Below are 106,761 nucleotides of genomic sequence, written 5' to 3' on the forward strand. Positions count from 1 at the left end.
AGGACCGTTGCAGGCGATGCCTCCAGCACCCGGCCGATCGCCCGAATGCCCATGCTATTCATATACATCTCGATCGCAATGGCCTTGGTCTTCGCGCTAAACCGGGGCTGACTGTCGGTGCTATAGCGGCCGCAGGCGCGACATCGATAGCGTTGATGGCCGGCCTTGCTGCCGCGCTTGATCAGATCGACACCACCACAGCCCGGGCAATCCATCACCTGCCTCCACGCAAATCACCCCATAGCAGAATCTCAAAAGCGTTCCGTGTAAACACTCCCCCCTTGAGGGGGAGATGTCCGGCAGGACAGAGGGGGGAGCGCCACCCGCCCCCGTTGCCAATTCCCCCCTCCAATGCTACCCATATCCCCAGTTCGCAACACGTAAGAGAGGGGCTGCGCGTGAAGATCGACTTCCTGCCTAATCGCACGCATGGCCCTGGTCATGCCCTGCAGATGCGTTTGCAGGGCTGATCGGAACGAACACTTTTCCTTCTGGTCTGCCTTTCCGGCGACGCGGTTTGCCGCGTCATTTACCCTTGAGCCTTTGCGCGTGACTGACGGCTGAATGCCGCACCGCCAGAGGCCCTGAAAGACCAGAGAACTCCCATGTCGCTCATCACCATCCGTGCGCTCGGCGTGACGCTGTCCACCTCCCTCTTTGCCAACCTCACCCTCTCCGTCGCCGCCGGCGATCGTATCGGGCTCGTCGCCGCCAACGGGCGGGGCAAATCCACGCTGCTGAAATGCATCACCGGCGATGTCGAGCCGACGACGGGCGAGATTTTTCGCGCTCGCGGACTGACGCTCGGCCATATGGAGCAGAACCTGCCCGCCGGGCTCGACGGCCTCACTTTCCGCGAAGCGGTGCTTGCCGCGCTTTCGCCGGACCAGCAGGAAAGCGAAAGCTGGCGGGCCGACGTGACGCTGGAAGAGCTGGAAGTGCCGGAAGAATTGCGGGAGCGTCCGCTCGCAAAACTCAGCGGCGGCTGGCAGCGCATCGCGCTGATCGCCCGCGTGCGTGTCGGCGAGCCGGACGTGCTGCTGCTCGACGAGCCGACCAACCATCTCGACCTCACCAAGATCGCCCGTCTGGAGGCGTGGCTGGCCGCGCTGCCGCGCGACATGCCGGTCATCATTTCCAGCCACGACCGCGCCTTCCTCGACGCCGTGACGAACCGCACGCTGTTCCTGCGTCCCGAGCGCTCGCAGCTTTTTGCGCTGCCCTATTCCCGCGCCCGGGCGGCGCTGGACGAGATGGATGCGGCGGAGGAGAAGCGCTTCGAGAAGGACATGAAGGCGGCGCAGCAACTTCGCCAGCAGGCGGCGAAACTCAACAATATCGGCATCAATTCCGGCAGCGACCTGCTGGTGGTGAAGACCAAGCAGCTCAAGGAGCGGGCGGAGCGCATCGAGGATGCCGCGAAACCGGCGCATCTGGAGCGTTCGGCCGGCGCCATCCGGCTCGCCAACCGCGGCACCCATGCCAAGGTGCTGGTGACGCTGGAGGATGCCTCGGTCGAGACGCCGGACGGCATGCCGCTCTTTCGCACGGGCCAGAAATTCATCTGCCAGGGCGACCGAATCGTGCTGCTCGGCCCGAACGGCGCCGGCAAGACGCGGCTGGTGCGGCTCCTGCGCCAGGCGGTCGAGGCGGCGGGTGCCAACCACCACGGCATCAAGGCGACGCCGTCGCTGGTGCTCGGTTATGGCGACCAGGCGCTCTCCGATCTTTCGGACAGCGAGACGCCGCATGGCACGATCATCCACCGCTTCGATGTCGGCGACCAGAAGGCGCGCAGCCTGCTTGCGGGTGCCGGCCTTTCGATCGAGATGCAGGGGCGGCCGGTCGGCCTGCTTTCCGGCGGGCAGAAGGCCCGGCTCGGCATGCTGGTGCTCAGGCTCACCAACCCGAACTTCTACCTGCTCGACGAACCGACCAACCATCTCGACATCGAGGGGCAGGAAGCGCTGGAGCGGGAATTGACGGCGCGCGAGGCAAGCTGCCTGTTCGTCTCGCACGACCGCGCCTTCGTGCGCGCGGTGGCGAACCGCTTCTGGGTGATCGAGAAGCGGCGGCTGATCGAGGTGGAGGGGCCAGAGGACTTCTTCGCCGAGGCCGCCTTGTCGGCGTGAGCCGTTCGCGAGCTTCCTGCATCTCCCCTTGCCGATAGAAGGAAACCGTTGCCACATCCCCTTCTCCCCCGTGGGGAGAAGGTGGCCCGAAGGGTCGGATGAGGGGGTGATTCGGATCGAGCCTTTGCGCCTTCGGCATCCCCCTCATCCGCCTGCCGGCACCTTCTCCCCGCGAGGAGAAGGGGAGAAAGGCACCGTCCAATGCAACATGCGCGCCCCTCGCCCGGAAATCACGGCCCTCAGCTGATGCGCGGGTCGGCGCGAAAATCCTCGCGGGAAAAGCCGATGCGGCGTGGCGGGTGATCGCACAAAGCCTGCACGCCGAGCGCCGACAACCGGATGCGCCAGGTCTGGCGCTCCACCGGTTTGGGCTGGGCGAAGGCGGTGGCGGTGAGCAGCGCCATGTTGGTGCCGGCCGCGGGATCGCGCACCGAGCGGTAGAGGATGGCGACCAGGCCCGCCGCCCGCGCACCGTCGGCCAGCGCCTGGCAGGCGGCGTAGTCGGTCGGGTGCGTCCACAGCACCGCGTCGCGGTCGAGCGGCGGGGTAGTGAGGTCGATGGCGTGCTCCGTGCCGATCGCGGCGGAGAAGGCGGTGTAGTCGGCGGCGTTGGCCGGCAGCGGCGTCGCGGGCGATTCGGCGAAGAACAGCAGGCGGTAAAAGGCCATTTCGGAGAGCGCCGTCTCCACCGTCAACGCCGCATAATAGACGCCGAGCGTGCGCCCTGCCCTGCGGAAGCGCGAGCCGTGCGGATAGACCGCGCCGTAGCGGAAGGGCGTGGCGAGCAGGTAATCGAGGCCGGCGCATTCCGGCGGCAGCACCGGCTTGCTCTCCTCCAGGATGTCCTCGAGCAGCGCCTGCTCCTCCAGCGTATCGACGAGCTTCAGCGTCGAGACGCGGTGCTGCGCCTCGACGAAACGCCAGACGGTGCCGGAAAAGGGCCGCGCCTCAGACGAGAGCGCGGCGGGCGTCCAGATAGGCGAGGACATCGACAAGACCGGAAATGGAGATGATACGATCGACGGGACGGGCGCCGAGTGCGGTGTTTTCTGCCGTCATCCAGGCACGCGCAACACCCTCGTCGCCGCCGGTAATGGCATCGAGCGAACGGAACAGGCGCACGAGCAGCACGGCCAGCTCGAAGGGCTTGGTGCCCCGCTCCAGGAGCACATCCTGCCGCTTCAGCCGCGACACCGTCGCCTCCGAAACGCCGATGACCGCCGAGAGGATGCGCGCCGTCAGTCCCAGCCGGTCCGCCGCGCTGACGGCCGCCTTGGTGAGCACGGTGCCTTCTGCATTGGCCTGCGGTATGGGTTTGCGCTGCATAGAACCATCTCCTTTCATGAGAAAGAATATAGTCTCTATTTTTCTGATGACAAGGGAAAACGGCAGAAGGCCCGGAGGCTGGGGCTCCGGGCCTTCGCACAAGGTCTGTGCCTGGGACGCTTACTTGCAGACCTTGATCTTCTTGATGATGACGTTGCCGTAGTAATCGTAGGACTTCACCTTCTTGATGAAGCAATGCGGCTTGTAGCCGTAGCTGTAATAGCCCGCCTGGGACGGGGCGGCAAAGGAGATGGCGGCGACGGCTGCGATGGCGGCGGAAATGATGATCTTGCGCATGGAAGTTTCTCCTGATCTCTGAGGGATGAGCCTCTCTCATCCAGTGATCAGACTTTCCCACATCGCTCGGATGCGCGCTGTTCCGGATGGAACAAGCCTGCGGAAGGCGTCCAGCGCCCCTCGCCTTTCTTCCAAATAAAAAGCCGCCCGGATTGCTCCGGGCGGCTTTTTCAATTCTGGCTGCGGCGATCAGACCACGGTGGTCTTGACGTCGAGGTTGTTGCGGGTGGCGTTGCTGTAGGGGCAGACGACATGCGCCTTCTTGGCGAGGTCTTCGACCACGGCCTTGTCGACGCCGGGCACGGAGATTTCCAGCGAGGCTTCGAGGCCGAAGCCGCCGCCATCCTCACGCGGGCCGATGCCGACGGTGGCGGTGACCTTGGCGTCGTCCGGGATCTTTACCTTTTCCTTGCCGGCGACGAACTTCAGCGCGCCGAGGAAGCAGGCGGAATACCCGACCGCGAAGAGCTTTTCCGGGTTGGCGCCGGTGGCGCCGTCGCCGCCGAGTTCCTTCGGCACGGTCAGCGTGACGTCGACGGTGCCGTCCTCGGTTGCGCCATGGCCCGCGCGGCCGCCGGTGGAGGTTGCTTTGGTCCTGTAGAGAATGGGCATGGAATGTCTCCTTCCTGGTTTCGTTGATGATGAAAACTAGATAGCGTAAAATTAGATTGCGCGCAATATGATTTTGCACGTTGCAAATTTTTTATTTTCTGCTATTCTCCCACCATGAGCGACAAACGTGACCAAGCTGAGACGGACGGCATTCCGGCAGGCGCGCTGGCACTCGACCAGCAGCTTTGTTTTGCCGTCTATTCCGCGGCCCATGCGCTGAACCGCACCTACAAGCCGCTGCTCGACCCCTACGGCCTCACCTATCCGCAATATATAGCGCTGATGACGCTGTGGGAGGAGGACGGCCGCACGGTGAAGGCGCTCGGCGCCAAGCTGGGCCTTGATTCCGGCACGCTTTCGCCGCTGCTCAAGCGGCTGGAGGCGGCAGGCTACATCCACCGGGCGCGCGACAAAAGCGACGAACGGCAGGTGCTCATCACGCTCACCGACAAGGGCCGTGCGATGAAGAAGGACGCCGTGGCGATCCGCATGGAGATCGGCAAGGCGACCGGCTGTTCGCTTGAGGCGCTCCAGGCGCTGACCGTCGACCTGCAGGCGCTGGCCGGGCGGCTGGAGGCCGACCAGGCCCATGACGACGCCGCCTGAAAAACTCGGATTTTACCGGATGCTTTCCCTGCGGGACCTGTTCGCCATGCAACCTTCGCGCTAACGTGCGCGCGGCGGAACGGAACGCCGAAGGGGACAAGCTTGAACCTCACATGGTCCTGGCAGAAGGCGAACGTTGCGGCGAGCCTTTGGTGCATCGCCGTGGGCGTGGCGATGATGGCGCTTTGGCTGGCGGAACCCACCGGCCTGGCGGCGCGCGTCCCCTGGCTCTTCGGCATGAAGTTCAATGCGGCGCTGGCCTTCGTGGTCGTCGGCGCGGCGCTGGCGCTTTCCGCCCGCGGCGTGCGCACCCTGCCCGCGGTTCTGATGGCGCCGGTCTTCGTCTATGGCGCATTGGCGCTGTCCCAGCACCTCTTCGGCATCGATGCGGGCATCGACACGCTACTCGACACGCCCTTCGTCGATATCGGCACCAGCCTGCCGGGGCGGATCGCGCCCAATACGGCGCTGTGCTTCATGCTGGTGAGCGCGGCCTTGGCGCTGCGGGCGCTCAGGCAGAAGAACGACATCCTCCAGGTGGCGCTCGGTTTCGCCACCTTCATCACGGCGGCGGCCGCCCTCATCGGCTATGCGATCGCGCTCGATTTCGCCCATGACTGGATCCGCTTCACGCGCATGTCGTTCCAGAGTGCGAGCTGTTTCGTGGCGATCGGCATCGCGCTCATCTTCGTCGGCACGGAGGCGATCAGCTACCACCGGCTGACGCTGGCCGGCGTGCTCGGGCTCGTCACCTACCTCATCCTGCTGACGATGGCCTATTACGAGCTGTCGCGCTACGAGGCGGCCTTCGGCATCACCTTCTCCTCCACCGGCCCCGATGCGCGCTCCACGCTTTCCTCGCTGGTGCTGATCTCCGGCACGCTCTACGGCGCGCTGGTCATCCATCTCTACTTCTCCTCCCGCCGCGCGCGCGACATGGCCGCCGATCTCGCCGAAAGCCGCGGCCGGCTTGGCGCCATCATCGACAATGCGGTGGACGGCATCATCACCATCGACGACCGCGGCTTCATCCTCTCCGCCAACCCCGCCTGCACCCGCATCTTTGGCTACGCACCCGCGGAGATGGCCGGACGCAACGTGAAAATGCTCATGCCGGAGCCCTATCACAGCGCCCATGACGGCTATCTCGGCAACTACAACCGCAGCGGCGAGGCCAAGATCATCGGCATCGGGCGCGAGGTGGAGGGCCGGCGCAAGGACGGCTCCGTCTTCCCGCTCGACCTCGCCGTCGCCAAGGTGGAGCTCAACGGCGCGACGATCTACAGCGGCATCGTGCGCGACATTTCCGAGCGCAAGGCCAACGAGCGGGCGCTGATCGAGGCCAATGCGGAGCTGGAGGAATTCGCCTACCGCACCTCGCACGACTTGCGCTCGCCGATCGCCTCCTCCATGGGCCTGCTCACCATTTCGCGCGAGATGCTTTCGGAGGGCGACCTGCCCGCGCTCGGCCAGACGCTGCAGCGCATGGAAAAGAATTTCCGCCGCCTCGACCACCTGATCCAGAACATCATCACCATCACCCGCACGCGGCTGATGGAGGAGGACGACCGGCCGATCGACCTTCGCGCGCTCGTCTCCGAGGCGATCGACGCGCTGTCGCATCTCGACGATACCAAGCGCATCCGCATTGAAAATCATGTGCCTGCGGAATTGACAATCGTCAGCAAGCCGTCGAAATTCCACGTCATTGTCGGCAACATGCTGTCCAACGCGGTCAAATATCATGACCCGAAGGAGGCCGAGCCGGCGATCGACGTCCGCGCCTTCCGCTATGCCGGCAAGATGCGGCTGTCGGTGGAGGACAACGGCCTGGGCGTTCCACCCGCAAGCCGCCATTTGTTGTTCAAGATGTTCAAACGGCTGCACCCGAACCGGTCCTTCGGCAGCGGGCTCGGCCTCTACATATTGAGAAAGAGCGCGGAAGCCCTCGGCGGCGCCGCCCTTTATGAAGCAAGAGATAAGGGCAGCCGGTTCATCATCGAACTGCCCGATGGGGACCATCATGAAGATCAACTCGATCCTGGTCGTCGATGACGACGAGAACGACCAGTTCATCTGCGAATACACCATCCGCAAGTTCGACCCGTCGATCCTCATCCTGAAGGCGTTCGACGGCTCGGAAGCGCTCGACATCCTGCACCGCGAGACGCCCAACGCCATCATCCTCGACATCAACATGCCCGTGATGAACGGTTTCGAGTTCCTCGACCGCTATGCGCAGGAATTCGAGGTCCACGCCCCCGTCGTCGCCATGCTGACGAGTTCCCATCTCGGCAAAGACCGCGAGCGCGCGATGCAGTACAGCTTCGTGAAAAGCTATTTCGAAAAGCCCCTGCAGGCCGATCACCTGCGCGTCATGGCGGATCTTTTGCGGGGCTGAGGCCGGCCTTCGCGGTGTCGACCCCGTTTGCATACAATTCCGTCACCGTGTAGCGCTTTCGCCTCTCCCATTCCGCAAATCCTTCGCCATAGTGGCGCGCATGTCCACGATTCGTCCGCTGATTCCCCTTCTCATCACCGCAGGCATCCTGATCGGAGGGAACGGGCTGCAGGGCACGTTCATCGCGCTGCGCGCCTCGCAGGAGGGTTTTTCCACCTCCGTCATCGGCTTCGTCGGCGCGGGTTATTCCATCGGCTTTGCCATTGGCTGCATCTATGTGACGCGCGTGCTGCGCGCCATCGGCCATATCCGCACCTTCTCTGCCATGGCGGCGATCGCGTCGGCATCGGCGATCGCGATGGTGCTCGTCATCGATCCGATCTTCTGGTTCGCCATGCGGCTCGTCGCCGGCATCTGTTTTGCGAGCCTGTTTGCCACCGTGGAAAGCTGGCTGAACGCGTCCGTCACCAATGCCAACCGGGCGCGCACGCTGTCCGTCTATCGTCTCGTCGATCTCGGATCGGTCACGGCGGCGCAATATCTCATTCCCGGCATCGGCATCGGCGGTTTCGAGCTGTTTGCCATCGTCGCCATGGCGCTGTCGCTATCGCTCGTGCCGATCTCGCTTGCCGACCGCTCCAGCCCGACCGTGCCGGAGGCGATCCGCTTCGACGTCAAGAAGCTCTGGAACATCTCGCCGCTCGCCACCATCGGCTGCATCGTCGTCGGCCTCACCAATGCCGCCTTCCGTAACCTGGGACCGATCTACGCCCATGACATCGGGCTGTCGGTGACGGCGATTGCGAGCTTCATGAGTGCGGGCATCGTCGGCGGCGTGGTGCTGCAATATCCGCTCGGCATCTATTCCGACCGGCTCGATCGCCGCCTGATCATCCTCGTCGCGACCTTCGGCTCGGCGCTTGCCGCCCTCTACCTCGCCGTCTTCGCGGGCGGCGACGAGCTCAAGAACCTCATCGGCATCTTCGTCTTCGGCGCCTTCGCCATGCCGCTCTATTCGCTCTGCTCGGCACATGCCAACGACCATGCGGGCGAAGGCGAACATGCGCTGGTCTCCGCCGGCATGCTGTTCTTCTGGTCCTGCGGGGCGATCATCGGTCCGCTCTTCGCGTCCGTGCTGCTGCAATTCTTCGGGCCGCAGGCGCTGTTCCTCTATACCGCCGTCATCCTCGTCGCCTTCATGGTCTACACGGCCGTGCGCATCAGCGCGCGCGCCGCGGTGCCGGCCGGCGCACGGCGCAGCCGCTTCCGCAACCTGCTGCGCACTTCCTTCTTCTTCAACAAGCTGGCCGACAAGGACCGCAACGGCGAACACTGATCTGCGGCAATCTGGTCGCGATGCGCTTATTGCTGAGCGCGCGCCTCAGGTTTAGAAGCGGGTGACGCACCGGAGGGATCGCCATGCTGACACGCCGCACGCTGATGAAGGGCGCACTCGTCGCCGGCGCCTATGCCGGCGGGATCGGCCTTGCGGGGCGTTTTGGCGGATCGGCGAGCGCGCAGGCGGCGACGACGCTCATTGCCCGCCCCGGCGAGGCGATGATCACGGACAAGGGGCCGACCAAAGGCATCATGACCTATGGCGACGCCGAGGTGCCGCCGATCCTGCGCATGCGGCGCGGCGAGGCCTTTGCACTCAGGCTCGACAACAAGCTCGACGAGCCGACCACCGTGCACTGGCACGGCCTGCGCATCGACAACAGGATGGACGGCGTGCCGTTCCTGACGCAGCCCTATGTCTATGGCGGCGACGGGTTCGACTATGCCTTCACCCCGCCCGATGCCGGCACCTTCTGGTATCATCCCCATTGCAACACGCTGGAGCAGATGGGCCGCGGCCTAGCCGGCGTCATCGTCGTGGAAGATCCGACCGACCCGGTTTTCGACGCCGAGATCGTGCTCAACCTGCGCGACTGGCGGCTTGGCGGCGATGGCCAGTTCATCGCCCAGTTCAAGCCCCGCGATGCCGCCCGCGCCGGCACCTTCGGCACCGTGCGCACCGCCAACTGGCGGCAATCGCCGCAATATGACGCGCCCGCCGGCGGCCTCGTGCGGCTGCGGCTTGCCGCGACCGACGTCACCCGCATCCTGACGCTGCAGATCGAGGGCGCGGAGGCCGAGGTCATCGCGCTCGACGGCAATCCGGCGGCGACGCGCTTTGCGCTCGACCATCTGATGATCGGCCCCGGCCAGCGGCTCGATATCGCGTTGCGCATGCCCGATACGGAAGGCGCTATCGCGATGCTGAAGGACCTGCGCGGCACCAAGCCGGCCACGCTCGCCACCTTCCGCGCCGTCGGCGCCTCGCTGAAGCGCACCATCGCCGACCTGCCGGCGCTGGCGGCAAATCCCCTGCCCGAGCCGGACCTGTCGGCGGCGACCGAAATTCCGTTCATCCTCAGCGCCTCGGCGGAGGAGCGGCCGAAGGACGGCATCTGCGGTTCGCTCGGCTACAATTTCTGGGCCATCAACCGGGTGCCCTGGGCCGACGACAGCGGCGATCCGACAGCACCGCTTGCCGAGATGAAGGCGGGCAGGACCTATATCTTCAACGTCGAGAACCCGACGCCGCAGGTCCACCCCCTCCACCTGCACGGCCTCGCCTTCCGGCCGATGAATTCCAGCAAGCAGGCGATCCGCCCGCATTTTTCCGACACCTACCTCATCCTGCCCGACGAGAAGGTGCAACTGGCCCTCGTCGCCGACAATCCGGGCGACTGGGTGTTCCACTGCCACATCATCGAGCACCAGAAGACCGGCATGACGAGCTATGTGCGGGTAACGTAGGGCTTTTTCGGAGAGCGGGGTGCGGGCCCCACCCTCTGTGTCATCCTCGGGCCTGACCCGAGGATCCATCGGTCATCCGCGGCATGGATGCTCGGGTCAAGCCCGAGCATGACGGAGGAGAGGGAGTGCCGACCTCCAAGGTCAAGTTTTCGATTGTGGCAAAACCGTGGAACGTCTAAAGCTGCCCGATCAAAAATTTCAAGAAAAGCCCGCCCGAGTCCATTATGCAGATCATCGAGACCACCGCAGCCCTTCGCGACGCCTGTGAGACGCTTGCCCGTTCCGAATATCTGACGATCGACACGGAGTTCCTGCGGGAGACGACCTTCTGGCCGGAACTCTGCCTTGTGCAGCTGGCCGGGCCGGAGCTGGAGGTCATCGTCGATCCGCTCGCCAAGGGCCTCGACCTCGCGCCCTTCTTCGAGCTGATGGCGAACACCGCGGTGCTCAAGGTCTTTCACGCCGCGCGGCAGGATATCGAAATCATCTTCAACCGCGGCAATCTCATTCCGCATCCGATCTTCGACACGCAGGTCGCCGCGATGGTCTGCGGCTTCGGCGACAGCGTCTCCTACGACCAGCTCGTGCAGAAGATCAAGGGCGTGCATATCGACAAGTCCTCGCGCTTCACCGACTGGAGCCGCCGGCCGCTGACGGAAAAGCAGCTCGAATATGCGCTGGCCGACGTCACACACCTGCGCGACGTCTATCTCGCGCTGAAGGAGAAGCTGGACGAAGCCGGCCGCTCGCTGTGGCTGACCGAGGAAATGGCGGTTCTCGAATCGCGCGAGACCTATGATCTCCACCCTGACGACGCCTGGAAGCGGCTCAAGATGCGCGTCAAGAAGCCGATCGAGCTTGCCGTGTTGCAGAAGGTCGCCGCCTGGCGCGAGCGGGAAGCGCGCAATCGCAACGTGCCGCGCTCGCGCATCCTGAAGGACGACACGATCTACGAAATCGCCCAGCAGCAGCCGGCCGATGCCGAAGCGCTCGCGCGGCTGCGCACCATCCCCAAGGGTTGGGAGCGCTCGCAATCGGGTGCCGCCCTCCTCGAAGCCATCGGCGAGGCGCTAGCGATCCCGAAGACCGACCTGCCGCGCCTGCCCCGCCAGAGCCATGTGCCGGAGGGGGCTGCCGCTGCCAGCGAAATGCTGAAGGTGCTCTTGAAGATCGTCTCCGAGCGCGAAGGTGTTGCCGCGAAAATCATCGCCAATACCGACGACCTCGAAAAGATCGCCGTCGATGGCGAGGCGGCCGAAGTCGCCGCCCTCCATGGCTGGCGCCGCGACCTCTTCGGCGACACCGCCCTCAACCTCATCGGCGGCAAGGTGGCGCTGCGCTTCGTCGACAAGAAGATCGAGGCGGTGGAGCTCTAAGCTTTACGCGTGCAGTTTTGCGCCCTTGGTGATGCGGTCGACGGTTTTCTTGTCGGCGTGCAGCGCGATGCCGACGACCTTGGCATTGTCCGGGCCGAACTCTGCGAAGACGGCGCGGTTGGCGGCGTCGTGGCCGGTGGAAAACATTTCCTCGATATAGACGGAGGCCGCGACCTCCCGCTCCAGCGCGCGGGCATGGATCTTCGACAGCGTCGCGCCGTCGGTGGACAGCACGATGATCGGCTGGATGCTCAAGGCATTGTAGACATTGCCGGTGGCATCGCGGTAGGATTCGCCGATCAGCTCCGGTTTCTGGCCGATGATGCCGCTCGACAGGAACGCGGTGACATTCAGCTTCTGCCAGACCTCCAGATCCTCGCGCAGGACCACGGCGAACTTGGTATCGAACATGCAGGTATACTCCCGGGAAAAGGCTGCGGACCATTCCGCGGCCAATGCGATAGCAGGCGCGGTCGCGACACCGCTTGAACGTTCGTGCGCCGGGCAGGACCGCATCGTCGTGGCCCCGGAGCTTGCCGGCATCGAGCGCATCGAGGCGCGGTTCCGCGGCAAGGGCTTCGAGCCGCACCGGCACGATACCTATGCGCTCGGCGTCACCATGGCCGGCATCCAGACCTTCCGCTATCGCGGCGAGGCGCGCTTCAGCCCGCCGGGCAACGTCATCGTGCTGCATCCCGACGAGGTGCATGACGGCGGTGCCGCGACCGACGACGGGCTGACCTACCGCATGATGTATATTCCGCCGGAGCGCTTCCTGCCGGCGACGGCGGCGCGCGGGCGCACCCTGCCCTTCGTCGCCTCGCCGGTGGTCGACGACCCGCGGCTGGCGGGGCTGCTGCTGGAAGCCATCGGCAGCCTGGACGAGACGATCGAGCCGCTGAAATTCGACGAGCTGGTGGGAGAGATCGCCAGTGCCCTGCTCGACCATGCCGGCGCGCCGCAGGCCCGGGCGGGACGGTTGGCGCGGCCGGAAGTGCTGCGGGCTTGCGATTTCCTGCGCGAAAACCTCTGCCGGCAGGTGAGCGCGGGCGACCTCGAAGCGGTGACGGGGCTCGACCGTTTTGCGCTGGCCCGCCAGTTCCGCCAGCTTCTCGGCACCAGCCCGCACCGCTATCTCGTCATGCGCCGGCTGGAGCGGGCGAAGGGGCTGATTTCCGCCGGCGAAAGCATTGCGGAAGCGGCCTTTGCCAGCGGCTTTGCCGACCAGGCGCATCTCAACCGGCACTTCAAGAAGGCCCTCGGCATGACGCCCGGCCGCTTTGCCGCCCTTTCGGCCGCCTGAGCCGGAGCGTCACGAAAGCTACAAGCAACTGTCAAGCGACGGTCATCTCCGCCGCCTATCAACTGGCATCGTTTTGCCAATTGAGGGGCCGATTATGACCAGACACCTTTTCACCACCGCAGCGCTGGCGCTGCTGATGACGACCGGCGCGATGGCGCAGGAGAAGGAATTTCCGGCGACACTGAAGGCGCATGCGATCCTCCCGGCCAACACGATCATCGCGGCACCGGCGGATGCGGCCGACTACCTCAAGACCTCCGGCAAGTTCTCCACCGCCGACCGCAAGCGCGTCGAGGCGCTCGGCACCGTGATGGGCAAGGACGGCGTGCGCGAAACCGGCCTTGCGCTGCCCTTCGACGGCCAGCCGATGCAGGGCTTTTCGGGCATCAAGTCGATGGAGGACGGCTCGTTCTGGTCGCTCTCCGACAACGGCTTCGGCGCCAAGCTGAACTCGACCGATGCCATGCTGATGATCCACAATGTGCGCTTCGACTGGGACAAGGGCACGCTGGAGCCGGTCAAGACCGTGTTCCTCTCCGACCCGGACAAGAAGGCGCCCTTCCCCATCGTCATGGAAGGTGCCGCCACGCGCTACCTCACCGGCGGTGACTTCGACGTCGAATCCATCCAGCCGGTGGCCGATGGTTTCTGGATCGGCGAGGAATTCGGCCCCTATATCCTGAAATTCGACCTCGACGGCAAGCTGACCGACGTGATTGCGACGGAAGTCGACGGCAAGCCGGTGACCTCGCCGGACAACCCGACGCTCGCCGTCCAGGCCGATCCGTCCAAGAAGATGCCGGTCTTCAACGTCAAGCGTTCCGGCGGTTATGAGGGCCTCGCGCTGTCGAAGGACGGCACGAAGCTCTACGGCCTGCTCGAAGGCCCGCTCTGGGTGGACAACGAATCCGTCGAGCAGGCGGACGGCCGCCCGGCGCTGCGCATCATCGAGCTCGACGTCGCCTCCAAGGCATGGACCGGCCGCAGCTGGCTCTATCCGCTGGCCGAAGGCGGCGAGGCGATCGGCGACTTCAACATGCTGGACGGCACGACCGCGCTGGTGATCGAGCGCGACAATGGCGTCGGCACCGCCGACAAGGCCTGCGCCGACCCCAAGGACCCGAAGCCGGACTGCTTCGCCGTCGCTTCCAAGGTCAAGCGCATCTACAAGATCGCCATGACCGACGAGAATGTCGGCAAGGCGGTGCGCAAGATCGGCTATATCGATCTCCTGAAGATCGCCGACCCGGACAACAAGAAGCGCCAGGGTGGCGGCGAAGGCTTTTACGACATGCCGTTCGTGACGATCGAGAATGTCGACCGCGTCGACGAGACCCACATCATCGTCGGCAACGACAACAACCTCCCCTTCTCCGCCGGCCGCGCGCTGGACAAGGCCGATGACAACGAGTTCGTGCTGATCGAAGCGGGCGACCTGCTGAAAGCCGAATGATCAACTGCAAAAGGGGCGGCACAAGCCGCCCCTCCAGGCGGCCCGAATAGGTGGCCAACCTCTCCTCCGTCATGGTCGGGCCTGACCCGACCATCCATGCTCCGGGCACCCCAGTGGATCCTCGGCTCAAGGCCGAGGATGACGTCGGGGGTGGGGTGAGGTTTTTCAAAGCCAGGGGCGGCCTCGTGCCGCCCCTTTTGTTTGTCCGGCAGTTTCAGAGGATGAAATCGCCCGCCTTGAAGCTGATGCTCGCATCGACGAGGATCGAGAAATCGGCCTTGCCGTCGCCGTTCACGTCGCCGTGGATGAGCGTGTCGCCACCCTTCTTTTCGAAGCGCAGTTCGCCGACCTTGTTGTGGAAGGCGTCCGTGCCGATGAACTTGAAGGCCTGGTCCCCGCCGGCCTTCGTGCTGGCGTCGATGGCCGTGAGGTCGATCTTGTCCTTCTGCGACCGGCTGAAATCGAGGATCGTGTCGCGGCCGCTTGCCGCGACCGTCGAATCCTTGATCGACTTGAAGATGAACGTATCCGCCCCGCTTCCGCCGGTGAGCCGGTCGCCGCCCGCCCCGCCATAGAGCTTGTCGTTGCCCGCGTCGCCCTTGAGAATATCCTTTCCGCCGCCGCCGGACAGCACGTCGTTGCCCTTCCCGCCCATCAGGACATCTGCATATTTCGTGCCGGAAATCTTGTCGTTGCCGGCGAGGAAATAGGCGAGCGCACCCTTGGAATCCCCGTTGATATAAAGGTCGAAGATCTTTTCGGCCGAGAGTTTCAGCCCGCTTGCGGCGAGCAGCTTGACGCCGTTGATCGCGATGTCGATCTTCGTGACGGTGCCCGCCGTGACGTCCTGCAAGGCGCCGCCCGGCGCGTCGTATCGAATGCCGCTGCCGGAGAAGCTCGTATAGTTGCCGTCGTCATTGTAGAGCCGGACGGAGGACCTGTCGGCGCGCCAGAATGAATAGTCGCCGAGTGCGGCAATGTCGATTGCCGAGAGGTCCACGCCACCCCCGCCAACGGGTTGCGTCTTGAAAGTCGCCATGTCGAACTGTCTCCCCAATAATGCGCGGAGACACTACCTGAGATTGCGCGGCAAATACATCCCCGCAGAGGGAACGTTCAGCGTGGATCGACCAGTTGCAGGATGAGCTGGTGCACGTTGCCGCCGTCGGTGAGCTCGACCTGGTCGAAATCGCGGCTGCGGGCGCGCTGGGCGTTCGAGAGTTCGCCGAGCTTCGTCTGGAGCTGGCTGCGAATCTGCTTGCAGTTCGGGTCGTTTTCGACCGTCAGGCCGACACTCACCGTCTCGATCTGCCGCACCATTTCCTTGATGAAGTCGCCGTGCACCTTTTCATGCGCGGTGACGCCGGTGATGAAGGTGTCCCAGCGGCCTTTCAGCGGCTCGGAGAGCTTCGATTTCAGCTTGGGCAGCGTGTAGGTGATGATGAGTTTCGGCTTGTTGACGGTGATGACGCAGGCATCGCCCTGGCGCTCGTATTTGCGCGTCCAGGTGAGCTTGAAACCCGTATGAGCGATGACGCGGCCAAGCCCGAGTTTCGGCCCGCGCGCGCCGATCGACTGGTAGATTTCGAGGCCGGTCGATCCCTGCACGGTGTAGGGCTCGACGCGCTCCACCGCCTGCCAGTCCTGCGCCGCGGCATTGCCCGCAAAAAGCAGGCCGGCAAGGAGCAATGCGGCTTTCATCGCCCGCCTCACAGGAACCGGAAGGCGAGTTTTTTGCCGGTCAGGCGGGCGAGCTGCTGGAGGCGGCCGTCGAGGCGTTCGCCGGCAAGCTCGGCATAGTCCTGCGGCACGGCCAGTTCGAGGTCGGTGTCCGGCAGCGTCGACTTGCGGAAGGCGAGATGCGGCACGACGCCGGGCATGGAGGCCGAGAACGGATAGACGACGCGCAGCAGGGCGCCGACGAGTTTCGCGAGTTCCCGCAGGCGCGGGGTCGCGATGCTGGCGAGCGAGCTGCTCACCGCATCGTCGTTGAGGCCTTCGAAACGGTAGTAGTTGGTGAGCGCGATGAAGGCGCGGCCGGGATGGGTGATGCCGATGAAGGTGCCGTGGGCAATCAGGTTCAGCGCCTGGAGGCCGCGGTAATCGGGATGCGCGCGCCAGCTGATATCGGCGAGCAGGCAGGCGGCCTCGCGGTAGCGGCGCTCTTCCTCGGTCTCGGTGATGCCGAAGAGCGGCATCATACGGCCCGTCCATTCGGCAAGCTCGCGGGCGTGCTCGGGCGAGCGGGCGCGCAGGATGGCGAGTTCGCTTGCGGCCGCCAGCAGCGGGTCGCGCGCCTTTTCCCGGTCGGCCAAAAGCGAATAGAGGTAGCCTTCGCGCACGCCCTGGGCGGAGAAGAACACCCGCGACGGCTTCATAATGGCGATCGTCTCCTGCATGGCGACAGCGCCGAAGGGCAGCAGGTTGCGGCGGCCCTTGGAGATTGCGGAATAGGCCGGGTCCTTCTGGTCCTTCGCCGTGACGATGTCGGTCAGGAAATCCATCGCGTCGGTGAAGCTGAGCTCGTAGCCCTGGATCATGTGCAGCGGATAGTTCTGCATTTCCATGTGCAGGGCGCCGATGGAGCGCCAGGTGCCGCCGACGGCATAGAAGGCGCGGCCCGTGCCGTTCTTCAGGAGGTTGGCGGTGCGCAGATATTTGCGGGCGACGATACGGGCCTGGGCGGGCGAACCGCCGGAGGCTTCCGACAGGCGGATGCCGCCGAGCGGCAGCGTGATGCCCTTGCCGATCGTGCCGCCGACCACGTCGACCAGTTCCAGCGAGCCGCCGCCGAGGTCGCCGACGATGCCATCGGGATCATGGAAGCCGCTGACGATGCCGAGCGCGGAGAAATAGGCTTCCTCCTCGCCGGTCAGAACGCGGACCTTCTGGCCGAGGATCATTTCCGCCTGGTGGATGAAATCGGGGCCGTTTTCCGCCTCGCGCGCGGCAGCCGTCGCCAGCGCGAACATGGTGGAGGCGCGGGCCTGCGCGGACAGCGCCTTGAAACGGTGGAGGGCTGCGAGCGCCCGCTCGACGCTCGCCTGGTCCATGCGGCCGGTCTTGGCGAGCCCCTTGCCGAGGCCGCACATGACCTTCTCGTTGAACAGCATGGCCGGCGAACGGCTCATGCCCTCGTAGATGACGAGGCGAATCGAGTTGGAACCGATATCCACGACTGACACCGGGGCAATTCCAGGCAACCGCCCCTGCGCTTCAGATTCGACCATGTATATCCGTTTTATTTCTTCCGGCGGCCTTGCCAGCCCGCGATCGCCTTCGGTGCGGAGGACTTCAGGGCTTCACCCCGGCCGGAGAGGCTGGGATTGGTCATGAAGTAGTGCTGAGCATTGAACGGCTCGGCTCCGGGCTGCACTTCCATGCGCCGGGACGTTCCATCCGGAAGGATTTCGTAGCTCTGCTGGTTATCGATGAGATTGCCCAACATGATCTGCGAAATGACCTGCTCATGCACCGTCCGGTTGATCAGAGGCACAAGTGTCTCGACCCGCCGGTCCAGGTTTCGCGGCATCATGTCCGCGGAGCCTATATAGACCAGCGCTTTATCGGAGGGAAGCCCGTGGCCGTTGCCGAAGCAGAAGATGCGGGAGTGTTCGAGGAAGCGGCCGACGATGGATTTGACGTGGATATTGTCCGAAAGGCCCGGGACCTGCGGGCGCAGGCAGCAGATGCCGCGCACCACGAGGTCGACTTCCACGCCCGCCTGGCTCGCGCGATAGAGCGCGTCGATGATGTCGGGATCGACCAGCGAATTCATCTTCATCCAGATCGCCGCCGGCGCGCCGTTCCGGGCATGCGCGATCTCCTCCTCGATGTGGCGGATGATTCGCGGGCGCATCGTATAGGGCGAGAAGGCGAGCTTCATGCCGGCTTCCGGTTCGCCGTAGCCGGTGATGAAGTTGAAGATGTTCGCCATGTCGCTGGCGATCGTCGGGTTGCAGGTGAAGAAGGACAGGTCCGTGTAGATCTTCGCGGTGATCGGGTGGTAGTTGCCGGTGCCGAGGTGGCAATAGGTGCGAAGCCTGCCCTCCTCGCGGCGCACCACCATCGACATCTTGGCGTGGGTCTTCAATTCGATGAAGCCGAAGACGACCTGCACGCCGGCGCGCTCCAGGTCGCGCGCCCAGCGGATGTTGGCCTCTTCGTCGAAGCGGGCCTTGAGTTCCACCAGCGCCGTCACCGACTTGCCGGCCTCGGCTGCGTCGATCAGTGCGCGCACGATCGGGCTGTCGTTGGAGGTGCGGTAGAGCGTCTGCTTTATCGCCAGAACGTCAGGATCGCGCGCAGCCTGGAGAAGGAACTGGACCACCACGTCGAAGCTTTCGTAGGGGTGGTGGACGACCATGTCCTTTTCGCGGATGGCGGCGAAACAGTCTCCGGCATGCTCTCGGACGCGTTCGGGAAATCGGGCGTTATAGGGCTCGAACCTCAGGTCGTCGCGCGGCGCCTTGGCAATTTCCGACAGCGTGTTGAGGGCGAGCAGGCCCGGCAGGATGGCGACGCGGTTGTCCGGCACGCCGAGTTCGCCGACGACGAAGCGGCGCAGCGATTCCGGCATTTCCGAATCGGTCTCGATGCGGATCACCGAGCCGCGGCGGCGGCGCTTCAGCGCGGTCTCGAAGAAGCGCACGAGATCTTCGGCCTCTTCCTCCACTTCGATATCGCTGTCTCGAATGATGCGGAACGTGCCGGAGCCGCGCACGATATAACCGGGGAAGAGTTTTCCGATGAAGAGGCCGACGGCGTCTTCCAGCGTGATGTAGCGGATCGCGCCCTTGGAATCCGGCAGGCGGACGAAGCGGTCGAGCGCCACAGGCAAGCGCAAGAGCGCCGTCATCGGCTCCTTGCCCGTCGTGCTGTCGAGCTGGAGGCCGATCGAGAAGCCGAGGTTCGGGATGAACGGGAACGGATGCGCCGGGTCGATCGACAGCGGCGTCAGCACCGGGAAGATCGACTGGGTGAATTCCTGCTGCAGCCAGATCTTGTCGTCGCTGGAAAGCGCCGTCGGGCGGACGATCAGGATGTCTTCCTTGGCGAGATACTGCTGGAGCACGGCGAGCGAGGCCTGCTGCTCCATCTGGAGATTGTCGATCTCCTTCAGGATGTCGTCGAGCTGCTCGGCCGAGGTTTTTCCATCGGGGCTGCGAACGCCGACGCCCTGGCGCACCTGGCCTTCGAGGCCGGCGACGCGCACCATGAAGAATTCGTCGAGGTTGCCGGCCGAGATCGACAGGAAGCGCACGCGCTCCAAGAGCGGATGGGCGGTGTTCAGCGTTTCTTCGAGGACGCGGCGGTTGAACTGGAGCCAGGAGAATTCGCGGTTGATGAAGCGCTCGGGGCTCGCCATCAGGGCCGTGACGTCAATGGTCGCGCCTTCCGGCAGCGCCGCGTGCTCGACAGGCTTTTCCTGGGAGAGGCCCGTCTTTTCCTGGGAGAGGTCCGTGTTCGCAGTATCCATTGGAATGTCCCGCCCCCTTTGCCGTCAGACCGGCCGCATGTTCGGCGCGGTCTCGAACGGAAGAACAATTTTCACTTTAACGCGAAGCGCTTAGCGCAGTTTGACGACAGAACTGTGACAGTCAATCCTTGCCGCGAAAACTAGCCGGAAGTTTCCTCCCCGCCCACCATTTCGCCCAGAACCTCCTGCGCAAGCGCGCGCGTGATGCGGCTGCCGCGGGCGAGCGCCAGGCGATCGAGGCGTTCCACGAGCGTCTGTGCCGCCTCCAGCGAGCGCTCCATGCGCGCTACCATATAGGCCACCAGTTTCTCGTCGACGAAGAGCTGACGATCGGCGAACAGCTTAACGATGACCTGTGACAGCAGTTCGTCATCCGGCTCGCCGATCTCCACCACTGTCGCGGCCTTGAGGCGCGAGCGCAGGTCCGGCAGGTCGACCGCCCAGGACATCGGCCAGAGCCGGCTGGTGATGAGCAGCGTGTGGCCGTGCTGGCGCACATTGTTGATGATGTGGAAGAGCGTGCGCTCGTCGAAGCCGTTGCGGTCGGCATCCTCGATGAGTACGGGGCCGTGCTCAGCCGCCTCCTCGGCGCCCGTGCCGGCCTTCGCCTCGACGGCAACGGCGCCGGCCTTCTCGCGCCAGATGGCGGCAAGGTGGGATTTTCCCGAGCCGACCGGCCCGGCGATGATGACCACGGGTGCGGGCCATTGCGGCCAGGCGTCGATCATCGCGACGGCGGCGTTGACGGGCTCGGCAACCAGCAGGTCGTCGCGGCCCGTCGCGGGGTCGTGCCTGAAGGCCAGCGGCAACTGTTCGGCGGTCTTGCGCGATGTCATTGGTCTACTCGGTACTAACTCTTTGTTCTGACGCGCTTTCCGGCGGAAGGCGCGCCATCGTCCGGCATGTTCTCTTCCAGGAGAACCGGCTTGCTCGTGCCATGATAGAGGTCGCTGTCAAGGTAGCGCTCCAGGCCGAAGCGGACAAGCACGCCGACGGCGGCGGCGGCCGGCACGGCGATCATCAGCCCGACGAAGCCGAACAGCGCGCCGAAGGCGACCAGCGCGAACATCAGCCAGACCGGATGCAGGCCGACGCGCGAACCGACGAGCTTCGGCTGCAAAATATTGCCCTCGATGAACTGGCCGACGAAGAAGATGCCGGCGACGAGGATGACCATCCAGTAATCCGGCCAGAACTGCACCAGCGCCACGCCCACCGACAGGGTGAGGCCGACCAGCGAGCCCACATAGGGCACGAAGCTGATGAGGCCGGCGAAGAGGCCGATCAGCAGGCCGAAATTGAGCCCCGCAAAGGACAGGCCGATGCCGTAGAACAGGCCGAGGATGATGCAGATGGAGCCCTGACCGCGCACGAAGCCGGCGACGGAGGCGTTCATTTCCGAGGCGAGCCGGCGGACATTGGCGACATGGTCGCGCGGCACCCAGCTGTCCACCTTGGCGATCATGCGGTCCCAGTCGAGCAGCAGGTAGAAGGCGACGACCGGCGTGATAACGAAGAGCGAGGCGATGTTGACGAGCGCCATGCCCGAATTCCACACCTGCTTCATGACCGTGCCGAGCAGGCCCGCGCCTTCCGCGAGGATGGCGGAGAAATTCGCCTTGATCGTGTCCATCTGGCTGCTGATCCAGGAGGGCAGCAGGTCCGGGTTGAAGCCGGCGATCTGGGCTTGCAGGCTGGTGATGTAACCCGGCAGTTTTTCAAAGAAATCCGCGGCCTGGGTGGCGAGCAGCGGAATGATGATCATCAGCGAGAGCGCAAGCAGGATGACGAAGACGATGAGGATGACGACCGTCGCCATCATGCGGCTCAGGCCCCAGCGTTCCAGCCGGTCGGCCACCGGATCGAGGAAATAGGCGAGCGCCATGCCGGCGATGAAGGGCAGCAGGATATCGCTGAACACCATGAGGAAGAGCACGAAGAAGCCGAGCGCGATGAGCCAGAAGACCACCTGCCGCTTCAATCCCGCGCCGCTGATATGGGCTGCCATAACGCTCATTCCCTTTATTCCTTCGGTGCAGAGGAGATAGGATGCCCGTGGGAGACAGGTCAAGGCTCGGCGGCCGCAAGCGCCGGCATCACGGGTAAATCGGTGAAAAAATCCCGGTTTTCCCGGCATTGCGCTTGCACTTGCCGGCCCATCATGCCAATCGGGCGCGAACAGCGAGAAGTCGGAGACGAGAGCCATGAGCCAGTCGGAAAAGAACGGTCTGACCTACAGCGATGCAGGCGTCGACATCGACGCGGGTAACCTGATGGTGGAAAAGATCAAGCCGGCCGTGCGCTCGACGCGCCGCCCTGGTGCGGATGGCGAAATCGGCGGCTTCGGCGGCCTCTTCGACCTGAAGGCCGCAGGCTTCACCGATCCGGTGCTGGTCGCCGCGAACGACGGCGTCGGCACGAAGCTCAAGATCGCCATCGACGCCGACCGCCACGACACCGTCGGCATCGACCTTGTCGCCATGTGCGTCAACGACCTCGTGGTGCAGGGCGCCGAGCCGCTCTTCTTTCTCGACTACTTTGCCACCGGCAAGCTCGATCCAGACCAGGGTGCCGCGATCGTCGAAGGAATCGCCGAAGGCTGCCGCCAGGCCGGCTGCGCGCTGATCGGCGGCGAGACGGCCGAAATGCCCGGCATGTATTCGCATGGCGACTATGATCTCGCGGGCTTTGCCGTGGGTGCCGCCGAGCGCGGAAAACTGCTGCCGGCCGGCGACATCGCGGAAGGTGACGTCATCCTCGGCCTCGCCTCCTCCGGCGTGCATTCCAACGGCTATTCACTGGTGCGCAAGATCATCTCGCTCTCCGGCCTCGCCTGGGATGCCGAAGCGCCGTTCGACGCGTCCAGGACGCTCGGCGAAGCGCTGCTCACGCCCACCAAGATCTATGTGAAGCCGCTGTTGAAGGCGATCCGCGAGACCGGCTCGATCAAGGCGCTGGCGCATATCACCGGCGGCGGTTTTCCGGAAAACATTCCGCGCGTGCTGCCGAAACATCTCGCCGCCGAAATCGACCTCGACGCCGTCAAGGCGCCGGCCGTGTTCTCCTGGCTTGCCCGCACCGGCGGCGTGGAAGCCAGGGAAATGCTGCGCACCTTCAACTGCGGCGTCGGCATGATCGCTGTCGTGCCGGCCGACAAGGCCGACGAGGTTGCCGCCGTGCTGACCCGTGAAGGCGAGACCGCCTTCCGCCTCGGCCGCATGGTCGCCCGCGAAGAGGGCGCCGCCGGCACGATCTACAAGGGCACGCTCGCCCTATGAGCCAGACGGCACGCAAGCGCGTCGTCGCCTTCATCTCCGGCGGCGGCTCCAACATGCTGGCACTCGCGAAAGCCGCGGAAAGCCCTGATTTCCCGGCAGAGATCGTCGCGGTCTTCTCCGACAAGGCAGACGCCGGTGGGCTTGCCAAGGCCGAAGCGCTAGGCATCCCGGCCCGCGCCTTCCTGCGCAAGGATTTTTCGAGCAAGGAAGCCCACGAGGCCGCCATCCTGGAGGCGCTAGACGCGCTGTCGCCGGATCTCATCTGCCTCGCCGGCTACATGCGTCTGCTCTCCGGCACGTTCATCAACCGTTACGAAGGCCGCATCCTCAACATCCATCCCTCGCTGCTGCCGCTGTTCCCCGGCCTGCACACGCACCAGCGCGCCATCGACGCCGGCATGCGCATCGCCGGCTGCACGGTGCATTTCGTGACCGAGGGCATGGATGAGGGTCCAGTGGTGGTGCAGGCTGCCGTGCCGGTGCTGCCGGGCGATACGTCGGATGCGCTGGCCGGACGGGTGCTGAACGTCGAGCACCGCAGCTATCCGCTGGCGCTGCGGCTCGTGGCTGAGGGCAAGGTGCGCATGGAGAACGGCAAGACCGTCTCCAGCGGAGACCTGCCACAGATCGACGGCGCGCATCTGATCTCGCCGGCGGCGGTTTAACGCCCTCTTTCGGCCCAGACCTTTACCCACCCACCAACGTCATCCTCGGGTTTAACCCGAGGATCCATCCGCGCCCGGAACATGGATGGTCGGGTCAAGCCCGACCATGACGGAGGAGAGGTTGGCGGGAGACGGTGTCAGCGCTCAAATGACGAGAATCGGCGCCTTGCCCTTCACGCGGTCGTAGAGGTCCATGACATCCTGGTTGAGCATGCGCACGCAACCCGATGACACGGCTTTGCCGATCGATTTCCATTCCGGCGAGCCGTGCAGGCGGTAGAGCGTGTCCTCGCCGTTCTGGAAGATGTAGAGCGCACGCGCGCCGAGCGGATTGTTGAGGCCGCCGGGCATGCCGCCGTTGGCGCCGGAATATTTCACCAGTTCCGGCTGGCGCGCGACCATCTCGTTCGGCGGCGTCCATTTCGGCCAGGCCTGTTTCCACTGGATGACGCCGCGGCCCGACCAGGCAAAACCCTGCCGGCCGATGCCGACGCCGTAGCGCATGGCGCTGCCGTTCGACTGGATGAGATAGAGGAAGCGGTTGCCCGTATCGACGATGATCGTGCCCGGCTTTTCGGCAAACGGGCTCTCGACCTCCTGGCGGTAGAAGCGCGGGTCGATCTGCTGGTAGGGCACCGCCGGCACCTGGTAGCCACCATCCGAAACCGAAGCGTAGATCGAGGCGTAACGGGAGGATTCGGGCAGCAGGCCCGAGGGCGGCGTCTGGCCGTAAATGCTGATGGGACCCCTGCCGTCGATATATTCCGGACGGCCTTCCAGCGCGGGATTGCGGAAATAGGGCCGCGTCTCCTCGCGGAAACGATCCGTATTCATGGACGAGGTGCAGCCGGCGAGACCCGTCGCCATGGCAAGGCCGGAGAACTGCAGGAAGCGGCGGCGGGAAAGCGCGGTGTCGGTCATGGGGGGCGTCGATATCCGTTTTGCGGAAGCCGATAGTCTGTCAGGTTCACACTGAACCTGACAGACTATCGATTTCTTTGTTTTCGTTTGTCTTTCCGGGAAAACCGGATTCCACTTTTCCCTGACAAACTCTAGAATGGAGCGAGAGGCTGAATCACTAACTAACGAAATGCCAATTAGGTCCACAACCCTGCCCCAATTGTGGCAATTGCGGCTGACCTCAGGCTTACGCGCGTTGTTTTCTTGCCGACTGTGGCTTGCCGCCACTCTACCAAAGTGGCGCTTTACGCTGTATCCCCGATGGATAGGAATGCCGGGACAGGGGAGTGCGCGACGGGATGGACGCGAGCATCTTGAAGGAAGCGGGTTTTGCGCCCGTCGACGAGGCGGCCTGGCGCAAGCTTGCGGAAAAGGCGCTGAAGGGTGCCGATTTCGAGGCGACGCTGGTCTCCCGCACCGACGAGGGCCTCGAAATCCGGCCGATCCATGCCCGCCGGCAAGGCGCGCTGCCCCTCGCCCACGACCACGCCGCCACCCCGCATGCCGGCGATGCCTGGACCGTCAACCAGCGCCGCGACGATGCCGACCTGACCCGCGCCCGCGCGCAGATGGCCGACGATCTCGAAAACGGCGCGACCGGCATTTCGCTCGTCTTCGCCGGCAGCGCCGCCGCCCACGGAACGGGCATCCGCGCCGACAGCGAAACCGCCTTCCGCAAGACCGCCGCCGCGCGCGCCGCGGCACCCTTCTCGCTGCGCCTCGAAGCCGACTTTACCGACCGCGCGCTTGCCGCAACCCTCGCCCGCGCGCTCGACGAGGCGGGAGCATATGACGCGCCGGTACATTTCGGGCTCGATCCGTTCAGCTCTTCCTCACCTGAAACAGGAGATTCCGCCGCCGCTGCCAAGGCTTTGATGGAATACAGCTTTTCCGGAACAATCTTTAATGCCGATGGGCGACTAGCGCACAATGCGGGCGCCGGCGAAGCGCTGGAGCTCGCCATCGTGGCGGCAGCGCTCGCGGAGAACCTCCGCCGTCTCGACGCCGTAGGCGTGGCGCCCGAAAGTGTTTTCGCCGCGACCTCGCTGTCGCTGGCCGCAGATCAGGATCAGTTCCTCACCACCGCGAAATTCCGCGCCGCGCGGCTGATCCACGCGAAGATGCAGGCCGCCTGCGGCATCTCGGACCCAAAGCCCGCACACATCCACGCCGAGACGAGCTGGCGCATGCTGACGCGGCGCGATCCGGAGACCAACATCCTGCGCAACACCATCGCCGTCTTCGCCGCCGGCACCGCGGGTGCGGACGAGATCACCGTGCTGCCGCACACGCTGGCGCTCGGCGTGCCGGACCCTTTTGCCCGCCGCATCGCGCGCAACACGCAGGTGGTGCTGATCACCGAAAGCAACCTCGCCCATGTCGCCGACCCGGCTGCGGGTGCCGGCGGCATCGAGGCGTTGACGGAGGGGTTGGCGGAGAAGGCGTGGGAGGTTTTTGCGGATATCGAGAAGGCGGGCGGGCTTTCGGGTGCGATTGCTTCGGGGGTGGTGAAGGGGCTGGTAGAGGGGGCGCGGGATGCGCGGCGGGCGAGGGCGATTGTCGGGACGACGCTGTTTCCGGTGAACCAGGAGCGGGTGTTCACAGTGCTGGGGCTACTTTCGGAGCCAGTAATCGTCGGCGGGCTTCGCCCGGTGCTGCTGGCCGATTTGGTGGAGGAGGCGGCGTAATGTGGGTGGCTTACCCCCCTCTGCCCTGCCGGGCATCTCCCCCTCAAGGGGGGAGATTGGATGGGGCAATGTTTCGCCCATCTCTAACGTTGCAATTTGAGTGCCGTCCGTGCGTCTTGCCAATCTCCCCCCTTGAGGGGGAGATGCCCGGCAGGGCAGAGGGGGGTGAAGCCGCGATGCATGCCCTCTTGATCGCCCACCCAGAATGCCGCACCGCAGGAGCCACCGCATGAGCCGGATCCCCGATTTCTCCGCCATCGCCTGGTCGAAGCCGACCACCCCCACGGCCCCCACCGGCGAGGCCGCATGGCGCACCCCGGAGGGCATCACCGTCGCGGGCGCCTATGGCGAGGCGGACCTCGCCGGCCTTTCCTATCTCGACACCTGGCCGGGTGCGGCACCCTATCTGCGCGGCCCCTACCCCACCATGTATGTCCAGCAGCCCTGGACGATCCGGCAATATGCCGGCTTCTCCACCGCGGAAGAATCGAACGCCTTCTACCGCCGCAACCTCGCGTCCGGCCAGAAGGGCCTCTCCGTCGCCTTCGACCTCGCCACCCATCGCGGCTATGACAGCGACCATCCGCGCGTCGCCGGCGATGTCGGCATGGCGGGGGTGGCGATCGATTCCATTCTCGACATGCGCCAGCTCTTCGACGGCATTCCGCTCGATCAGATGAGCGTCTCCATGACCATGAACGGCGCGGTGCTGCCGATCATGGCGCTGTTCATCGTCGCGGCGGAGGAGCAAGGCGTTTCGGAGGACAAGCTGTCCGGGACCATCCAGAACGACATTCTGAAGGAGTTCATGGTCCGCAACACCTATATCTACCCGCCGCAGCCCTCGATGCGGATCATCTCCGACATTTTCAGCTATACCAGCCGGCGCATGCCGAAGTTCAACTCCATCTCGATTTCCGGCTACCATATGCAGGAGGCCGGTGCGACGGCGGACCTGGAGCTCGCCTATACCATCGCCGACGGCATCGAATATGCCCGCGCCGGGGTCGCCGCCGGGCTCGACATCGACATCTTCGCGCCCCGCCTCTCCTTCTTCTGGGCGATCGGCATGAATTTCTTCATGGAAGTCGCCAAGATGCGCGCGGCGCGCCTGATCTGGGCCGCGTTGATGAAGACGAATTTCGCGCCGAAGGATGCGCGGTCGCTGGCGCTGCGCACCCATTGCCAAACCTCCGGCTGGTCGCTGACCGCGCAGGACCCGATGAACAATGTCATGCGCACCATGGTGGAGGCGATGGCGGCGACGCAGGGGCATACACAATCGCTGCACACCAATTCCTTCGACGAGGCGCTCGCGCTGCCGACCGACCATTCCGCCCGCATCGCCCGCAACACGCAGATCCTGCTGCAGAAGGAAAGCGGCACGACGCGCATCATCGATCCCTGGGGCGGCTCGGCCTATGTGGAGCGGCTGACGCATGATCTTGCGGCGCGTGCGCTCTCCCATATCGAGGAGGTGGAGGCGCTCGGCGGCATGGCGAAGGCGATCGAGAAGGGCATTCCGAAATTGCGCATCGAGGAGGCCGCAGCCCGCACGCAAGCGCGCATCGACTCGGGCCAGCAGACCGTCGTCGGCGTCAATTTCTCGCGACCGGAGCGCGATATCGAGGTGGACGTGCTGAAGGTCGACAATTCCGAGGTGCGCGCCCGCCAGCTCTCCAGACTCCAGCAATTGAAGGGCACGCGCGACACGGCGGCAGCCGAAAGCGCGCTCGATGCCCTGACCGGCGTGGCGAAGAGCGGTGACGGTAACCTGCTGGAATTCGCCGTGAAGGCGGCCCGCGCCCGCGCAACGGTGGGCGAGATCGCCTTTGCGCTGGAAAAGGCCTTCGGTCGCCACGTCGCGGAGGTGCGCACGATTTCCGGCGTCTATCGCAAGGAGATGGGCGCCAACGACCGGGCCTTCAACACCGCCGTCGACAAGGTCGCGGCCTTCGAGACGCTGCGACGCGAAAAGCCATCCATCCTCGTCGCCAAGATGGGGCAGGACGGGCATGACCGCGGGCAGAAGGTCATCGCCACCGCCTTTGCCGATCTCGGCTTCAATGTCATCGTCGGCGCCATGTTCCAGACGCCGGAAGAGGTGGCGGAGCTCGCCATCCGCGAGGGCGCGCATATCGTCGGCGCCTCGTCGCTGGCCGCCGGGCACCTCACGCTGGTTCCGGAGTTGAAGGCCGCCCTCGTCAAGCGCGGCGCGCGCGACATGCTGATCGCGGTCGGCGGCGTCATCCCGCCGCAGGATTTTCCCGCACTGGAACAGGCCGGCGCCGATGCGATCTTCCCGCCCGGCACGGTGATCGCGGATGCCGCTTCGGCATTGATCGACCGGCTCCTCGCCTGACTTTGTGAACGCTGTGTCAATCGGCGGCGGAATTGCCGTTTTCGTGCGCGGGCGATAGGTCGGGTCAACTGGAACCGGAACGAGGTGACGCGATGCTGGTCAACGGCAAATGGACGGAAGACTGGCAGCCCGTGCAGGCAACGGACGCCAAGGGCGGCTTCGTGCGGCAGGTTTCGAGCTTTCGCAACTGGGTGACGCCCGACGGCAGCGCCGGGCCGACGGGCGACGGCGGTTTCGAGGCCGCAAGCGGGCGCTACCATCTCTATGTCGCGCTGATCTGCCCCTGGGCCTCGCGCACGCTGATCACCCGAAAACTGAAGAAGCTGGAAGACGTCATCTCCGTGTCAATCGTCGAGCCGGCGCTTTCCGAGCAGGGCTGGCGCTTCGGCGACTATCCCGGCGCCAACCGCGACGACCTGAACGGCGCGACCTATGTGCACGAGATCTACACCAGCGCCGACGCCACCTTCACCGGCCGCGCGACCGTGCCCGTGCTGTGGGACAAGCAGCGCAAGACCATCGTCAACAACGAATCCGCCGATATCGTGCGCATGCTGAACAGCGGTTTTGGCGCCCTGGCGGATGAAAGCGTCGATCTCTACCCGGAAGCGCTGCGCAATGAAATCGACGCGCTGAACGAGCGCATCTATCCGGCCCTCAACAACGGCGTCTACCGCGCCGGCTTCGCCACCACGCAGGTCGCCTATGAGGAAGCCTTCAACGGCGTCTTCGCCATGCTCGACGAGTTGGAAGCGCGGCTTGCCGCCGGCGGGCCGTTCCTAACCGGCACGACCTTCACCGAAGCAGATATCCGCCTCTTCGTCACCCTGATCCGCTTCGACGCTGCCTATTACGGCCTGTTCAAATGCAACCGCCAGCGCATCGCCGATTATCCGGCGCTCGCGGCCTATACGAAGCGGGTGCTGGACCTGCCGGGCGTGCGCGAGACGGTCAGCATCGACCATATCAAGAATGGCTATTATTCGATCAAGTCGCTCAACCCGAACCGCATCGTGCCGGTCGGGCCGGACCTTTCGGCGCTGGGGTTTTAACCCCGCCACGCCTTGACGACGCGGGCGGGTTACGGAATGGTCGGCGCCGATGAGAGCACGGCCATTCCCCTTGGCAAGCCTCTTGGCGGCAGTCGTCTCGGCTGTCGTTCTCGCGCTGTCCAGCATGCTCTCCGAGCGTCATTGCGCCTTCGGCTTCGGTGGTTTCCAGTGTAACGACCCTGTGGCCGGCTATGGCAGCGTCTTGTTGACGGCCACCCTTGCCTCCTTCGCCATCCTCATCGTCTCGGCGCTGATCGCGACGTGGAAACTGGTCGCCTGGTTCCGCGCGCGATAGGTCAGGCCTCCTTCGCCTCCACCATCGCCATCAGCGTTTCCAGCCGGTCCGCGTCCGCCGGCAGCTTGTCCTGCCGCAGTCGCGCGATGCGGGGGAAGCGCATGGCGACGCCGGATTTGTGGCGGGTGGAGCGGTTGATGCCCTCGAAGGCGACTTCCAACACGAAGCCGTAGGCGGGTTCTGCCCTGACGGCGCGCACCGGGCCGAAACGGTCGGTCGTGTTGTTGCGCACGAAGCGGTCGAGCACTTCGAGCTCGGCATCGGTGAAGCCGAAATAGGCTTTTCCGACGGGCACCAGCATGTCGCCCTCCGGGCCGGCGGTCCACACACCGAAGGTGAAATCGGAATAGTAGCTTGACCGTTTGCCGTGGCCGCGCTGGGCATACATCATCACCGCGTCGACATTGTAGGGGTCGCGCTTCCACTTGAACCACGGCCCCTTCATGCGGCCGGCCTGGTAGGGGCTGTCGAGGCGCTTGATCATCACGCCTTCGATGACCGGATCGGGCGGCTCGCGGCGGATGGTTTCGAGTTCCTCCCAGGATTGGAAGGGCACGAGCGGCGAGAGGTCGAAGCGGTCGTGCGGCGCCTTTTCGATGAGATGGCCGAGACGGGCGCGGCGGGCGGTGAAGGGTTCCGGGCGCACATCCGCCTCGCCGTCGAACAGCACGTCGTAGGCGCGCACGAAGGCGGGGAAGTCGTCCAGCATCTTGGTGTTGACGGTCTTGCGGTTCAGGCGCTGCTGGAGATCGGAGAAGGTGCGCGTCGGGCTGTTCATGCGCGCCGTGCCGCCGACGAGCAGCTCGCCGTCGACCACGCCCTCGAAATTGATCGCGTCCAGCACATCCGGGAAGGCGGCGGAAATGTCGTCGCCGGAGCGGGAATAGAGGCGGCGCGTCGTGCCTGCGGAGGACATCTGCACGCGAATACCGTCCCATTTCCATTCGGCGGCGAAATCGGCGGGGTCGAGATTGTCGAGATCGCCCTCGCCCACCGGATTGGCGAGCATGACGGAATGGAAGATCGCCGGCGTCGCCAGAACCGGGCGGTCGGCGCGGCCCTCCAGCCAGGCAAAAAGCGGCTCGTAGGGCGGCGAGATGCCATGCCACAGCGTCTCGATCTCGGTAATGTCCTTGCCGGAGAAATCGGCGAGCGCCTGCTTGGCGAGCCGCGCCGAGACGCCGATGCGCAGGCCGCCGGTGGCAAGCTTGAGGAAGGCGAAGCGGGCGGAGGGATCGAGTTGTTCCAGCAGATCGCGCACGGCACCGCGCACCTCGGTGCGGCCGAGCGCGTTCATGCGGGTGACGACGGCGCTCAGCCGCGGCTGTGCCTCGTCCGGCACGCGCTCCTTGCGCTCCTGGTCCCAGACGAGCGCGATGGTTTCCGCGAGATCGCCCACATAGTCGTAGGAATAGCGGAACAGCACCTCGTCCATGCGTTCGAGCACGAGTTCGCGCAACAGCGCCGGCTTGACGCTCTTCAGGTCCAGCGTGCCGGCGATTGCCGCAAGGCCGTAGCCGCGGTCGGGGTCCGGCGTGTCGCGGAAGTAGTCGGCGAGGAGTTTCAGCTTGCCGTTGCGCGAGGGGGTAAGGACCAGGCGGTCGAGGAGGGTGGCGAAGGCTCTCATGAAAGTCCTCCGCCTTGCGACGCGAACCCCAGCTTCCCACGTCTTTCGCCATGGGCAAGCTGCACAACATCATCACAACCATCCTCAGCACGATCGGTCTCGTCCTGGGCATCTGGGGTGGCTACGAACTGGCGGGCATATTGGGCGCGATCCTGTTCGCACCGGTCGGCGCGTTCGCCGGCCTCGCGGTGGGCGCGCTGCATATCCGGCTTTTGATGTTCCATTGACATCGGGGCGTGCAAATCCTCGCGCATCAATCCCCCTCATCCTCATAACCCACCAGATGCAACGGCCGCGCCGGCACGCCAGCGAGTTCGCACCAGCGGACCAGCGCCTCCTCGCGGCCGTGGGTTACCCAGACCTCGCTTGGCGCAAGTTCGCGGATCGTCTCGGTCAGTTCCGGCCAGTCGCAATGGTCGGAGATGACGAGCGGCAGTTCGACGCCACCCTGCTTGGCGCGCTGGCGCACCATCATCCAGCCGGAGGCGAAGGCGATGAGCGGTTCGTTGAAGCGGCGCGCCCAGCGGTCGGCGAAGGCGGAGGGCGGGCCGACGATGACGGCGCCGCGGAAATCGGTCGGGTCGCCCTTTTCCAGCGTGGCCGGCCGCAGGTCGCCGAGATCAATACCGCGGCTGACATAATAGTCGCAGAGCCGCGCCAGCGAGCCGTGGATGTAGATCGGCAAGTCATAGCCGCAATCGCGCAGCAGGCGGATGACACGTTGCGACTTGCCGAGCGAATAAGCGCCGACAAGGTGGCTGCGCTCGGGGAATTGTTTGAGCGAGGTCAGCAGCTTGCCCATCTCGGCCTTGGGCTCCGGGTGGTGGAAGACCGGCAGGCCGAAGGTCGCCTCGGTGATGAAGACGTCGCAGGGCACGGGCTCGTAGGCCGCGCAGGTCGGGTCGGCACCGCGCTTGTAATCGCCCGAGGCGACGATGCGCAGGCCATCCTTCTCCACCGCGATCTGGGCCGAGCCAAGCACATGGCCGGCGGGGTGGAAGGAGACGGTGACGCCGTTGAGATCGATGCGCTCGCCGAAAGCGGCGGCCTGCGAGGAGCCGCAGAAATCCTCGCCATAGCGGATTTCCATGATGTCGAGCGTCTCGCGCGTCGCCAGCACGGCGCCGTGGCCGGCGCGGGCATGGTCGGAATGGCCATGGGTGATGAGCGCCCTCGCCACGGGGCGGACGGGATCGATGTAGAAATCGCCGGCGGGGCAATAGAGGCCGGCGGGCGCCGGTTTGAGCAGTTGGTCGGGCTTCATGCCAGGGAAGATAGTGGCTTTCGCGCGCTCTGCCAGTGGGGGGAGAGGCAATGCCGCTTGGGCGTGCCGTGCCGGTGGATCCTCTGGCCGAGCCCGAGGATGACGGTGGGAGGAGAAGCCGCAGGACCATCGACCGACGCGGCATGCGACGCGGGTGCTCTTTTCCACCGACCAGTTCTTCTTCGTCATCCTCGGGCTTGACCCGAGGACACATCGCTCAGGCGAGCGCCAGCATGCCGGCGCGCAGTGCGGTCATGTCGACGGCGGAGAGTTGCTGGTCGACCTTGGCATGCGTTTCCTTCCAGGTCGGGAAGGCCTGGGTCAGCAGGCGGCGGCCTTCCACCGTCAGCCGCAGCAAGCGCCCGCGGCGGTCGCGCGGGTCGGCCTCGATCTTCACGAGGCCGCGGCGTTCGAGCGGCTTCAAGGCGGCGGTGAGCGTGGTGCGGTCCATGGCGAGCAGTGTCGCGACCGGCCCCATCGGCGGCGGCTCGGGGCGGTTTAGCGCCATCAGCAGGGAGAACTGGCCGTTGGTGAGGCCATGCGGGCGCAGCGCATCGTCGAAACGCCGCGCAAGAGCGCGCGCGGCGCGCTGCACATGCAGGCACAAGCAGTTGTCACGCACGAAAAGCGTCGTCTCGTAGGGAATCAGCACGTCATCAAGCATGATTCTTACTGTTGATATCAACGTAACAATGTCAAGACCCGATGGCCCGTACTGCGGGGAATATCAGAGATTCGGGATGCACAGAATCGCTTGAAGCGCGCGGGCATCGATGGGCCGGCTGAGGTAATAGCCCTGGATCTCGTCGCACCCGGCCTCTCGCAGAAACTCCATCTGCTCGCGGGTTTCCACGCCTTCGGCGATGACGCGCAGTTGCAGCGAATGGGCGAGCGAGATGACGGCGCGGGCGATCGCTGCATCGTCGCCATCGTCCGGCAGGTCCTGCACGAAGGAGCGGTCGATCTTCAGGCGGCCGACCGGGAAGCGCTTCAGCGAGGCGAGGCTCGAATAGCCGGTGCCGAAATCGTCGATGGCCAGCGTCACGCCGAGCTGTTCCAGCCGGTGCATGGTCTCCACCGCCTGCTGCACGTCCTCCATGATCAGGCTTTCGGTGAGTTCCAGTTCGAGATAGCACGCTTCGAGCCCGCTTTCCTCAAGGGCTGCGGCGACGCGCTCGACCCAGTCCTTCTCCTGGAACTGGCGGGCCGAGACGTTGACGCTGACGACGATGGGCGGCAGGCCGGAGACCTGCCAGGCCTTGTTCTGCCGGCAGGCGGCGCGCAGCGTCCAGTCGCCGATCGGGCCGATCAGGCCGGTTTCCTCCGCCAGCGGAATGAAGTCGCCAGGCCCGACGAGGCCGCGGTCCGGGTGCCGCCAGCGGATCAGCGCCTCGACGGCGAAGATGCGGCCGGTCGAAAGATCCATCTGCGGCTGATATTGCAGGAAGAGCTCCTGCTGGGCGAGCGCGCGGCGCAGCTCCTCCTGCCGTACCAGCTTTTCATGCGCCCGGTTGGCGAGTTCCGCGGTGAAGACCTGCATGGCATCGCGGCCGATTTCCTTGGCGCGGTACATGGCGGCGTCGGCGCGGGCGAGCAGTTCGGTGGCGTTGCGGCCATGCTCCGGATAGGCGGCGACGCCCATGCTGCAGGTGACCTGGAAGGAGCGGCCCTCGATCTCGACCGGCTCGGCAACCGCCTCGCGCACGGCGCGCAGCCGGTCTTCCACCGTCTCGCCCTTGCGCGGTGCGCCGTTGATCAGCACGACGAATTCATCACCGCCAAGGCGCACGATACTGTCGCTGGCACGCACGCAAGCCAGCATGCGCGCGGCGACGATCTTCAGCAGCGCATCGCCCGCATGGTGGCCGAGGCTGTCATTGACCAGCTTGAAATTGTCGAGGTCGAGGAAAGCGAGCGTCATGGTGCCGCCACGCTCGTCCGCCGCCTCGATGGCGGAAGCCACGCGCTCGTCGAGCATGCTGCGGTTCGGCAGGCCCGTCAGCGTATCGTGATGCGCCATGAACTGGATGCTGTCTTCGGCCTCCTTGCGCTCGATGGCGATGCCCGCAATGTGGGTCGCCATGCCGACGAGCTTCATACATTCGGCAGAAGGCTCTCCCGGCGTGCGGGAATAGAGCGCGAAGGAACCGAGCACCTTGCCCTGGTAGGAGCGGATCGGCGAGGACCAACAGGCGCGAAAGCCATAGGGCGCCACCAGCGCGCGATAATCGTCCCACAACGGGTCGGTCGCGATATCGGAGACAATGACCGGTTCGCCACGCCACATGGCGGTGCCGCAGGAGCCCATCGCCGGGCCGATCTCGGCGCCCTCGATCAGCCGGCAATAGGCGGGGTCGAGGTTTGGTGCGGCCCCGTTGACGATGTGCTTGCCATCGGGCGCCAGCATCAGGATCGAGCCGGTGACGTCGGAAACATGCGCCTCGATCAGCAGGATCAGCGAGGAAAACACCTCGACCAGCGGCGCGCCGAGCGCGATCATCTTGAGGAGATGCGCCTGGCCGACATGCAGGCTCTCGGAGCGCTTGCGCTCTGTGATGTCCCGCGCGATACCGACGATGCCGATCACCTCGCCGGCGCCGTTGCGCACCGGCAGCTTGGAGGTCAAAAGCCATTTGAGATTGCCGCGGGAATCGCGGATCAGCTCTTCCATGTCGAGCATCGGCCGGCCGGAGCGGATGATCTCCTGCTCCGTCTCGAAGAAGCCGCGGGCGACATGTTCGGGGTGGATGTCGAAATCGGACATGCCTTCCAGGCTTTCCAGCCCTTCGCGGTAATTGTCCTTGACGATCGCCCGGTTGGCGACGACGAAGCGGCAGTTGCTGTCCTTGAAATAGAGATAGTCCGGCACCTCGTCGATCATGGCCTCCAGCCAGATCGTGCGGTCGTTCTGCGCCGCGGCAAGCGGAAACAGCCGTGCTGCCTCGCTCATCAGGCGCTCGCTGGCGGACATCAATCGCGCCGTCGCGTCGGCGTCGTCGTTGCCAAGGTGGGACAGTTTCGTCGACATGAACCCCTGCAATTTTCAAACGCAAGGAAGGACACTGCCGGCCGCCGCCTCTTCCCGGTAACACCCAAAGGTACATGCCAAGTCGTTATCCAACCCTAAAGGAAACCAGCGAAATGCTGCCAATGCGGGCTTTCCGTCACATCTTTCGGCAACTTGGGCGGGCATCACCCCAATTGTTCCGTTTCGGCACAAAACCACTTGGCACGGTTCCTGCTCCTTGACCGGCAAGGAGCTATCATGGTTACCAGACGGTTATTCCTTTCAGGCCTCAGTGCGGCCGGCCTCGCCACCGCGGCGGCAGCCCAAAGCGAGCCGGTGCCGATCCTCGACGTGGACCTGCGCGGCAGCATCGATGCCTCCGCGCACGGCATCCGGCCAGGAGCAGGCGACCGCAAGAGCAAGGCCTTCGCCAAGCTCCTGAAGGAGGCGGCGGGCAAGAACATGCCGGTCTTCCTGCCGCCCGGCGACTATACGATCTCCAACGTCACCCTGCCCGACAACACGCGCATCACCGGCGTTCCGGGCGCCACCCGCATCCTCTATGGCGGCGACGGCCATCTCTTCGCCGCCGACGGGCTTTCCCGCGTCGAGCTTGCCAATCTCGTCATCGACGGGGCGAACCGCTGGCTGGACGACACGGTCGAGGGCCTCGTACACCTCAGCAACGTCGCCCAAGTGACGATCGAGAATTGCGAGATCCAGGGCTCGTCGAAGACCGCGGTGAGCCTGCAACGCTGCGGCGGGCGCATCGAGCGCAACCGGCTTTCGGGGGCCGCCGACTATGCGCTCTATGCCGTGGAGAGCCACGACCTCTCCGTCACCGGCAACCATGTCTTCGACTGCGGCAATGGCGGCATCCTGATCCACCGCTGGCAGAAGGGTCGCGACGGCACGATCGTTTCCGGCAACCGCATCGCCCGCATGGCGGCGACGCGCGGCGGCACCGGCGAATATGGCAACGGCATCAACATCTTCCGCGCCGACGACGTGATGGTGACGAACAACCACCTCTCCGGCTGCGCCTTCTCCGCCATCCGCGCCAATGCCGGCTCGAACGTGCAGATATCAGGCAATACCTGCCTCGACAGCGGCGAGACGGCGATCTACTCGGAATTCGGCTTCGAAGGCGCGATCGTCAATGGCAACCTGATCGACGGCGCCGCCAACGGCATCCTCATCGTCAATTTCAACGAGGGCGGCAGGCTCGCCACCGTCACCGGCAATGTCGTGCGCAACCTCAAGCTCGAAGGCCCCTATGTGCATGACGGCGCGGGCTTCGGCTTCGGCATCGCGGTGGAGGCCGACACGGTCGTCTCCGGCAACACGATCGAGAATGCGCCGAAATGGGGCCTGATGCTGGGCTGGGGGCCTTTCATGCGCGGCCTCGTCGTCAGCGGCAACCTGGTGCGCAAAAGCCCGGTCGGCTGCGCCGTCACGGTGGTCGAGGAGGCAGGCTCGGCGCTGATCTCCGGCAACATCTTCGAGGACACCCCGAACGGCGCGATCGCCGGCTACCGCTGGAACGAACGCACCACCGGCGACCTCGCGACGGAAGGCGCCACCTACGCGCACCTGACGATCGAACGCAACCGGACGGGCTGAGCCCGTCCCGAAACGCGTCTCTCCTTCCTGCCCGAACGGAGAGGCGCCATGGTGGATGAGGGGGCGGGCTGTCCAGGTACCGCTTCCTCATCCGCTGTTCTTGCAATGGCACGCTGCAAGCCTTACTCTAGCTAGACAGTCTAGCCAGGAGACGCCCATGGAATGGCAGTTGCAGGATGCAAAGAACCAGTTCTCCAAGGTCGTCGACAAGGCCCGCACGGAAGGCCCGCAGGTCGTGACACGGCGGGGACAGCAGACGGCGGTGGTTCTTTCGATCGAGGACTACAATGCGCTGAAGTCTGGCCGGCCGAGCTTCGTCGACGACCTTCTTGCCGGCCCCGCCTGGGATGACGCGCTTGTCGACGCCATCGAGGCCCGGCCGGAATGGCCCCGGCGCGACGTCACGCTCTGATGTACCTGCTCGATACGAACGTGCTGTCCGAGGCGCGGCGCGGAACGCCCCAGGCACTCGACTGGCTGCGCTCCGCGGACCCCGACCGGCTCTATCTGAGTGTCATCACGCTCGGCGAAATCATGCGCGGCGTCGCGCTCAAGGAACGGTCCGATCCGCAAACCGCCGCACATCTCTCCGCATGGCTCGCCCGCCTCCGGCAGGACCATGCAGCACGCATCCTGCCGGTCACCGACCGGATCGCCGTTGAATGGGGCCGCGTTTCGGCGCTGCGCCCCCGCGGCGGGGCGGACGGCTTGATTGCCGCCACCGCCCTTGTGCACGACCTGATCGTGGTCACACGCAACATCGCCGATTTTGCCGATACCGGCGCTGCCTGCCTCAACCCCTGGGAGCTTTAGCGGCCTCAGCCCCCATGGCCCTCATGGTTGCCGGATGCGGCGTCGCCCTGTTTTGCGCCGGGCTTGGCGGCTTCGATCTTGAAGTCGACGTCAATCGTGCCCGCCTTTTCGAAGGTCAGCGTCGCCTTGAAGCTTTCGCCTTCCTTGAAGGGCTGCTTGATGCTCATGAACATGACGTGCTGGGCGCCGGATTTCAGCTCGACGGTGGCGCCGGCGGGGATTTCGATGCCGTCGGGCAGCTGGCGCATCTTCATGATGTCGTTCTCGATGGCCATTTCGTGAAGCTGCACGTCGTCGGAAACCGTCGGCGCGGTGATGGAGACGAGGCGGTCGGCCTCGCTGCCCTTGTTGGTGATGGTGAGGAAGCCGCCGCCGACCGGCTGGCCGGGCAGCGTCGCCTTGGAGGCCGGATGGTGGATTTCGAGGTTGCCGAGGGTGAACTCGTGGGCGAAGACGGCCGAGGCCGAAAGCGCCAGAGCGAGAACCGTTGCAAGCATGCGTTTCATGAAAATTCCTTTCTAGAGCATTTCCAGCCGAAGCGACTTCGCTTCGGCGTCGGATAATGCGGCAAAACAAAAACCTGGAGCATGTCCGGTGAACCGGAGTTCACCGGACATGCACTGATCACGAGAAGATGCGCCGGAGCGGCGGCACGAAGCGGATGACGAGCTGGTCGAGAAGGATCATGGCGAGGATGGTGATGCCTGTCAGCGGAAAGAGCACGCCGAAGACCGCGGCGATGGCCCAGAGGCCGAGATAGATGCGCTTTTCGCGCGGGGCCGGCGGCACGCCGATGCGGCCCTTCGGCCGGCGCTTCCACCACATGACGACGGCCGACACACTCATCGCGATGACGATAAACGAGGTCGACAGCATGAGGAGCTGGTTGAACAGCCCCCATTCCTGGCCCTTGTGCACGTTGATGCTCCATTCGATCGCCTTGCCGGTCGCTGGATAATCGGCAAAGGCGGTATCGACGAGGCGCTCGCCGGAATATTGGTCGATATGGATCGTGCGCTCGTATTCCAGATCGGCCGGGTAGATCGCGGCGGTGTAGACGCCGGTTTGGCCCGAGGGCGGCGACAGCTCGTAGCCGGGCAGCATGCCGGCGGCGTTGGCGATCGTCACCGCATTGTCGAGGCCGATCGGCGGCAGGGCCTTCTGGCCGTCAACCGGAACGGTCGATTGCGGCACGGGGGCGTTTTCCATCAGCCAGGAGGCTTTCGGCAGCACGTCGGTGGTGATCAGCATGGAATGGGGCACGCGGTCCCAGAGTTCGACCGGATAGCCCATGCCGTTCGCCGTCAGCGTCGCGTTGACCTTGGCGCCCCAGAAGCCGGACCAGAGCAGACCGGAAAACGCCATGAACAGGATAAGGACGCTCGCGAAGACGCCGGTGACGGCGTGCACGTCGCGCCAGAAGACGCGCCGGGCCGGCGTGCCGCGCACGCTGACGACGCCGCCGGTGGCATTGCGCGGCCACCAGAGATAGAGGCCCGTCAGCACCAGCACGATGGCGAAACCGGCGACGACCTCGATGATGCGCTCCCAGGAGGTGCCGAAATAATCGAGGCTGTGCAGGTCCTCGACGACCTGGTTGAACTCCTGGTTCGCTGGAAGGGTATCGAGCACGGCGCCGTCGTAGGGATCGACGAAGACGAGCATTCTGCCGGCATCGCTGGCGAGCGTCACGCGGGCGGAACGGTCGGCGCCGGCCGGCGTGCGGTAGGACGCGAGCGTGCTGCCCGGCACGGCCGCGAGCGCTTTTTCGACGATTGCGGAGGGCGGCAGTTCCGCGGTGCCGACCGCGACATAGTTGCGGTAGCGGAAGAGGCTCGCGTCGATCTCGTCGTTGAAGAGATAGAGCCCGCCGGTGATGGCAAGGCTGATCATGAAGGGCACGGCTAGCAGGCCGGCGAAGAAATGCCAGCGCCAGATGGCGCGGTAGAGGCGCTGGGCGAGCGCGGAAGGTTCGGCGGCGGCAAGGGCCGGCGCATCGGAGATAACGGACATGCGAAGGGTCCTGTCAGGCTGGATTTCGGGCGCGCGGCGGCAGGCCGCGCGGATCACGGAAAATCAGGCAGACAGGAAGGGTGGTGCGCGCGGCGGGGCGCCGGGGCGGTCGCGCTTGGAATGAAGCGCCTCTTCGACGAGCGGCAGGGCGGCGACCAAACAGAAAGCCAGGTTGGCACCTGCAAGATCGGCCGGCTCCGGCATCAGCATGGCACCGCCGATGCGGCAGGCCTCGCACTTGATGGGCGTGGCGTGTCGGGTCTTGCCGTCGACGCTGCCATTGAGACAGAGGTCCGGCACCGTGCCGTCCGGCAGGGTATATTGCACGAGTTCGAGCGCCGTCGGCTCCAGAGCCGAGGCCGGCTGGTGGGCGAAACCGACGAACAGCAGGGCGACTGCGCAAAGCATGCGCAGGCAGGCAGCCCAGCTTGTCGTGCCTCGTGTCATCGGTCGTCCCTTCCGCAATCGCGCGGATATATCGGCCTTAATCCGATGGCGGCAGAACGTCAATGCGACAAAGCGGGCTCCACTGCCCGGCCATCACGACAATTCATCGATCGATCAGGCAAGCGCTCTACCGTTCCGCAAGAACGCCCCCTAATGTGCCGCCGCAATCAGGAGGATTCCATGCTTACCATCTACGGCGTCTATCGTTCCCGCGCCTCGCGCAACTATTGGCTGGCCGGCGAACTCGGCCTGCCCTTCACCTCCGTGCCGATCGTGCAGGCCTACCGGCTCGACGACGTGCAGGCGGCGGATGCGCCGATGAACACCCAGTCGCCGGAGTTTCTGGCCGTCAACCCGACCGGCCTCATCCCCTGCATCGACGACGGCGGCTTCGTGATGACGGAATCGCTGGCGATCAACCTCTACCTCGCCCGCAAGCACGGCGGCCCGCTTTCCGGCCAGACGGTGACGGAAGAGGCCGAGATGCTGCAATGGACGATGTGGGCGGCGACCGAGGTGGAGCCGCATGCGGTGAAGATCATCATGCTGCGCGATGTCCAGGCCGCAGAAAGCGAACAGGGGCGGCTGACGATCCGCGCCGCGAACAAGGCGCTGAAAAAGTGTTTCGCGCGGCTCGACCAGCACCTGGCCGCCACCGGCCATGTCGTCGGCGACCGCTTTACCGTGGCCGACCTCAACCTCGCGGAGGTGTTTCGCTACGCGATGAGCCAGACGGCGCTTTTCGACGCCGCGCCGAATGTGAAGGCCTGGCTGGAACAGTGCCAGTCGCGCGCCGCCTTCAAGGCCATGATGGAAACGCGGTCTAACGAGCCGGAATGATCGCGCCGGCAAAACCATCCTCGCCGTCTTCGGCGATGGCGTCGCGCAGCCAGCGCTTGAACAGCGAGACCTTGCGCGGCTCCGGCAGACCTGGGGCCGTCACGAAATAATAGCCCATGCCGGTATCCACCCGGATGGGGAACGGCGCCACGAGCCGCCCCTCACGCAGCGCCCAGGAGGCGAGCACCGGCCAGGCGAGCAGCACCCCCTGCCCGGCCAATGCGGCATCGAGGCAGAGCGAGGCATCGGAAAAGACGTGGCGGGCCTTCGGGGCCGGCACGCCGAAACCGGCGGCCTTCAGCCAGCGCTGCCAGGTGAAAGCATCGTTGCCATCGACCACCGCCGGCTGCGCCGACAGGTCCTGCGGCGTCCTGATGCCATCCGCCAGCGCCGGCGCGCAGACCGGGAACATCACCTGCGGCATCAGGAACTCCGCCGTCACATCCGGCCAGGCGCCGGGGCCGACGCGAATGCCGAGATCGACATCGGAGCGCGCGAGGTCGACCAGCGTTGTCGTCGCCTCGATGCGCAGGCTGATATCCGGATGGACGGCGGCGAAGCGGTCGATGCGGTGGATGAGCCAGCGCGACGCGAAGATCGGTGCCACGGAAATCGTCAGGATCGCATCGTCGCGGCGCTGCGTGGTCGCCACCGCCTCGGAAAGCTGGCGGAAGGCGGCGGAGAGGCGCGCGAGGAAGGGCGTGCTAGAGGCCGTCTCGCGCAGGCCCCGCGCGGTGCGCTCGAAGATCGCCCGGCCGAGCTGCTCCTCCGCCTTGATGACCTGCTGGCTGACGGCGCCGACCGTCACGCCGAGCTCGTCGGCCGCCGCCTGCAGCGAGCCGAGCCGGCCCACCGCTTCCAGCGCGCGAAGGCCGTTCAGATGCACGCGATTGAGGTTCTTCATATAGCTTTTCTATAGCCTCTTCCTGATCTGCTCGATTGCGCCGAGAGGGTTTTGGCGCGATTATCAGGCATCGACAATGATAACGAACCGCAAGGAGAAGGCAATGTTCAAGATTTTCTCCAGAGTGGCCGCGGCGCTGAAGGCCGAGGCGGACCCTGCGGACACGCCCGTCTGGATGCGCGATCCGCTCTCCCATCCCGATATCGAGACGATGGGTTCGCGCGCGCTCGGCGACCTGCCCTTCGGCCTGTTTCGCCCGCGGGTCTGCGTCGAGGAAAGCTGCAAACACCCGGCCTGATCCTCCCTCGAAGTCCTCCCCGCGCCGGTGTATCCTGCCCGGGGAGGATCTTGCATGCCGGATGACGAGAACGACGCGCTGCTGGCGCGGCTCCAGCGCCTCTCGCAGCACCTCCCGGGCGTCGAGACGGGCACATCCTATGGCACGCCAGCGCTGAAGGTGGCGGGAAAGCTGTTCCTGCGCATCAAGGATGCCGAGACGCTGGTGCTGATGGCGCCGCTCGACGAGAAGGAGCGCCTGATCGAGATGGCGCCCGACATCTACTACGAGACCGATCACTACCGCGGCTGGCCGGCCCTGCTCATCCGCGCGGCGGCGATCGACGACGCCGAATTGCAGCATCGGATCACCGAAGCCTGGCGCTACAAGGCGCCGGCAAAGCTGCGCAAGACGTTCGGCTGAACGCCACCCCCTCGCCCTTCCCTTTTTTCGAGACGCTTGACACCCTTCCCGCCGCAAGGTTAAACCGAATTTGTAACGTAATAACATTACCAATTCGGAGACCAAAATGCTGAGACGGATCATCGCTGTTTCGGGCGCGCTGTCGTTCGCCCTGCTTCTTCCCGCCACGGCCGGCGCGCATGGCGCCTGGGTGGCGGAGCGCTGGGGCGAACTCGGCGTCATCTATGGCCACGGCGCCGGCGACGATGCCTATGACCCGGCCCGCATCACGCAGGCGACCGCCATTGCCGAGGACGGCACGGCCGCGCCTGTCACCATCGACAAGCGCGACAAGCACGCGATCCTGAAGCCGGAGGGCGAGCCGGCCGCCATCGCGCTGACCTTCGACAACGGCTACTGGAGCGAAAAGGCGGACGGGACCTGGGTGAACGAGCCGAAGGACAAGGTGGCGGATGCCAAGGCGACCGGCCACTACATCAAGAACAGCCTCTCGCTGCTGCATGTGCATGACGCGCTGCCCGCCTTCCCGAAACAGGACCTGCAGATCGTTCCGCTCGACAATCCCATCGGCCGCAAGGCCGGCGACCCGATCCGGCTGCGCGTGCTCCACGATGGCAAGCCGCTTGCCGGCGCGGTCGTGACGCTCGACTACATCAATCAGGCCGCGCTGAAGAGCGAGCCGACGGATGCGGATGGCGAGGTCGTCGTGGCGATCCGCAACGACGGGCTGAACGTGCTTTCGGTCGACCATGGCGTGCCGCTGGAAAACGATCCGAAGGCCGATACGATCGGTTACACCGCGACGCTGAGCTTCGTCGCCGGAGCGCACAAGCACGACGATTGATGCGAAAAGGCCCGCGCCATGGGCCGCGGGCCTGACCTCGTCAGCCGATGGACTGGCCACCGGACTGATCCATAAACATGAACTCCCAGACATTGCCGTTGAGGTCCTGAAAGGAGCAGCCGTACATGGGGCCGAATTCGATGTTCGGCTGCCATTCGCGCGCACCGGCGGCGAGCGCCTTGGCCTTGATGTCGTCGATCTCCTGGCGGCTTGCGGCCGAAAGGCAGGTCAGCACCTGCGTCTGCTTTTCCGGATCCCCCACCTCGCCCTTCACGAACTGGGCGAATTTTGCTTCCGTCAGGTGCATGACGAAGATGTTTTCGTCCACCACCATGCAGGCGGCGGTGTCGTCGCTGAAGGCCTCGTTGAAGCCGTAGCCGAGCGCGCCGAAGAAGCGGCGGGTAGCCGCCAAGTCCTTGACGGGCAGGTTGACGAAGATCATGCGCATGGAAATCCTCCTTTTTGCTTGCTGTGCGGGATCCGCCACCGGCGGATCGCCCCGTCATGCCACAAGGACGTAAAGCGACGTCCGGTGCCGACAAGTCCGCGCAGATTTTTATGCCGCCGCACAGCCCGGCACGTCCTCCAGCCGGTGCCAGACCGGAATGCCGCGCTCGCGGGCGATGCGCACATCGTTGTCCGCCCCCTTGGAGGCACCGGGCAGCCGCAGCACGCCCTCGCACAGTTCGAGCAGGCGATGCGCCACGGGATAAAAGATTTCCTCGTGCAGCGCATCGCCGATCGTCTCGCCGCCCGCCGCACGCCAGACGGGCAGCGCCACCCATTCGCCGATCATCGGCACATGCCCGGCCTTGAACAGCGCATAGGACGGCGCCTCCAGCCGCTGCAAATTCTCCGCCATCTTTTGCGGATCGTCTCCTGTGCCCGAGCGATAGGGGCCGGCGATCAGGATCAGCATGATTTACTCCTTACTATCTTTCTTGCACGAAATATCCGGAATTTTCTGGATATTTCACGAATATTCGTGTAATTTCGTGCAGAGTCAAGACGGAGTGCGAAGCATGCTGACCAGCCAGCGCAAGGCCCTGATCGCCGAACGGCTGAATCGCGACGGCGAGATCGTCGCGAAGACGCTGGCGGCGGAACTGGATCTGTCGGAGGACACGATCCGACGGGATCTTAGGGAAATGGCGGCGGAGGGCCTCTTGAAACGGGTGCACGGCGGCGCGCTGCCGCTCTCCCCGCCCTTGCCGGATTTTGCCGCGCGCCAGTCGCTCGCGACGGATGAGAAGGCCGCACTCGGCGCCCGCGCAGCGTCTATGATCGCGCCGGGACAGGTGATCTTCCTCGACGGCGGCACGACCACGGCGGCGCTCGCGCGCGCGCTGCCCCGCAGCTTCCCCTTCACGGTCGTCACGCACAGCCCGACCATCGCCTGCGAACTCGAACGCCACCCGACCGCCGAGGTCGTGCTCATCGGCGGCAGGCTCTACAAACATTCGATGGTGACGATGGGCGCCATGGCGCTCGATGCGATCCGCGGCCTGAAGGCGGACATCTATTTCATGGGCGTCACCGCCGCCCACCCGACCCACGGCCTTACCACCGGCGACATGGAGGAAGCCGCCACCAAACGCACCATCACCGAAAACGCCGCCGCGACCTGGGTCCTGCTCACCCACGAAAAACTCGGCCGCGCCTCCCCCTGGAAGATCATGCCCCTCCCCACCGCCACCGGCCTCATCGCGCCGAGCGGCCTCACACGGGAGACGCTGGCGCCTTATCGGGAGGCGGGTGTCGAGATCGTCGAGGCCTGATCAGGCGGCAAACGCGTCCGTCACCCGGACATCGCCGACGTGGATGCCGTTCCAGTTGGACATGGAGCGGTTGGCCTGGGCCATCAGGGCGGCATGGAGGGCGGGTTCTTCGGTGAAGAAGCGGGCGAGCGTGGCGGCGACCATGCTTTCGGCGGCGCGGGTGGTGCCGTCCTCGCATTTCAGCGCGATGGCGATGCCCTTTTCGGGGATGGCGGCGCAGAAGACGCCTTCGGCACCGGTTTTCGCAAAGATGCGGCCGGGCGCGGTTTCCATGAGGCGGGTGCAGGCACGTTTCGTGCCGGCGACGTAGAAGGGTTCGGCCATGCAGGCCGCGATCAGCCGGCGCGAGGCCTTGGCGCGCTCGGGAGGCAGGCCCGTGCCGGTCGCCATCTTGGCGAAGCCGTGGGCGAGGTTTTTCAGCGGCACGGCGTAGGTCGGGATCGAGCAGCCGTCGGTGCCGCAATTGTCGGTGGCAAGCGCCGATCCCGTCAGGTTTTCCATGATGCCGCGGATTTCGGCCTGGACGGGGTGCTCGTAGCGCACATAGCCCTCAAGGTCCTTGCCCGTGTGGCAGGCGGCGCAGATGAAGCCGGCATGTTTGCCAGAGCAATTGTTGTGAAGGGCGGTCGGGTGGTCGAGCTGGCGGGCCTGGCCGATCAGGACGGGCTGCTCGAAGGACCAGTGGGCGCCGCATTCCAGCACGCTTTCATCGACGCCGGCGGCGGCGAGCATGGTGGCGGCTAGGCGCGCATGGGCCGGCTCGCCATTGTGCGAGGAGCAGGCGAGCGCCAGTTCGCGGTTGCCGAAGCCGTGCGCATCCGCGGCCCCGCTTTCGACGAGCGGCAGGCCCTGCATGGCCTTGCAGGCCGAGCGCGGGAAGACGACAGCGTCGATTTCGCCTTGCGAAAACACCACCTTGCCATCACCATCGACCGCCACGACCATGCCGCGATGGCGGCTTTCGACGAGATCGCCGCGCGTGACTTCGACAAGGACGGGGTTTGCCATATTCGTGCCCTCAAATTTCCGGTTTCGAATGCGGTATTATCCGAAATCCATGGATGTGGACACTCGGTTTGGAGAGACCTCGCATGAAATTCCTGAGGAACGTGTTCGTCCTCTTTCTCGTGATCTATCTCATGCCGGCGCTGGCCTCGGCGGGCTACTGGTACATCAAGGAGCGGCCGCAGAACTGGCGGGAGGCGAACTGGAAATCCGCCGGCATCCTGCCGAAAGCCGAAGACACGCCGCGGGCGACGATCCACATCTTTTCGGCCGCGACCGGCGGCCTGAAGGGCGCGGTGGCAAGCCACGCCTGGATCGTCACCAAGGAAGCCAATGCCAAAAGCTACAACCGCTATGACAAGGTCGGCTGGGGCACGCCCGTGCGCAAGAACGGCTATGCGCCGGATGCCTTCTGGTATTCCAACACGCCGCGCGTGGTGGTCAGCGTCAGCGGCGACGAGGCGGCGCGGCTGATCCCGAAGATCGAGCAGGCGATTGCCGCCTATCCTTATTCCAAGCCCGGCGGCTACCGCATCTGGCCGGGGCCGAACTCCAACACTTTCGTCGCCCATGTGCTGCGCAACGTGCCGGAACTCGGCGTCGTGCTGCCGCCGGATGCGGTGGGGCGCGATTACCTGCCGGAGGGCAAGCTCTTCGCCATCGATGCGGACGGCAAGGACGTGCATGCCACGCTCTACGGCCTGCTCGGCATCTCGGCGGGGCTGCGCTCCGGGCTCGAACTGCACATCATGGGCCTTGTCGCCGGCGTGGATTTTTATCGGCCGGCGATTAAGATCCCCGCCATCGGGCGCATCGGGGTCTAAAGATACTCCACCTCGAAGGCGGCGATGCGGGCCGGGTCGGCGATCGAGTCGATGGCGGTGATCTGGTCGCCCGCGACCTCCATGCGCACGACGATCCTGAGCTCGCCGCCGAGGATGACGGCGAGGCCGAAATGACCGTCGATGAGGGCGAGCCTTGCGGCGGTCGCCTTGCCCTTGAAGGTGGTCGCCACCGCCTGCGCGCCGTGGATTTCGGCCAGCGAGCCGAGCCGCACCGCATCTTCATCCGCATGGAAGACGACTTCCGGATCGAGCACGGCGAGCAGACCTGAGAAATCGGCATCGCGCGAGGCGGCGAGGAAGGCCGCGACGACACGCTTGCGGCGGTCGTAATCCGCAGCCGGTGTTTCCGGCAGGCCCTGCACGCGACGGCGCGCGCGGCTTGCGAGCTGCCGGGCGGCAACCGGCGTCTTGTCGACGATGCGGCCGATCTCCTCGAAGGGCACGTCGAACATGTCATGCAGGACAAAGGCGAGGCGCTCGGCGGGCGTCAGGCGCTCCAGCACGACCAGCAAGGCGAGGCCGACGGAATCGGCAAGGGCCGCCTCTTCGTCGGCCGCGGCACTCGGGTCGGCGTGCTGTATTTCGCCATCGTCACCGTCGATGGGGTCCTCGCGGCGCTTCGTGCGGGCGCGCAGCATGTCGAGGCAGATGCGGCCGACGATGGTCGTCAGCCAGCCGCCGAGATTGTCAATGCCGTCACCGCCGGCCCGCTCCAGCCGGAGCCAGGCCTCCTGCACCGCATCCTCGGCCTCGGCGCGCGAGCCCAGCATGCGGAAGGCGACGGTGCCGAGGCGCCCGCGTTCAGCCTCGAAATGTTCGGCCCAGAATTTTTTCTCGCTCATCTGTCACACTCCCTCGCTCAGCGGCGTCATGGCCATGACGAACGAAGCAGGCCCGGTGTGACAGGGTTCGCATTCGTCGAACGCGAAAACATTGCAAGGAGCGAAAAAATGCAATCCCGTATGAACAATATCGTCGCCGTTCTCCCCGAAGTCATGGGCGCATTGCAGGCGTTGCAGGGGGTCGCGCAGAAAACCGGCCTGCCGGAAAAGACCGCGAACCTCGTGCATCTGAGGGCAAGCCAGATCAACGGCTGCGGCTTCTGCGTCGACCTGCATCCGCGCATGATGAAGAAGGCCGGCGAGAGCGACCGGCGCATCTTCTCCGTCGCCGCCTGGCGCGAGGCGCCCTTCTACACCGACGCCGAACGCGCCGCGCTGGCGCTGACCGAGGCGCTGACCCGCATCGCCGACCGCGAGGAGCCGGTGCCGGACGCCGTCTGGAACGAGGCCGCCCGCCACTACGACGAAAAGACGCTGGCCGCCCTGGTCGTGGAGATCGCAGCGATCAATGTGTGGAACCGGTTTAACGTGGCGACGCGGCAGGTTGCTGGTGAATGGAACCCGTAACCTCGCCCACCCTCCGTCATCCTCGGGCTCGACCCGAGGATCCACGCGGCACCCGCGGCATGGATGGTCGGGTCAAGCCCGACCATGACGGAGGAGAGGCTGGCGCGGCTCTCTGCCCATCCGGACCCGCATTTTCAGTGAAAAGTCACGGCTTGCAGTCGGTTTGAAGCCGTGCGACGTCTGAAATCCATTCTTTTCGCATGCCAAGGCTCAATTCCATGTCCGATAGCGTCATCACCCCGAAGGAGGCCGCGCCGCGACTTTCCAGCCTGTTTTCCCGCGCCTATCTGTTCGGGACGCTAATGCTGGGCGGTGGGATCATGCTGCATGCGGTGGAGACCTATATTACTGCGACGCTGATGCCCTCGATCGTGCGCGATATCGGCGGGCTGCCGCTGTTTGCCTGGGCGACGACGATCTATGTCGCGGCCTCCGTGCTCGGCTCGACCTTCGTGGCGGTGCGGCCGAAGAGCGTGACGCTCAACCGCTGTTATGTCTTCGGCGCCGTGCTGTTCGGCGTCGGCAGCCTCGTCTGCGCCATCGCGCCGACCATGGAGACGGTGCTGGTCGGCCGGGCGATCCAGGGGCTCGGCGCCGGTTTCCTCGTGGCGCTCGGTTATGCCTTCATCCGCTTCGTCTATCCCGAACCGCTGTGGAGCACGGCCTCGACGCTCTATGCCGCCGTCTGGGGCATCGCGACCTTCCTCGGCCCGACGATCGGCGGCATCTTTGCCGCCGGCAGCGCCTGGCGCGAGGCCTTTGCGCTGCTCATCCCGCTGTCCATCTTGATGGCAGTCTCCGCGCCAAAACTGCTGCCTTCCGGCGAGGCCGAGCGGGTGACGACCAAGACGCCGTTCCTGCAGATCGTGCTGCTGGTCGCGGCCGTGGTCGTGCTGTCCTTCGCAAGTTCGGTGGATGCGCCGGCGATGCGCAGCCTCTTTGCGGCCTCAGCCGTGGTCGCGGTCATCGCCGCCATTACCATCGAGCGGCACACCGAAGCGCGGCTGCTGCCGGCCGGCACGATGCGCCTCACCTCGCCGCTTGCCCGCGTCTACCTCATCATGCTGATGCTGCTCGTCACCATCTGCTCGGATATCTACATTCCCTATTTCCTCCAGGTGCTGCACGGGGTGACGCCGCTCGTCTCCGGCTATCTCGTGGCGCTGCTGGCGCTCGGCTGGACGGCCGCGGCCTTTGCAACCGCAAACATCCGCGGGCGGCGCGCCAACCGGGTCATCGTCGGCGGCGCGCTGGTCGAGGCGGTTGCCACCGCGCTGCTCGTCGTCACGCTCGCCCGGCACAATCCGGCAGGCAGCCTGCCGCTGCTGGCGATCGCCACCATATTCATCTTCCTCATGGGTTTCGGCATCGGCCTCGGCTGGGCGCATCTCGTCACCCATGTGCTGCACCTGGCGCCGGCCGGCGAGACGGACAAGGCATCCGCGGCGATCACCACCATGCAGGCGCTCGGCGCGGCCTTCGGGGCGGCGATTGCCGGCATCATCGTCAACACGACCGGCCTCGTCGATCCCGGCGGCACGGAAGGTGCTGTGACGGCGGCGCGCTGGCTCTACCTGCTGCTCGCCATCCCGGCGGCCCTCGGCATGCTGCTTGCGACCACCCTTCCCGCGGGAAAGGCCACAAGCGCGGATTGAGGATTTGTTAACGGCATCCGGCAGTCCTCGTTGCGACACTGCCTCCTTCTGCCACAAAAGGCCCCTATCGTCCGGCGCAACGCCCTGACGATTCGGCCTTGGAAGGAAAAGCGGGTGAGACGCAGCAACGGGCACAGGGTGCCGGGCGAGAGCAGCAGGGCGCATGCCGATGCTATCCTGCCGCTTGCCGCCATCCGCGACCGGGCGACGACCGATCTCGTGCTCTCCGGGCTCGACGCCTCCGGCGTCGCCTTCGCGCTGTTTTCGCCGGACGACGAACTCTCCTATGGCTCGACGGCCTTCGCCGCCCTCTTCGACGTGCAGCCGGGCGCGCGCACCTTCGGCGACATCCTGCGCCATTGCCATGCCAATGGCGTCGGCCCGAAGATGAACGGGCCGATCGACGCCTTTCTCGCGATGGCGGCCGAAAAACGGCGCAGCAGCCCGCACCGCAGTTTCGAGATCGACATCAGCGACGACCGCTGGTTCCTGGTCAACGAGACGCTGCTGGCCGACGGCTGGCTGTGGAGCGTCTTTACCGACATCACCATGCTGAAATCGACCGAGCGCGTGTTGCAACTCGCCCGCGATGCCGCGCAGCACGCCGCCGATACGGACCCGCTCACCGGGCTTGTCAACCGCCGCGCGGCGATGGAGCGGCTGGATGCGGAAATGCGCGCGGCCTTCCGCGACTGCACGCAGCTCTCGCTGGTGCTGATCGACCTCGACCATTTCAAGACGATCAACGACCGCTACGGCCATGCCAAGGGCGACGATGTGCTTCGGCATTTCGCCGCCGCCGGCCGCCAGCAATTGCGCGGCGGCGATGTTTTCGCGCGTATCGGCGGCGAGGAATTCATGGTGCTGATGCCGGGCACCAGCATAAGGCAGGCGACGCAGGCCGTGGAGCGGCTTCGCAGCCATGTGCGCGAGGAGGAGAACCGCGCGGGGCTCTGCTGCACCTACACCATGTCCGCCGGCGTCGCGGAATATTGCGGCAATGCCGTGGAAGACCTGTTCGAGCGCGCCGACCGGGCGCTCTACAGCGCCAAGCACCTCGGCCGCGACCGCATCGAGCAGGCGCCGTAACGTCTAGGCTCAGGACCTATTAATTTGGTTTGAGCTGTGATTCACGGTTTCTGGAAGGAGACCGTGATGAGTGATTTGTTTCTGCTGAGCGAGAGCCAGATGGCTCGGATCGCACCGCATTTTCCCCTGGCTCATGGCGTTCCCCGCGTCGATGATCGTCGCGTCGTCAGTGGCATTGTCTACGTCATCAAGCATGGTCTGCAATGGAAGGACGCGCCAAAAGACTACGGGCCACACAAAACGCTCTATAACCGGTTCATCCGCTGCAGCCGCCTTGGCGTATTCGACGACATCTTCTCGGCGCTGGCCGGTGAAGGCCCAAGGCCGGAGCGTATCATGATCGACGCCACACATCTGAAAGCACACCGAACGGCGGCGAGCCTGCTCAAAAAGGGGATGTTCCCCGTCGTATCGGGCGAACCAAAGGCGGACTGAACTCCAAGCTGCACACCGTATGCGACGGCGAGGGACGCCCGATCATCATGCTGCTCAGTGAGGGCCAGATGAGCGACCATAGAGGCGCTCGTCTCATGCTGAATGCCTTGCCACCAGCCAGGACGCTGATTGCTGACCGTGGATATGACAGCAAGACCTTCCGGCAAGCCTTGGAGGCAAAGGGCATCGAACCCTGCATTCCTTCAAGCCGCAGCAGGAAGGTGCCATATTCCTATGACATGGCGCTCTACCGCAAACGCCACAAGGTCGAGAACCTCTTTGCCAAGCTCAAGGACTGGCGGCGCATCGCAACCCGATACGACCGGTGCGCGCATACTTTCTTCTCAGCCATCTGCATCGCAGCAACCGTCATCTTCTGGCTTTAATCAATGAGTCCTGAGCCTAGCTTTTACGCAATTCCGGACGCAAAACCGCTACACACTTTTGCTGGAATTGCTTTCGACGGTCAGCATGATCTTCCCGATATGATCGCCGTGTTCCATCATGCGATGGCCGGCGGCGGCATCGGCAAAGGGCAGGACGGCGTGCACCACCGGGGCGATGCGCCCCTCCTCCAACAGCGGCCAGACTTTCTGCAAGAGTTCGTCGCGGATCGCCTGCTTTTCCACCGCGGTGCGCGGGCGCATGGCGGAGCCCATCAGGTGCAGGCGCTTTTGCAGGATGGGCGCGAGGCTGACCTTTTCGGCGAAGGTGCCGCCGAGGAAGGCGATGATCGACAGGCGGCCGTCGCGGGCGAGCGACTTCAGGTTCCGCTCGAAATAGGCCGCACCGATCATGTCGAGGATGACGTCGACGCCGGCCTTGCCGGTTTCCTCCGCAATGACGGTGCAGAAATCCTCGCTGCGGTAGTTGATCGCGCGGGAGGCGCCGAGGTCGAGGCAGGCCTCGCATTTTTCCGCCGTGCCGGCCGTCGTGAAGACGCGTGAGCCGAGGGCTGCGGCAAGCTGGATGGCCGTCGTGCCGATGCCGCTCGACCCGCCGTGGATGAGCACGCTTTCGCCGGGCTTCAGGCCCGCCATCATGAAGAGGTTCGCCCAGACGGTGAAGAAGGTTTCCGGCAAGGCCGCCGCCTTCACCGCGTCGTAGCCCTTCGGGAAGGGCAGCGCCTGCGTCGCCGGCACGGCGCAGTAGCGTGCATAGCCGCCGCCATTCGCCAGCGCGCAGACCTGGTCGCCGAGTTCGTAGCCGGTCACGTCGTCGCCGATCGCCACCACTTCGCCGGCGATCTCCAGGCCGAGAATGGGGCTTGCATCGGGCGGCGGCGGATAGTCGCCCTTGCGCTGAAGCACGTCCGGCCGGTTGATGCCGGCAGCCGCGACGCGCACGAGGATTTCGCCGCTTCGAAGCTGCGGCGTGCGGCCCTCCATCACCACCAGATTGTCCGGGCCGCCATGTTCGGTGAGCCCGATATAGGACATGGATGATGGAATGGACATGGGCTTTTGCCTCCCCGGGCGCTTTGGCGACGCGCAATCTGTAACGCTGATTCTAGCCTAAAGCGCGAACCATTTGAATCGTTTCCGGCCGCGCCTGCGACATTTGCGATGGCGCGCAGACCGCCCACTTTCAGCCGCAAACCGCTGGAATTCCGGCCGTTTCGGGACGCGCAGAATTAAATCTTGTTAATTTGAAAACGGATTTTTCCGGGCCTAGCTTCTTCTCCGAAGCCGGGGAGCGCCGGCGGCTCACCCCCCTAGAGCCGCGACGCGACGTCTCCCGGACGGCTTCTCAGTGCCCCGCCCGGGGCCGCTATAGGACGACACAGATGCGTGTTCTTCTTTCCAATCTCGCCATCGTCACTGTTCTCACCACACCGGCTCTTGCCCTCGCCGCCCAGACGGCGACCGGTACGGTCAAGGATTACAACAAGGCGTCGATGTCTCTGACGCTCAGCGACGGCACCACCTACCAGCTTCCGAAGGGTTTCCACGATCCCGGGCTGAAGACTGGCGAGAAGGTGTCCGTCTCCTTCGACATGTCCGGCAAGAACCACGAAGCGAAGACCGTGAAGCTCATTCGCTGACGTGGCGGGAAGCGGGCTCCGAGGAGCCCGCTTCCAAGTTTTTTGTTTTGCCGCTTCGGCTGGAAATGCTCTAGTGCGCAGCCGAAAGCTGCGCTGCGGCGGATGTCGAGGACAGCACGAGCCCCCCGTCGCTGCCCTTGGCATCCGCCTTCAAGGCGGCGATCCGGCTGCTGATCAGCCCCGCCTCGCCGATCACCTCGCCCTCCGGCACGATGACCACGGCAGCCGAGCAGCGCATCAGCGGAAACGTCGTCTGGTTGCCGGCGCGATCATGCCCGCGGATCTGGCCGGCGAGCTGGTCTTCCGCCGCATAGAGCAGGCGCACCTCGCGGCTGAAATCGGCCAACAGACGCTCCAGAATGACCTGCACAGCCTCCACCGGACGGCCGGAAATGCCGGCGAAAAAGTCATCCCCGCCGACATGGCCGATGAAGACGTCGTCGCCGATGAATTCGCGGCGCATCAGCGAGGCGAACAGCGACAGCGCAAGGTCGCCCTTCTGGAAGCCGTAGTGATCGTTGAACGGCTTGAAATTATCGAAATCGAAGTAACACAGGCAGCGCAGCTGGTCGCCGTCGAGCGCCTTGTCCTGAAGATAGTCGCGGATCGAGCGATTGCCGGGAAGCCCGGTCAGCGGGTTCTGGTCCTCCGCCGTCTTCAGGCGCTTCTCGTTGATGATCTTGAGCAGCGAGGAGGCGGAGAGGATGCCAGCATAGCGCAGGTTCTCCGTCAGGATCACGCATTCATTGCCGCCCATGCCGGTGAAGACGTCGAGAAGCTGTTCGGCGGGCGTATCGAGATCGGCGATCGGCGCGGTGGTGACGAAATGCGACAGGCTCTTCTGGTAGAGCTTGTTCTTCAGGAGATCGCGGCCGAACGGGTGATAGCTCAGCTCCTTGACGTGATATTCATGCAGGATGCCGCGCGGCTCGTCATTGGCGTTCAGCACCGGGAAGAAGGTGCGCTTGGGGTCGCGACGGAAGAATTCAAAAACCGATTCCAGGCTCTCGTTTTCGCGCAGCACCGCGACTTGCTCGATCTCGCGGCGGATGAGGATGCTGTCCAGCGTGCGTGACGAGCGGCGCGTACCGCCGGCCCGTGTCACCTGGGCATAGACCGGGCTGAGCATGGAAAAATCGGTGACCGGGCGGGAGACAAACCAACCCTGCACGAGATCGCAACCGGCCTCGCGGGCGGCGACGAATTCCGCCTCCGTCTCCACCCCTTCGGCGATGACGCGGATGCCGAGCACGTGGGCGGCGTTGACGGTGTTGCGCACCAGATGGCGCTTGCGCGCATCGTTCTCCATGCCGGAGATGAAATGGCGGTCGATCTTGAGATAGTCGACCTGGTGGTCGCAGAGCAGCTTCAGCCCGTTATGCCCGACGCCGAAATCGTCGATGGCGAGCTTGAAGCCGGCAAGCCGGAGCTTGCGAACGAGGATGGCGAAATCCGGCAGCGTGTCGTTGTCGAAGCGCTCGGAAATCTCGAAGCAGATCGAGGAGGCCGGAATGCCGGCGCGGAAGAGATGGCCGGCCAGCCGCTCGACGAGGTCCGCCCCTTCCGCCACCAGGCGGGAATCGAGATTGATGAAGAGCGTGCGCGAGCGGAAATCCGGCAGGGCGGCGAAGGCCGCGATCGCGCGGCTGTTGGCCATGTGCTCCAGCGCCAGGAGCTGGCCCGCCTCGTGCGCGCGGTCGATCAGGTCGAGCGGCGAGTTGAAGCCGAGCCGATCGAAGCCGCGCATCAGCGATTCATAGCCGAACACCGCGCCGGTGCCGGCCTCGACGATGGGCTGGAAGGCCGTTTCGATCACCAGCTTGGCGAGGGTGACGATCTCGCCATCCCCGAAACGGCGTAGGGCGAGCAATTCGGCGGCGGACATGGGCGGCTCCGAGGCGTGAACTTATGCCACGAAGTGTTCTTCGGGATCGCTGAAGAATCCGTTTCCGTAATGTGACAGTTCGATGAAAGTTCAATGACTACAAGGAGTTGAAAAAGGAGCGACTCATATAGGCAAAGCCAGCAGCAAGGCCCCGCCGCCGATCATGACCACAGCCAGCCAATGGGCCGTCGAAAGCTGCTCGCCGAGGAACAGGACGGCGAAGACTGCGACGAGAACGACGCTCAGCTTGTCGACGGGCGCGACCTGCGCGGCCTTGCCGATCTGCAGCGCGCGAAAATAGCAGAGCCACGAGGCGCCGGTCGCTAGGCCCGAGAGAATGAGGAAGATCCAGCTTCTTGCCGGCACCGTTCCGGGCGCCTGCCAGTTGCCCATGAGCGTCAGCATGAGGGCGAGCGCCAGCAGGATGACCACGGTGCGCACGAAGGTCGCGAAGTCGGAATTGACCTCGGCAATGCCGATTTTGGCGAAGATCGCCGTCAGCGCCGCGAAGACCGCCGAGCCGAGCGCCCAGACCTGCCAGGATGTGAGAAGCGCCTTCACATTGCACCTCCTGCGAGCATATAGCGCGACAGGACAAGCCCCGCCGCCACGGCGAGCAGCGAAAAAATCACCGAGGCGCCGACATAAAGCGCGGCCAACCCCACCTCGCCGCGCTCCCAGAGCAGCGCCGCATCGAGCGAGAAGGCGGAGAAGGTGGTGAAGCCGCCGAGGATGCCGGTTGTCAGGAACAGGCGCAGCTCCTGCGGCAGGTGGCCGCGAAAGGCGAAAACGCCGGCAATCAGCCCCATCACCAGGCAGCCCAGCACATTGATGACGAGCGTGCCGGCCGGAAAGCCCGTGCCGAACAGGCGCGCCGACAGCACGTTCACCCCGTGGCGCCCGGCACCGCCGATGCCCGCGCCGAGAAAGACGATCAGATAGTTCATGTCCGTTGCCCTCATGGTTCAGCTACTCGAAAGCCGGACAACAAAAAACCGCCCACAGGCGGTCGCCAAACACGCGCCCGCCGTCGACGGCCATTGCTGGCCGGTTCTGGCAGGCGCTATCAGCCGGTAAACGGCGGTTGTCGGGGAGCACCATCCCCATCCCACGGTGAAATTTTTAGCGCGCTGGCGTGGCTGCTGTCAAACGGCGTTGATGTGGCCGGCAATGCCAAAAATTTTTATTGATTGATCACTCAATTAAAAATACGCTTGACGAAAATCAGGGGAACGACATGCCGAAGGTTGGAATGGAGCCGGTGCGCCGCAAGGCGCTGGTGGACGCGACGCTGAGGGCGGTCGGCGACCACGGCTCGCTGACCGTCACCATGTCGGAGATCGCCCGCCATGCCGGCGTGTCGGCCGCACTCGCCCATCACTATTTCGGCTCCAAGGAACAGCTCGTCATCGAGACGATCCGCAGCCTGCTGCGGCAGCTCCGCGCCGATGCCGTGGCGGCGCTGAAAGCCGCCGCGACCCCGCGCGAAAGAGTGTCGGCGGTGATCCGCGTCAATTTCCAGGCGCACCAGTTCGCACCCGAAACCGTCGCCGCCTGGCTCGCCTTCTATTCGGAGGCGCAGCGCTCGGAAGAGGTGCGCCGGCTGCTCGTCGTCTATGCGCGGCGGCTGAACTCCAACCTGCTGGCGAGCCTCAAGCAGCTCTGCCCCGCCGCGACCGCCTCCGTCATTGCCGATGGGGCGGCGGCGATGATCGACGGGCTGTACCTGCGCCAGGGGCTGAAGTCGGCGCCGGTCAGCATCGAATCGTCGATTGCGCTGACGGAGGGGTATGTGAATGCGCAGCTGGCCGCCGCCGGCGCTGTCGCAGGGTCACCCCCACCCGCCGCTTCGCGGCGACCTCCCCCCTCAAGGGGGAGGTAAAGTCTGCCAAACGCCACGCCTTGCATTCTTTCGAAGGACCCATCCGTGACCGCCAGCAAGCCGAACATCCTGATCATCATCGTCGACCAGCTCAATGGGAAGCTTTTCCCGGATGGCCCGGCGGACTGGCTGCATGCGCCGCACATGAAGGCGCTGGCAGCGCGTTCGGCGCGCTTTCGCAACAACTACACGTCCTCGCCGCTCTGCGCCCCCGCCCGCGCCTCCTTCATGGCCGGGCAATTGCCGAGCCGCACGCGGGTCTATGACAATGCGGCGGAATACGTCTCCTCCATCCCGACCTTCGCGCATCACCTGCGCCGCGCCGGCTATTACACGGCGCTGTCGGGCAAGATGCATTTCGTCGGGCCGGACCAGCTGCACGGCTTCGAGGAGCGGTTGACGACGGACATCTATCCGGCCGATTTCGGCTGGACGCCGGATTATCGCAAGCCCGGCGAGCGCATCGACTGGTGGTATCACAATATGGGTTCGGTGACGGGCGCGGGTATCGCCGAGATCACCAACCAGATGGAATATGACGACGAGGTCGCCTTCCTCGCCAACCAGAAGCTCTACCAGCTTTCGCGCGACAATGACGACATCTACCGCCGGCCCTGGTGCGTCACCGTCTCCTTCACCCATCCGCACGATCCCTATGTGGCGCGCAAGAAGTTCTGGGACCTCTATGAGGACTGCGAACACCTGATGCCGGAGGTCGGCATGCTGGAGGAGCAGGACCCGCATTCCGCGCGTATCCTGCATTCCTGCGACTATGCCGCCTTCGCGATCAGCGGCGAGAACGTGCGCCGCTCGCGCCAGGCCTATTTCGCCAACATCTCCTATCTCGACGAGAAGGTCGGCGAGTTGGTCGACACGCTGACGCGCACACGCATGCTGGACAACACGCTGATCCTGTTCTGCTCCGACCATGGCGACATGCTGGGCGAGCGCGGCCTGTGGTTCAAGATGAACTTCTTCGAGGGTTCCGCCCGCGTGCCGCTGATGGTGGCCGGCCCCGGCGTTACCCCCGGCCTGCACCTCGCCCCCTCCTCCAATCTCGACGTGACACCGACGCTCGCCGACCTCGCCGGCATCTCGATGGACGAGATCATGCCCTGGACGGATGGCGAAAGCCTCGTGCCCGTCATCAACGGCGCGGAGCGGACGTCGCCCGTGCTGATGGAATATGCGGCGGAAGCCTCCTATGCGCCGATCGTCGGCATCCGCGAGGGCAAGTGGAAATACATCCACTGCGAACTCGACCCGGAACAGCTCTACGACCTCGACGCCGATCCGCTGGAGCTGACCAATCTCGCGACCTCGGAAAATCCAGTCATCAAGACGACGCTGGAGGCCTTTAGACAGATGCGCGAGGCGCGCTGGGACATGGCGGCGTTCGATGCGAGCGTGCGCGAAAGCCAGGCGCGGCGCTGGGTGGTCTATGAGGCGCTGCGCAACGGTGCCTATTATCCCTGGGACCACCAGCCGCTGCAAAAGGCATCCGAACGCTACATGCGCAACCACATGAACCTCGACAATCTCGAGGAATCCAAACGCTACCCGCGGGGAGAATAAGATGAGAGCCCAACCGAAAGCCTCGCACTTCATCGATGGCGAGTATGTCGAGGATGCCGCCGGCACGCCCTTCGAGAGCCTTTACCCCGCCACCGGCCAGGTGATCGCGAAGCTCCACGCTGCGACGCCAGCGATCGTCGAAAAGGCCATTGCGTCCGCCAAGCGCGCGCAGAAGGAATGGGCCGCGCTGAGCCCCACCGCGCGCGGCCGCGTGCTGAAGCGCGCCGCGGAGATCATGCGCGCGCGTAACCGCGAGCTTTCGGAACTCGAAACGCTCGATACCGGCAAGCCGATCCAGGAAACCATCGTCGCCGACCCGACCTCTGGCGCCGACGCCTTCGAATTCTTCGGCGGTATCGCTGCGGCCGGGCTCAACGGCGACTATATCCCGCTCGGCCAGGACTTCGCCTTCACCAAGCGCGTGCCGCTCGGTGTCTGTGTCGGCATCGGCGCGTGGAACTATCCGCAGCAGATCGCCTGCTGGAAGGGGGCGCCTGCCCTCATCTGCGGCAATGCGATGGTGTTCAAGCCGTCCGAAAACACGCCGCTCGGCGCGCTGAAGATCGCGGAGATCCTCGTGGAAGCCGGGCTGCCGAAGGGGCTCTATAACGTCATCCAGGGCGATCGCACAACGGGGCCGCTGCTCGTCAATCATCCAGATGTCGCCAAGGTTTCGCTGACCGGCTCCGTGCCGACGGGCAAGAAGGTGGCGGGGGCTGCGGCCTCCGACCTCAAGCATGTCACGATGGAACTCGGCGGCAAGTCGCCGCTCATCGTCTTCGACGACGCCGACCTCGAAAGCGCCATCGGCGGCGCCATGCTCGGCAATTTCTACTCGACCGGCCAGGTCTGCTCGAACGGCACCCGCGTCTTCGTGCAGAAGGGTATCAAGGACAGGTTCCTGAGCCGCCTCAAGGAGCGCACCGAAAAGATCCTGATCGGCGACCCGATGGAGGAATCGACGCAGCTTGGGCCGATGGTCTCCAAGGCCCAGCGCGACAAGGTTCTCGACTATATCGAGAAGGGCAAGGCGGAGGGTGCGACGCTCGTGACCGGCGGCGGCATCCCCAACGACGTCTCGGGTGACGGCTACTACATCCAGCCGACCGTCTTTTCCGACGTGACGGACGAGATGACCATCGCGCGCGAAGAAATCTTCGGCCCCGTCATGTGCGTGCTCGATTTCGACCATGAGGACGAGGTGATCGCCCGCGGCAACGCCACGGAATTCGGCCTCTCCGGCGGCGTCTTCACATCGGACATCACCCGCGCCCACCGCGTCGTCGACCAGCTCGAAGCCGGCACGCTGTGGATCAACACCTACAACCTCGCCCCCGTGGAAATCCCCTTCGGCGGCTCCAAACAGTCCGGCTTCGGCCGCGAAAACTCGCTGGCGGCGCTGGAGCATTACTCGGAGCTGAAGACGGTTTATGTCTCGATGGGCAAGGTTGAGGCGCCGTATTGAGATGGGCGCCTCAGTCCTTCGCAACATCCACGACGATATCGTCGAGATCGACCTTGAGCGCGGTCGCAATGCGCTTCAGCACATCGACGGAGCCGGTCTTCTTGCCGGCCTCGATCTCGGAGAGATAGGGCTGGGAAATGCCGGCCGCTTCGGCGAGTTCGGATACGGTCATCTTGCGGTAATTCCGGAACGTTCGGATGCGGCTATCGGTGCTCAGAAGCTCCACGACAAGCTCGTGCGGAAAAGTCTCCTCCCCGGCGGCGATACGCGCCATGATCTCGGCAGCGTGCAACCCATCGACCAGATCCTCATAGTCCTCTTCGCTCAGAAGAACATAGTTCTTGCCGTCGATCACGATTGTCTGAACATCGCCCATTTTGCGTCACTCCTTGTAAATGCTACCGCGCGGGCCGGCATTGATGACCATGATGACCATGCCCTTTTCGTCTATAATGACGCGATCCTGGCCGACACGGATATGATAGAACTCATTTCCCTTCATCTTGCGAATATCGACGATCGCGCCACCGGCATACGCTTCCAGCTTTGCGACGATGGCCGCACTCCGCTTCGGCTGCATGCGCGCCAAACTCTTCAAGGCGAAAGGCGTGTATTCGATGCGCTTCATCCTCGAACTATAGCTTATAGCGATAATCTTCGCAATCAGGCCATACAGACCACCTGTGTTCCGAGCAGGAGACATTGAGCGTGACCATGACAGCAGATTACATCATCGTCGGCTCCGGCTCCGCCGGTTCGGCGCTCGCTTACCGGCTTTCGGAGGATGGCAAGCATACGGTCATGGTGCTGGAATATGGCGGGTCGGATATCGGGCCGTTCATCCAGATGCCGGCGGCGCTTGCCTGGCCGATGAGCATGAAGCGGTACAATTGGGGGTATCTTTCCGAGCCCGAGCCGAACCTCAACAACCGGCGCATCACCGCGCCGCGCGGGAAGGTGATCGGCGGGTCGTCGTCGATCAACGGGCTTGTCTATGTGCGGGGCCATGCGGAAGACTTCAATCGCTGGGAAGAGCTTGGCGCGCGCGGCTGGGCCTATGCGGACGTGCTGCCCTATTACAAGCGCATGGAGACCTCGCATGGCGGGGAAACGGGCTGGCGCGGCACGGACGGGCCGCTGCACGTGCAGCGCGGTCCGGTGACCAATCCGCTCTTCCACGCCTTCATCCAGGCGGGCAAGCAGGCGGGGTTCGAACTCACCGAGGATTATAACGGCTCCAAGCAGGAGGGTTTCGGCCTGATGGAGCAGACGATCCACAATGGCCGGCGCTGGTCGGCGGCGAATGCCTATCTGCGCCCCGCCATGAAGCGGTCGAACGTTTCGCTGGTGCATTGCTTCGCGCGAAAGATCGTCATCGAAAACGGGCGGGCGACCGGCGTCGAGATCGAGCGCAACGGCAAGATCGAGGTGGTGAAGGCGAACCGCGAGGTGATCCTGTCGGCCTCCTCCTTCAATTCGCCGAAACTCTTGATGCTGTCCGGCATCGGGCCGGCCGCGCATCTGAAGGACATGGGCATCGAGGTGAAGGCCGACCGACCGGGCGTCGGCGCCAATCTGCAGGACCATATGGAATTCTATTTCCAGCAGGTCTCGACGAAACCCGTCTCGCTCTATTCCTGGCTGCCGTGGTTCTGGCAAGGGGTGGCGGGCGCGCAATGGCTCTTGTCTAAGGGCGGGCTCGGCGCTTCCAACCAGTTCGAGGCCTGCGCCTTCCTGCGCTCGGCGCCGGGGCTGAAGCAGCCGGACATCCAGTATCATTTCCTGCCGGTCGCGATTTCCTATGACGGCAAGGCGGCGGCGAAGAGCCATGGGTTCCAGGCGCATGTCGGCTTCAACCTGTCGAAGTCGCGCGGCAGCGTGACGCTGCGGTCGGGCGATCCGATGGCCGATCCGGTCATCCGCTTCAACTATATGAGCCATGCGGAGGACTGGGAAAAGTTCCGGCACTGCGTGCGGTTGACACGCGCAATCTTCGGCCAGAAAGCCTTCGACGAATTCCGCGGGCCGGAAATCCAGCCGGGCGCCGGCGTGGAAACCGACGAGCAGATCGACGCCTTCCTGCGCGAGCATCTGGAGAGCGCCTATCACCCTTGCGGCACCTGCCGCATGGGGGCGGCGAGCGACCCGATGGCGGTGGTCGATCCGGAAACGCGCGTGATCGGCGTCGATGGGCTGCGCGTCGCCGACAGCTCGATCTTCCCGCATGTCACCTATGGCAACCTCAACGCGCCGTCGATCATGACCGGCGAGAAAGCGGCCGACCACATCCTTGGCAGGCAACCGCTGGCGCGCTCCAACCAGGAGCCGTGGACGAACCCGCGCGCTGCGGTGAGCGACCGGTAAAAACTTGGGAACCAGAACGGTTCCAAGGGGTTAAGGCGGGCAACCGTTCCAAGGGGAGCCCATGACCGTCTACCAAAAGGTTTCGCGCATCGACATCAGCAAGGAGACCGATCTTGTCGTCACCTTGATCCACGGCATCACCGGCCCCTGCGCCTTCATCACCGATCCGGCGCAGGCGCAAGATACGATTCCGCTTCCCGCCGAGGAAGCGCTGACCGACGCCCGGCGGCTGATTGCCGGAGACGTCAACCCGCGCAATCTCGTCGTCGTCGACGAGGAGGACCTGTGGGACGAACGCTGGGGCAGGCTCGTGCCGCATCCCGATCGCGGCGTCAGATAAAGCCGATCCAGCGCCCCGCCAGGACGGCGCCAATCCAGATCATGAGCGAAAACGCTGCCTGCACGCGCAAGGCGGGCGTGGCGCTGTCCGTGGATATCGCCATGCGCCACCCGCTGCGCAGATGCAGGACGAGGGCATTGGCGATGCCGACGGCGACGAGCCCGACCTTTGCCAGGAAGGCCGGGTTTTGCGCATATTCCTGCGGCCGGACGGAGAAAAGACAGAGGCCGGTCACGATCGCGAAGACGATGCCCGTTGCCGCGGTGCGTGACAGGAGCGGGCCGATGGCGGCGATGGAGGCCGCGCGGACCACGCCGATCAGCCGCAGGTCGAGCGGCAGGATCGCCCCGACGATGAGGCCGATCGACAGGATGTGGGTGGCGTTGACGACGAGATAGAGCGTGCCGGACGCCTTCAGCGCTGCGGCGACCGGCGTCGTCGAGAGCCAGGCGAGCGCCTCCATGCGGGCCGCCCGTCAGTTCGTCTCGATGCGCTCGGGATAGATATCGAAGACCTTGCCAGCGACAGTGATGCGCACCGCCTTCATGCGCTTCTCGCTCTGGTCGAGCGAGCGGTTACCCAGCACGACGATCTCGTCGCCGGGTTTCGCAGAGCCTTCCACGAAGCCGGAGCGCTCCGTCTGGCGCGGATTGCCGAGTTCCACTTTCCACACGCCGTCCGAGGCCGTCTCGACCTCAAGTGCTGGATGCGGCGGCGCGATCATGACGGTGCGGATGGTGCCGGTGAGTTCGGTCTGCTTCTCCTCGGCCCAGGTCCAGCCATGGTGGGCAAAGGCGGCGAAGGCGGTCATCGTCACAGCGGCGGCGAAGGTGACGATCCGGATGGTTTCGGTTTGCACGGCGTTGTCCTCCGAGGGTCAGCCCCGAAGGCAGGATACACCAAGCCGCCGGCGAGGCCGTTCAAGGATAGTTGAACGGGTCGCCCAAACGAAAAGGCCGGGCAAACGCCCGGCCTTTCCTCACCTCTTCCGACCGGAGGCTCAGAAGAAGAAGAAATCGTTGGCGTGCAGGTCGGTCTTGTCGACGCCGGCCAGTTTGATCGTGTTGTTGCCGTAATCGATGACGACACCGCTGGACGAGTCGTCGGCATGCGCCAGCACGTCCTTGAAGCTGGAGAGCACGGACTTGTCGAGGCGGATCACGTCGCCCTTGGCGCTGCCGGCCGAGAAGTCGGTGATGGTGTCGTTGCCCTGGGCCTTCTTGAAGATGAAGGTGTCGTTGCCCGCGCCGCCGGAAAGACGATCATTGCCGGCGCCGCCGTCGAGCGTGTCGTTGCCCGCGCCACCGGTAAGCTTGTCGTTGCCGGCGTCGCCGTACAGCTTGTCATTGCCGGCACCACCGGAAATCGCATCGTTGCCGGCGCCGCCCTTCAACGTGTCGTTGCCGCCGTTGCCGGAGATCTTGTCGGCCTTGCCGAAGCCGGTGAACGTGTCGCTGCCATTGCTGCCGCGATAGTCGATGGCATTGGCCTTAAGGATCTTTTCAAGGCTGGTCGTCGCGCCGCCATCGGTGTTCTTGCCGCCCATGATGTCGGCGAGGATCTGGCCACCCACCGTCTTGTCGGTGACGTTGAGACCGGTGATCTCGATATCGGAAACCGCCTTGAAGCGCGAGCCCGACAGGTCGATGGAATTGCCGAAGGTGATGGCGCTCAGCGAGCCGGTGACCTTGTGGGTCATCAGGTCGTAGTCCCACTTCGTCTTGCCGGCCGTCAGGAAGGCGCCGAAGTCCTTGGCATTGGTGGTGGCATATTGCGTGCCGCTCATCGCCATCGGGTCGGCGCTGTTGAAGGAGCCGTAGCCATCGCGAAGATAGGTCCTGTTGAAGCTGGCGAGATAGGCGGCGAAATTGATGCCCTTGCCGTCGCTGTTTGCATCCTTGACCGTGATCTTGATCGCCATTTCGCTGTCCTTCCCGAAGAGCCGCACAGGCCCCATTAATAACATGACTGAGATAGTCAGCTATTAAATCTGATTTTTGCTGTCAAGTTTTTTGACGGCTTCTCTGCTACATGCATGCGTGCTGAAAGGCGGCAGGATTTCTGCGCTCGGCGTGAGTTGGAGAGATATTTGCTCCCGCGCCGACATTTCAGAAATCGGTTTTGCTGTCTTGAAGGGGGCAAGGCTGCGATAATCCCCTCAATTCTCGTAAAGGCATGGAATGGAATGACTGCTCTCACCGGAAACGGGACCGCGCAGGCCCTCAATGACAAACTCGCCGAACTCGACCTCGCCGGGCGCATCGCGCTCGTGGCGGAGTTGGGCGGCCGTGCCGTCTTCACCACCAGCCTCGGCATCGAAGACCAGGTCATCACCGCGGCGATCGGCATCGATCGCCTGCCCGTGGACGTGGTCACACTGGAGACCGGCCGGCTCTTCAAGGAGACCGTCGATCTGATCGACGAGACCGAGGAGCAATATGGCATCACCATCGCGCGCTATCGCCCGGTGCAGGACGATATCGACGCTTACGCCAGGCAATATGGCCTCAACGGCTTCTACGAAAGCGTCGAAGCCCGCCACGCCTGTTGTGGCGTGCGCAAGCTGAAGCCGCTTGCGCGCGCGCTCGAAGGGGCATCCTTCTGGATCACCGGCCTTCGCCGCGGCCAGTCCGGCAACCGTGCCGACACGCCGTTCGCGGAGTTCGATGCCGAGCGCAACCTCATCAAGATCAACCCGCTGGCCGACTGGGACATGACGCGCATCAACGCCTATGTCGCCGACAACGCCGTGCCGGTGAACCCGATGCACAAGCGCGGTTATCCGTCTATCGGCTGCGAGCCCTGTACGCGCGCCATCAAGCCGGGCGAGCCCGAGCGGGCCGGCCGCTGGTGGTGGGAAAACGACGAGAAGCGCGAATGCGGCCTGCACGTGCCGGAATCGGCGATCCCATCCCTCGAGTCGAGCGCCCTTTGACAATCCTTCGCCTCGACCAGGCGCATCAATCCGGAGACTACCCTTTCATGTCCGATACCCGTCACGAAGCGGAAGCGAAGCAGAATGCAACGTCGAAGCCGCCGCTCGATCCGCATCTGAAGGCACTGGAAAACGAAGCGATCCACATCTTCCGCGAAGTCGCCGCCGAGTTCGAGCGTCCGGTGATGCTCTATTCGATCGGCAAGGATTCCTCCGTTCTCCTGCATCTTGCGCGCAAGGCCTTCTATCCCGGCCGCGTGCCCTTCCCGCTCCTGCACGTCAACACGGGCTGGAAGTTTGCGGAAATGATCGCGTTTCGCGACAAGGTCGTCGCCGATTACGATCTCGACCTGATCGAGCACATCAATCCGCGCGGTGCGGCGGAGAACGTCACGCCCTTCACGCATGGTTCGGCGCTCTACACCGACATCATGAAGACCGAGGCGCTGCGCCACGCGCTCGACGCCGGCAAGTTCGATGCGGCCTTCGGCGGCGCGCGCCGTGACGAGGAAGCCTCGCGCGCCAAGGAGCGCATCTACTCCTTCCGCACGCCGGACCACCGCTGGGACCCGCGCAACCAGCGCCCGGAACTGTGGAACATCTACAACGGCATGATCCGCAACGGCGAAAGCGTGCGCGCCTTCCCGCTCTCCAACTGGACCGAGGTCGATATCTGGCGCTACATCCAGGCGGAAGAGATCCCGATCGTGCCGCTCTATTTCGCGGAAAAGCGCCCCTTCGTCGAACGCGACGGCATGATGATCCTCGCCGAGGACCCGCGCCTCGAACTGCTGCCCGGCGAAGTCAAGCAGGAAGGCGTCATCCGCTTCCGCACGCTCGGCTGCTTCCCGCTGACGGGCGCCATCCGCTCGCAGGCCACCACGCTCGACGACATCATCGCCGAGCTGGAGACCGCCACGGTCTCCGAACGCCAGGGCCGCGCGATCGACCGCGACCAGTCCGGCTCCATGGAAAAGAAGAAACGTGAAGGGTACTTCTGAGATGACCGCATCCGCCACCGCAACCGCCGAGGTTTTCACCGTGGACGAATCGGTTCTCGAAACGGCCAGCGATCAAGCGCGCGCGATCCGCGATTCCCGCCCGCTTCGCCTCATCACCTGCGGCTCGGTCGATGACGGCAAGTCGACGCTGATCGGCCGCCTGCTCTGGGACACCAAGGCCGTCAAGGAAGACCAGGCCGCGACCCTGCACCGTGACAGCGGCAAGCAGAACGATCTCGGCCTGCCCGATTTCGCGCTGCTGCTCGACGGTCTCCAGGCTGAGCGCGAACAGGGCATCACCATCGACGTCGCCTATCGCTATTTCGCGACGGACCGCCGCTCGTTCATCGTCGCCGATACGCCCGGCCACGAACAATATACCCGCAACATGGCGACCGGCGCCTCGACGGCCGACCTTGCCGTGCTGCTGATCGATGCGCGTGCCGGCATTCTCGAACAGACCCGCCGCCACGCCACGATCGCGTCGCTGATGGGCATTCGCCAGTTCGTGCTCGCCGTCAACAAGATCGACCTGACGAGCTACGACCGCGCCGGCTTCGAGCAGATCGTGCACGACTTCAAGGAGTTCGCGCTGACGCTGGGCGTCAAGCAGATCACCGCCATCCCGATGTCGGCGCTGAAGGGCGAGAACGTCGTCTATGACGGCGGCGCCAACATGCCCTGGTACGAAGGCCCGACGCTGGTCGAGACGCTGGAAAAGGCCACCACCCGCTCCAACCAGACGGTCGGCTTCCGCCTGCCGGTGCAGCGTGTCTCCCGCCCCGGCGAAAGTTTCCGCGGCTATCAGGGCACGGTTGCCGGCGGTTCGGTGAAGCCGGGTGATTCCGTCGTCATCCTGCCGTCCGGCATGGTGGCGAACGTCACCAAGATCGTCACCTTCGACCTCGTGCGCAACGCCGCCGTCGCCGGTGATGCGATCACGCTGGTGCTCGACCGCCAGGTGGACGTGTCGCGCGGCGACATGATCGTCGCCATAGACAGCCAGCCGATGACCGGCCGCGGCTTCGACGCGCAGCTCGTCGCGCTCCAGCCGGAAGGCATCGAGCCCGGCAAGCGCTACTGGCTGAAGAGCGGCTCGCGCCGCCAGCGCGTCAGCATCGAGCCGGTGAGCCAGCTCGACCTCAAGACCTCGAAGTGGCATTCGGCCGAAAAGCTCGGCATGAACGGCATCGGCAAGGTGCATCTTGTGTTCGACGAGCAGGCGATCTTCGACACCTACGAGCAGAACCGCACGACCGGCGCCTTCATCCTGATCGACCCGGACACCAACAACACGGTGGCTGGCGGCATGATTACCGGCCGCCGCTCGGAAATCGGCGGCATCCACAAGGACGACCAGCGCGTGCTGCTGTCGCTGCCCGCCGACCTCGCCGAAAAGATCATGGCCACCGAACTCTTCGCCAACCGCCGCCAGGACGTGGACGTGCGCCACACCAGTGCCGGCAGGGCCGCGGAAATTCTGGCCGATCTGGACGAATAGAATTGACCGAAATGAGGGGTGCCGCTTCTGAGCGGCATCCCGTCTTTATTACGAATTGACAGGCACTGTGCCGCCCCTTATCGCCAATTGCAGGGGGGACGCGGCGATGAGAAAAATTAGGGTGGCGCTCGCGGCAATTGGGCTTTGCACTTGCGAAGCCGGTTTGGCCTTGGCGGCGGAATTCGACCACAACGGATCCCGCATGGAAATCGATTACGAGCGCGGCGCGATCACCTACAGGGTGGTGAAACCCAACCTGCGCGGCTTCGTTCAGCCGGGCTTCGTGGCATTTACCGGAAAGATTGAGAAGGGTGGTGCCGTAACCGGCACCGCATATACTTTTCGAAAGAATTGCGAGCCCGCGCCTTATCCGGTCACAGGCCGATACGAAGCATCGTTGCCAGGTTATGTCATAACCGGCGCCGCCCCCGTTCGGGAGAAAGGCAGTTGCCGTGTATCAGGGTATTCCGTCGATAGCGGCAATGCCCGCCTTGAATTTATCGACCTTTCCCCAAATGAAAACGGCAGCGCTGCAAGCACTGCCGTTTCACCAGATTCGTATAGTCCCGCTCCCGGCCGCTAGCCGCGTTTTCCGCTCAGAAGAAGAAGTACCAGAGCAGGAGAACGACGAAGAGCGGCACACCCATCAACCAGAGGATCAAAGCCCGAGCCATTGTGGTTTCCTTTCCAACATTGCGTTGATCGGGAAATGCCCGGGCGGCGAAATTGTTCCATCAGCGAATGGTAATGCGAGACCTCAGCGCTCGCGGAACGCCTTGGCAAAATAGTCGGCGAGCGGCTTTACCAGATATTCGAGCGGCGAACGTTCGGTGGTCTGGATAAAGGTTTCGACCGGCATGCCGGGCATGACGTGCTTGTCGCCGAGCTTCAGCATTTCGCCGACATCCGGCTTGATCTCCGCCTTGTAATAGGTCGCGCCCGTGCGCTGGTCGGCGAGCACGTCGGCGGCGACCTTCGTCACATGGCCGAAGATTTCCGGCGTCGAGCGGTGGTCGAAGGCGGCAAAGCGGATATGCGCCATCTGGCCGACATGGACCTGGTCGATCTGGGTGGGCGAAATCTGCGTGGAGATGACGAGATCATGCTCCTGCGGGATGATGTAGAGCAGCGGATCGGCCGGGCGGATAACGGAGCGCAGCGCATGCACCTGCATGCCGAGCACGATGCCCGACATCGGCGCGGTGATGTCCATGCGGCTCAGCGTCTCCAGCTTGGCATTGCGGTTTTCCCGGAGTTCGGCGACCTTCGCCTCGATCTCGCGCAGCGTCGTCGTTGCCTCCTCGCGCACCGTCGAGTGGATGTTGAGGATGGCGATCTCGATTTCGGCGACGCGGCCGGTGTTTTCCGCGATGTTGGCGCGCGCCTGGCTGATCGTGCCGAGGATTTCCGCCTCCTCGCGCTGAAGGGCGAGCACGCGGCTGGCATTGGTGAGCGACTGGGCGAGCAGCTTGTTCTGGGCGTCCAGTTCCTTGCCGATCAGGCCCTGCTGGGTTTGCAGCGCCTTGATGCGGCTTTCCAGGCCCTCGTTCTGCTTGCCGATCTGCGCCTTCTTTTCCTGAAGCTGGCCGGCCTGCTTGCCGCGCGTTTCGGCGCGCGCTTCCATCAGCCGCTTCTGGCCGGCGACGATTTCGGCGACGTCGGGATCGCTTGCGGCGACCTTCAGCAGTTCCGGATCGAAGGTGATCTCGGTCTTCTCGTCCTGCTCCGCCTGAAGCCGCGCGGCGGTGCCGAGCAGGCTGAAGAGCTGGCCCTCGATGACGGCGAGCTCGGAGCGGTCGAATGTATCGTCGAGGCGCATCATCACGTCGCCCGCCTTGACCGTGTCGCCTTCCTTGACGCGGATCTCGCCGACAACGCCGCCCGTCAGGTGCTGCACGATCTGGCGGTTGCTGGCGACCTCGATGATGCCGCTGGCAACGACCGCACCGTTGATGCGCGTCAGCGCCGCCCAGGCGCCCATGCCGCCGAGCAGCACGAAGACCGTCGCATAACCGGCGATCGCATAGCCGCTGCTGGCCCACTTGCGGTCCCTGGGTGCCGTTTCCTTTTTCATTGGCCGATACCCCTTATTTGTTGCTGCCGCCGGTGCCGGCGACGACCTGCGTGTGGTTGCGCAGATGCGCGCGCAGCACGTCGTCGCGCGGGCCGAAGGCAAGGCGCTGGCCGTTTTCCATGATCAGGATCAGTTCGCATTCCTCGATCGCCGCCGGGCGGTGCGCCATGATGACGATGGACTTGCCGTCCGCCTTCATGTTGCGGATGGCGAGGTTGAGCGCCATCGAGCCCTCGGCATCGAGGTTGGAGTTCGGCTCGTCAAGCACCAGCAGCACCGGATCGCCATAGAGCGCGCGCGCCAAGCCGACGCGCTGCTTCTGGCCGCCGGAAAGCCGGCCGCCCATGGCCGGCAGCTTCGTGTCGTAGCCATCCGGCAGGCGCAGGATCATGTCATGCGCGCCGGCCTTCTTGGCCGCCTCCACCACCATCATCGGATCGGGATCGAGCGCCATGCGGGCGATGTTTTCCGCCACCGTGCCTTCGAACAGCACGACATCCTGCGGCAGGTAGCCGACATGGTCGGCAAGGCCGTCCGTGCCGTATTGTTCGAGCGAGGCGCCATCGAGGCGCACCTTGCCGGCGGCGGGCGGCCAGATGCCGGTGAGCACGCGCGCCAGCGTCGACTTGCCCGATGCGCTCTGGCCGATGACGCCGAGCGCCTGGCCGGGCCTGAGTTCGAAATTCAGCATGCGCAGCGTCGCGACCTGCTCGCCCGGCGGCACGACCGTCACCTGCTCCACCTCCAGCAGGGCGCGGGGCTTCGGCAGCGCGGTGCGAGCGGTCTCCTCCGGCACGCGGCCGAGCAGCTCGGAGAGCTGCTTCCAGCCCTGCATGGCGCGCTGGATGAGCGACCATTGGCCGATGGCGCCTTCGATGGGTGCCAATGCGCGGCCGATGATGATGGAGCTCGCGATCATCGCGCCGGCGGTGATCTCGTTCTTCAGCACCAGATAGGCGCCGAGCGCCAGGATCGCTGATTGCAGGAAGACGCGGAAGGTCTTCGAGGAGATCGAATAGAAACCGTTGCTGTCGGAATAGTGGATGTTGGCTTCGAGCGCCCTGTCGCGCAGGAGCTGCCAGCGGCCGGCGACGGCGCGGCGCATGCCGAGCGCGCGCACGGTGTCGCTTTCCTTCTGCAGGGTCTGGGTCATCTCGTCGCTGAGCCGGCCGGCGATCATCGCCTTTTCCTGGTCGTCCTTCGTGCCGTTCTGGTTGAGCCAGGTGAGCGCCACGAGGATGAGGCCGCCGGCAACGCCGAGCATGCCCATCCAGGGATGGAAGGTGAAGATGATGAACAGGAAGAACGGCGTCCACGGAATATCGAAGACCGTGAAGAGCGCCGGCGAGGACAGCACCTTCTGGATCGCGTCGAGATCGCGCATGCCGGTGACGGTGGAAACGCCCTGGGCGTGCAGGTTGGTGCGGTCGAGCACGGCGTTGAAGACGCGCTTGTCGAAGCGGGCCTGGAAGCGGGCGCCGATGCGCGCCGCGACGCGGCTGCGGATATGGTCCAGCACGCCCATGACCATATAGAGGCCGATGATCAGCCCCGTCAGCGCCACCAGCGTCGCCTCCGAACGGGAGGAGAGGACCCGGTCGTAGATCTGCAGCATGAACAGCGGGCCGGTGAGCACGAGCAGGTTCACGAAGAAGCTGAAGAAGCCGATGGCGAGGAAGCCCGCGGCGCTCGATTTCAGCACGGCTCTGAGTTCTTCCACACCGGCTTTGCCCGATGGACGCATCACATTGTCTCTTTAAAGATCGACGCCGGAGGTTCGGCCGATCCCGGCCGTTGTCCGAGCGGCGAAGGGCCACTCGACCGCCCTGCCGCGAGCGGCCGGATGCGGGGGTGCTCGCAAAACGCGAGCCACCTCAATGGAAGACGGTATAGGGCGCGATTTATTCGTAAATCAACAGAATTCCGACGAACCGCCTGAAAACAAGAGTTCAACTGTCATCTTTATCGTGCCGGCCAGCCCGTTTTGTCCCGCCATCCGTCTTGATTTCAAGCTTGCCGATGATGAAAAGCACGACGAAGCAGGCAACCGTCGCGAAGACGGCAATGAACCAATAGCCGAGGCCCACGCACAGCCCGACGGCGCCCGCAAGCCACATCCCTGCCCCGGTCGTCAGGCCTTTTACCTCACCCCGCGAGAAGACGATCATGCCGGCTGCGAGGAAGGCAACGCCGGCGGTGACCGCCTCGATGACGCGCAGGGGATCGATCTGCACCTGCTCGTCGGCAAAGCCCACCATATGCACGCTCTCGATGGAAAGAATGGCGAAGACGCAGGCCGACAGCGCCACCAGAATATGGGTGCGCAGCCCCGCCGGATGCTCCCGGTACTCCCGCTCCGCACCGATCACCCCGCTCAGCACGATGGCCCCCACCATGCGGGCCAGGATGACCGGATAGGGCAATCGCGTCGGCGGAAAGAAGTCGGCGAGGATCTGTTCCATGGCTCGCCAAACGCAACAGCCGCATTTCGGTTCCGCCGACGCTGAGCCGACAAAGAAAAATTTCCCGGCCAGCCGGGGTTTTGCCCAAGCTCTCGAATTTTTTTGACATTTTGCGCTTGTCGAAACGAAAAGCCTGATCTATAGGAAGCGCCGCTGGTCACGGAGTGTAGCGCAGTCTGGTAGCGCACCACGTTCGGGACGTGGGGGTCGAGTGTTCGAATCACTCCACTCCGACCAGCGGAAAAGCCTCAATTTTCCGGGCTTTGACACTTTCCCGAAAAGCCTCGTAAAAATCACGGCAATGAATACGGCAACGAATGGCTACTTCATTCGCCCTGCCCTCCCTGTTGTAAATGCCTCCCCGACACCAGCCTGATGATCTGGATGGTGATGGCCATAGGTTTTCTCCAGCGTCTCCAGGGTCATCCCCAGATAGCCGGATGCCTCCCATTTGTCGGTAGCTGCCTGCATGAGCCATGTCGCTGCGGTGTGCCGCAAGGTGTGACGGACCACTCCCTCGGCGCCCTCACCCAACACGTCGTCGACCAAGTTGCGGAAGGCACGCTTGGGGTCCGCGGGCTTGCCGTTGTACTCGACGACATACCTTGCCCCCTTAGCATGCCACCGCCTCATATGGGCGAGCAGACGGGCAGGAAGACGGATCGGCGGTGCCCGCTTGTTGGAAGCTACCATCTCGCCCTCCCAGGCCCTGTAGAAGACGCCGGCCTCCAGATCGATGTAAGGCCGGCCCTCTTCCTTCACGAATGATGCCTGCCAGATGCGTGCCGAGCGGCTGCCAGTGTAAACTGCCGCAAGAGCGAATCGCGCGATATGGACGGTTGGCTTCCGCTTGTTGTCGACGCCACGAAACTTTCCGCGTTTGCGATAGGCGGCCCAGATCAGTCTCGCGAGTGTCGACCGATCGAGGTGCTTCACCCTCCCCTTGGCCTTGGGTGGAAGGGTGACGGTTACAGACTGGCGGGTGACGTTGTCGGCAATGGCCTGGCGGCAAGCAGCGCGAAGATCCTCAAGCTCACGGCGGGAGCCGTTCTGATTTCCTCGTCGCCTCACATATTCGGCGCAGGTGCCGCTTGTGATGTCGTCCAGCGTTTTGTCGCCCCAGAACGCCATAAGGTTCTCAGCGCGCGCAGCTAGCTCTCTGGGTCGGGTCGCCGTGTCCTTCTTCAGTGACAGGTAGTGGGCAAGCACCTCGGCGATAGCTACATCAGCAGCCGCCCGATGCCTCTTCGGCGCCTGCGCGAGGAACTGCTTACCGATGTGCTCGGCTAACGCCCTCTCAGCTCCTGCATGATCATGCTGACCGCAGCCTGTGCGGAACTGCTTGCCCCCGTCGAGGATGACCCAGACGGCGTCCCGGTCCTTGTCGGCCGGTCGGAGCCACAGTCTTGCTGGTTTGCGGGCACGCGACATTTTTCCTTCATCTCCTCTATCAAGCGCAGCGTCGTGAAATCCTTGCCGGCGATCCTCATAAGCACGAGTCGGCCGTGGGCGGCCTCCTTTCGGAGACCGCTCACCGTCATTCCACCGTGCGGGAACGCGACCGGGAGGATGTCGGCCAGCCTGAGAGGGGCGTCAGGCTGGATGTTGTCGTTAACCGGGATCGGGAGCATCAGGCAGGAACGGCCACGGCGGAACCGTTGCTCACCTCGATGGCGAACTTCAGTTTCCGGAGATTGCTGATGGCCATGCGCCAATCTGAAAGCGACAACGACACATCGATGAGGTCATTATCGCCGACGTCATCGGGGCGGGTGCCTCCGATGCGCGCTTCGGCTTCGACGCCCGCTGTAACGCCGGTCTGCAGCGTATCGGCGAACCAGTCCAACCATTGTGGAGCTGCTGTAAGAGTGGGCTTGCACATTTCGAGCAGGACGCCATTGTCGCCGAGCGCCGCCTTGTCTACCTCAAGCTTCGCCGCACGCTCTGCGATGACACCTTCGGCGGCCGCGATGCCAGCCGCGACTTCCGCTTTATTGAGGTGTCCGAACTTCTCCATTGCCATTTTGCCGACAAGGACATCCGGAATACCGGAAGTGTCGGACGTCATGAAGTGCACGAAATCCTGCACGTTGGCGCTCGACGCCGGGTCATGATTTTCAACTGTCATGTATTCTCCTCTCAGTGCATCAGACCAGACGACGGTGCGGTGGCCGAGCGCATCATCTGCGCAACCACCTGCCGCTGGCGGATATCTCGCTGCTCGGCCGCGCGCTTCTCTGCGCCTTTGGCCCGCCGCTTCTCTTGCGCGGCTTCAGCCTTCTGGCGCTTGTGGCGCTCGTGGAGCCGGTGCAGTTCGAGGACGGCCTTATCGTTAAAGACCTCCTGAAGCGCCGCCGCGCCGCTCCGTTCGGCCCAAGACGGCGGTTCGACCTCGCTGTCTTCCGTCCAGCCGCTGTCATCGGCATACTGGTAGTGCTCGTTTTCGCGGAAGACGTCAGGCCCGTGGTAGAAGTCGCGATTTTCCTTTAGGACGTGCGGCATTTGCTGGACCCAGATGCCGACGCAGATCACGGCGAGTTCGCTCATATCTGGCACCATCGTCACGATATGGGCGGACAGCCGGCGGGCGGCGTCGCGCTCGTCTGCCGATCGTTTTTCACCCCATTTGCGATGCGGGTCACCGTCCATTGCGGTCAGGCCGAGGATCATTGCGGTTGCGAGTTCGGTATTCGATAAGGTCATGTTCTCTCCTTCATGATAAATGGCCGACGGAAGACCGACGACGCTAGGTTCATCCGGTTCAGGCGTCAGCCCGCGGTTGCGCTTGGCTTGCAATTTCCGTGGTCAAAGTTCGGCTGATGCGCCGGAGTCCGTCGATGAGAAACGCGAGTTCTCGGTTGGTGAACTCCAGCTCGACCGTCTCGCCTCCGACAGGATTGAAGTCGTAGTATCCGTCCCGTTTCTGAGAGACGAGATCTGCAGCGCGGGAAAGCCAGTAGCTCGACTTGATCAGATATTCCTGGTCGCTGACGCCGGAATGCTTGTCTAAGATCACGATTGGTTCAACCATTGCGAAGGGTGTTTCGGCGTTCATCATGCTGATTGTGGTCATGTTCTCTCCTCTTGCTGGTGACGCGCCCGCCGCCCTGTTCCGATGCGTATCGACATATTTAGTATCGATTAAATCGAAAGTCAAGCTATCGATTCTAAAAATATCGATAGCACTACTATCGAAACATTGACGCGCGTTCGTGAGGTCGGTATACGGAGGGGACACACCCCACCGGAGATTAAGGTTTGGCGAAACCAGGTGAACTAGCGGAACTGATTGCCCGGCTCTTTAGGCTGGAGGAGGCAACCGTTCGTCAGCAGGCTCGTGAACTTCGTGACCACGGGCTAATGAGCAAAGAGAAAGCTGGACGCGGAGCGGGTTCAATGTCCGCGCGAGATGCGGCGCACCTTCTGATAGCGGCAGCGATGACCACCTCGGTTAAGAGGAGCGTCGAATGCGTCTATCACTACCAATCCTGCCGCATAACCAATTGGCGCAATAGCGGAACGAAATGGAATATAGCGTTCCTACCATCGGCGGAATTGAGTGGCCTTGCAGAAGATCACAGCTTTGTTGACCTGATTGAAGCAGTAATAGTTTCGTTCGCCACGGGCCAATGGTCCACGGAATATGATTCCTTTGAAAAGTCGCGACGCAATGTCGGGAAACTAGTCATGAATTTTGGTCTTAGCGGGCCTGTTGTTTCAGCATCATCAACTATAATTAGAGTAGACGATTTTGATAAAAGAATTCCAGGGAAAAGGCCGGACGGGGATTCGCACCAATACGGAGACCCCGCAGAAGAAAGGATCGACTATAGTTTCTCCGCTAATTTCAGCCACGAAACGTTGATCGAGGTAGCCTGCCTGCTTCGCACTTAGCATCTACTCGATTGGCCGATCGGGTCAGGTCCGCTTCACCCCCGGCAGGCCGACAACATTCCCCTGAACTCTCCGCTCGGCTTCCGCCGACTCCTCCTCCTGGATCTCACGCTCGGCCTGAAGCCAGTAGCCGAGCGTTCCGGAGCGGCCACCTCAAAGAGATCGTAATCCTGGGGCGGCATCGCAACCCCTTGGAATGGCCCACACGTTGGAAATGGACAGCGACGGCACATGGATGCGCATTCTGCGCCTCCGCGCCAAGCTGTTCGGCATTACGGAACGCCCTCCGAAGGCGACCGATACCGACGCCCTCATAGCCTCCATCTTCCCCGAGGGTGCCGCCGCCAGAAACACGAACGTTGCCTCTCACGGCCAACAGTCAAACCCGGTTGTCTCTCAAAAATTGGGAAATCTGCAAATCAACGACGCCCCAAACACGAAAGGGAACGTCGATGAAGCTTGATGAACGAGCCCTGGACGCCGCTGCACGGGTGCATGACCATTGGGGGCGCGAAGGCTCCATCGGAGCGCTAAATGCGGCGAGGAACACCAGGGAGATCGTGCGCGCCTATCTCCGGGCCATCGTCGAGCGCGCCCGTCGAGCCCCGCTGATCCTGCTGGACGGACCGGCGAAAGATGCGGCTGAGGCGATCAAGGAGGCTGCGGGGCATCTGTAGAGAAACCGCCCGCCTTGGTCAGGCGAGCGGCTCGATTAGATGAGCGTCAGTTCGCGGTCTTGCCGGCCGCAGATGCTGCGGCATCTGCCTCGCCACGACGTTTGTTCGCCGCCTCTATATCAGCGAGCGAGGGCCTGCGCACAGACAGCATGGTTGCAGCTGACTGTACTTCATCCTTGTCCTTTTGTGTTTTGCCGGTAAGGGATTCCTGCCCGATCCAAAGACCGAGATCGTCTGCATCAGAGTAGACATCCGCCAACTCGCGACGCGCTGCTCGTCGCCTGGAAAGCGACTCTTTCGTGGATGTCGTCTCTTCCGTGAGAACGGCTGCCGCCTCCGCCCTTCGCTTTAGCAAGTCCTGCCGGTTATTGCCTTCATACAGGGAAGGCGCGTTTTCACGGGAAGGGATACGTTCAAGAATTATCTTGGTCATGTCATTCTCCTCATTGCTCGCTGCCAAGCAGGCGCGCGAAGTTGCTGATCCGTGGCTCGACATGAGCGCACGGTTTTCCGATGCTTGCCGCAGCAAGCGATACGTTGCGTTGAGAAGTCTCGCTTTATGGGCTGGCTCCGAAGAGCTGCGAGTCGAGACATGGCCCCTAGAGGGCGATTGGCATTTGAGCCGGCTGAACCATAGCGCAACGCACGCGATCCGGTCAAGCCTGAGTTGTGACCGCTCACCCTAATCCCAAGGTGAGCGGTCAATAGTCGCCAAGCGCGCCGCACGTGCAGGGGCGGAGGTGTCGCGCTCTAGGCTCTGGTAAATTCCATGCACGGGCAGATCTGCGTAGAGGAAACATGACCCACCCGCCCCTCCTGGTTCGGAGGATCGCTGCACGGATACCAACCCGGCGCGAGCATTCGGATAAAAGACCGCGCGACAAAGCCCCCTCGGGCGCGCAGCGGCAAACTCAGAATTCGTTTCGGATCCAGCTGGCATAGGTCAGCCAGTCGATCACCCCGCGCCCGTCATTGCACTGCTTGCAGGCCAGGGCGAGGTTGTCGATGTTGTTGCGGCCGCCGTCAGCGCGGCGGCGCAGATGTTCGATGGTGGCGGCATCATGCCGGTTGGGCTGCGGCGCGTAGCTAAGCCGCAAGAACTTGCGGCAGTAGCAGCATCTCCCCTCTTGGAGGACGAACAGCAGGGCGGCGAGCGCGCGTTTTTGTGGACCTCGCAGGGAGCGGCTCAAGGAAGTCCCCCATCAATGTGCGGATGGGCCGACCGGCGGTATCGCCGGTCAGTGCAATTTCATAGAGTTCACGGCCCATGGCCGATCTTAATCTCTTCAGGATGATCCCGAGCCGGTCGTGGCACCGGACGAGTTGGCCGACCACAAAGCGGAACGTGGCCGTGTAGATTCGTCTTAATCTGGGGGTCTTCGACATTGCTGGTTGTCTCCTTCTGTTGCTTTCGTCGCACTGTGTTTGTACAGTGTCACTATAAAGACACTGTTTTTGGACTGTGTCAACACGCATTGTTACAGGACACTAAAAATAATGCACGCGACGACCATGAAGATGGCACGGGCCGGTCTCGGCTGGGGAGTTCGAGAACTCGCAGAGAGGGCCGGCGTGACCGCAAATACGATCACACGCATCGAAAACGGCGCCGATGCCAAAAAATCAACGATGGACGCGATTCAGACGGCACTTGAGCGAGGCGCTCCCGATGTAGACGGTCGATGGCGCTATGCCGAGTTCATCTCACAAGACGGCGTGAGGATCGTCCAGGGAGGCGTGGCGCCGCCCGACGAGGATTAGCTGATGGCCCTTGCCATAAGCTCGATTACTTTCAATCGGAACAATTTGTTCCGATTGATTTATATGCGCATAGACAAAGGGTGTCCTTAAAACTAAGGACACCCCACCCATCTGGTGATCAGCGTTACTTCTGGCCGGCCATGCACTTCACAAGTGCTGCGCCAGCTTTGGTTGATCCGCGCGCGGTCAGCAGGAATGGCCGATCGCTCATGCCGTCCTTGATGGCAATCTGCTTCTGAGCAGCGGCGAACGCCTCGACGAAGCTTTGCGAGTTCTCCTTCGTCAGCATCGTCTCGGCGGCGGCTACGTTGTCCCCGACGGCGCCGACCCTGCCCTCCTGGCCCAACACCTTCTTGCCGTCAATGGCGAACTCCATCATGGGCTTGAACTCGCTCAGACCGGCCTCCATCGCGAAACCTGGCACGGCGCGGATCATCAGGCCAGGCTGAGCCGTGTCGCAGATGATGACGACGCCCGATCGTACCGAATTCGAATAATCGACAGTGGTCCTGTTTCCACCAGAGAACGGATCGTCTTCGCTCTCCGCGCTCCAGTTATCGAAGCCGGCAAACGCCGGTCCGGAGACCGCCACAAGAGCCGCACAAACACTTACAAGAAGTCGCATCTCATACCCCCAAGTCCTTGCAACCGTGGGTCATATTGCCCGAACGGCGGGACAATGCAACGGGGTAGGCCATCATGTGGGGTATGCGCAATTTTTCGCATACCCTTTTTTGCGCTCCCGCCTCACCAACGCGTTCTGCGTTGGTCACTGCCCGCCAGATCCCCAGATCTAACGACGCGAACCTTCCGCCCTTGCCGGGGCGGTGGGTTGCGTTTGAATGCAAATCATTGGATGATAATCGCGGAGCCTGAGAACTCCCGATGACAGCCCTTGCCGGGGCTCGGTCATCAGTCCTGCGATAGGCGTGCGCCTCGGCTTGCCGGCCGGGTTACGCTGAAATTGACGAGATCACACCGTGATCGCGACCGGCTACATATTGCCGGGAGTGCCGCGGTCGTCAAGTGAAAACTTGGCCTTGCATAAGTCCGAAAGGATGAAGGCTTCGGCGCACGTCTCGCAGGCGTGTTCTCAGACTCCCGGCGCCAGCCTGCTGCTGGTTTTGGCGGTAATCCGCCCGGCCCTGAGAAGCCGTTGATCCTGCGAGCAACCTTGATGCACACAAGTCTTTACCAGATCGAGAACCCGCCGCCCTCATCCAGATACGAGGAGGCGGCCGACACGGAGATTCCGAGAATGGCGGCCCTCGCCACCCGGCTCGACGCGAGTATGCGCGATCTCCAGCCGATGCCTGACGAGGCCATGGACGGCATGAACGATGCCCATACAGCCGTCGTGGAGGCGCTCGCCGCGGCCCCGGTCACCAAGTCCTCCGAACTCGCCGCCAAGCTCCGTGTGCTCGCTTATCTCGTCGAGGGCGACGAGGGCGGCGTGCTGAACCTTGAGACGGTTATGCTGCAGGCAGTGCTTCACGACCTTGGCGCCTTCCGGATCCGCGAGGCCATTGCCTGCGGGTTCGGCGTTGTGGAGACGATCTACGGACAACTGCTTCATCTGCGCGCCGACGAGTATGCGCCGATCGAGGTGGCTGCCTAGCTTCGCCGGTGCTGGTGCTCGCAAGCGCCGGCAGAGAGGCCGTCCGGCTCCCCCGAGTCGGGCGGCTTTGACCTTGCACCGAATACCCCTTCGATCGCTACGCCCAACGCTCCACAGAACCCAGCAGTTTGTTGATCATCGACTGCATATATCGCTCCGCGTCAGTCGTCGCCACTGAGGGATAGTGATCCACCAATTCCGCCTGGATATCGCTTTTTGATAGCACACCCTTCTTGATTAGTGCCCGTCCTATGGCAGTCACAAGGAACGGCATTGAAAGATCGTCGATTTGCTCTGGGCTGACCAAGTTTGTAACTCCTCAGTTGGGTTATAGATCGACTATCGCCGCCATTTAGGATTGTGTCGAGAGCACCTTCGCCCCAAACGCAAAAACGCCCCTGCCCAGCTAAGGGCAGAGGCGTCTATCGTCTTGTGCGGGTCAGGCGCGCGCAGGGCGGCGAGCGGGTGGGTTCTCATACATTCTGTCGAGCCGTTCGTTCAATCCGTCGATTCGATTGCCGACACCCTCAATAGCTCGCATGATCTGCCCTGTCTGCTCCTGCATGCCCTGTTTGGTGGCAAAGACCTCAGAACAATGAAGCCGGTGGTCGGCGAGCTCCTGCCGCGTTAGAGCGGCAAGGGCGTTCGCTGCTGATGCAACTGCAGAGGCTTCGGCTTTCGCCTTGTCGACCTTCCCCTCGATCCTCCACCAGATACCCCAGAGGGTGCCGGATACGAGGATGAAGAATCCGATACCGCCGACGAGTTGCGCCCAAAGTTCAGGTGTCATTTACGGCCCCCTATCGCCTTCGCGATCAGTTGGGCACCGGCAACACCACCACCCACGTAGAAAATGTTCGCGAACACGATGTCCGCATATTCTTTAAGCTGCGGCGGCAACGCCGCAACGTTGGGCAAGGAGCCGTCGAACAGCGAGTCCGTCATCCCCCAACCGAACCACGCCGCTGTCGGCACGGCCGCAATCAGCCAGGGAATCCAGAAGGCCTTGTGCTGCATGCCCTCGCGCACGACTGCTGCGCTATCGGCCTGAGCCGCCATCTGAGCTTCGATCGCCTTGATGGAGACTTCGGCCTTGATGCGGTCAGCGTCGTTGTCCGCCCGGAGTTTCGCTTCCCATGCCCTGGAAAGAGCGGAGGCAAGATCGCCCCCGACCAGTTTGAGAACCCATTGCAGGATCACGTCGCCCAGCCGAGCTTCTTGGCCGCCGCGTAGGCCATCTCGACGCCAAGACCGACGCCCGTACCGACCAGGACGAGGAGATCAGGATCCGCCCCGATCTGGCCGGCGATGTCCGCGTCGAGCAGACCGGCCGTCACGAGGGCGGCCGCGGCGTACCGGAGAAGGATGCGTGCGATTACAGAGGTCATTTCTTGCCCCCCTTGATGAACGCGACGAGGATGGCGATCAGCGCCGACCAGCCGGAAGCGGCAGGTGCGGGGGCCGGAGTGGGAACCGGAATCGGGATCGGCGTCGGAGCGACAGGAACCACGACCGGCACGCCCGCCGCCTTGACCGCAGCGAGGAACTTCGCGTGATAGCCCGCGATGGTCTCAGCCTTGTCCAGCACATTCACGGTGCGTCGCGCGCCGATGACGTCGCCCTTGTCGAGATAGAAGCGAAGCCCCTTCCCTGCGCCGTTCCAGCGGCCATCGAGCAGCCCCTTGATGAGGACGCGCGCCGAGACGATGGGATCGAGCATCTTGTCTGGGTCTTTGACGAGATCGACGCCGGCATCCTTGCTCGACTTCTCGTAGTTCTCCAGCCAGGTGAGTTGGACCTGCCCGCGCCCATAGTAGACGTGGTTGTACGGTCCTGCCGGCTTCGAGTATTTCGCCACGGCGCTCTTCGGCCCGCGCTTGACGGCGAGCTTGTTGACTGCGGCCCGTGCGCCAGCGTCGGTAGAGGCAAAGCCCTCACGCACCGGAACCATTCGCGTGCCGGTCTCGTGGTAGGCCGTCGCGAGCGCATAGGCCAGCGTGTCAGGCTTGGCGTCGCCATGGGTGGCGAACGCGTCGAGGATGCCCTCGATGCCATTCACCTGAGTCTGCGACACGCCGCCCTTGAACAGCGACGTGCGCAGCGAAGCGTAAAGCTTGCTACGGTCCATGATGGATTCCTTTTCAGAGATTTTGGACGCGGGCGCCTTTGTCCGTGTCGGTCGCGCAACGCTAGACAACCGTACGTCGCAGTGCGAGGATGCGGCACTTTAAAGGGAGAGCACGATGATTGAGCACGGAGCGCACACGTACCACGATAGGTACAAGCTCGATCAGAGTGGGAGCCATGCTGTCATCGTCCGGCTGGAGCCTGCAACGTCTGGGATAACCATGCGGGGCACGCTTCCGACCGGGGAAGCGTCCGAGATTAAGATTGGTGGCAGCAGCCCGCAGGCTCTGTTTCTGCCGTTTTCGGGGGCGGAAATAACAGTGCAGCGATGGCCGGATCTAAAGGAATACAGCATCCAACAAGTTCAACGATCGATTGCCCTGGTTCCAATTCGATAGGAAACGACGGATCATCAGGGTTGCATTTCACCCAGAAATCGGCGTCAAGCGGTTCTTGCATTTCTTACCCCTCAATTCTCGTCCGTGCGCCCATACCGACGCGTGTTCGTCCATTCGGTAGGCGTTGCCGGCGTGCCGTCAGGCGCGTTGTCCGCGACCTTGTCTTCGGTGGCGGCGGTCGTCCCACCCTCTCCGTCCGACCCACCGCTTTTCGAGCCCCCCGACTTGCCGTCATAGAGCTTCGCGCTGATGGCCGTGCGATAGCCCTCGCCCTTGGAGTAGGAGTGCGTCGCCGTGTCGATGATGTAGGGAACGCCGTCCAGGCCGGGCCGCACGCCCTCGAAGAGCAGCGGTGCCCCCGCTACTATTGCTGTATCTCCGACGACGGTAACGGATGCCGCACCCTCGCCGCGCTTCAGTTCCTTCGCCTTGGACTGGGCGGCCTTGTCGGCTTCCGCCGCGTCGGCGTAGGGCTCAGCGATGCGATAAACGCTATCGCCATCAGCATCGCTGTCCGCCTCGACCTCGACGCGCTTCGCCTGGTCCTTGTCCTGGTAGTAGGAGACGACCTTCTGATATTTCGTCCGGTCGTTCGCCTCGAAGGTGCAGGTGCCCTGGATTATCCTCGGCGGAGAGACGACGACCGAGCCCATGAACGAGCCGGAGGCGGCGTTGCCGGAGCCACGCTTTGAGAAGACGAGCTTGCCGTCCTTGACCTTAAACAGGCCATTATGGCGCTCGGCCAGGCGACGCAGGACATGGATTGGCGTCTCGTCCTGCTGGCCAAACCACTCATATTCGTGCTCACCGATCTCGCTGTCGACTGAGGCGGAAAGGCCCATGTCTCCGGCGAGATCGGACACGATGTCCTTGACCTTTTTGTTGTCCCAGTGCCGCTCTTTTCGCTCCTTCGCCTTGGAGTCCCGCATGTCGCGGGCCTTGCCGGAGATTGAAAGCGAATAAGGCAGGCACTTGCCGCTTACCTTGTCGACGACATAGGTGCCCAGACTGCGGGCGGCGCCGTAGCCGATCCGGATGTCGACGATGGCGCCCTTGCGCGGGATGGCGAGGAAGCCGCGTTCCGGGCCATCATCGAGTTCCATCTGGAACGTGTCGGACGCGAGGCCCTCCTTGTCCGTTACGGAAATCGTCTTCAATCGCTCGTAGAAGCCGCCGGCAACAGGGTTGCCGTCGACCGTGATTTCGACTTTGGGGTTCATGTGCTAGCCGAGCTGAGAGAGGAACTGACGTCCGTGGACAATGACACCATCACTCACGACGCCTTGGGAGGTGGTATAGTTGCCGTAGAACTTGAGGATGCCCAATGATCTGCCGAAGGCGTCGACATCGCACCGCTCGCACCGAGTAACGACAAACGGCTCAAAGACGTAGTGGCGCTCAGCCGGCACTACGAGCCTGCGGCCTTCGGTGTCATTGCTTTGCACCTCGCGGGCATGCACCTCGTTAATCCGCGAAAGCTGGCCGTTGATGAAATCAAGATCGGTCGCGACATGCCCACCAGCCAGGGTGAAGAGCGAGCAGATCAGCGCGCAAATGTTGTCGTACCGATTTTTTGCAAGGATATCGGCGACATCCTTGCGCTGATCGTTGGTCATCGCCTCAATGGCGGCTTTGTCTTCGTCGGTCATGATTTTAATCCCACAAACTGACGAGCCTCGAGGCCGTCGTCTTCTTGGCGATGTCGGGCAGCAGAATCGAAGTGCCCATCGGGAGAACGGGGCCGATAGCTGCTAGCCCCGGATTGGCGGACAGCACAGTCTCCGTGACTTCCGCCGTTCGCCCGTAGTGCGCGCTGCACACAAGGTCGACCGTCTGGCCCTGCTTTGTGACGTATGTCGTTGGCATTTGACTCCCCGCGCGCCGCGGCCGAGAAGTAGCGGCAGGCGCAATTGGAGGTGGAGTATGACCCTGAAGATCCCGCATGACTTCGTGGCCGCGCTAGGCGTGGCTCTCGGGTACAAGGCTGTGGCGGATGAACTGCTTCGGCGCCTAATTGCCGCATCTCCCGATTCGGTGGACCTGGGCGAGTTGCGAGCGACGATTGAGCGCGAGTTCAAGTCAATGCCAGTTGAGGGTCTTTCTTATGAAAGAGACCACATGGCCATAAAGGCGGGCGTGGATGCGATCATCGACTACTTTGAGACCGCAGCCGGAGCGTGATGCCCCGTGGTCGATCGCGACATATCCATGCTTTATCGTTACCAGTGTTGGCATGGCACCTACCTGAAGAGATCAATGAAAGGCTTGAAGATCGAGCCGATGCCGCCCGCGCCGCCGGAATAGCGCTTCAGCGTGATGGAGTAGGAATTCTTCCGCGGAGCACCGCGATGATCGATGAAGCCGCGCTCCTCCGAGACGCCCTGGATCGTGAATAGCCCGTGGATCACGCCCGCCGACTCGCTGCCGGAAACGAGCATGAGCGGCACGCCGGCGTTAGCCGCCGCAATGATCCCATCCAGCGAGTCCTGCCCGCCGAACTCCTCGTTGAACAGCACGCCGCTGATCGTCACCTCTTCCGAGGTCGGGCCGGTCCATTGCTGCTGGTTTAGCGTCTGCGCAACGGCGATGTCAGCCCATGGCGTTTGCACGCGGCGCTGAAGGCCGTTGAAGCCAAAGCCGATCGCCTCGAAGGCGAACGACCCCAGCATCATTGGGGTTGGTCCAGACATGGGGGCTCCTGCCGCTTTTGCAAAACGGATGCGGCCCGCCGACACGGGTCGGCAGGCTCAATTGGTGGAGAAGCGGAGGATCAGTCAGCATCAGCGGCTTCCACGGCGGCCTTGACCCTTTGGCCAAGTTGCGACGCTGCTGCGTCGACAGCCTCTTGTGGCGACGAGATGTTGCTGATCGTCACCGGCGCGTGAACTGTCACGTTCGGCCGCTCCTTGTTGGTGACGCGGACATCCTGAATGCCGCGCGGCTGCATCATCTGGTTGATGGTAGCCGAGTCCAGCGTGACGGGTTTGCCTTCCGTGGGACCGGCGCCAAGACCTGCGCGATGGCGCCCTCCCTCGAATGCAACACCCTGCCAAAGCGCTCGCTCCCGATCTAGGGACGGCAGAAGGTTCGGGTTGCCCTTCGTCGCCGATTCCATGGTGGCGTGCGGTACTGCGTCCAGGGCGCGAAAAGTTGTCTCCGCCACCATAGACGGCGTGCCAAGAATTTTGGCTGCACCTCTGCCGAGCCAGCCCATCCCGGCGCCGAACTTGCCGGTGTATTTCCCGAGTTGCTCGAACATCGTGAGACTGTTCGACTTGCGACCGGTGTCGACAAGGTTCTTGATGCCCTCTCCAGAAAGCCAACGAGCCAGCCACTGGCCGCCTTTCTTGGCGGCTGCGCCAGCCACGCTGGCGCCTTTCCCCTTGCCTGCCGATGCTGCTGTCACGGCCGCACCGCCGCCGACGCCAAGCGCGGCAGCAACTGCGCCGATCCCCTTGAGTGCACCGATAATGGTAGACGCTCCGGAGAGCAGCATCATGGCGCCGGCAAGTTTCCGGATAGCTCCGGCAACGAGAGCGAAGCCGATACTCCACTTCAAAACTTCCCAATAATAAGGGCTCAAATCCTCAAGAAATTTGACGATCGGATTATTGCGGACATCCTCCCCGAATTTGCGGATCGACTCGCCGTAGCCCTGGAACTCGCCGAATAACTTCCGGTATTTGTCCGCGGCAGCAGATGCGTTTTCAGCACCGAAAATTAGATCGCGCAGCCCCTTTGCCGCGTCAGTGCCGCCTCCAAGGCCAAGGCCAGAGAATAGGCCATCTGCGCGTGATTTGATCTCATCAAAGACGCCGAAACGGGAATCGAGAGTGTTGAGAACATGGGAGAGATCCTCCGCCATGTCGCCGACTGGCCCGAGGAGTTTTCCACCGATAAGTGTTCCCAAGTTCTCGATCGAGATGCGGAACGCCTTCACCTTCTGGTTGGCGTCTTCCATCCGCTTGGCGTAGGCATCGGCGACCGTCCCGTTCGCCCTGTTCGCCTCATTGCGGATGCGAATGTAATCGTCGAAGCCGGCGATCATCGGGCGAATGAAGTCGAGCGTCTGCTTGTCGCCGAAGATCTGCGTGAGCAGCTCACCCTTGCCGCCTTCCGTCTTCTTGTCCAGAAGGCGGATAAAATGTTCGATCGGGCTGACGCCCGTTTTCTTGATCTTCACCAACTCCTTGGTGACATCGACACCGAACTTCTTAAAGTTCTTGATCGTCTGAGGAGTAACGATCTTACCCATGAAGTCGGACAGGTTGTTCGATGCGGTCGACGCATCGCCTGCACCACGGCGAGCAATCTGGAGAGCGGCCGCCAAGTCGTTCACGCCCTCGACGCCGTGGATGCCCAGGGTTTGTGCGCTGGCTGTAAGCTGGGGGAAGTACTGCGCCATGTCGCGGAGCTCGAACGCACCGCTATTACCGGCATAAGCCATCCCATCGAGCATGCGGCTGATCTCAGCCGGCATGACCCCAAGGTTCTGCATGGCGCTCGACGAGGCGTTGGACAGATCGGCGATAGAGGCGCCAGTCGCCGTAGCGGCCTTGCCGATCGCCGGGATAGCGCCGCGCGCATCATTTGCCGCCGTGCCCATGGTGAGCATGGCGTCGACACCGGCCATAAGGTCGGTCGTCGACTGATTGACCGTCGGAGAAAGGTTCGTGAGTTCCTTTTGAAGGACCCCCAATTGCTCTTTCGTCAGGTTCGCCTTGATCCCCATCTCGGAGAGGGCCGCCTGCGCCTGGGATGCGGCACCATAGGTGCGCGACCAACCTTCAGTAACGCCGACATAGCCGGCGCCGAAAGCAAGAAGCTGGCTGGTGACACCTCGAAGTGGCGCCATCATGGACGTGGACTGACGCTGAAGGCTGTTAAGCGCGCCGTTGACTCGGCGCGCAGGACCACTGACGTGGTCGAGAAGCGACAGCTTCAGGACGCTCTGCAATGTTGACATCAGGCGTCTCCGTCATGCGTGCCACGCAAGATGTTGTTCACCTCGATGGCCTTGTCGAAATATGCGAGGACCTTGTCCGTCGACCACGTCTCTGTGATGTGCGGCGGTTCATGAAGTACCGCGCCAATCATGGAGATCATCAGTCGCCAGTCGGTTCCGACGGGTCGTTTCCCATGAGGTCCCCTACCTCTGCCATGATGCGCTTCAGGTCGCGCGCCTTGATCTTCTTGAAAGCAGGCAGCGGGGTCTCAGAGATTGAGGCGAGGATCGCCAGCGTCTGGTTCATGTTACCATTCACCAGGTCTGCGGCGGCGAGGTCGCCGGCCGTTGCTTCGCGAAATGTGAGGGTTTGGTAGACGGTCCCGTTGTGCTCAACGGACTGATTGAGCGTTACGGTCTTGGGGTCGAAGGAAGTCATGGAATTCTCCTCTGGGAAAAGAAAAGGCCCGCCGTGAGGCGAGCCTGATAGTGTCGGTGGTCGGTGGTGGTTGCGACTACAGAAGCATCGCGCGCTGAATGCCGGCGTACTGGGAGACGCCGCCGATCTTCACGTCGAAGTCGTCCATTTCAATGATGGGGTCGCCGTCGATCTCGAGCTTGTAGTAGTGGACCGCGACCTGATAGTCGTTTTCCGCCATGTCGCCCGGCTTCCAGCTGCCAGCGTCGCCCTGCTTGAGGAAGCCGCGGATGGTCATGACGGCCGAATGCTCGTCGCCGTCCTCGTCCACCAGCGCGCCGGTGATCATGAATGGGTTTTCAGCGCCAGGCTTAAGGCCGAACAGCTTGAGAACCTGCGGGTCCATGCCGGGCATTTTGAAGCTGAATTCCAGCTTCTCGTAGCCGAGCTTGACCTCGCGCGGCTTGATCATTCCGGAATTGCGCATCTCCTCCAGCTTTTCCTGCGGGACGGGCGGCGTAATATCGCCGATCTGGCCCAGCTTGGAATCGCGGTCAGCCCAAAGGGTGCAGTTCCTGAGAAGGAACCGCGGTAGATTGCGGGTAGCCATTTAGGGAATCCTTGAAAGTGGGGAGCCGGTAGCGGGCTCCCCGTGCCATTGGGCTTAGGCAGCCAGCGTCAGCGGGCCGTTGTCGATCTGCGCGCGCACGCCATCCAACAGCTCCAGGTAGTAGCTGATGTTGCGGTACGTGGTGATGCCGATTTGTTCCATGATGCCGACCGGTTCAAACTCGACATTCAGGAACACCTTGCCCTGCGCATTGAGCGTCGGGGTGTTCAGGTCGGACAGCCAGACGCGGCCACCAAGGATGTCATCGTTTTTCGCGAAGACGCGCAGGGCGGCGTTGCCGTCCTCGATCATCATCTTGAGGTTGGCCGCGGTGAATTTGCGGTCGACATACTGGAAGTAGAGGTCTTCCAGCGCCTCGTTGATCATGTCGGCGGTTGCGCGAACCGAATCGAATGCCCAGACGAGGTTGTCCGTCGCAAGGCGCGAGCCCCACGTACGGAATCCGCCACGTTCGTTGATGATCGTGTTGACCGCGTTCTCGTTCAGGTAGTTCGAGTCAACCGGGTACTGGATCGTCCGTGCGACGCCGTCGATGGTGCGGATGATCTTGTTCGAAACCGAGCCGGACACGCCTTCCGCCGATGCGACAACGCGAGCGCGCACGCCGGCGAAGACCGGGGCGACGGGCTTGATCACCGGGGTGCCGTTGACGTTCTTGAGCGTCTTCGGATCGATGATCAGGACGCGGCCGCCATTGATCGTGTTGCGGTAACGGACGGCCTCAGCGTTGGTCGTGTTCGGACCTTCGACGTAGGCGCGCGCAGCGATCTGCGGGGCAACGGTCGCAAGAGCGGAGATGAAGGCATTCGCCACATCGCCGATGTTTGCAACAGCCGCAGCGCCAGTGCCGCCACCGCTGGAGAAGGAAATGGTCGGCGTGGAGCCATAATCCTCGCCGGGCTCCGTGACGTTGACCGCAGTGACCGGGCCGCCCAGAGCCGCCGTGAGGATCGCACCGGAACCACCGCCGCCGCTGATCGTGACGGTCGGAGCCGTAACGTAGCCGCTGCCCTGATTCGTAATCGAGATAGCGGTGATCTCGCCGTCCGTGACGGTGCACGTCGCGGTAGCCTGCACGCCACCAGACGGAGGCGCCGAAATGGCGATCGTCGGGGCGGTCGCGTAGTCATCACCGGGATTGGTGATCGCGATGGACACGACCTTGTGCTTGTTGATGACCGCCGTCGCGGCGGCATCGCCAGAGCCGGAGATGGCGACAGTCGGAGCCGAAGTGTAGCCAGCGCCACCGTTCGTGACGGTGATCGAGACCACGCCGTCTTCGATATACGAGCCGGTGTCGCCTTCGGTAACGAGGACGCGCGGCTGAACCCGAAGGAGAGCCTTGGTCCGCAGAGCGGCGTAAATGCCGGTCTTGGCCGAGGCGTCGCCGATCAGGTTGGCCTGCGTCTCTTCCGCATTGGCGCCGACCGCAACTCGGTTGACGACAGCATACGAGCCACCCTCGCCGAAGTAGGTCTCGAGGGCCGACTTCAGCCAGCTCTCGCCGAGCAGATTGGCCTGCGACAGGGACGTGACGAGCGTCGGCGTGTTCAGCGGATAGGTGGCCGCGTCAGCGTTTGCGGCGGTCCCGTTGAACTGGGTGACGCCGAAATTGGTGATGCGCAGAAGAGACGGCGTATCGGGGCTCTCGTTGAGCGTCACGCCGTGTTTGTACGAAAGATCGACCACGCGGGCCTCCTCCTTGAGTGGTGGCGCCCGGCAGTGCGGGCAACAAAAAACCCGCCTTGGTGGGGCGGGTTAGTGCGGTGGGTGATGGTGTCGTCGGGTCAGGCTGCCGGCTAACCGAGTAGGTAGGCGGCCCAGACAGCGGCGTAGGCCAGGATCGGACCGGCCACGTCCGTCAGGTTCGACCAGCGGATCCACATGAGATACCAAGCCTTCGGCGAGCCGGATGTGAGATCGAGCCCCGTCTCCGTGTCGCGCTTTTCGCGGCCCACGTAGAAGGCAACGCCGAGGGCGCCACCCAGAAGGTAGGCTGGCCAGAGGGCAAACCATGGGCTGAGAACGACCGCCATAACGACGGCGATGAGCTGCGCCTCGAGAATGTGCCCGAAGAAGCTCTTGTCGATTTTGAACGTGCCGATCATTTCTTGCTGTCCCGTAGATATTCGAGGGCGCCCTGATTGGTGTCGTACTGCCGATCGCGCTGGCGTTCGGACAGGTGATCGATGACAGAGCCGCAGGCAGTCAGAAGCAGGCAGCACAAGGCCGCCGCAATGATGCGGGTCATGGGGATGTCCTTTGGCTACGGCCAGTAGGCGTCGTCGGTGAAGTCGAGCGGGATCGGTTCGGCGTCCTTGAGGGCGCGAGCGGCAAAGATCATGCCTTGCTTATGTGCCATCGCGGTCTGTCCGAATGCGAAGACCGTCTGCGCGTCCATGGGGTGGACGGTGTTGTCGGCTGCGATCCACACGAAATCGCTGTCGCCGCCGTGCCAGCGCAGGTCGCCGGGCTGTGCGCCATTCGTCATGGCGGCTAGTGCGGCCAGAGACGCCCCGGTGATGTTTTCGCGATCCTCGGGGCGTGACTGGTAGACGACGCCACCGAAGGTAAATCCGGCGGAGACGCGGCGATCGCGTTCCGCATCGACGGCGTCGGAGGTTGGCGATGGCAGATCGGCCAGATCGTGCACAAAGGTGACGACACCGGACACTCGCTCGACACCCGTGCCGACCGCGATCTTGCCTTCGAGCATCGCCGCCGCTGGCGCGATCATATCGTCGCGCCAGAGACCGATTGCCTCGAGTTCTTCGGCCGGCAGGATGTCGATATTGAGCGGATAGCTTATGGCGTCGTCGCCTTCGCCAATAGGTTCGCCCCGCCAGACGGGGAACCGTCCGGGTGTTTCTCGCCATAGTGTCATGGGTGCCTCACTCAGGGTGCCAATTTAAACTCAGAGAGAGCAACATCGCTTGATGCCTTCCGAACACGAATATTCGTGCACTGGGCGTTGATGACCTCTGTTTTCATTGTTCCGGACGTGGGACCGGTAGCAGTTACATATCCCGACAACGTGCGAATAGTTGTCCAACTCGACCCACCATCATTAGACACTTGGAGTTCCGCGCCGTTCAACTGCGCGGCCGACCAGCTTCCTACAGCTACGTTGTTCGGGGGGCCGAGAATTATTGATGTCACGAATGCCGATGCCACCAGATTAGCCGTAATGTGATGCGGGGCCGCTCCACTGGTGGCCGTCATCGGAGCGAACAGCCCGTCTGACATATTAAGAACGCTGGCTGGCTGGTGCCCCGTCCCCACATAAGGGCCAGTCTGCGAAAACGACGCAATAGCAGGCCCAGCACCCCCCATGAACATGCTGTCCGAAAACATCGTCATGCGCCGATAGCCCTCAAGGTGTAGCGGATCACGGTCGCGGAGATGACGTGATAATCGATCACCGACGTGACGCCCGCCGTGGTGTTGATCGACGGGGCGGTGGACTGCCCGAACGGCTTCCAGTTTGACGCGAAGGCAAGCGGATGGCCGCCAGAACCGTCCTGAGTGATCGCGATCGAGCCCTTCTGGCCAATCTGCGTCGCCTGGTTGGTCGGGTTAGCCAGCGTGCCGGTATGGGCGTATGCCGTCACCTCGAAGTCGTTGTTAGCGGCGAGGTCGATAGTCATTGTCGTCGCGCTGGCGACTGAGGTGACAGCAGACCGCTGCGGCTTGGTAAACTGCTGCGCGACGCTGGTCTTGGCCATGCCCGCTACAGCAGTGGAAATAGCAGAAGTGCGCGCTGTAGCCTCAGCCCCTACCGCTGTGCTGATTGCAGAATCAGCTTGACCAGTCGTGTAGAAATTCGCCGGATTGAACGTCGCCGCAGCAGCCGCCGAAGCAGCAGCCGCAACCTTCGACGCATCGGCCAACACCGCAGCCGCAACCGCAGTATCCTTGGCCGTCACCGTCGTTGCCTTATCGGCCGCAACGGTCGCCTTGTCGGATGTCACCTGCCCGGCGAGCGTCTCAACGGTTCCGAGGATGGCCTGCTGCGCGACCGTAGCCGCCGCAAGTCCACCGATCTCCCAGTCCGTATGCGGACCCGGATTGCCGGCAACGCTGATGATTTCCACCGTCAGCGCGCCGGTCGTCGGATTGTAGGACAGCAGCCGGGCCAGCGCGTAATCTGCGATCGTCGCGACGCGGGTGATCGCAAGGAAGGCAGTCGGCTGGAACAGTTCGCGTCGCGCGCCCTCGTCCACGATGAACACGAGCTCGTCATTCAAGACCAGGGTGTGCGACGTCGCCGAAGACGCCGTCATAAACCCGAGCTCGAGAACGTCCTCGATCTTCTGGAACGCGGGTGCCAGCACTTCGTCGATGCGCGTCAGGCCCTGTCGCGTCAGCGTGTCGGTTGCGCTCTCCCAAGAGATTCGCAACTCCTCAAGCGCGGCAAGGCGCTGGTCGACGCGGCCGTGGATGAGATTGAAATACTTCTCATCCAGGTCGGTTTTGCCGTCGACCATCTTCGGCATATTTGGCGTGCCGTGTTCCAGAGACATTGGCTTACTCCGCGGTCTCGGCGATCTTGCCGGCGGCCTTCAGTTCTTCGCGCAGCGCCGGCGACACCCGAAGGCGCCCCGGCACGAGCTTCATTCCAGGCAGGTCATGGGTCTGAGTCAGCGTGACCCAGACCATTCCTTCAGAAGGCGTCTTCTTTGCGGCCATGGTGGCGCTCCTTAGCTGACTGCGACGTCGACGCGCTCAAGGACGAGGTACGGGGGAACGTCCTCTGTGCGAGCGCCGGTGATGTCGATCTTGTAGGTGCTGATGTTGCTGCCGACCGCGAAGGCGAAGCGGGCGCGCTTGGTGCCCGCCGTGTCATCCACAACCTGACCGGCCGTACCGGTGGTCGTCGAGGCAAAGCTACCGCCGTGCTTCAGGTTGACTTCCAGATCCTGGTCGGGGTCGGTCGGATCGTAGTTGTCGAGCCAAAGGTCCACGATGAAGTTCTGCTTAGCCGAGCCGAGCGTTCGCGCTGTGGACAGGTGGTGGAGTGCTAGACCGGCACGGCGAACCGTGATGACGTTGTTGCTGAGCTTGATCGCGGCCTGCAAAGACGACGTGCCAATGAACACGCCGCGGAGCTCGATTGTATCGGGCCGGGAAGCGAGAACGTCCGGCTCCTTCAGATCGCGCCACACGCCAGCGATACGGCCTTCCAGATAGAAGCCCGTGCCGTCCGGTTCGTCGGCCTGGATATCGTACTCAAGGGCGTCGATGCCACCGGCCAAAGTGATCGTGGCCAGCGACACTTCGGTGCGCGTGCGCGTGAACTTGTCAGCATAGAGCTTGATCTTCAGGTCGCGGCCGGTCGTCGGCGAAACCCAGTCCTGATCCTGGCCATAGAAGAGCGTGCCTTCCGTAAAGCCCACCGGCGCCGTTTGAATACGGTGGTTGCCGGTTGTGATCAGGATGAAGCTGTAGAGCTTACCGGCCTCAAAAGAGCCGGGCGGCAGGTTGGCCGTGGTTTCCAGGCCGCCGGTCTTCAGGTCGGCGTAAGGCACAGTCACCTTGGAAATGACCTTGAGCTGGTCGGGCTTGGCGTTGTTGGTATCGCAAAGCAAAACGGTCACGTCGCCAGAGGTGTCAAGCTGGGTCAGGAAGAACCCGACCCGCGAGATTTTCATGGCGCGCGCGGTGCGAAACGTCTGCGCGATGGCGACGCCGGTATGGGTAACAGTTGCCATGGTGGCCTCTCAGTTATCGGACTCTCTTGGCCACGTACTGGGTCTTGTAGGACCCATCAGCCTGCTTGACCTTCGTCTCGCTGATGATCGTTCCAGACGTTCCGCCACCCTTGATCAGCGCAGCCTTGGCGGCAGCGATGGACGTGTACGTTCCGACGGTCGTTTGCTTGGAGCCGCTGCTCTTGACCTCAGTCACAACGCCTTGCGTCTGGTAGGACGAGGCCGACAGATCGCCATTGGAACCCGGCACTTCGAGAAGGATTTCGTACTCGTGCGCCGGCGTGATCCAGTCGGTATCCCAGCGGCGAACCAGCGGGTCGGTCGGATTGAGAAGCTGCAGGTTCTTTTGCGCGGTCGTGCTTTCGAAGCCCAGCGCACCGTTCGCCAGCGTGTGGCCGGCAGCCGAAGACGGGTCAGTCTCGTCATCGGTGGCAAAGTCGTCCGATGCGTAGGCCGAATAGCTGTCCGGAAGTTTTGCAGCTTCCTTGACGCGCGCCAGGTCAACAAGCGCCTCAATGAGGTCGGCGCGGTTGGCCTTGCCGTTCGTCGTTTCGAACAGCACCGACATCTGCGTCGTCAGTGCGCCGATTTGCGGCTCTGCGCGCTTGCGGAAATTTTCGAGCTCGATCAGCTGCTCGCCGTGCTTTTTCAGCGACGGCAGCTTGGTCGACTCTTCCATCACGATCGAATCGATGCCGGTCGTGCCAAAGAGAATTTTAGCGACGAGCACGCTGTTCGGCGGGAGAGTCGGAAGCTGCGGGTCGATGTTCGGCGTGCCGACAACTTTCGTGAGGTTGCCCTGGCGAAGCTTCCGCATGGGGACGGCCTGCGGCTCGACCTGGTCGCTATCCGCATCAATAAGGAAGTCGCGCTCTTCAACCTGATCGTCTACATCGTCTTCGCCGGAAGCGACGATCGCGATGTAGCGCTTATACTGAACCGGAAGATTCTCATACAGATTGAACGGAACGGGGCCTTCGACGCCGTAGACTTCCCCGCCGGTGACAAAACATCCCTGAGCAACTGAGATTGCCGTTGCGCTGGTTGCGGTCGTGGCAAGGCCGGCATAGCGCGCCTCGTCCGTGACGGCTTCCTTGACGATGCGATCGAGCGACGCGCGGGTGATCTCCTGAATGCCATTCAGGTCGGCGGGGTCAAGCTCCTGCCTGTCGCGAAAGACGACTTGCTTTTCCATATTAGCTCTCTACGAGTTGGCCGGCGGTGATGGACCCGGCACGGTGTTGCACTCCAGCGCGTGCCACGCCGGTCGTTTTCGTTGAAATCAGGATCTTGTCGGACAGCCGCTTGTGCGACCGGACCGCGCCCTTGACGAGCGCGAGCTCATCCTTGGGCTTGTGCATCAGGAAGCCGGCGACGAACTGCGCCGCGGCAAACGGGTGACGCTTGTAGCGAACCTTGATTGTGAGCTCGGCGTGATGCGGCGGCATGCCCAGCCGGGTGTGGCCAAGAAACGTCGACGCGCCCTTCCGCTCCAACGCGCGGCTGGGATCGTACAGATAAGTGCGGCGATAGACCCGCTCGCGAGCACGGGAGGCCTGCGTCATTCCGGCGAACCAGGTTGCGCCGGGGAATGCCCTCCCCGCAACAGCCGTGCGCCTCTGCCCGACCTGCCGGACCATCTGCGCCACAACGTCGATGGGCGTCATGGACGGGTAGACCATCCGACGCGCCAGTTGATCCTGGCCAGGGACGACGAGCGTCTCGCGCGTGTGAATCGAGAAGATGCGCTTAGGTGCCGTCGACATCAGGACGAAAACCTTGCGGTCGCCCAGGGGCCGGTAATGGTTGTCCCTCGCCGGAGAACGCTGGCGCAGATCAAGCCGCTCCTGCGTCTCGGCCGTCTCCGTCGAATAGCGACGCTCCAGAACGGTCAGTTCTGTCTCGTTGCCATGATCCCAGATGAAGGCGCGCGGCAAAGCCCGGAAGAACGCTTCGGTCGGCAGCGGAAAGCGCCGCTCGACAAAAGCATGTTTGGAACCTGGATAAAGGCCCTTCGCCGTGCCCCGGTCTCGGCGGGGGTAGATTCGAAGCTGCGGGTAGCGGGCGAGAAACTTCGCACGCTGCTCAGGAGTCGTGTTGGGCGACAGGAACGTCTTTGCCGGCGGAACTATGGCTCGCTTGAGCTCACCGCCGGCAATCTCGATCGCCAGCCGCAGACCGGCCTCGGTCCCCTTCAGTCGGTGCAGCCGGACAGCGGCGTCGATGGCGCGGCGCTTCTGCGCGTCCGACCACTTGTCGTTCCAGATATCCACCGACCATTCATGCGCCAGAAACGGCAGCAGGTGGGCCGGGCAAGTCCAGGGGTCTTTCGACCGGCGGATGATATCGACGTCAAGGGCCTCCCAGCGCTCTGCCGATCCCTGCTCTATCGCCTTTTCGAATGGCTCGGTCGACGCGGCCGGCAGAAGTGACGCTGTCATATCAACTAGCCTTCGTGTTCGAGAACCTGGACGTTGATGCTCGTGCAGATGGCAAGGTCGCCGTTTCCGATGACGAGATCAGAGGCGGGCGAGATCAGGCTGACGCGATCAACCGGGCCGACCGTCGCCGCAGCGATAATTGCCGACTTGGGGACGTCGCGGGCCGGGACGCGGCGGGCGGCCGCCATGGAAGCCAGGCTCGTCTCAATCGCGGCCCTCACGGCGACACGATCCGGGCCGGGTTGCACGTAGGCAATCAGGTCGATCGAGTATGGGACCGTATAGACTGACCGCACCGCCACTTCGTCAGTGAGAGGCTTGATGTCAGGCCGGCTGAGGTAGGCACGAACGGCCTCCACAACCTCTGACGGCGCGGTTGATGCGCCCTGACGTGCCTGCACCGCGACGCTGACCTTGCCGGGAGCGGGCGACCAAACATCGACATTTAGAACACGGGCGTCGGATGTCAGCGCATGGAAAGCATAGGCGCCCACAGGGCCGGCAACCGCGAAGGCCTCGGGCGCCAGCAAAGTGCGACGGCGGAGCTCCGCATCGCTCTCCATGACCGCCGGCGTCGAGCCGGAAGCTGCGGTGATGACGCGACGGACAACGCCGAAGCGTGCTGCAAGGTGCTCAAGATCGGAACCAGTAGCGAAAGCCACCATGACGGCGCGAACCGCGTCGTTCACGCGAGCATAGGCCAGCAGTTCTCGGTAGGCGTCGTCCTGCGCATGAATGATGGCAGGGTCGGTCTCGAGCGAGGCGACATCGAACTCGATTCCGATGGCCTCGAAGAGTTCAACGAGGCGCGTCTTGCGCTCCGCCATGATCACTTCGTAGTCGATGCCCTTGATAGCCAAAGGCGCCGGAAACCTGGAGAGGTCCAGCGTATCGGCGGAAAAACGGGTCGCCATGGCTACCTCTCAAAGACAACCCGCGCCGTCGCATCCTCCGCGACCGAATAGTCACCGAGATGCCCGCGCGGGAAATATGTGCCGTAAATGACGAGCGCCAGGACGCCGGTGGGCTCGGCGCGCTCAACAGCGCCACCGCGCATGCGGAAGCGAGGCTCCCAACGCGCAATGGCCGTGGCGGCTGCCGAGTAGACGGCCAGCACGTTGCGCTGGATCATCTTCGTGTCGACGAGGTCCGGAAGATCCGAGCCGAACTCGCGGCGCATGACGCGCGAGCCGATCGGCGTCGTCAGGATCTTCTTGATTGACTGCTGGACATGCTGCCAGCCCGTGAGCGCGGCGCCAGTGGCCGCGTTCACGCCGGTTGAATCGGCCATGAGGGGTGTCCTGTGTCGCGGGCTAGTGCGGAGTGCTCGTGTCCGAGCCGCCGACAACAATGCCGCCGTGTACGTGCGTATCGCCGATGTTCTTGCCGTTGTGCGTGAGCGTGCCACTCTCCAGCGTTATCGCGCCGGCCGTAATCGTCACGCCATCGCCGCCCGCCTGAATGACAGTAGAGCCGATCTTGAGATGAAACGGCGTGTTGCCGGTGTTCTCGCGGGCGTTCGCCTCTGAGTATGTTGACATCTCGATGACAGCGTCCGTCAGGTCGCCGCTCTCCGAAACAAGGTCGATCTGCTCTCCTGCTGTGTAGACGACGTCCATCTTGACGCCGCCCGCTCCGTAGGTCTTTGGCTTCACCCAGGGCGACAGGTACGGCGTGCCGCCCTGCTCCGAGATTTTCACACGGTACTGGCCCTTGTCGTTAGGGCCTTCGGCGATCGTGCCGGTGCGCTTGCGATTGCGAGCTCGCCGCTCAATCTCAGCCAGGCGGTGGTGCAGATGAGCAATTTGCTCCGGAATCTCTTTCGGGATCATGGCTGGCGGTCCGAACCGTCGAGTTTAAATTTGTGCTCGTCGTCGATGGATGCACCAATTAGGTCCACGAAATACTTGAAATTGAAGCGAATGATGTGCGGACCATCATGTGAGATCACACCGATCGAAAGGCCAGACTCTCCCTCGGTTCCCTCATCTTCGAGCCCGAAGGTTAGGGCATACACGTCATTAAATTCGATTGCTTTTGTCATGCCATGCTCCCTACTGGAGTCGCATCAGACGGAATGACTTCCGTGATCTCGATATCGTCCTCAGCACCAGATGGCGGCACGATAAGCAAGTTGCCGGCCTCCGTGCGCGTCATGCCGTAGCGGGCGATGTCGAGCTCCCACGAGAACGGCGTACCTGCAAGCTGCGCCTGCATCAGCGCCACCTGGGCCGCGACTACGTCGTCTTCCAGTTCGGCGGCCTTGGCGAAGAACATGGCCAGCGGGTGGGTGTCCTTTAGGGTGGCGCCGCGGACGGGGTCGGCGCGGAGTACTGCGGTAACTCGAAGCTGCTGAGCGGCAAGGCGAACGCCGTTCTCGGCTGAACTGGTCCTTGCCCTCGACAGCTTAGAGAATCGCGAGACGAACTTACGAAACAGCTCCGCCCACTCATTGTCTGGGTCGGAAAGAGCATCACCGATCTGCCGTACGACAATGTCGAGATAGAACTCGAATGAAGCGTCCGTCGAGGGGATTCCAGGATAGACCCCACTTACCCCGGTCTCCTGATCCACGCCTACGACGGCAGATGTGATTCCGAACTCAAACACGAAATCAGTATCGCCATTCAGGGCCATCGAACGGATCGAGGCATCGTCGCCATCGACCTTCGAGTCGTCCGCGTAAATCGAGATAAAGGGCTTGTCCTGGTCGGAAACGGGGTTGCCATCCGCGTCGGCATCCAGGGCGCCCATCTGGCTGTCGAGCACGTTGGTGCCGACAAGCGTGCGCCCCTTGAGAGCCTGGACGGCAGCGATGCGAGCCGCGATTCGAACTAGGGACATCGTGCCTCCTCGCGCCGTCGGTTACGCCTGGTTCAGCGTCACAACGATAAGATTTGAGTGACGATCGGACACGTACGCCACCTCGAACCAGGGTTTGCCAGTTCGTTCGTTTGCGCGGACCTTGTCACCCTGAGCCGGCATTGGGCCGGTATAGATCGAGCGGTCCAGGCAAAGCTCCGCCTGTCCAGCCGAGAGGCGGGTTGCATAACCAGAGTCGGGCTTGAAAGTGGTGTCGCCTGCCACGGCTAGGGACATGCAGCGCACGTCAATCATGCCGCGGTCAGGATCGACCGCGGCATTTTTCATAAATGAGAGGCGGACCTCCTCACCGAACGTCGCGCCAACTTTGCCGTCGACCACGGCCTCGAGTGTCCGCCAATTCACCATCAGGCGTTCAGGACGACGATTCCGGCGTCCGACGGGTTCGCTGCAGCTTCAGCGGCTTTGGCGACAAGCGTATTGCTCGTCGTTGTGGTGGTGAACACCTTGGCTGTGTCGTCCCAGTAGATGTCGGCGCCTACGGCCCAGGCCTGGGCAGAGGTCTTGGCGTGCGAGAACACGCCCTTGCGCTTGATCTCGACGGGATCGCCGGACTTTGCGCTGAAGGCGGCAATGCCAAAAAGCTTGCCAACGAGGACGCCCGCGCCAGAGGCAACGTCATACGGAGCCGCCACGGTGAGAGTGTCACCCGGCTGAATGTAATTTTTCATTTCGATCTCCCGAAAAGGTGGGCGGCCGAAGCCGCCCTTTAGGATTAGGCGCCTGCGTTCTTCAGGAGGCCGCGGTGATCCATGGTCTTGGCGCCGACATCGAGGCGAGCCTTGACCTCAAGACCGTCAACGTCGAAGCCCTGGCGCGATTCCGTGTAGACCCCGCGATTGCCTTCGAGGTAGGCAATCTCGACAGTGTCGATCTGCGACGGTGAAGCGGCCAGATACCAGGCCGTCGAGCTGCCGGCGATGTCGGTTGCCGTAGCGGCGCCCTTCTTGATGCCGTTGTCCAAGCGCGGCTCAGCAATAATGGAGAGCGAGCGCATGGATGCCGTGGCAGCCTTGGCGGTATCCGTGACATTCACGAGAAGCTTGAGCTCCTGCTCCGCCTTCGTTTCCAGATCGACCGGAACGATGAGGAACTGCGGGCGGATATTCAGGACGGTCTTGCCGTCGAGGCCCACCTGTTTCGCCATCAGCGCCTTGGCGAGACCGAGCGGACCGACGGCAAATGCAGCCGCGGTCGGCAGGTTCTTGTGATCGGCATGGAACAGTGCCGTGCCGTCGCCCATGATCGGGTTGCTAAGGATTTGCGCCCAAACGAGGTCCGACTCAAGCTGAGCAGCCGCGCCACCCATCAGCTGCGGGATGCGGCCGAAGGCGTTCATATCATCGTTGATGATGACCTGACGGGTAATCGCGATGATCTTGCCGAAGGTCGCAACCTTGTACGATTCCTTCCCTTCAACGAGGCCGGCCCGCTTGTATTCGCCACTCTCGTTGACCTTGTCGAAGGCGGGACCTTCGCCGAGCTGCGCGCGGTTGACCAACTTGAAGTCAGCAACCGAAGCCTCGCGGACGAGCGGGCGGAAGGTTTGGCCAGCGGCCTCATAACCAGCCCTGAGCGTCGTATTGACGACGTTGCCAAGAATTACTGGGAAGTCTGACGTCGAGTGGAAGCCGCCGGAACGCTGCGCAAGAGCCGTGCCGGCGATTTCATCGCGAGCCATCCCGCGCGTGCTAACGCCGCGGATTTCAAGGGCTTCACGCGCCATATCCATGAGCGAGAAGCCGCGGTACTCACGAGCGGCCGCCGTAATTTCGGAAGTCGGGTCGGCGCGATGCATAAGGGCGTCGCGCATTGCTGCGGCGCGCTTTTCATGATGCTCTTCACCAACTCGGGCAGGGCTTCGATTGTCCACGCCAGGTGCCTCGCGTTTAATCATCTTGTCGAGCAGCGCGGAGCGGAAGGCTTCCACAGAACTGCCGTCGTCGATGTAGGTGTCGGCCAGTTCGACCTCACTTGCGTCACGAGCAAGCTTGCGGATCTGCGAAACGCGATCACGCTCCTCACGTACAGCACGTGCAGAAGCGTCGCCCTCGGTAGCCTTGGCGGCCTCGATCTTGCGCTTCAGGTTGGAGACTTCCGACAGGATGCCTTCATGCTCTTTTTCGATCGCACGGGCAGCGTCTGCCGCGGTGTCGTCCTTGATCTCTGCGAGCTTTTCAGCGGCCCGCTTCTCGAGAGCGCGCAGCTCTACAAGCATCTGTTCCATTTTGTGTCCTTTGGTGGGATGGGGCCGGTTCAGGCCACTGACTGACGCTGACGCATCGCCATGCGAATGCGCCGAGCTTCGTTTCGGCCGGTGGCCGTTTCGCTGACAAACTCGCATGGGACCATAACTGGCCCCTCTTTGCGGATCTGAGAGCCAGCGTCCGCTGGGACCGGAACCGCGGAAATCTCCAGCGGCTCCCAGTCAACGACACGCCATTCTTCATCGTTGCCGTCGCCGTCCGCATCGGTCTTAACGACCTTGTGGATAGCGTAGCCGACAGAAATATTCCGGATAATGCCATCGCGGATCTTTTCGACGACAGCCTTGTCCTCGTCAGCACGAGACAGCTTTACCCTCGCATAACCCTTGCCGCCCTCGATGCGAGCGCTGCCAGGAACCACGGAGCCGATAACGTCGCCGAGGTCCCAGTCGTTATGCGTATTGAGGAACGGCGCGCCGGCGTTGAGGCGATCAAGACGGACGGACTTGGGCGTGACTTCCAGGATCTCCTGATAGTATCGCTCAGACCGCCACGACCAACGCCGCACCGCGGCTCCGGTTGTCCAGATCACTTCGATCGTGTTGTCCGCTTCGTCGAACGACGCAGAACGCACCTCGGCGCCCATCCCGAATTTCGGGAGGTTTACAATTTTCTCGTTCATGAGGTGTCCTTGTCGGGATCGTCGTCCGTAGGTTCGACCTGCGTTTGGCCAGCCTGAGAAAGATTTCGCGGATCGCTATCAAACTTCAGCTTGTGCTTATCCAGCAGGGCGTTCCACTCGATGTATCCAGCAATAACCTCGTCTGGCGTGTAGCCAGTCTCGGCAATCGCAGTCAGGGGATTCAGCAGGCCGGAGCGCATTGCTGCGACCCGTGCATTCACGTCCTTCGCCTCGTCTGCGCTGGGGAAGCGCGGCGGAGACCATTCAACCGGGACCTTTGGGGATTTGATCTTGCCGGCGAAATAAGCCGCCTCGCAGAACCAGTCCCAGATGGGCTGGCAGATCATGGGAATGATCACCTTCCACTGCAGATCGTCGATCGTGCGCTTGTAGGTGCCCAGGCCAATCTTGCTGGACGAGTAATTGACCTTGTCCAGCCGGCCGGAAATCAGGGCGTGAGGCACGCGGAAGCCCGCCGCTATGGTATGCAGCATTGAGGTTTTGTAAGCCTCGTAGCTGGCCGTAGCCGCCGGCTGGGTGAACTTTATGTCCTTGCCGCCGCGAGCGTGGTAGAACATGCCGGGCTCGAACTTTTCGACGATCTCGCCATCAGCGTTGTAGACGCCGGGTGTGCTAGGCTCGCCGTCTTCTCCGGTGACCACCGGTATGCCAAGTCCGCCCTCTTCATCGCCGCCGGTAACCACGCCGACCATGCAAGACTCGAGCTTTTTGCGGACGATTTCCGCTTCCTCGTACGTTGCCAGGTCATTCGTGGGCGTGATCGCCGCATGTCCCCATGGCACGCCCTGCGACTGGCCCGCGCGCTGCTTGACGAAAGCAAACGCCACATCAGTCGCAGCAACCGGGATCGACGAAAGTGATGAGCGCATTGAGACGGCGGCATTACCGGGATGCTGCGGGTGCAGCCAATATGCCGTCGTCTTGCCGAGAGCATCGTATTCGATGCCGCGATCGATGCGTCGGCCGGACGATACGTCGGAATTCTTTGTAGAATCGAGGTGATCGATCTCGAACACCTGAAGCTGCAGCGGGACGGCTAGCCCGTCCTCTGCACGTCGCCTGCGCCGGCGCACCAGGCCTGTGCCCGCCTCGAGCATTTCACTGGTCGTCAAGCTGACGATCCCGTTGAAATCCAGATGCCCGTCAGCATCGCACTGTTTCGACCATTCGGCGAAAAGCTTGTTGATGCGCTTGTCCTTCGACCGCGGCACAATTCCGGCGCCGACGGCGTGGGTCACGAGGACTGATAGCGCGTTGGCTGCATAGGGATTGTTCCTCACGAGGTCGCGCATGCGGTCACGCATCAGCGAACCGGCAGCGCTTATCTCCGCATCGGCGCTGCTGTTTGGCGTGCGCCATGAGCTATTGAGCCTGCCACGGGAGGCACCATCATAGCCTCGCGCCATGATCTCGATCGCGGCACGCTGTCGAAGCCGACGGGCGCCAGCGGCGGGAGCAACCCAGCCGATGGCGCGGTCCAGAATGTTTTGCTTCATCAGAATGCCGCCAGTGTCACGCGCGACTTCGGCGACTGCTGCGCCTCAAGCCAATCAAGGGTCTTCATCATGTCGGCCAGAGAGTGGTACTCGACTTCGCGGTGCATGTTTCCCGAGCGAATAATGACCTTGCGCGTTCCTTGCGCGATGGCGTCGCGGAGAGCGGCAATTTGTGCAGAGTTGTCAGCCATTTGCCGCCCTCCTAGAGCCATGTCGATTTCGCCTTCCGCGGCTTTGTGGGCGCGGCGGGCGCTGCTGCCTGAGCAGGTGTGTTGTCGTTTACGGGAGAGGGCGCGGTGGCCACGATGGTTGCGGTCGTCCGTGCCGGCTTCGGGTTCTCAACGCCACATTGAAGCTCAAGTCTGTGCCAATGGGCGTTCGGCCAGCGATCTGCGCCCATCTGCCAGACCATGGCGCGGGCATAAACCCGACAGTCCAGAGCCTCGTTGCGCTCACGCGTTTTTACCCAACGCAACTTGCCGAACCCCGTGACCTTGTTTTTCTCGGTCACCAACTGCTCGGCAACGAGCTGCTCTACCCATTCGCCCGTCGCTCCCTGCGGGATATGGACGTATCCATCCGGAAAGCAGACCCCGACCTCCAGATCCTCGTCGGTCGGCTTTTCCAGCCGCAGATAGCGGTAGAGCTCCTGCTTGAAGTACGGACCGCTGACCATGAAGAGGGCGAGCCCGCGCTTGATCTTGCGCCCACTGACAGAGACGTCCATCCACCGCGGCCCGTCTACTGGAGACACCGAATTGAGCTTTTCCCTGTCGCCCTTGATCGCAACGACCTGACTACGCCCCTGCAGGCGGCACCACTCATAAACAACAGAGGTCGTGAGACCGTCGCCGGTATCGATAGCAGCCCGAAGGATCGGCAGTTGAGCGCCGCCCGCATGTGGCCAGGTCCGCTTGAGGGCAGCAGCGAGGTCT

The 106,761-nt window shown here is 63.5% G+C and carries 122 protein-coding genes, 1 tRNA gene and 1 riboswitch (1 of these 124 only partly in view); of the genes, 46 read left to right on the top strand and 77 right to left on the bottom strand.

Going from position 1 to position 106,761, the window contains the following annotated elements; genetic code table 11:
* Nucleotides 1-215, bottom strand: a 215-nt coding sequence (locus AC1Q6Z_RS20395; RefSeq protein ID WP_492649049.1) for an IS1/IS1595 family N-terminal zinc-binding domain-containing protein, incomplete at its 3' end; no start/stop codon positions are given.
* Between the two features lie 390 nt (nucleotides 216-605).
* On the opposite strand from AC1Q6Z_RS20395, the gene AC1Q6Z_RS20400 reads away from it, so the two are divergent.
* Complete coding sequence (locus tag AC1Q6Z_RS20400) at nucleotides 606-2,132, top strand: ABC-F family ATP-binding cassette domain-containing protein (protein WP_492649050.1); 1,527 nt, start codon at nucleotides 606-608, stop codon at nucleotides 2,130-2,132.
* A gap of 239 nt (nucleotides 2,133-2,371) precedes the next feature.
* Here the strand turns inward: AC1Q6Z_RS20400 and AC1Q6Z_RS20405 are convergent, their stop codons facing one another.
* From AC1Q6Z_RS20405 to AC1Q6Z_RS20420, 4 genes are all read right to left on the bottom strand, one after another.
* Nucleotides 2,372-3,121 carry an RES family NAD+ phosphorylase gene (locus tag AC1Q6Z_RS20405; protein ID WP_492649051.1) on the bottom strand — a complete coding sequence of 250 codons (750 nt, stop codon included), beginning with the start codon at nucleotides 3,119-3,121 and terminating at the stop codon, nucleotides 2,372-2,374.
* Nucleotides 3,081-3,458: an MbcA/ParS/Xre antitoxin family protein gene (locus tag AC1Q6Z_RS20410; protein ID WP_256121559.1), complete on the bottom strand. Its 378-nt coding sequence runs from the start codon at nucleotides 3,456-3,458 to the stop codon at nucleotides 3,081-3,083. Before AC1Q6Z_RS20410 ends, AC1Q6Z_RS20405 begins: the two co-directional genes overlap by 41 nt.
* Nucleotides 3,459-3,578: 120 nt before the next feature.
* A complete protein-coding gene (locus tag AC1Q6Z_RS20415; RefSeq protein ID WP_256121560.1) occupies nucleotides 3,579-3,755 on the bottom strand; it encodes a hypothetical protein in 177 nt (58 codons plus the stop codon).
* Nucleotides 3,756-3,944: 189 nt separating this feature from the next.
* On the bottom strand, nucleotides 3,945-4,367 hold the full coding sequence (locus tag AC1Q6Z_RS20420) for an organic hydroperoxide resistance protein (protein WP_492649052.1): 423 nt from the start codon (nucleotides 4,365-4,367) through the stop codon (nucleotides 3,945-3,947).
* Nucleotides 4,368-4,481: 114 nt separating this feature from the next.
* On the opposite strand from AC1Q6Z_RS20420, the gene AC1Q6Z_RS20425 reads away from it, so the two are divergent.
* From AC1Q6Z_RS20425 to rnd, 6 genes are all read left to right on the top strand, one after another.
* Entirely contained in the window at nucleotides 4,482-4,973 is a 492-nt protein-coding gene (locus AC1Q6Z_RS20425; RefSeq protein ID WP_492649053.1) for a MarR family winged helix-turn-helix transcriptional regulator, read from the top strand.
* Nucleotides 4,974-5,075: 102 nt separating this feature from the next.
* On the top strand, nucleotides 5,076-7,028 hold the full coding sequence (locus AC1Q6Z_RS20430; RefSeq protein WP_492649054.1) for a sensor histidine kinase: 1,953 nt from the start codon (nucleotides 5,076-5,078) through the stop codon (nucleotides 7,026-7,028).
* Nucleotides 6,997-7,374, top strand: a complete 378-nt coding sequence (locus tag AC1Q6Z_RS20435) for a response regulator (RefSeq protein ID WP_256118729.1) — start codon at nucleotides 6,997-6,999, stop codon at nucleotides 7,372-7,374. The genes AC1Q6Z_RS20430 and AC1Q6Z_RS20435 overlap by 32 nt, the downstream gene beginning before the upstream one ends.
* Before the next feature lie 100 nt (nucleotides 7,375-7,474).
* Entirely contained in the window at nucleotides 7,475-8,710 is a 1,236-nt protein-coding gene (locus tag AC1Q6Z_RS20440) for an MFS transporter (protein WP_492649055.1), read from the top strand.
* 77 nt (nucleotides 8,711-8,787) lie between these two features.
* On the top strand, nucleotides 8,788-10,179 hold the full coding sequence (locus tag AC1Q6Z_RS20445; protein ID WP_492649298.1) for a multicopper oxidase family protein: 1,392 nt from the start codon (nucleotides 8,788-8,790) through the stop codon (nucleotides 10,177-10,179).
* Nucleotides 10,180-10,409: 230 nt separating this feature from the next.
* On the top strand, nucleotides 10,410-11,555 hold the full coding sequence (gene rnd / locus AC1Q6Z_RS20450) for a ribonuclease D (protein WP_256118751.1): 1,146 nt from the start codon (nucleotides 10,410-10,412) through the stop codon (nucleotides 11,553-11,555).
* Nucleotides 11,556-11,558: 3 nt separating this feature from the next.
* Here the strand turns inward: rnd and AC1Q6Z_RS20455 are convergent, their stop codons facing one another.
* Entirely contained in the window at nucleotides 11,559-11,966 is a 408-nt protein-coding gene (locus AC1Q6Z_RS20455; RefSeq protein ID WP_327510044.1) for a DUF2000 family protein, read from the bottom strand.
* Between AC1Q6Z_RS20455 and AC1Q6Z_RS20460 the strand changes: the two genes are divergently transcribed.
* Both AC1Q6Z_RS20460 and AC1Q6Z_RS20465 read left to right on the top strand, forming a co-directional pair.
* The gene (locus AC1Q6Z_RS20460; RefSeq protein WP_492649056.1) at nucleotides 11,965-12,858 is read left to right on the top strand and encodes an AraC family transcriptional regulator; all 894 of its coding nucleotides are present in this window, start codon (nucleotides 11,965-11,967) and stop codon (nucleotides 12,856-12,858) included. The two genes, AC1Q6Z_RS20455 and AC1Q6Z_RS20460, sit on opposite strands and share 2 nt — an antisense overlap.
* Nucleotides 12,859-12,952: 94 nt before the next feature.
* Nucleotides 12,953-14,311, top strand: a complete 1,359-nt coding sequence (locus tag AC1Q6Z_RS20465; protein WP_492649057.1) for an esterase-like activity of phytase family protein — start codon at nucleotides 12,953-12,955, stop codon at nucleotides 14,309-14,311.
* A gap of 214 nt (nucleotides 14,312-14,525) precedes the next feature.
* Here the strand turns inward: AC1Q6Z_RS20465 and AC1Q6Z_RS20470 are convergent, their stop codons facing one another.
* The 6 genes from AC1Q6Z_RS20470 to AC1Q6Z_RS20495 all read right to left on the bottom strand — a co-directional run bounded on the left by AC1Q6Z_RS20470 (nucleotide 14,526) and on the right by AC1Q6Z_RS20495 (nucleotide 21,798).
* Nucleotides 14,526-15,350, bottom strand: coding sequence for a calcium-binding protein (locus AC1Q6Z_RS20470; protein ID WP_492649058.1), 825 nt, complete (start codon nucleotides 15,348-15,350; stop codon nucleotides 14,526-14,528).
* A gap of 77 nt (nucleotides 15,351-15,427) precedes the next feature.
* On the bottom strand, nucleotides 15,428-16,012 hold the full coding sequence (locus tag AC1Q6Z_RS20475; protein ID WP_492649059.1) for a DUF922 domain-containing Zn-dependent protease: 585 nt from the start codon (nucleotides 16,010-16,012) through the stop codon (nucleotides 15,428-15,430).
* An 8-nt stretch (nucleotides 16,013-16,020) separates the two neighbouring features.
* A complete protein-coding gene (ppx, locus tag AC1Q6Z_RS20480; protein ID WP_256118721.1) occupies nucleotides 16,021-17,541 on the bottom strand; it encodes an exopolyphosphatase in 1,521 nt (506 codons plus the stop codon).
* A gap of 11 nt (nucleotides 17,542-17,552) precedes the next feature.
* Nucleotides 17,553-19,715, bottom strand: a complete 2,163-nt coding sequence (locus AC1Q6Z_RS20485; protein WP_435267489.1) for an RNA degradosome polyphosphate kinase — start codon at nucleotides 19,713-19,715, stop codon at nucleotides 17,553-17,555.
* 215 nt (nucleotides 19,716-19,930) lie between these two features.
* Nucleotides 19,931-20,626: a DnaA regulatory inactivator HdaA gene (hdaA, locus tag AC1Q6Z_RS20490; RefSeq protein WP_435267223.1), complete on the bottom strand. Its 696-nt coding sequence runs from the start codon at nucleotides 20,624-20,626 to the stop codon at nucleotides 19,931-19,933.
* A gap of 14 nt (nucleotides 20,627-20,640) precedes the next feature.
* Nucleotides 20,641-21,798, bottom strand: coding sequence for an AI-2E family transporter (locus AC1Q6Z_RS20495; protein WP_492649299.1), 1,158 nt, complete (start codon nucleotides 21,796-21,798; stop codon nucleotides 20,641-20,643).
* A 196-nt stretch (nucleotides 21,799-21,994) separates the two neighbouring features.
* Here AC1Q6Z_RS20495 and purM point away from each other — a divergent pair, with 196 nt between their 5' ends.
* Complete coding sequence (gene purM / locus AC1Q6Z_RS20500; RefSeq protein WP_492649060.1) at nucleotides 21,995-23,068, top strand: phosphoribosylformylglycinamidine cyclo-ligase; 1,074 nt, start codon at nucleotides 21,995-21,997, stop codon at nucleotides 23,066-23,068.
* Nucleotides 23,065-23,733, top strand: a complete 669-nt coding sequence (gene purN, locus AC1Q6Z_RS20505; protein WP_492649061.1) for a phosphoribosylglycinamide formyltransferase — start codon at nucleotides 23,065-23,067, stop codon at nucleotides 23,731-23,733. Before purM ends, purN begins: the two co-directional genes overlap by 4 nt.
* 144 nt (nucleotides 23,734-23,877) lie before the next feature.
* On the opposite strand, the gene AC1Q6Z_RS20510 is transcribed toward purN, so the two are convergent.
* The gene (locus tag AC1Q6Z_RS20510) at nucleotides 23,878-24,654 is read right to left on the bottom strand and encodes a L,D-transpeptidase (RefSeq protein WP_492649062.1); all 777 of its coding nucleotides are present in this window, start codon (nucleotides 24,652-24,654) and stop codon (nucleotides 23,878-23,880) included.
* A gap of 338 nt (nucleotides 24,655-24,992) precedes the next feature.
* Between AC1Q6Z_RS20510 and AC1Q6Z_RS20515 the strand changes: the two genes are divergently transcribed.
* From AC1Q6Z_RS20515 to AC1Q6Z_RS20530, 4 genes are all read left to right on the top strand, one after another.
* Nucleotides 24,993-26,381, top strand: coding sequence for a methylmalonyl-CoA mutase family protein (locus AC1Q6Z_RS20515; RefSeq protein WP_492649063.1), 1,389 nt, complete (start codon nucleotides 24,993-24,995; stop codon nucleotides 26,379-26,381).
* Between the two features lie 229 nt (nucleotides 26,382-26,610).
* Complete coding sequence (scpA, locus tag AC1Q6Z_RS20520; RefSeq protein ID WP_492649064.1) at nucleotides 26,611-28,743, top strand: methylmalonyl-CoA mutase; 2,133 nt, start codon at nucleotides 26,611-26,613, stop codon at nucleotides 28,741-28,743.
* Between the two features lie 92 nt (nucleotides 28,744-28,835).
* Nucleotides 28,836-29,795: a glutathione S-transferase family protein gene (locus AC1Q6Z_RS20525; protein ID WP_492649065.1), complete on the top strand. Its 960-nt coding sequence runs from the start codon at nucleotides 28,836-28,838 to the stop codon at nucleotides 29,793-29,795.
* Between the two features lie 70 nt (nucleotides 29,796-29,865).
* Nucleotides 29,866-30,090 (top strand): hypothetical protein, encoded by a 225-nt coding sequence (locus AC1Q6Z_RS20530; protein WP_435267229.1) that lies wholly within the window; start codon nucleotides 29,866-29,868, stop codon nucleotides 30,088-30,090.
* Nucleotide 30,091: 1 nt separating this feature from the next.
* On the opposite strand, the gene AC1Q6Z_RS20535 is transcribed toward AC1Q6Z_RS20530, so the two are convergent.
* Complete coding sequence (locus AC1Q6Z_RS20535; RefSeq protein ID WP_492649066.1) at nucleotides 30,092-31,717, bottom strand: cisplatin damage response ATP-dependent DNA ligase; 1,626 nt, start codon at nucleotides 31,715-31,717, stop codon at nucleotides 30,092-30,094.
* A gap of 14 nt (nucleotides 31,718-31,731) precedes the next feature.
* On the opposite strand from AC1Q6Z_RS20535, the gene AC1Q6Z_RS20540 reads away from it, so the two are divergent.
* Complete coding sequence (locus AC1Q6Z_RS20540) at nucleotides 31,732-31,944, top strand: hypothetical protein (protein WP_492649067.1); 213 nt, start codon at nucleotides 31,732-31,734, stop codon at nucleotides 31,942-31,944.
* Nucleotides 31,945-31,970: 26 nt separating this feature from the next.
* Here the strand turns inward: AC1Q6Z_RS20540 and AC1Q6Z_RS20545 are convergent, their stop codons facing one another.
* From AC1Q6Z_RS20545 to AC1Q6Z_RS20555, 3 genes are all read right to left on the bottom strand, one after another.
* Nucleotides 31,971-32,981 (bottom strand): ligase-associated DNA damage response exonuclease, encoded by a 1,011-nt coding sequence (locus AC1Q6Z_RS20545; protein ID WP_492649068.1) that lies wholly within the window; start codon nucleotides 32,979-32,981, stop codon nucleotides 31,971-31,973.
* Between the two features lie 217 nt (nucleotides 32,982-33,198).
* Nucleotides 33,199-33,645 (bottom strand): MarR family winged helix-turn-helix transcriptional regulator, encoded by a 447-nt coding sequence (locus AC1Q6Z_RS20550; protein ID WP_492649069.1) that lies wholly within the window; start codon nucleotides 33,643-33,645, stop codon nucleotides 33,199-33,201.
* 63 nt (nucleotides 33,646-33,708) lie between these two features.
* Nucleotides 33,709-36,009, bottom strand: a complete 2,301-nt coding sequence (locus tag AC1Q6Z_RS20555; RefSeq protein WP_492649070.1) for a putative bifunctional diguanylate cyclase/phosphodiesterase — start codon at nucleotides 36,007-36,009, stop codon at nucleotides 33,709-33,711.
* 237 nt (nucleotides 36,010-36,246) lie between these two features.
* Between AC1Q6Z_RS20555 and AC1Q6Z_RS20560 the strand changes: the two genes are divergently transcribed.
* From AC1Q6Z_RS20560 to AC1Q6Z_RS20570, 3 genes are all read left to right on the top strand, one after another.
* Nucleotides 36,247-37,611, top strand: coding sequence for a TIGR03808 family TAT-translocated repetitive protein (locus AC1Q6Z_RS20560; RefSeq protein WP_492649071.1), 1,365 nt, complete (start codon nucleotides 36,247-36,249; stop codon nucleotides 37,609-37,611).
* Nucleotides 37,612-37,768: 157 nt separating this feature from the next.
* Nucleotides 37,769-38,023 carry a type II toxin-antitoxin system Phd/YefM family antitoxin gene (locus AC1Q6Z_RS20565; RefSeq protein WP_439631617.1) on the top strand — a complete coding sequence of 85 codons (255 nt, stop codon included), beginning with the start codon at nucleotides 37,769-37,771 and terminating at the stop codon, nucleotides 38,021-38,023.
* On the top strand, nucleotides 38,023-38,424 hold the full coding sequence (locus tag AC1Q6Z_RS20570; RefSeq protein ID WP_492649072.1) for a type II toxin-antitoxin system VapC family toxin: 402 nt from the start codon (nucleotides 38,023-38,025) through the stop codon (nucleotides 38,422-38,424). The genes AC1Q6Z_RS20565 and AC1Q6Z_RS20570 overlap by 1 nt, the downstream gene beginning before the upstream one ends.
* Before the next feature lie 5 nt (nucleotides 38,425-38,429).
* On the opposite strand, the gene AC1Q6Z_RS20575 is transcribed toward AC1Q6Z_RS20570, so the two are convergent.
* The 3 genes from AC1Q6Z_RS20575 to AC1Q6Z_RS20585 form a co-directional block, all read right to left on the bottom strand.
* The gene (locus tag AC1Q6Z_RS20575; RefSeq protein ID WP_256118706.1) at nucleotides 38,430-38,930 is read right to left on the bottom strand and encodes a copper chaperone PCu(A)C; all 501 of its coding nucleotides are present in this window, start codon (nucleotides 38,928-38,930) and stop codon (nucleotides 38,430-38,432) included.
* Nucleotides 38,931-39,048: 118 nt separating this feature from the next.
* Complete coding sequence (locus AC1Q6Z_RS20580; RefSeq protein ID WP_492649300.1) at nucleotides 39,049-40,428, bottom strand: PepSY-associated TM helix domain-containing protein; 1,380 nt, start codon at nucleotides 40,426-40,428, stop codon at nucleotides 39,049-39,051.
* Nucleotides 40,429-40,500: 72 nt separating this feature from the next.
* Nucleotides 40,501-40,884 (bottom strand): hypothetical protein, encoded by a 384-nt coding sequence (locus AC1Q6Z_RS20585; protein WP_492649073.1) that lies wholly within the window; start codon nucleotides 40,882-40,884, stop codon nucleotides 40,501-40,503.
* A gap of 180 nt (nucleotides 40,885-41,064) precedes the next feature.
* On the opposite strand from AC1Q6Z_RS20585, the gene AC1Q6Z_RS20590 reads away from it, so the two are divergent.
* Nucleotides 41,065-41,724: a glutathione S-transferase family protein gene (locus tag AC1Q6Z_RS20590; protein ID WP_492649074.1), complete on the top strand. Its 660-nt coding sequence runs from the start codon at nucleotides 41,065-41,067 to the stop codon at nucleotides 41,722-41,724.
* On the opposite strand, the gene AC1Q6Z_RS20595 is transcribed toward AC1Q6Z_RS20590, so the two are convergent.
* Nucleotides 41,708-42,628 carry a LysR substrate-binding domain-containing protein gene (locus AC1Q6Z_RS20595; RefSeq protein ID WP_492649075.1) on the bottom strand — a complete coding sequence of 307 codons (921 nt, stop codon included), beginning with the start codon at nucleotides 42,626-42,628 and terminating at the stop codon, nucleotides 41,708-41,710. The genes AC1Q6Z_RS20590 and AC1Q6Z_RS20595 overlap by 17 nt on opposite strands.
* A gap of 103 nt (nucleotides 42,629-42,731) precedes the next feature.
* On the opposite strand from AC1Q6Z_RS20595, the gene AC1Q6Z_RS20600 reads away from it, so the two are divergent.
* The 3 genes from AC1Q6Z_RS20600 to AC1Q6Z_RS20610 all read left to right on the top strand — a co-directional run bounded on the left by AC1Q6Z_RS20600 (nucleotide 42,732) and on the right by AC1Q6Z_RS20610 (nucleotide 44,172).
* The gene (locus tag AC1Q6Z_RS20600) at nucleotides 42,732-42,926 is read left to right on the top strand and encodes a hypothetical protein (RefSeq protein WP_492649076.1); all 195 of its coding nucleotides are present in this window, start codon (nucleotides 42,732-42,734) and stop codon (nucleotides 42,924-42,926) included.
* Between the two features lie 54 nt (nucleotides 42,927-42,980).
* Nucleotides 42,981-43,328: an MmcQ/YjbR family DNA-binding protein gene (locus AC1Q6Z_RS20605; protein ID WP_492649077.1), complete on the top strand. Its 348-nt coding sequence runs from the start codon at nucleotides 42,981-42,983 to the stop codon at nucleotides 43,326-43,328.
* 106 nt (nucleotides 43,329-43,434) lie between these two features.
* Nucleotides 43,435-44,172 (top strand): DUF4198 domain-containing protein, encoded by a 738-nt coding sequence (locus AC1Q6Z_RS20610; RefSeq protein WP_492649078.1) that lies wholly within the window; start codon nucleotides 43,435-43,437, stop codon nucleotides 44,170-44,172.
* Between the two features lie 40 nt (nucleotides 44,173-44,212).
* Here the strand turns inward: AC1Q6Z_RS20610 and AC1Q6Z_RS20615 are convergent, their stop codons facing one another.
* Together AC1Q6Z_RS20615 and AC1Q6Z_RS20620 are read right to left on the bottom strand one after the other, a co-directional pair.
* Nucleotides 44,213-44,620 (bottom strand): VOC family protein, encoded by a 408-nt coding sequence (locus tag AC1Q6Z_RS20615; protein WP_492649079.1) that lies wholly within the window; start codon nucleotides 44,618-44,620, stop codon nucleotides 44,213-44,215.
* Between the two features lie 108 nt (nucleotides 44,621-44,728).
* Entirely contained in the window at nucleotides 44,729-45,091 is a 363-nt protein-coding gene (locus tag AC1Q6Z_RS20620) for a DUF4406 domain-containing protein (RefSeq protein ID WP_492649080.1), read from the bottom strand.
* A 103-nt stretch (nucleotides 45,092-45,194) separates the two neighbouring features.
* On the opposite strand from AC1Q6Z_RS20620, the gene AC1Q6Z_RS20625 reads away from it, so the two are divergent.
* Nucleotides 45,195-45,950, top strand: coding sequence for a DeoR/GlpR family DNA-binding transcription regulator (locus AC1Q6Z_RS20625; RefSeq protein ID WP_492649081.1), 756 nt, complete (start codon nucleotides 45,195-45,197; stop codon nucleotides 45,948-45,950).
* On the opposite strand, the gene AC1Q6Z_RS20630 is transcribed toward AC1Q6Z_RS20625, so the two are convergent.
* Complete coding sequence (locus AC1Q6Z_RS20630) at nucleotides 45,951-46,958, bottom strand: asparaginase (protein WP_439631641.1); 1,008 nt, start codon at nucleotides 46,956-46,958, stop codon at nucleotides 45,951-45,953. It lies immediately after the preceding gene.
* Between the two features lie 83 nt (nucleotides 46,959-47,041).
* Between AC1Q6Z_RS20630 and AC1Q6Z_RS20635 the strand changes: the two genes are divergently transcribed.
* Nucleotides 47,042-47,779 carry a DUF3750 domain-containing protein gene (locus AC1Q6Z_RS20635; RefSeq protein ID WP_492649082.1) on the top strand — a complete coding sequence of 246 codons (738 nt, stop codon included), beginning with the start codon at nucleotides 47,042-47,044 and terminating at the stop codon, nucleotides 47,777-47,779.
* On the opposite strand, the gene AC1Q6Z_RS20640 is transcribed toward AC1Q6Z_RS20635, so the two are convergent.
* Nucleotides 47,776-48,642, bottom strand: coding sequence for a sigma-70 family RNA polymerase sigma factor (locus AC1Q6Z_RS20640; protein ID WP_492649083.1), 867 nt, complete (start codon nucleotides 48,640-48,642; stop codon nucleotides 47,776-47,778). The genes AC1Q6Z_RS20635 and AC1Q6Z_RS20640 overlap by 4 nt on opposite strands.
* 108 nt (nucleotides 48,643-48,750) lie before the next feature.
* Here AC1Q6Z_RS20640 and AC1Q6Z_RS20645 point away from each other — a divergent pair, with 108 nt between their 5' ends.
* From AC1Q6Z_RS20645 to AC1Q6Z_RS20660, 4 genes are all read left to right on the top strand, one after another.
* Nucleotides 48,751-49,209, top strand: coding sequence for a carboxymuconolactone decarboxylase family protein (locus AC1Q6Z_RS20645; protein ID WP_492649084.1), 459 nt, complete (start codon nucleotides 48,751-48,753; stop codon nucleotides 49,207-49,209).
* A gap of 218 nt (nucleotides 49,210-49,427) precedes the next feature.
* Complete coding sequence (locus tag AC1Q6Z_RS20650; protein WP_492649085.1) at nucleotides 49,428-50,864, top strand: MFS transporter; 1,437 nt, start codon at nucleotides 49,428-49,430, stop codon at nucleotides 50,862-50,864.
* Between the two features lie 114 nt (nucleotides 50,865-50,978).
* Nucleotides 50,979-51,953, top strand: coding sequence for a sensor domain-containing diguanylate cyclase (locus AC1Q6Z_RS20655; RefSeq protein WP_492649086.1), 975 nt, complete (start codon nucleotides 50,979-50,981; stop codon nucleotides 51,951-51,953).
* Nucleotides 51,954-52,019: 66 nt separating this feature from the next.
* Nucleotides 52,020-52,774, top strand: a protein-coding gene (locus AC1Q6Z_RS20660; RefSeq protein ID WP_492649087.1) for an IS5 family transposase whose coding sequence is annotated in 2 segments (ribosomal slippage) — nucleotides 52,020-52,353 and nucleotides 52,353-52,774 — 756 coding nt in all. Because the reading frame shifts where the segments join, the coding sequence is not laid out codon by codon here.
* Between the two features lie 48 nt (nucleotides 52,775-52,822).
* Here the strand turns inward: AC1Q6Z_RS20660 and AC1Q6Z_RS20665 are convergent.
* Nucleotides 52,823-53,845, bottom strand: a complete 1,023-nt coding sequence (locus AC1Q6Z_RS20665) for an NAD(P)H-quinone oxidoreductase (RefSeq protein WP_492649088.1) — start codon at nucleotides 53,843-53,845, stop codon at nucleotides 52,823-52,825.
* Between the two features lie 329 nt (nucleotides 53,846-54,174).
* On the opposite strand from AC1Q6Z_RS20665, the gene AC1Q6Z_RS20670 reads away from it, so the two are divergent.
* Entirely contained in the window at nucleotides 54,175-54,432 is a 258-nt protein-coding gene (locus AC1Q6Z_RS20670) for a DUF1344 domain-containing protein (protein WP_256118685.1), read from the top strand.
* 70 nt (nucleotides 54,433-54,502) lie between these two features.
* Here the strand turns inward: AC1Q6Z_RS20670 and AC1Q6Z_RS20675 are convergent, their stop codons facing one another.
* From AC1Q6Z_RS20675 to crcB, 3 genes are all read right to left on the bottom strand, one after another.
* Nucleotides 54,503-56,317 carry an EAL domain-containing protein gene (locus tag AC1Q6Z_RS20675; RefSeq protein ID WP_492649089.1) on the bottom strand — a complete coding sequence of 605 codons (1,815 nt, stop codon included), beginning with the start codon at nucleotides 56,315-56,317 and terminating at the stop codon, nucleotides 54,503-54,505.
* 123 nt (nucleotides 56,318-56,440) lie between these two features.
* Complete coding sequence (locus AC1Q6Z_RS20680; RefSeq protein ID WP_492649090.1) at nucleotides 56,441-56,878, bottom strand: EamA family transporter; 438 nt, start codon at nucleotides 56,876-56,878, stop codon at nucleotides 56,441-56,443.
* Nucleotides 56,875-57,264: a fluoride efflux transporter CrcB gene (crcB, locus tag AC1Q6Z_RS20685; RefSeq protein WP_492649091.1), complete on the bottom strand. Its 390-nt coding sequence runs from the start codon at nucleotides 57,262-57,264 to the stop codon at nucleotides 56,875-56,877. Before crcB ends, AC1Q6Z_RS20680 begins: the two co-directional genes overlap by 4 nt.
* Before the next feature lie 103 nt (nucleotides 57,265-57,367).
* Nucleotides 57,368-57,431, bottom strand: a riboswitch (Fluoride riboswitch).
* A 123-nt stretch (nucleotides 57,432-57,554) separates the two neighbouring features.
* Here crcB and betI point away from each other — a divergent pair.
* From betI to betB, 3 genes are read left to right on the top strand one after another with little or no spacing between them, the layout of a single operon-like run.
* On the top strand, nucleotides 57,555-58,199 hold the full coding sequence (gene betI, locus AC1Q6Z_RS20690) for a transcriptional regulator BetI (RefSeq protein ID WP_492649092.1): 645 nt from the start codon (nucleotides 57,555-57,557) through the stop codon (nucleotides 58,197-58,199).
* A 45-nt stretch (nucleotides 58,200-58,244) separates the two neighbouring features.
* Nucleotides 58,245-59,774 (top strand): choline-sulfatase, encoded by a 1,530-nt coding sequence (gene betC / locus AC1Q6Z_RS20695; RefSeq protein ID WP_492649093.1) that lies wholly within the window; start codon nucleotides 58,245-58,247, stop codon nucleotides 59,772-59,774.
* Nucleotide 59,775: 1 nt separating this feature from the next.
* On the top strand, nucleotides 59,776-61,239 hold the full coding sequence (betB, locus tag AC1Q6Z_RS20700; protein WP_492649094.1) for a betaine-aldehyde dehydrogenase: 1,464 nt from the start codon (nucleotides 59,776-59,778) through the stop codon (nucleotides 61,237-61,239).
* 10 nt (nucleotides 61,240-61,249) lie between these two features.
* On the opposite strand, the gene AC1Q6Z_RS20705 is transcribed toward betB, so the two are convergent.
* Both AC1Q6Z_RS20705 and AC1Q6Z_RS20710 read right to left on the bottom strand, forming a co-directional pair.
* The gene (locus tag AC1Q6Z_RS20705; RefSeq protein ID WP_492649095.1) at nucleotides 61,250-61,615 is read right to left on the bottom strand and encodes a helix-turn-helix domain-containing protein; all 366 of its coding nucleotides are present in this window, start codon (nucleotides 61,613-61,615) and stop codon (nucleotides 61,250-61,252) included.
* A 6-nt stretch (nucleotides 61,616-61,621) separates the two neighbouring features.
* Nucleotides 61,622-61,819, bottom strand: a complete 198-nt coding sequence (locus tag AC1Q6Z_RS20710) for a type II toxin-antitoxin system RelE family toxin (RefSeq protein WP_492649096.1) — start codon at nucleotides 61,817-61,819, stop codon at nucleotides 61,622-61,624.
* 134 nt (nucleotides 61,820-61,953) lie between these two features.
* Between AC1Q6Z_RS20710 and betA the strand changes: the two genes are divergently transcribed.
* Both betA and AC1Q6Z_RS20720 read left to right on the top strand, forming a co-directional pair.
* Nucleotides 61,954-63,603: a choline dehydrogenase gene (gene betA, locus AC1Q6Z_RS20715; RefSeq protein ID WP_492649301.1), complete on the top strand. Its 1,650-nt coding sequence runs from the start codon at nucleotides 61,954-61,956 to the stop codon at nucleotides 63,601-63,603.
* Between the two features lie 61 nt (nucleotides 63,604-63,664).
* Nucleotides 63,665-63,943 carry a hypothetical protein gene (locus tag AC1Q6Z_RS20720; RefSeq protein WP_435267262.1) on the top strand — a complete coding sequence of 93 codons (279 nt, stop codon included), beginning with the start codon at nucleotides 63,665-63,667 and terminating at the stop codon, nucleotides 63,941-63,943.
* Here AC1Q6Z_RS20720 and AC1Q6Z_RS20725 read toward each other — a convergent pair.
* The 3 genes from AC1Q6Z_RS20725 to AC1Q6Z_RS20735 form a co-directional block, all read right to left on the bottom strand.
* Nucleotides 63,936-64,406: a DUF6644 family protein gene (locus AC1Q6Z_RS20725; protein WP_492649097.1), complete on the bottom strand. Its 471-nt coding sequence runs from the start codon at nucleotides 64,404-64,406 to the stop codon at nucleotides 63,936-63,938. The two genes, AC1Q6Z_RS20720 and AC1Q6Z_RS20725, sit on opposite strands and share 8 nt — an antisense overlap.
* Before the next feature lie 12 nt (nucleotides 64,407-64,418).
* Entirely contained in the window at nucleotides 64,419-64,754 is a 336-nt protein-coding gene (locus AC1Q6Z_RS20730; RefSeq protein ID WP_435267493.1) for a DUF6152 family protein, read from the bottom strand.
* Between the two features lie 189 nt (nucleotides 64,755-64,943).
* Nucleotides 64,944-65,864: a calcium-binding protein gene (locus AC1Q6Z_RS20735; protein WP_435267264.1), complete on the bottom strand. Its 921-nt coding sequence runs from the start codon at nucleotides 65,862-65,864 to the stop codon at nucleotides 64,944-64,946.
* Nucleotides 65,865-66,128: 264 nt separating this feature from the next.
* Here AC1Q6Z_RS20735 and AC1Q6Z_RS20740 point away from each other — a divergent pair, with 264 nt between their 5' ends.
* The 4 genes from AC1Q6Z_RS20740 (at nucleotide 66,129) to AC1Q6Z_RS20755 (ending at nucleotide 69,963) form a co-directional block, all read left to right on the top strand.
* The gene (locus AC1Q6Z_RS20740; RefSeq protein WP_435267265.1) at nucleotides 66,129-66,878 is read left to right on the top strand and encodes a phosphoadenylyl-sulfate reductase; all 750 of its coding nucleotides are present in this window, start codon (nucleotides 66,129-66,131) and stop codon (nucleotides 66,876-66,878) included.
* Between the two features lie 47 nt (nucleotides 66,879-66,925).
* Entirely contained in the window at nucleotides 66,926-67,879 is a 954-nt protein-coding gene (gene cysD, locus AC1Q6Z_RS20745) for a sulfate adenylyltransferase subunit CysD (RefSeq protein WP_435267266.1), read from the top strand.
* Between the two features lies 1 nt (nucleotide 67,880).
* Entirely contained in the window at nucleotides 67,881-69,380 is a 1,500-nt protein-coding gene (gene cysN / locus AC1Q6Z_RS20750) for a sulfate adenylyltransferase subunit CysN (protein ID WP_435267267.1), read from the top strand.
* 202 nt (nucleotides 69,381-69,582) lie between these two features.
* Entirely contained in the window at nucleotides 69,583-69,963 is a 381-nt protein-coding gene (locus AC1Q6Z_RS20755) for a hypothetical protein (protein ID WP_492649098.1), read from the top strand.
* Nucleotides 69,964-70,137: 174 nt separating this feature from the next.
* Here the strand turns inward: AC1Q6Z_RS20755 and AC1Q6Z_RS20760 are convergent, their stop codons facing one another.
* From AC1Q6Z_RS20760 to AC1Q6Z_RS20770, 3 genes are all read right to left on the bottom strand, one after another.
* On the bottom strand, nucleotides 70,138-71,454 hold the full coding sequence (locus AC1Q6Z_RS20760) for an HlyD family type I secretion periplasmic adaptor subunit (protein ID WP_256118671.1): 1,317 nt from the start codon (nucleotides 71,452-71,454) through the stop codon (nucleotides 70,138-70,140).
* A 13-nt stretch (nucleotides 71,455-71,467) separates the two neighbouring features.
* Nucleotides 71,468-73,198, bottom strand: a complete 1,731-nt coding sequence (locus AC1Q6Z_RS20765) for a type I secretion system permease/ATPase (protein ID WP_256118747.1) — start codon at nucleotides 73,196-73,198, stop codon at nucleotides 71,468-71,470.
* A gap of 205 nt (nucleotides 73,199-73,403) precedes the next feature.
* Nucleotides 73,404-73,916 carry an MgtC/SapB family protein gene (locus AC1Q6Z_RS20770; protein ID WP_492649099.1) on the bottom strand — a complete coding sequence of 171 codons (513 nt, stop codon included), beginning with the start codon at nucleotides 73,914-73,916 and terminating at the stop codon, nucleotides 73,404-73,406.
* Nucleotides 73,917-74,076: 160 nt separating this feature from the next.
* Here AC1Q6Z_RS20770 and AC1Q6Z_RS20775 point away from each other — a divergent pair.
* Nucleotides 74,077-74,153, top strand: a tRNA-Pro gene (locus AC1Q6Z_RS20775).
* Nucleotides 74,154-74,237: 84 nt separating this feature from the next.
* Here AC1Q6Z_RS20775 and AC1Q6Z_RS20780 read toward each other — a convergent pair.
* The 4 genes from AC1Q6Z_RS20780 to AC1Q6Z_RS20795 form a co-directional block, all read right to left on the bottom strand.
* On the bottom strand, nucleotides 74,238-75,347 hold the full coding sequence (locus AC1Q6Z_RS20780) for an integrase (protein WP_492649100.1): 1,110 nt from the start codon (nucleotides 75,345-75,347) through the stop codon (nucleotides 74,238-74,240).
* 199 nt (nucleotides 75,348-75,546) lie between these two features.
* Nucleotides 75,547-76,044, bottom strand: a complete 498-nt coding sequence (locus AC1Q6Z_RS20785) for a hypothetical protein (RefSeq protein ID WP_492649101.1) — start codon at nucleotides 76,042-76,044, stop codon at nucleotides 75,547-75,549.
* 11 nt (nucleotides 76,045-76,055) lie between these two features.
* Nucleotides 76,056-76,619, bottom strand: coding sequence for a hypothetical protein (locus AC1Q6Z_RS20790; RefSeq protein ID WP_492649102.1), 564 nt, complete (start codon nucleotides 76,617-76,619; stop codon nucleotides 76,056-76,058).
* Between the two features lie 58 nt (nucleotides 76,620-76,677).
* A complete protein-coding gene (locus tag AC1Q6Z_RS20795) occupies nucleotides 76,678-76,989 on the bottom strand; it encodes a hypothetical protein (RefSeq protein ID WP_435267273.1) in 312 nt (103 codons plus the stop codon).
* Between the two features lie 185 nt (nucleotides 76,990-77,174).
* Between AC1Q6Z_RS20795 and AC1Q6Z_RS20800 the strand changes: the two genes are divergently transcribed.
* The 3 genes from AC1Q6Z_RS20800 (at nucleotide 77,175) to AC1Q6Z_RS20810 (ending at nucleotide 78,487) form a co-directional block, all read left to right on the top strand.
* On the top strand, nucleotides 77,175-77,810 hold the full coding sequence (locus tag AC1Q6Z_RS20800; RefSeq protein ID WP_492649103.1) for a hypothetical protein: 636 nt from the start codon (nucleotides 77,175-77,177) through the stop codon (nucleotides 77,808-77,810).
* 208 nt (nucleotides 77,811-78,018) lie between these two features.
* Nucleotides 78,019-78,273, top strand: a complete 255-nt coding sequence (locus AC1Q6Z_RS20805; RefSeq protein WP_492649104.1) for a hypothetical protein — start codon at nucleotides 78,019-78,021, stop codon at nucleotides 78,271-78,273.
* Entirely contained in the window at nucleotides 78,263-78,487 is a 225-nt protein-coding gene (locus tag AC1Q6Z_RS20810) for a hypothetical protein (RefSeq protein ID WP_492649105.1), read from the top strand. The genes AC1Q6Z_RS20805 and AC1Q6Z_RS20810 overlap by 11 nt, the downstream gene beginning before the upstream one ends.
* 46 nt (nucleotides 78,488-78,533) lie before the next feature.
* On the opposite strand, the gene AC1Q6Z_RS20815 is transcribed toward AC1Q6Z_RS20810, so the two are convergent.
* Both AC1Q6Z_RS20815 and AC1Q6Z_RS20820 read right to left on the bottom strand, forming a co-directional pair.
* Complete coding sequence (locus tag AC1Q6Z_RS20815) at nucleotides 78,534-78,920, bottom strand: hypothetical protein (protein WP_492649106.1); 387 nt, start codon at nucleotides 78,918-78,920, stop codon at nucleotides 78,534-78,536.
* Between the two features lie 478 nt (nucleotides 78,921-79,398).
* Nucleotides 79,399-79,677 carry an HNH endonuclease gene (locus tag AC1Q6Z_RS20820; protein WP_492649107.1) on the bottom strand — a complete coding sequence of 93 codons (279 nt, stop codon included), beginning with the start codon at nucleotides 79,675-79,677 and terminating at the stop codon, nucleotides 79,399-79,401.
* A gap of 307 nt (nucleotides 79,678-79,984) precedes the next feature.
* Between AC1Q6Z_RS20820 and AC1Q6Z_RS20825 the strand changes: the two genes are divergently transcribed.
* Nucleotides 79,985-80,248, top strand: coding sequence for a helix-turn-helix domain-containing protein (locus tag AC1Q6Z_RS20825; protein ID WP_492649108.1), 264 nt, complete (start codon nucleotides 79,985-79,987; stop codon nucleotides 80,246-80,248).
* Nucleotides 80,249-80,372: 124 nt separating this feature from the next.
* Here AC1Q6Z_RS20825 and AC1Q6Z_RS20830 read toward each other — a convergent pair whose 3' ends face one another.
* On the bottom strand, nucleotides 80,373-80,873 hold the full coding sequence (locus AC1Q6Z_RS20830; protein WP_492649109.1) for a hypothetical protein: 501 nt from the start codon (nucleotides 80,871-80,873) through the stop codon (nucleotides 80,373-80,375).
* Between the two features lie 552 nt (nucleotides 80,874-81,425).
* On the opposite strand from AC1Q6Z_RS20830, the gene AC1Q6Z_RS20835 reads away from it, so the two are divergent.
* Nucleotides 81,426-81,866, top strand: a complete 441-nt coding sequence (locus AC1Q6Z_RS20835; RefSeq protein ID WP_492649110.1) for a hypothetical protein — start codon at nucleotides 81,426-81,428, stop codon at nucleotides 81,864-81,866.
* Nucleotides 81,867-81,963: 97 nt separating this feature from the next.
* On the opposite strand, the gene AC1Q6Z_RS20840 is transcribed toward AC1Q6Z_RS20835, so the two are convergent.
* From AC1Q6Z_RS20840 to AC1Q6Z_RS20875, 8 genes are all read right to left on the bottom strand, one after another.
* A complete protein-coding gene (locus tag AC1Q6Z_RS20840) occupies nucleotides 81,964-82,173 on the bottom strand; it encodes a hypothetical protein (protein ID WP_492649111.1) in 210 nt (69 codons plus the stop codon).
* A 132-nt stretch (nucleotides 82,174-82,305) separates the two neighbouring features.
* Nucleotides 82,306-82,656 (bottom strand): hypothetical protein, encoded by a 351-nt coding sequence (locus AC1Q6Z_RS20845; protein ID WP_492649112.1) that lies wholly within the window; start codon nucleotides 82,654-82,656, stop codon nucleotides 82,306-82,308.
* On the bottom strand, nucleotides 82,653-83,066 hold the full coding sequence (locus tag AC1Q6Z_RS20850) for a hypothetical protein (protein ID WP_492649113.1): 414 nt from the start codon (nucleotides 83,064-83,066) through the stop codon (nucleotides 82,653-82,655). The genes AC1Q6Z_RS20845 and AC1Q6Z_RS20850 overlap by 4 nt, the downstream gene beginning before the upstream one ends.
* Entirely contained in the window at nucleotides 83,063-83,254 is a 192-nt protein-coding gene (locus AC1Q6Z_RS20855; protein WP_492649114.1) for a hypothetical protein, read from the bottom strand. The genes AC1Q6Z_RS20850 and AC1Q6Z_RS20855 overlap by 4 nt, the downstream gene beginning before the upstream one ends.
* Nucleotides 83,251-83,994 (bottom strand): glycoside hydrolase family 19 protein, encoded by a 744-nt coding sequence (locus tag AC1Q6Z_RS20860; protein WP_492649115.1) that lies wholly within the window; start codon nucleotides 83,992-83,994, stop codon nucleotides 83,251-83,253. The genes AC1Q6Z_RS20855 and AC1Q6Z_RS20860 overlap by 4 nt, the downstream gene beginning before the upstream one ends.
* A 468-nt stretch (nucleotides 83,995-84,462) precedes the next feature.
* On the bottom strand, nucleotides 84,463-85,611 hold the full coding sequence (locus AC1Q6Z_RS20865; RefSeq protein WP_492649116.1) for a phage late control D family protein: 1,149 nt from the start codon (nucleotides 85,609-85,611) through the stop codon (nucleotides 84,463-84,465).
* A gap of 3 nt (nucleotides 85,612-85,614) precedes the next feature.
* On the bottom strand, nucleotides 85,615-86,040 hold the full coding sequence (locus AC1Q6Z_RS20870; protein WP_492649117.1) for a hypothetical protein: 426 nt from the start codon (nucleotides 86,038-86,040) through the stop codon (nucleotides 85,615-85,617).
* A gap of 4 nt (nucleotides 86,041-86,044) precedes the next feature.
* Complete coding sequence (locus AC1Q6Z_RS20875; protein WP_492649118.1) at nucleotides 86,045-86,257, bottom strand: tail protein X; 213 nt, start codon at nucleotides 86,255-86,257, stop codon at nucleotides 86,045-86,047.
* A gap of 57 nt (nucleotides 86,258-86,314) precedes the next feature.
* Between AC1Q6Z_RS20875 and AC1Q6Z_RS20880 the strand changes: the two genes are divergently transcribed.
* A complete protein-coding gene (locus AC1Q6Z_RS20880) occupies nucleotides 86,315-86,572 on the top strand; it encodes a hypothetical protein (RefSeq protein ID WP_492649119.1) in 258 nt (85 codons plus the stop codon).
* Nucleotides 86,573-86,631: 59 nt separating this feature from the next.
* Here AC1Q6Z_RS20880 and AC1Q6Z_RS20885 read toward each other — a convergent pair whose 3' ends face one another.
* From AC1Q6Z_RS20885 to AC1Q6Z_RS21005, 25 genes are all read right to left on the bottom strand, one after another.
* A complete protein-coding gene (locus tag AC1Q6Z_RS20885; protein ID WP_492649120.1) occupies nucleotides 86,632-87,081 on the bottom strand; it encodes a phage tail protein in 450 nt (149 codons plus the stop codon).
* An 80-nt stretch (nucleotides 87,082-87,161) separates the two neighbouring features.
* Nucleotides 87,162-89,357 (bottom strand): phage tail tape measure protein, encoded by a 2,196-nt coding sequence (locus tag AC1Q6Z_RS20890; RefSeq protein WP_492649121.1) that lies wholly within the window; start codon nucleotides 89,355-89,357, stop codon nucleotides 87,162-87,164.
* Between the two features lie 139 nt (nucleotides 89,358-89,496).
* On the bottom strand, nucleotides 89,497-89,775 hold the full coding sequence (locus AC1Q6Z_RS20895; protein WP_492649122.1) for a phage tail assembly protein: 279 nt from the start codon (nucleotides 89,773-89,775) through the stop codon (nucleotides 89,497-89,499).
* A 76-nt stretch (nucleotides 89,776-89,851) separates the two neighbouring features.
* Complete coding sequence (locus AC1Q6Z_RS20900; RefSeq protein WP_492649123.1) at nucleotides 89,852-90,364, bottom strand: phage major tail tube protein; 513 nt, start codon at nucleotides 90,362-90,364, stop codon at nucleotides 89,852-89,854.
* Between the two features lie 54 nt (nucleotides 90,365-90,418).
* The gene (locus AC1Q6Z_RS20905; protein WP_492649124.1) at nucleotides 90,419-92,074 is read right to left on the bottom strand and encodes a phage tail sheath subtilisin-like domain-containing protein; all 1,656 of its coding nucleotides are present in this window, start codon (nucleotides 92,072-92,074) and stop codon (nucleotides 90,419-90,421) included.
* Nucleotides 92,075-92,184: 110 nt separating this feature from the next.
* On the bottom strand, nucleotides 92,185-92,493 hold the full coding sequence (locus AC1Q6Z_RS20910) for a hypothetical protein (RefSeq protein WP_492649125.1): 309 nt from the start codon (nucleotides 92,491-92,493) through the stop codon (nucleotides 92,185-92,187).
* The gene (locus tag AC1Q6Z_RS20915) at nucleotides 92,490-92,636 is read right to left on the bottom strand and encodes a hypothetical protein (RefSeq protein WP_492649126.1); all 147 of its coding nucleotides are present in this window, start codon (nucleotides 92,634-92,636) and stop codon (nucleotides 92,490-92,492) included. Before AC1Q6Z_RS20915 ends, AC1Q6Z_RS20910 begins: the two co-directional genes overlap by 4 nt.
* A 15-nt stretch (nucleotides 92,637-92,651) precedes the next feature.
* Nucleotides 92,652-93,269, bottom strand: a complete 618-nt coding sequence (locus AC1Q6Z_RS20920) for a DUF4376 domain-containing protein (protein ID WP_492649127.1) — start codon at nucleotides 93,267-93,269, stop codon at nucleotides 92,652-92,654.
* Between the two features lie 472 nt (nucleotides 93,270-93,741).
* Nucleotides 93,742-94,908: a hypothetical protein gene (locus AC1Q6Z_RS20925; RefSeq protein WP_492649128.1), complete on the bottom strand. Its 1,167-nt coding sequence runs from the start codon at nucleotides 94,906-94,908 to the stop codon at nucleotides 93,742-93,744.
* Nucleotides 94,909-94,912: 4 nt separating this feature from the next.
* Nucleotides 94,913-95,074, bottom strand: a complete 162-nt coding sequence (locus tag AC1Q6Z_RS20930) for a hypothetical protein (protein ID WP_492649129.1) — start codon at nucleotides 95,072-95,074, stop codon at nucleotides 94,913-94,915.
* A gap of 11 nt (nucleotides 95,075-95,085) precedes the next feature.
* On the bottom strand, nucleotides 95,086-96,096 hold the full coding sequence (locus AC1Q6Z_RS20935) for a hypothetical protein (protein WP_492649130.1): 1,011 nt from the start codon (nucleotides 96,094-96,096) through the stop codon (nucleotides 95,086-95,088).
* Nucleotides 96,097-96,109: 13 nt separating this feature from the next.
* Nucleotides 96,110-97,291 carry a hypothetical protein gene (locus AC1Q6Z_RS20940; RefSeq protein WP_492649131.1) on the bottom strand — a complete coding sequence of 394 codons (1,182 nt, stop codon included), beginning with the start codon at nucleotides 97,289-97,291 and terminating at the stop codon, nucleotides 96,110-96,112.
* Nucleotide 97,292: 1 nt separating this feature from the next.
* The gene (locus AC1Q6Z_RS20945; RefSeq protein WP_492649132.1) at nucleotides 97,293-98,537 is read right to left on the bottom strand and encodes a phage tail protein I; all 1,245 of its coding nucleotides are present in this window, start codon (nucleotides 98,535-98,537) and stop codon (nucleotides 97,293-97,295) included.
* 5 nt (nucleotides 98,538-98,542) lie between these two features.
* Nucleotides 98,543-99,451, bottom strand: coding sequence for a baseplate assembly protein (locus AC1Q6Z_RS20950; RefSeq protein ID WP_492649133.1), 909 nt, complete (start codon nucleotides 99,449-99,451; stop codon nucleotides 98,543-98,545).
* 2 nt (nucleotides 99,452-99,453) lie between these two features.
* Nucleotides 99,454-99,828, bottom strand: a complete 375-nt coding sequence (locus tag AC1Q6Z_RS20955; protein ID WP_435267339.1) for a GPW/gp25 family protein — start codon at nucleotides 99,826-99,828, stop codon at nucleotides 99,454-99,456.
* Nucleotides 99,829-99,850: 22 nt separating this feature from the next.
* Nucleotides 99,851-100,369 (bottom strand): phage baseplate assembly protein V, encoded by a 519-nt coding sequence (locus AC1Q6Z_RS20960; RefSeq protein WP_492649134.1) that lies wholly within the window; start codon nucleotides 100,367-100,369, stop codon nucleotides 99,851-99,853.
* The gene (locus tag AC1Q6Z_RS20965; RefSeq protein ID WP_492649135.1) at nucleotides 100,366-100,581 is read right to left on the bottom strand and encodes a hypothetical protein; all 216 of its coding nucleotides are present in this window, start codon (nucleotides 100,579-100,581) and stop codon (nucleotides 100,366-100,368) included. Before AC1Q6Z_RS20965 ends, AC1Q6Z_RS20960 begins: the two co-directional genes overlap by 4 nt.
* Nucleotides 100,578-101,381, bottom strand: a complete 804-nt coding sequence (locus AC1Q6Z_RS20970) for a hypothetical protein (protein WP_492649136.1) — start codon at nucleotides 101,379-101,381, stop codon at nucleotides 100,578-100,580. The genes AC1Q6Z_RS20965 and AC1Q6Z_RS20970 overlap by 4 nt, the downstream gene beginning before the upstream one ends.
* Nucleotides 101,382-101,402: 21 nt before the next feature.
* Complete coding sequence (locus AC1Q6Z_RS20975) at nucleotides 101,403-101,768, bottom strand: hypothetical protein (protein ID WP_492649137.1); 366 nt, start codon at nucleotides 101,766-101,768, stop codon at nucleotides 101,403-101,405.
* Nucleotides 101,768-102,091 (bottom strand): DUF2190 family protein, encoded by a 324-nt coding sequence (locus AC1Q6Z_RS20980; RefSeq protein WP_492649138.1) that lies wholly within the window; start codon nucleotides 102,089-102,091, stop codon nucleotides 101,768-101,770. Before AC1Q6Z_RS20980 ends, AC1Q6Z_RS20975 begins: the two co-directional genes overlap by 1 nt.
* 44 nt (nucleotides 102,092-102,135) lie before the next feature.
* On the bottom strand, nucleotides 102,136-103,647 hold the full coding sequence (locus AC1Q6Z_RS20985; RefSeq protein WP_492649139.1) for a phage major capsid protein: 1,512 nt from the start codon (nucleotides 103,645-103,647) through the stop codon (nucleotides 102,136-102,138).
* 29 nt (nucleotides 103,648-103,676) lie between these two features.
* Nucleotides 103,677-104,309 carry an HK97 family phage prohead protease gene (locus AC1Q6Z_RS20990; protein ID WP_492649140.1) on the bottom strand — a complete coding sequence of 211 codons (633 nt, stop codon included), beginning with the start codon at nucleotides 104,307-104,309 and terminating at the stop codon, nucleotides 103,677-103,679.
* The gene (locus tag AC1Q6Z_RS20995; RefSeq protein WP_492649141.1) at nucleotides 104,306-105,826 is read right to left on the bottom strand and encodes a phage portal protein; all 1,521 of its coding nucleotides are present in this window, start codon (nucleotides 105,824-105,826) and stop codon (nucleotides 104,306-104,308) included. Before AC1Q6Z_RS20995 ends, AC1Q6Z_RS20990 begins: the two co-directional genes overlap by 4 nt.
* Entirely contained in the window at nucleotides 105,826-106,017 is a 192-nt protein-coding gene (locus AC1Q6Z_RS21000; RefSeq protein WP_492649142.1) for a phage head-tail joining protein, read from the bottom strand. The genes AC1Q6Z_RS20995 and AC1Q6Z_RS21000 overlap by 1 nt, the downstream gene beginning before the upstream one ends.
* 11 nt (nucleotides 106,018-106,028) lie before the next feature.
* A protein-coding gene (locus AC1Q6Z_RS21005) for a phage terminase large subunit family protein (protein WP_492649143.1) crosses the window boundary here: on the bottom strand, nucleotides 106,029-106,761 show its 3' portion. The gene runs 1,382 nt beyond the window's last position; 733 of the gene's 2,115 nt are visible here — the last part of the coding sequence; its start codon lies off the right edge, out of view — the gene reads right to left on this strand; the stop codon is at nucleotides 106,029-106,031.

The organism is Shinella sp. GW835-FHT14H05, from assembly GCF_058793575.1.

Excerpts from the sequence above, each read along its gene's own strand:
- AC1Q6Z_RS20400 (WP_492649050.1), top strand. The coding sequence starts at position 606 with ATGTCGCTCATCACCATCCGTGCGCTCGGCGTGACGCTGTCCACCTCC.
- AC1Q6Z_RS20405 (WP_492649051.1), bottom strand. The coding sequence starts at position 3,121 with ATGTCCTCGCCTATCTGGACGCCCGCCGCGCTCTCGTCTGAGGCGCGG.
- AC1Q6Z_RS20410 (WP_256121559.1), bottom strand. The coding sequence starts at position 3,458 with ATGCAGCGCAAACCCATACCGCAGGCCAATGCAGAAGGCACCGTGCTC.
- AC1Q6Z_RS20415 (WP_256121560.1), bottom strand. The coding sequence starts at position 3,755 with ATGCGCAAGATCATCATTTCCGCCGCCATCGCAGCCGTCGCCGCCATC.
- AC1Q6Z_RS20420 (WP_492649052.1), bottom strand. The coding sequence starts at position 4,367 with ATGCCCATTCTCTACAGGACCAAAGCAACCTCCACCGGCGGCCGCGCG.
- AC1Q6Z_RS20425 (WP_492649053.1), top strand. The coding sequence starts at position 4,482 with ATGAGCGACAAACGTGACCAAGCTGAGACGGACGGCATTCCGGCAGGC.
- AC1Q6Z_RS20435 (WP_256118729.1), top strand. The coding sequence starts at position 6,997 with ATGAAGATCAACTCGATCCTGGTCGTCGATGACGACGAGAACGACCAG.
- AC1Q6Z_RS20440 (WP_492649055.1), top strand. The coding sequence starts at position 7,475 with ATGTCCACGATTCGTCCGCTGATTCCCCTTCTCATCACCGCAGGCATC.
- AC1Q6Z_RS20460 (WP_492649056.1), top strand. The coding sequence starts at position 11,965 with ATGCAGGTATACTCCCGGGAAAAGGCTGCGGACCATTCCGCGGCCAAT.
- AC1Q6Z_RS20455 (WP_327510044.1), bottom strand. The coding sequence starts at position 11,966 with ATGTTCGATACCAAGTTCGCCGTGGTCCTGCGCGAGGATCTGGAGGTC.
- AC1Q6Z_RS20465 (WP_492649057.1), top strand. The coding sequence starts at position 12,953 with ATGACCAGACACCTTTTCACCACCGCAGCGCTGGCGCTGCTGATGACG.
- AC1Q6Z_RS20470 (WP_492649058.1), bottom strand. The coding sequence starts at position 15,350 with ATGGCGACTTTCAAGACGCAACCCGTTGGCGGGGGTGGCGTGGACCTC.
- AC1Q6Z_RS20475 (WP_492649059.1), bottom strand. The coding sequence starts at position 16,012 with ATGAAAGCCGCATTGCTCCTTGCCGGCCTGCTTTTTGCGGGCAATGCC.
- ppx (WP_256118721.1), bottom strand. The coding sequence starts at position 17,541 with ATGGTCGAATCTGAAGCGCAGGGGCGGTTGCCTGGAATTGCCCCGGTG.
- hdaA (WP_435267223.1), bottom strand. The coding sequence starts at position 20,626 with ATGACATCGCGCAAGACCGCCGAACAGTTGCCGCTGGCCTTCAGGCAC.
- AC1Q6Z_RS20495 (WP_492649299.1), bottom strand. The coding sequence starts at position 21,798 with ATGGCAGCCCATATCAGCGGCGCGGGATTGAAGCGGCAGGTGGTCTTC.
- purM (WP_492649060.1), top strand. The coding sequence starts at position 21,995 with ATGAGCCAGTCGGAAAAGAACGGTCTGACCTACAGCGATGCAGGCGTC.
- purN (WP_492649061.1), top strand. The coding sequence starts at position 23,065 with ATGAGCCAGACGGCACGCAAGCGCGTCGTCGCCTTCATCTCCGGCGGC.
- AC1Q6Z_RS20510 (WP_492649062.1), bottom strand. The coding sequence starts at position 24,654 with ATGACCGACACCGCGCTTTCCCGCCGCCGCTTCCTGCAGTTCTCCGGC.
- AC1Q6Z_RS20515 (WP_492649063.1), top strand. The coding sequence starts at position 24,993 with ATGGACGCGAGCATCTTGAAGGAAGCGGGTTTTGCGCCCGTCGACGAG.
- scpA (WP_492649064.1), top strand. The coding sequence starts at position 26,611 with ATGAGCCGGATCCCCGATTTCTCCGCCATCGCCTGGTCGAAGCCGACC.
- AC1Q6Z_RS20525 (WP_492649065.1), top strand. The coding sequence starts at position 28,836 with ATGCTGGTCAACGGCAAATGGACGGAAGACTGGCAGCCCGTGCAGGCA.
- AC1Q6Z_RS20535 (WP_492649066.1), bottom strand. The coding sequence starts at position 31,717 with ATGAGAGCCTTCGCCACCCTCCTCGACCGCCTGGTCCTTACCCCCTCG.
- AC1Q6Z_RS20545 (WP_492649068.1), bottom strand. The coding sequence starts at position 32,981 with ATGAAGCCCGACCAACTGCTCAAACCGGCGCCCGCCGGCCTCTATTGC.
- AC1Q6Z_RS20550 (WP_492649069.1), bottom strand. The coding sequence starts at position 33,645 with ATGCTTGATGACGTGCTGATTCCCTACGAGACGACGCTTTTCGTGCGT.
- AC1Q6Z_RS20555 (WP_492649070.1), bottom strand. The coding sequence starts at position 36,009 with ATGTCGACGAAACTGTCCCACCTTGGCAACGACGACGCCGACGCGACG.
- AC1Q6Z_RS20560 (WP_492649071.1), top strand. The coding sequence starts at position 36,247 with ATGGTTACCAGACGGTTATTCCTTTCAGGCCTCAGTGCGGCCGGCCTC.
- AC1Q6Z_RS20565 (WP_439631617.1), top strand. The coding sequence starts at position 37,769 with ATGGAATGGCAGTTGCAGGATGCAAAGAACCAGTTCTCCAAGGTCGTC.
- AC1Q6Z_RS20570 (WP_492649072.1), top strand. The coding sequence starts at position 38,023 with ATGTACCTGCTCGATACGAACGTGCTGTCCGAGGCGCGGCGCGGAACG.
- AC1Q6Z_RS20575 (WP_256118706.1), bottom strand. The coding sequence starts at position 38,930 with ATGAAACGCATGCTTGCAACGGTTCTCGCTCTGGCGCTTTCGGCCTCG.
- AC1Q6Z_RS20585 (WP_492649073.1), bottom strand. The coding sequence starts at position 40,884 with ATGACACGAGGCACGACAAGCTGGGCTGCCTGCCTGCGCATGCTTTGC.
- AC1Q6Z_RS20590 (WP_492649074.1), top strand. The coding sequence starts at position 41,065 with ATGCTTACCATCTACGGCGTCTATCGTTCCCGCGCCTCGCGCAACTAT.
- AC1Q6Z_RS20595 (WP_492649075.1), bottom strand. The coding sequence starts at position 42,628 with ATGAAGAACCTCAATCGCGTGCATCTGAACGGCCTTCGCGCGCTGGAA.
- AC1Q6Z_RS20600 (WP_492649076.1), top strand. The coding sequence starts at position 42,732 with ATGTTCAAGATTTTCTCCAGAGTGGCCGCGGCGCTGAAGGCCGAGGCG.
- AC1Q6Z_RS20605 (WP_492649077.1), top strand. The coding sequence starts at position 42,981 with ATGCCGGATGACGAGAACGACGCGCTGCTGGCGCGGCTCCAGCGCCTC.
- AC1Q6Z_RS20610 (WP_492649078.1), top strand. The coding sequence starts at position 43,435 with ATGCTGAGACGGATCATCGCTGTTTCGGGCGCGCTGTCGTTCGCCCTG.
- AC1Q6Z_RS20615 (WP_492649079.1), bottom strand. The coding sequence starts at position 44,620 with ATGCGCATGATCTTCGTCAACCTGCCCGTCAAGGACTTGGCGGCTACC.
- AC1Q6Z_RS20620 (WP_492649080.1), bottom strand. The coding sequence starts at position 45,091 with ATGCTGATCCTGATCGCCGGCCCCTATCGCTCGGGCACAGGAGACGAT.
- AC1Q6Z_RS20625 (WP_492649081.1), top strand. The coding sequence starts at position 45,195 with ATGCTGACCAGCCAGCGCAAGGCCCTGATCGCCGAACGGCTGAATCGC.
- AC1Q6Z_RS20630 (WP_439631641.1), bottom strand. The coding sequence starts at position 46,958 with ATGGCAAACCCCGTCCTTGTCGAAGTCACGCGCGGCGATCTCGTCGAA.
- AC1Q6Z_RS20635 (WP_492649082.1), top strand. The coding sequence starts at position 47,042 with ATGAAATTCCTGAGGAACGTGTTCGTCCTCTTTCTCGTGATCTATCTC.
- AC1Q6Z_RS20640 (WP_492649083.1), bottom strand. The coding sequence starts at position 48,642 with ATGAGCGAGAAAAAATTCTGGGCCGAACATTTCGAGGCTGAACGCGGG.
- AC1Q6Z_RS20645 (WP_492649084.1), top strand. The coding sequence starts at position 48,751 with ATGCAATCCCGTATGAACAATATCGTCGCCGTTCTCCCCGAAGTCATG.
- AC1Q6Z_RS20650 (WP_492649085.1), top strand. The coding sequence starts at position 49,428 with ATGTCCGATAGCGTCATCACCCCGAAGGAGGCCGCGCCGCGACTTTCC.
- AC1Q6Z_RS20665 (WP_492649088.1), bottom strand. The coding sequence starts at position 53,845 with ATGTCCATTCCATCATCCATGTCCTATATCGGGCTCACCGAACATGGC.
- AC1Q6Z_RS20670 (WP_256118685.1), top strand. The coding sequence starts at position 54,175 with ATGCGTGTTCTTCTTTCCAATCTCGCCATCGTCACTGTTCTCACCACA.
- AC1Q6Z_RS20675 (WP_492649089.1), bottom strand. The coding sequence starts at position 56,317 with ATGTCCGCCGCCGAATTGCTCGCCCTACGCCGTTTCGGGGATGGCGAG.
- crcB (WP_492649091.1), bottom strand. The coding sequence starts at position 57,264 with ATGAACTATCTGATCGTCTTTCTCGGCGCGGGCATCGGCGGTGCCGGG.
- betI (WP_492649092.1), top strand. The coding sequence starts at position 57,555 with ATGCCGAAGGTTGGAATGGAGCCGGTGCGCCGCAAGGCGCTGGTGGAC.
- betB (WP_492649094.1), top strand. The coding sequence starts at position 59,776 with ATGAGAGCCCAACCGAAAGCCTCGCACTTCATCGATGGCGAGTATGTC.
- AC1Q6Z_RS20705 (WP_492649095.1), bottom strand. The coding sequence starts at position 61,615 with ATGGGCGATGTTCAGACAATCGTGATCGACGGCAAGAACTATGTTCTT.
- AC1Q6Z_RS20710 (WP_492649096.1), bottom strand. The coding sequence starts at position 61,819 with ATGCAGCCGAAGCGGAGTGCGGCCATCGTCGCAAAGCTGGAAGCGTAT.
- betA (WP_492649301.1), top strand. The coding sequence starts at position 61,954 with ATGACAGCAGATTACATCATCGTCGGCTCCGGCTCCGCCGGTTCGGCG.
- AC1Q6Z_RS20720 (WP_435267262.1), top strand. The coding sequence starts at position 63,665 with ATGACCGTCTACCAAAAGGTTTCGCGCATCGACATCAGCAAGGAGACC.
- AC1Q6Z_RS20725 (WP_492649097.1), bottom strand. The coding sequence starts at position 64,406 with ATGGAGGCGCTCGCCTGGCTCTCGACGACGCCGGTCGCCGCAGCGCTG.
- AC1Q6Z_RS20730 (WP_435267493.1), bottom strand. The coding sequence starts at position 64,754 with ATGACCGCCTTCGCCGCCTTTGCCCACCATGGCTGGACCTGGGCCGAG.
- AC1Q6Z_RS20735 (WP_435267264.1), bottom strand. The coding sequence starts at position 65,864 with ATGGCGATCAAGATCACGGTCAAGGATGCAAACAGCGACGGCAAGGGC.
- AC1Q6Z_RS20740 (WP_435267265.1), top strand. The coding sequence starts at position 66,129 with ATGACTGCTCTCACCGGAAACGGGACCGCGCAGGCCCTCAATGACAAA.
- cysD (WP_435267266.1), top strand. The coding sequence starts at position 66,926 with ATGTCCGATACCCGTCACGAAGCGGAAGCGAAGCAGAATGCAACGTCG.
- cysN (WP_435267267.1), top strand. The coding sequence starts at position 67,881 with ATGACCGCATCCGCCACCGCAACCGCCGAGGTTTTCACCGTGGACGAA.
- AC1Q6Z_RS20755 (WP_492649098.1), top strand. The coding sequence starts at position 69,583 with ATGGAAATCGATTACGAGCGCGGCGCGATCACCTACAGGGTGGTGAAA.
- AC1Q6Z_RS20760 (WP_256118671.1), bottom strand. The coding sequence starts at position 71,454 with ATGAAAAAGGAAACGGCACCCAGGGACCGCAAGTGGGCCAGCAGCGGC.
- AC1Q6Z_RS20765 (WP_256118747.1), bottom strand. The coding sequence starts at position 73,198 with ATGCGTCCATCGGGCAAAGCCGGTGTGGAAGAACTCAGAGCCGTGCTG.
- AC1Q6Z_RS20770 (WP_492649099.1), bottom strand. The coding sequence starts at position 73,916 with ATGGAACAGATCCTCGCCGACTTCTTTCCGCCGACGCGATTGCCCTAT.
- AC1Q6Z_RS20780 (WP_492649100.1), bottom strand. The coding sequence starts at position 75,347 with ATGTCGCGTGCCCGCAAACCAGCAAGACTGTGGCTCCGACCGGCCGAC.
- AC1Q6Z_RS20785 (WP_492649101.1), bottom strand. The coding sequence starts at position 76,044 with ATGACAGTTGAAAATCATGACCCGGCGTCGAGCGCCAACGTGCAGGAT.
- AC1Q6Z_RS20790 (WP_492649102.1), bottom strand. The coding sequence starts at position 76,619 with ATGACCTTATCGAATACCGAACTCGCAACCGCAATGATCCTCGGCCTG.
- AC1Q6Z_RS20795 (WP_435267273.1), bottom strand. The coding sequence starts at position 76,989 with ATGACCACAATCAGCATGATGAACGCCGAAACACCCTTCGCAATGGTT.
- AC1Q6Z_RS20810 (WP_492649105.1), top strand. The coding sequence starts at position 78,263 with ATGAAGCTTGATGAACGAGCCCTGGACGCCGCTGCACGGGTGCATGAC.
- AC1Q6Z_RS20815 (WP_492649106.1), bottom strand. The coding sequence starts at position 78,920 with ATGACCAAGATAATTCTTGAACGTATCCCTTCCCGTGAAAACGCGCCT.
- AC1Q6Z_RS20825 (WP_492649108.1), top strand. The coding sequence starts at position 79,985 with ATGCACGCGACGACCATGAAGATGGCACGGGCCGGTCTCGGCTGGGGA.
- AC1Q6Z_RS20830 (WP_492649109.1), bottom strand. The coding sequence starts at position 80,873 with ATGCGACTTCTTGTAAGTGTTTGTGCGGCTCTTGTGGCGGTCTCCGGA.
- AC1Q6Z_RS20835 (WP_492649110.1), top strand. The coding sequence starts at position 81,426 with ATGCACACAAGTCTTTACCAGATCGAGAACCCGCCGCCCTCATCCAGA.
- AC1Q6Z_RS20845 (WP_492649112.1), bottom strand. The coding sequence starts at position 82,656 with ATGACACCTGAACTTTGGGCGCAACTCGTCGGCGGTATCGGATTCTTC.
- AC1Q6Z_RS20855 (WP_492649114.1), bottom strand. The coding sequence starts at position 83,254 with ATGACCTCTGTAATCGCACGCATCCTTCTCCGGTACGCCGCGGCCGCC.
- AC1Q6Z_RS20860 (WP_492649115.1), bottom strand. The coding sequence starts at position 83,994 with ATGGACCGTAGCAAGCTTTACGCTTCGCTGCGCACGTCGCTGTTCAAG.
- AC1Q6Z_RS20865 (WP_492649116.1), bottom strand. The coding sequence starts at position 85,611 with ATGAACCCCAAAGTCGAAATCACGGTCGACGGCAACCCTGTTGCCGGC.
- AC1Q6Z_RS20870 (WP_492649117.1), bottom strand. The coding sequence starts at position 86,040 with ATGACCGACGAAGACAAAGCCGCCATTGAGGCGATGACCAACGATCAG.
- AC1Q6Z_RS20875 (WP_492649118.1), bottom strand. The coding sequence starts at position 86,257 with ATGCCAACGACATACGTCACAAAGCAGGGCCAGACGGTCGACCTTGTG.
- AC1Q6Z_RS20880 (WP_492649119.1), top strand. The coding sequence starts at position 86,315 with ATGACCCTGAAGATCCCGCATGACTTCGTGGCCGCGCTAGGCGTGGCT.
- AC1Q6Z_RS20885 (WP_492649120.1), bottom strand. The coding sequence starts at position 87,081 with ATGTCTGGACCAACCCCAATGATGCTGGGGTCGTTCGCCTTCGAGGCG.
- AC1Q6Z_RS20890 (WP_492649121.1), bottom strand. The coding sequence starts at position 89,357 with ATGTCAACATTGCAGAGCGTCCTGAAGCTGTCGCTTCTCGACCACGTC.
- AC1Q6Z_RS20895 (WP_492649122.1), bottom strand. The coding sequence starts at position 89,775 with ATGACTTCCTTCGACCCCAAGACCGTAACGCTCAATCAGTCCGTTGAG.
- AC1Q6Z_RS20900 (WP_492649123.1), bottom strand. The coding sequence starts at position 90,364 with ATGGCTACCCGCAATCTACCGCGGTTCCTTCTCAGGAACTGCACCCTT.
- AC1Q6Z_RS20910 (WP_492649125.1), bottom strand. The coding sequence starts at position 92,493 with ATGATCGGCACGTTCAAAATCGACAAGAGCTTCTTCGGGCACATTCTC.
- AC1Q6Z_RS20915 (WP_492649126.1), bottom strand. The coding sequence starts at position 92,636 with ATGACCCGCATCATTGCGGCGGCCTTGTGCTGCCTGCTTCTGACTGCC.
- AC1Q6Z_RS20920 (WP_492649127.1), bottom strand. The coding sequence starts at position 93,269 with ATGACACTATGGCGAGAAACACCCGGACGGTTCCCCGTCTGGCGGGGC.
- AC1Q6Z_RS20925 (WP_492649128.1), bottom strand. The coding sequence starts at position 94,908 with ATGTCTCTGGAACACGGCACGCCAAATATGCCGAAGATGGTCGACGGC.
- AC1Q6Z_RS20930 (WP_492649129.1), bottom strand. The coding sequence starts at position 95,074 with ATGGCCGCAAAGAAGACGCCTTCTGAAGGAATGGTCTGGGTCACGCTG.
- AC1Q6Z_RS20935 (WP_492649130.1), bottom strand. The coding sequence starts at position 96,096 with ATGGCAACTGTTACCCATACCGGCGTCGCCATCGCGCAGACGTTTCGC.
- AC1Q6Z_RS20940 (WP_492649131.1), bottom strand. The coding sequence starts at position 97,291 with ATGGAAAAGCAAGTCGTCTTTCGCGACAGGCAGGAGCTTGACCCCGCC.
- AC1Q6Z_RS20945 (WP_492649132.1), bottom strand. The coding sequence starts at position 98,537 with ATGACAGCGTCACTTCTGCCGGCCGCGTCGACCGAGCCATTCGAAAAG.
- AC1Q6Z_RS20950 (WP_492649133.1), bottom strand. The coding sequence starts at position 99,451 with ATGGCGACCCGTTTTTCCGCCGATACGCTGGACCTCTCCAGGTTTCCG.
- AC1Q6Z_RS20955 (WP_435267339.1), bottom strand. The coding sequence starts at position 99,828 with ATGGCCGATTCAACCGGCGTGAACGCGGCCACTGGCGCCGCGCTCACG.
- AC1Q6Z_RS20960 (WP_492649134.1), bottom strand. The coding sequence starts at position 100,369 with ATGATCCCGAAAGAGATTCCGGAGCAAATTGCTCATCTGCACCACCGC.
- AC1Q6Z_RS20965 (WP_492649135.1), bottom strand. The coding sequence starts at position 100,581 with ATGACAAAAGCAATCGAATTTAATGACGTGTATGCCCTAACCTTCGGG.
- AC1Q6Z_RS20970 (WP_492649136.1), bottom strand. The coding sequence starts at position 101,381 with ATGTCCCTAGTTCGAATCGCGGCTCGCATCGCTGCCGTCCAGGCTCTC.
- AC1Q6Z_RS20975 (WP_492649137.1), bottom strand. The coding sequence starts at position 101,768 with ATGGTGAATTGGCGGACACTCGAGGCCGTGGTCGACGGCAAAGTTGGC.
- AC1Q6Z_RS20980 (WP_492649138.1), bottom strand. The coding sequence starts at position 102,091 with ATGAAAAATTACATTCAGCCGGGTGACACTCTCACCGTGGCGGCTCCG.
- AC1Q6Z_RS20985 (WP_492649139.1), bottom strand. The coding sequence starts at position 103,647 with ATGGAACAGATGCTTGTAGAGCTGCGCGCTCTCGAGAAGCGGGCCGCT.
- AC1Q6Z_RS20990 (WP_492649140.1), bottom strand. The coding sequence starts at position 104,309 with ATGAACGAGAAAATTGTAAACCTCCCGAAATTCGGGATGGGCGCCGAG.
- AC1Q6Z_RS20995 (WP_492649141.1), bottom strand. The coding sequence starts at position 105,826 with ATGAAGCAAAACATTCTGGACCGCGCCATCGGCTGGGTTGCTCCCGCC.
- AC1Q6Z_RS21000 (WP_492649142.1), bottom strand. The coding sequence starts at position 106,017 with ATGGCTGACAACTCTGCACAAATTGCCGCTCTCCGCGACGCCATCGCG.